General features: G+C 57.7%; 116 protein-coding genes and 1 tRNA gene (2 of these 117 only partly in view). 52 read left to right on the top strand and 65 right to left on the bottom strand.

Features of this window, described 5'->3' with window-relative positions:
* On the bottom strand, positions 1-396 hold the 5' portion of the coding sequence (locus tag PFY00_RS10130; protein ID WP_271432438.1) for an MlaC/ttg2D family ABC transporter substrate-binding protein. It extends 216 nt beyond the left edge of the window; the window shows 396 of its 612 coding nt (coding positions 1-396); its start codon is at positions 394-396; its stop codon lies off the left edge, out of view.
* Positions 396-1,139, bottom strand: a complete 744-nt coding sequence (locus PFY00_RS10125) for an MlaA family lipoprotein (protein ID WP_333908207.1) — start codon at positions 1,137-1,139, stop codon at positions 396-398. Before PFY00_RS10125 ends, PFY00_RS10130 begins: the two co-directional genes overlap by 1 nt.
* Before the next feature lie 223 nt (positions 1,140-1,362).
* Here PFY00_RS10125 and PFY00_RS10120 point away from each other — a divergent pair, with 223 nt between their 5' ends.
* From PFY00_RS10120 to PFY00_RS10095, 6 genes are all read left to right on the top strand, one after another.
* Positions 1,363-3,096, top strand: coding sequence for a type I secretion system permease/ATPase (locus PFY00_RS10120; protein ID WP_271432436.1), 1,734 nt, complete (start codon positions 1,363-1,365; stop codon positions 3,094-3,096).
* Positions 3,093-4,397, top strand: coding sequence for an HlyD family type I secretion periplasmic adaptor subunit (locus tag PFY00_RS10115; RefSeq protein ID WP_271432435.1), 1,305 nt, complete (start codon positions 3,093-3,095; stop codon positions 4,395-4,397). Before PFY00_RS10120 ends, PFY00_RS10115 begins: the two co-directional genes overlap by 4 nt.
* 71 nt (positions 4,398-4,468) lie before the next feature.
* A complete protein-coding gene (locus tag PFY00_RS10110) occupies positions 4,469-4,933 on the top strand; it encodes a RidA family protein (RefSeq protein ID WP_271432434.1) in 465 nt (154 codons plus the stop codon).
* 13 nt (positions 4,934-4,946) lie between these two features.
* On the top strand, positions 4,947-5,696 hold the full coding sequence (locus tag PFY00_RS10105; RefSeq protein ID WP_271432433.1) for a glycerophosphodiester phosphodiesterase family protein: 750 nt from the start codon (positions 4,947-4,949) through the stop codon (positions 5,694-5,696).
* A 34-nt stretch (positions 5,697-5,730) separates the two neighbouring features.
* Positions 5,731-6,930: a GNAT family N-acetyltransferase gene (locus tag PFY00_RS10100; RefSeq protein WP_271432432.1), complete on the top strand. Its 1,200-nt coding sequence runs from the start codon at positions 5,731-5,733 to the stop codon at positions 6,928-6,930.
* Positions 6,927-7,217: a 4a-hydroxytetrahydrobiopterin dehydratase gene (locus tag PFY00_RS10095; RefSeq protein WP_271432431.1), complete on the top strand. Its 291-nt coding sequence runs from the start codon at positions 6,927-6,929 to the stop codon at positions 7,215-7,217. The genes PFY00_RS10100 and PFY00_RS10095 overlap by 4 nt, the downstream gene beginning before the upstream one ends.
* Positions 7,218-7,268: 51 nt before the next feature.
* Here the strand turns inward: PFY00_RS10095 and PFY00_RS10090 are convergent, their stop codons facing one another.
* Positions 7,269-7,757, bottom strand: a complete 489-nt coding sequence (locus PFY00_RS10090; RefSeq protein ID WP_271432430.1) for a peroxiredoxin — start codon at positions 7,755-7,757, stop codon at positions 7,269-7,271.
* Positions 7,758-7,835: 78 nt separating this feature from the next.
* Here PFY00_RS10090 and PFY00_RS10085 point away from each other — a divergent pair, with 78 nt between their 5' ends.
* From PFY00_RS10085 to PFY00_RS10075, 3 genes are all read left to right on the top strand, one after another.
* Positions 7,836-9,041 (top strand): NAD(P)/FAD-dependent oxidoreductase, encoded by a 1,206-nt coding sequence (locus PFY00_RS10085; protein ID WP_271432429.1) that lies wholly within the window; start codon positions 7,836-7,838, stop codon positions 9,039-9,041.
* A complete protein-coding gene (gene rsmD, locus PFY00_RS10080) occupies positions 9,038-9,592 on the top strand; it encodes a 16S rRNA (guanine(966)-N(2))-methyltransferase RsmD (RefSeq protein WP_271432428.1) in 555 nt (184 codons plus the stop codon). The genes PFY00_RS10085 and rsmD overlap by 4 nt, the downstream gene beginning before the upstream one ends.
* A gap of 278 nt (positions 9,593-9,870) precedes the next feature.
* The gene (locus tag PFY00_RS10075) at positions 9,871-10,836 is read left to right on the top strand and encodes an MBL fold metallo-hydrolase (RefSeq protein WP_271432427.1); all 966 of its coding nucleotides are present in this window, start codon (positions 9,871-9,873) and stop codon (positions 10,834-10,836) included.
* An 86-nt stretch (positions 10,837-10,922) separates the two neighbouring features.
* Here PFY00_RS10075 and PFY00_RS10070 read toward each other — a convergent pair whose 3' ends face one another.
* Both PFY00_RS10070 and map read right to left on the bottom strand, forming a co-directional pair.
* Positions 10,923-12,119, bottom strand: a complete 1,197-nt coding sequence (locus tag PFY00_RS10070) for an MFS transporter (RefSeq protein WP_271432426.1) — start codon at positions 12,117-12,119, stop codon at positions 10,923-10,925.
* A gap of 69 nt (positions 12,120-12,188) precedes the next feature.
* Positions 12,189-13,001 carry a type I methionyl aminopeptidase gene (gene map, locus PFY00_RS10065; protein WP_271432425.1) on the bottom strand — a complete coding sequence of 271 codons (813 nt, stop codon included), beginning with the start codon at positions 12,999-13,001 and terminating at the stop codon, positions 12,189-12,191.
* Between the two features lie 159 nt (positions 13,002-13,160).
* Here map and PFY00_RS10060 point away from each other — a divergent pair, with 159 nt between their 5' ends.
* Complete coding sequence (locus tag PFY00_RS10060; RefSeq protein ID WP_271432424.1) at positions 13,161-13,817, top strand: hypothetical protein; 657 nt, start codon at positions 13,161-13,163, stop codon at positions 13,815-13,817.
* On the opposite strand, the gene sfsA is transcribed toward PFY00_RS10060, so the two are convergent.
* A complete protein-coding gene (gene sfsA, locus PFY00_RS10055; RefSeq protein ID WP_271432423.1) occupies positions 13,814-14,524 on the bottom strand; it encodes a DNA/RNA nuclease SfsA in 711 nt (236 codons plus the stop codon). The two genes, PFY00_RS10060 and sfsA, sit on opposite strands and share 4 nt — an antisense overlap.
* 48 nt (positions 14,525-14,572) lie before the next feature.
* Here sfsA and PFY00_RS10050 point away from each other — a divergent pair, with 48 nt between their 5' ends.
* From PFY00_RS10050 to PFY00_RS10035, 4 genes are read left to right on the top strand one after another with little or no spacing between them, the layout of a single operon-like run.
* Positions 14,573-15,295: a competence/damage-inducible protein A gene (locus tag PFY00_RS10050; RefSeq protein ID WP_271432422.1), complete on the top strand. Its 723-nt coding sequence runs from the start codon at positions 14,573-14,575 to the stop codon at positions 15,293-15,295.
* 23 nt (positions 15,296-15,318) lie between these two features.
* A complete protein-coding gene (locus PFY00_RS10045; RefSeq protein WP_271432421.1) occupies positions 15,319-16,038 on the top strand; it encodes a GNAT family N-acetyltransferase in 720 nt (239 codons plus the stop codon).
* Positions 16,035-16,604: a peroxidase-related enzyme gene (locus tag PFY00_RS10040; RefSeq protein WP_271432420.1), complete on the top strand. Its 570-nt coding sequence runs from the start codon at positions 16,035-16,037 to the stop codon at positions 16,602-16,604. Before PFY00_RS10045 ends, PFY00_RS10040 begins: the two co-directional genes overlap by 4 nt.
* Positions 16,576-17,526: an OmpA family protein gene (locus PFY00_RS10035; RefSeq protein WP_271432419.1), complete on the top strand. Its 951-nt coding sequence runs from the start codon at positions 16,576-16,578 to the stop codon at positions 17,524-17,526. Before PFY00_RS10040 ends, PFY00_RS10035 begins: the two co-directional genes overlap by 29 nt.
* A 118-nt stretch (positions 17,527-17,644) precedes the next feature.
* Here the strand turns inward: PFY00_RS10035 and PFY00_RS10030 are convergent, their stop codons facing one another.
* Positions 17,645-18,565, bottom strand: coding sequence for an alpha/beta hydrolase family protein (locus tag PFY00_RS10030; protein WP_271432418.1), 921 nt, complete (start codon positions 18,563-18,565; stop codon positions 17,645-17,647).
* Positions 18,566-18,698: 133 nt separating this feature from the next.
* Here PFY00_RS10030 and PFY00_RS10025 point away from each other — a divergent pair, with 133 nt between their 5' ends.
* Entirely contained in the window at positions 18,699-19,763 is a 1,065-nt protein-coding gene (locus tag PFY00_RS10025) for a helix-turn-helix domain-containing protein (RefSeq protein ID WP_271432417.1), read from the top strand.
* Between the two features lie 40 nt (positions 19,764-19,803).
* On the opposite strand, the gene PFY00_RS10020 is transcribed toward PFY00_RS10025, so the two are convergent.
* The 3 genes from PFY00_RS10020 to PFY00_RS10010 all read right to left on the bottom strand — a co-directional run bounded on the left by PFY00_RS10020 (position 19,804) and on the right by PFY00_RS10010 (position 22,009).
* A complete protein-coding gene (locus tag PFY00_RS10020; protein ID WP_271432416.1) occupies positions 19,804-20,709 on the bottom strand; it encodes a LysR family transcriptional regulator in 906 nt (301 codons plus the stop codon).
* A 131-nt stretch (positions 20,710-20,840) separates the two neighbouring features.
* On the bottom strand, positions 20,841-21,593 hold the full coding sequence (locus PFY00_RS10015; protein WP_271432415.1) for a hypothetical protein: 753 nt from the start codon (positions 21,591-21,593) through the stop codon (positions 20,841-20,843).
* Positions 21,590-22,009 (bottom strand): RNA polymerase sigma factor, encoded by a 420-nt coding sequence (locus tag PFY00_RS10010; RefSeq protein WP_408648458.1) that lies wholly within the window; start codon positions 22,007-22,009, stop codon positions 21,590-21,592. Before PFY00_RS10010 ends, PFY00_RS10015 begins: the two co-directional genes overlap by 4 nt.
* A gap of 159 nt (positions 22,010-22,168) precedes the next feature.
* On the opposite strand from PFY00_RS10010, the gene PFY00_RS10005 reads away from it, so the two are divergent.
* On the top strand, positions 22,169-22,621 hold the full coding sequence (locus tag PFY00_RS10005) for a DUF4399 domain-containing protein (RefSeq protein WP_271432414.1): 453 nt from the start codon (positions 22,169-22,171) through the stop codon (positions 22,619-22,621).
* A gap of 156 nt (positions 22,622-22,777) precedes the next feature.
* On the opposite strand, the gene PFY00_RS10000 is transcribed toward PFY00_RS10005, so the two are convergent.
* The 6 genes from PFY00_RS10000 to PFY00_RS09975 form a co-directional block, all read right to left on the bottom strand.
* Positions 22,778-24,802, bottom strand: coding sequence for an NADPH-dependent 2,4-dienoyl-CoA reductase (locus tag PFY00_RS10000; protein ID WP_271432413.1), 2,025 nt, complete (start codon positions 24,800-24,802; stop codon positions 22,778-22,780).
* A 91-nt stretch (positions 24,803-24,893) separates the two neighbouring features.
* Positions 24,894-25,505 carry a monofunctional biosynthetic peptidoglycan transglycosylase gene (gene mtgA, locus PFY00_RS09995; RefSeq protein WP_408648461.1) on the bottom strand — a complete coding sequence of 204 codons (612 nt, stop codon included), beginning with the start codon at positions 25,503-25,505 and terminating at the stop codon, positions 24,894-24,896.
* A 267-nt stretch (positions 25,506-25,772) separates the two neighbouring features.
* The gene (gltB, locus tag PFY00_RS09990; protein WP_271432412.1) at positions 25,773-30,314 is read right to left on the bottom strand and encodes a glutamate synthase large subunit; all 4,542 of its coding nucleotides are present in this window, start codon (positions 30,312-30,314) and stop codon (positions 25,773-25,775) included.
* Positions 30,311-30,730 (bottom strand): GFA family protein, encoded by a 420-nt coding sequence (locus PFY00_RS09985; protein WP_271432411.1) that lies wholly within the window; start codon positions 30,728-30,730, stop codon positions 30,311-30,313. The genes gltB and PFY00_RS09985 overlap by 4 nt, the downstream gene beginning before the upstream one ends.
* Positions 30,727-31,134, bottom strand: a complete 408-nt coding sequence (locus PFY00_RS09980) for a GFA family protein (protein WP_271432410.1) — start codon at positions 31,132-31,134, stop codon at positions 30,727-30,729. The genes PFY00_RS09985 and PFY00_RS09980 overlap by 4 nt, the downstream gene beginning before the upstream one ends.
* 105 nt (positions 31,135-31,239) lie before the next feature.
* The gene (locus PFY00_RS09975) at positions 31,240-32,688 is read right to left on the bottom strand and encodes an NAD(P)-dependent oxidoreductase (protein WP_271432409.1); all 1,449 of its coding nucleotides are present in this window, start codon (positions 32,686-32,688) and stop codon (positions 31,240-31,242) included.
* A 237-nt stretch (positions 32,689-32,925) separates the two neighbouring features.
* Between PFY00_RS09975 and PFY00_RS09970 the strand changes: the two genes are divergently transcribed.
* Positions 32,926-33,729: an undecaprenyl-diphosphate phosphatase gene (locus tag PFY00_RS09970; protein ID WP_271432408.1), complete on the top strand. Its 804-nt coding sequence runs from the start codon at positions 32,926-32,928 to the stop codon at positions 33,727-33,729.
* A gap of 81 nt (positions 33,730-33,810) precedes the next feature.
* Here the strand turns inward: PFY00_RS09970 and rlmH are convergent, their stop codons facing one another.
* From rlmH to PFY00_RS09955, 3 genes are all read right to left on the bottom strand, one after another.
* Complete coding sequence (rlmH, locus tag PFY00_RS09965) at positions 33,811-34,281, bottom strand: 23S rRNA (pseudouridine(1915)-N(3))-methyltransferase RlmH (protein ID WP_271432407.1); 471 nt, start codon at positions 34,279-34,281, stop codon at positions 33,811-33,813.
* Positions 34,282-34,638: a ribosome silencing factor gene (gene rsfS, locus PFY00_RS09960; protein ID WP_333908206.1), complete on the bottom strand. Its 357-nt coding sequence runs from the start codon at positions 34,636-34,638 to the stop codon at positions 34,282-34,284.
* Positions 34,639-34,790: 152 nt separating this feature from the next.
* Positions 34,791-35,342: a hypothetical protein gene (locus tag PFY00_RS09955; protein WP_271432406.1), complete on the bottom strand. Its 552-nt coding sequence runs from the start codon at positions 35,340-35,342 to the stop codon at positions 34,791-34,793.
* Between the two features lie 73 nt (positions 35,343-35,415).
* On the opposite strand from PFY00_RS09955, the gene PFY00_RS09950 reads away from it, so the two are divergent.
* Both PFY00_RS09950 and PFY00_RS09945 read left to right on the top strand, forming a co-directional pair.
* Positions 35,416-35,949: a DUF2975 domain-containing protein gene (locus tag PFY00_RS09950; protein WP_271432405.1), complete on the top strand. Its 534-nt coding sequence runs from the start codon at positions 35,416-35,418 to the stop codon at positions 35,947-35,949.
* Positions 35,949-36,164, top strand: a complete 216-nt coding sequence (locus tag PFY00_RS09945; RefSeq protein WP_271432404.1) for a helix-turn-helix domain-containing protein — start codon at positions 35,949-35,951, stop codon at positions 36,162-36,164. Before PFY00_RS09950 ends, PFY00_RS09945 begins: the two co-directional genes overlap by 1 nt.
* On the opposite strand, the gene PFY00_RS09940 is transcribed toward PFY00_RS09945, so the two are convergent.
* From PFY00_RS09940 to deoC, 3 genes are read right to left on the bottom strand one after another with little or no spacing between them, the layout of a single operon-like run.
* Complete coding sequence (locus PFY00_RS09940; RefSeq protein ID WP_271432403.1) at positions 36,161-38,494, bottom strand: aldehyde dehydrogenase family protein; 2,334 nt, start codon at positions 38,492-38,494, stop codon at positions 36,161-36,163. The two genes, PFY00_RS09945 and PFY00_RS09940, sit on opposite strands and share 4 nt — an antisense overlap.
* Entirely contained in the window at positions 38,491-38,784 is a 294-nt protein-coding gene (locus tag PFY00_RS09935) for a hypothetical protein (RefSeq protein ID WP_271432402.1), read from the bottom strand. Before PFY00_RS09935 ends, PFY00_RS09940 begins: the two co-directional genes overlap by 4 nt.
* A gap of 3 nt (positions 38,785-38,787) precedes the next feature.
* Positions 38,788-39,801 (bottom strand): deoxyribose-phosphate aldolase, encoded by a 1,014-nt coding sequence (gene deoC / locus PFY00_RS09930; protein WP_408648457.1) that lies wholly within the window; start codon positions 39,799-39,801, stop codon positions 38,788-38,790.
* A 156-nt stretch (positions 39,802-39,957) separates the two neighbouring features.
* Between deoC and PFY00_RS09925 the strand changes: the two genes are divergently transcribed.
* The 6 genes from PFY00_RS09925 to PFY00_RS09900 all read left to right on the top strand — a co-directional run bounded on the left by PFY00_RS09925 (position 39,958) and on the right by PFY00_RS09900 (position 47,337).
* Entirely contained in the window at positions 39,958-40,917 is a 960-nt protein-coding gene (locus PFY00_RS09925; RefSeq protein ID WP_271432401.1) for a metal ABC transporter solute-binding protein, Zn/Mn family, read from the top strand.
* Positions 40,914-41,705: a metal ABC transporter ATP-binding protein gene (locus PFY00_RS09920; RefSeq protein ID WP_271432400.1), complete on the top strand. Its 792-nt coding sequence runs from the start codon at positions 40,914-40,916 to the stop codon at positions 41,703-41,705. The genes PFY00_RS09925 and PFY00_RS09920 overlap by 4 nt, the downstream gene beginning before the upstream one ends.
* Positions 41,705-42,904, top strand: coding sequence for a metal ABC transporter permease (locus tag PFY00_RS09915; protein WP_271432936.1), 1,200 nt, complete (start codon positions 41,705-41,707; stop codon positions 42,902-42,904). The genes PFY00_RS09920 and PFY00_RS09915 overlap by 1 nt, the downstream gene beginning before the upstream one ends.
* The gene (locus tag PFY00_RS09910; RefSeq protein WP_271432399.1) at positions 42,901-43,809 is read left to right on the top strand and encodes a metal ABC transporter permease; all 909 of its coding nucleotides are present in this window, start codon (positions 42,901-42,903) and stop codon (positions 43,807-43,809) included. The genes PFY00_RS09915 and PFY00_RS09910 overlap by 4 nt, the downstream gene beginning before the upstream one ends.
* 104 nt (positions 43,810-43,913) lie before the next feature.
* Positions 43,914-46,940, top strand: a complete 3,027-nt coding sequence (locus PFY00_RS09905) for an error-prone DNA polymerase (RefSeq protein ID WP_271432398.1) — start codon at positions 43,914-43,916, stop codon at positions 46,938-46,940.
* A gap of 52 nt (positions 46,941-46,992) precedes the next feature.
* Positions 46,993-47,337: an antibiotic biosynthesis monooxygenase family protein gene (locus PFY00_RS09900; protein WP_271432397.1), complete on the top strand. Its 345-nt coding sequence runs from the start codon at positions 46,993-46,995 to the stop codon at positions 47,335-47,337.
* Positions 47,338-47,406: 69 nt separating this feature from the next.
* Here the strand turns inward: PFY00_RS09900 and PFY00_RS09895 are convergent, their stop codons facing one another.
* The 5 genes from PFY00_RS09895 to PFY00_RS09875 form a co-directional block, all read right to left on the bottom strand.
* Positions 47,407-48,591: an amino acid aminotransferase gene (locus PFY00_RS09895; protein ID WP_271432396.1), complete on the bottom strand. Its 1,185-nt coding sequence runs from the start codon at positions 48,589-48,591 to the stop codon at positions 47,407-47,409.
* On the bottom strand, positions 48,591-49,463 hold the full coding sequence (gene sseA, locus PFY00_RS09890; RefSeq protein ID WP_271432395.1) for a 3-mercaptopyruvate sulfurtransferase: 873 nt from the start codon (positions 49,461-49,463) through the stop codon (positions 48,591-48,593). Before sseA ends, PFY00_RS09895 begins: the two co-directional genes overlap by 1 nt.
* Before the next feature lie 113 nt (positions 49,464-49,576).
* A complete protein-coding gene (locus PFY00_RS09885) occupies positions 49,577-49,864 on the bottom strand; it encodes a hypothetical protein (RefSeq protein WP_271432394.1) in 288 nt (95 codons plus the stop codon).
* Between the two features lie 125 nt (positions 49,865-49,989).
* On the bottom strand, positions 49,990-50,466 hold the full coding sequence (gene smpB, locus PFY00_RS09880) for an SsrA-binding protein SmpB (RefSeq protein WP_271432393.1): 477 nt from the start codon (positions 50,464-50,466) through the stop codon (positions 49,990-49,992).
* Between the two features lie 122 nt (positions 50,467-50,588).
* A complete protein-coding gene (locus tag PFY00_RS09875) occupies positions 50,589-51,050 on the bottom strand; it encodes a hypothetical protein (RefSeq protein ID WP_271432392.1) in 462 nt (153 codons plus the stop codon).
* A gap of 175 nt (positions 51,051-51,225) precedes the next feature.
* On the opposite strand from PFY00_RS09875, the gene PFY00_RS09870 reads away from it, so the two are divergent.
* Positions 51,226-51,519: a hypothetical protein gene (locus PFY00_RS09870; protein WP_271432391.1), complete on the top strand. Its 294-nt coding sequence runs from the start codon at positions 51,226-51,228 to the stop codon at positions 51,517-51,519.
* Positions 51,491-52,204 (top strand): hypothetical protein, encoded by a 714-nt coding sequence (locus PFY00_RS09865; protein ID WP_271432390.1) that lies wholly within the window; start codon positions 51,491-51,493, stop codon positions 52,202-52,204. The genes PFY00_RS09870 and PFY00_RS09865 overlap by 29 nt, the downstream gene beginning before the upstream one ends.
* Positions 52,205-52,232: 28 nt before the next feature.
* Here the strand turns inward: PFY00_RS09865 and paaZ are convergent, their stop codons facing one another.
* The 7 genes from paaZ to PFY00_RS09830 form a co-directional block, all read right to left on the bottom strand.
* Entirely contained in the window at positions 52,233-54,263 is a 2,031-nt protein-coding gene (gene paaZ, locus PFY00_RS09860) for a phenylacetic acid degradation bifunctional protein PaaZ (RefSeq protein WP_271432389.1), read from the bottom strand.
* A gap of 257 nt (positions 54,264-54,520) precedes the next feature.
* Entirely contained in the window at positions 54,521-55,321 is an 801-nt protein-coding gene (gene hpaH / locus PFY00_RS09855; protein ID WP_271432388.1) for a 2-oxo-hept-4-ene-1,7-dioate hydratase, read from the bottom strand.
* Entirely contained in the window at positions 55,318-56,172 is an 855-nt protein-coding gene (locus PFY00_RS09850; protein ID WP_271432387.1) for a fumarylacetoacetate hydrolase family protein, read from the bottom strand. The genes hpaH and PFY00_RS09850 overlap by 4 nt, the downstream gene beginning before the upstream one ends.
* Entirely contained in the window at positions 56,169-57,566 is a 1,398-nt protein-coding gene (locus PFY00_RS09845) for a pyridoxal phosphate-dependent decarboxylase family protein (RefSeq protein WP_271432386.1), read from the bottom strand. The genes PFY00_RS09850 and PFY00_RS09845 overlap by 4 nt, the downstream gene beginning before the upstream one ends.
* Positions 57,567-57,643: 77 nt before the next feature.
* On the bottom strand, positions 57,644-58,627 hold the full coding sequence (gene hpaD, locus PFY00_RS09840) for a 3,4-dihydroxyphenylacetate 2,3-dioxygenase (RefSeq protein ID WP_271432385.1): 984 nt from the start codon (positions 58,625-58,627) through the stop codon (positions 57,644-57,646).
* The gene (gene hpaE, locus PFY00_RS09835; RefSeq protein WP_271432384.1) at positions 58,627-60,138 is read right to left on the bottom strand and encodes a 5-carboxymethyl-2-hydroxymuconate semialdehyde dehydrogenase; all 1,512 of its coding nucleotides are present in this window, start codon (positions 60,136-60,138) and stop codon (positions 58,627-58,629) included. Before hpaE ends, hpaD begins: the two co-directional genes overlap by 1 nt.
* Complete coding sequence (locus tag PFY00_RS09830) at positions 60,135-60,524, bottom strand: 5-carboxymethyl-2-hydroxymuconate isomerase (protein ID WP_271432383.1); 390 nt, start codon at positions 60,522-60,524, stop codon at positions 60,135-60,137. Before PFY00_RS09830 ends, hpaE begins: the two co-directional genes overlap by 4 nt.
* Positions 60,525-60,631: 107 nt before the next feature.
* On the opposite strand from PFY00_RS09830, the gene hpaR reads away from it, so the two are divergent.
* A complete protein-coding gene (gene hpaR / locus PFY00_RS09825) occupies positions 60,632-61,069 on the top strand; it encodes a homoprotocatechuate degradation operon regulator HpaR (RefSeq protein WP_271432382.1) in 438 nt (145 codons plus the stop codon).
* Here hpaR and PFY00_RS09820 read toward each other — a convergent pair.
* From PFY00_RS09820 to PFY00_RS09800, 5 genes are all read right to left on the bottom strand, one after another.
* Positions 61,066-62,298: a Tm-1-like ATP-binding domain-containing protein gene (locus PFY00_RS09820; protein ID WP_271432381.1), complete on the bottom strand. Its 1,233-nt coding sequence runs from the start codon at positions 62,296-62,298 to the stop codon at positions 61,066-61,068. The two genes, hpaR and PFY00_RS09820, sit on opposite strands and share 4 nt — an antisense overlap.
* Positions 62,299-62,307: 9 nt before the next feature.
* Positions 62,308-63,792 carry an aldehyde dehydrogenase family protein gene (locus PFY00_RS09815; RefSeq protein WP_271432380.1) on the bottom strand — a complete coding sequence of 495 codons (1,485 nt, stop codon included), beginning with the start codon at positions 63,790-63,792 and terminating at the stop codon, positions 62,308-62,310.
* 6 nt (positions 63,793-63,798) lie between these two features.
* The gene (locus PFY00_RS09810; RefSeq protein WP_271432379.1) at positions 63,799-65,316 is read right to left on the bottom strand and encodes a tripartite tricarboxylate transporter permease; all 1,518 of its coding nucleotides are present in this window, start codon (positions 65,314-65,316) and stop codon (positions 63,799-63,801) included.
* Positions 65,317-65,329: 13 nt separating this feature from the next.
* Complete coding sequence (locus PFY00_RS09805) at positions 65,330-65,869, bottom strand: tripartite tricarboxylate transporter TctB family protein (RefSeq protein WP_271432378.1); 540 nt, start codon at positions 65,867-65,869, stop codon at positions 65,330-65,332.
* Between the two features lie 70 nt (positions 65,870-65,939).
* Entirely contained in the window at positions 65,940-66,884 is a 945-nt protein-coding gene (locus tag PFY00_RS09800; RefSeq protein ID WP_271432377.1) for a tripartite tricarboxylate transporter substrate-binding protein, read from the bottom strand.
* A 112-nt stretch (positions 66,885-66,996) separates the two neighbouring features.
* On the opposite strand from PFY00_RS09800, the gene PFY00_RS09795 reads away from it, so the two are divergent.
* From PFY00_RS09795 to PFY00_RS09775, 5 genes are read left to right on the top strand one after another with little or no spacing between them, the layout of a single operon-like run.
* A complete protein-coding gene (locus tag PFY00_RS09795; protein WP_271432376.1) occupies positions 66,997-67,806 on the top strand; it encodes an IclR family transcriptional regulator in 810 nt (269 codons plus the stop codon).
* On the top strand, positions 67,803-69,164 hold the full coding sequence (locus PFY00_RS09790) for an aminotransferase class III-fold pyridoxal phosphate-dependent enzyme (protein ID WP_271432375.1): 1,362 nt from the start codon (positions 67,803-67,805) through the stop codon (positions 69,162-69,164). Before PFY00_RS09795 ends, PFY00_RS09790 begins: the two co-directional genes overlap by 4 nt.
* The gene (locus PFY00_RS09785; RefSeq protein WP_271432374.1) at positions 69,161-70,018 is read left to right on the top strand and encodes an MBL fold metallo-hydrolase; all 858 of its coding nucleotides are present in this window, start codon (positions 69,161-69,163) and stop codon (positions 70,016-70,018) included. The genes PFY00_RS09790 and PFY00_RS09785 overlap by 4 nt, the downstream gene beginning before the upstream one ends.
* Complete coding sequence (locus tag PFY00_RS09780; RefSeq protein ID WP_271432373.1) at positions 70,015-71,304, top strand: aspartate aminotransferase family protein; 1,290 nt, start codon at positions 70,015-70,017, stop codon at positions 71,302-71,304. The genes PFY00_RS09785 and PFY00_RS09780 overlap by 4 nt, the downstream gene beginning before the upstream one ends.
* Complete coding sequence (locus PFY00_RS09775; RefSeq protein ID WP_271432372.1) at positions 71,301-72,266, top strand: phosphotransferase enzyme family protein; 966 nt, start codon at positions 71,301-71,303, stop codon at positions 72,264-72,266. The genes PFY00_RS09780 and PFY00_RS09775 overlap by 4 nt, the downstream gene beginning before the upstream one ends.
* Before the next feature lie 13 nt (positions 72,267-72,279).
* Here PFY00_RS09775 and PFY00_RS09770 read toward each other — a convergent pair whose 3' ends face one another.
* Together PFY00_RS09770 and PFY00_RS09765 are read right to left on the bottom strand one after the other, a co-directional pair.
* Positions 72,280-72,948 carry a GntR family transcriptional regulator gene (locus PFY00_RS09770; protein ID WP_271432371.1) on the bottom strand — a complete coding sequence of 223 codons (669 nt, stop codon included), beginning with the start codon at positions 72,946-72,948 and terminating at the stop codon, positions 72,280-72,282.
* Between the two features lie 213 nt (positions 72,949-73,161).
* On the bottom strand, positions 73,162-74,256 hold the full coding sequence (locus PFY00_RS09765; protein ID WP_271432370.1) for a tyrosine-type recombinase/integrase: 1,095 nt from the start codon (positions 74,254-74,256) through the stop codon (positions 73,162-73,164).
* A gap of 367 nt (positions 74,257-74,623) precedes the next feature.
* On the opposite strand from PFY00_RS09765, the gene PFY00_RS09760 reads away from it, so the two are divergent.
* Genes PFY00_RS09760 through mcrC form a run of 5 tightly spaced genes read left to right on the top strand, consistent with a single transcriptional unit; the run spans position 74,624 to position 79,164 of the window.
* Positions 74,624-75,046, top strand: a complete 423-nt coding sequence (locus PFY00_RS09760) for a helix-turn-helix domain-containing protein (protein WP_271432369.1) — start codon at positions 74,624-74,626, stop codon at positions 75,044-75,046.
* A 4-nt stretch (positions 75,047-75,050) separates the two neighbouring features.
* On the top strand, positions 75,051-75,347 hold the full coding sequence (locus PFY00_RS09755; protein ID WP_271432368.1) for a hypothetical protein: 297 nt from the start codon (positions 75,051-75,053) through the stop codon (positions 75,345-75,347).
* Positions 75,348-75,351: 4 nt separating this feature from the next.
* Positions 75,352-76,251: an HNH endonuclease gene (locus PFY00_RS09750; RefSeq protein ID WP_271432367.1), complete on the top strand. Its 900-nt coding sequence runs from the start codon at positions 75,352-75,354 to the stop codon at positions 76,249-76,251.
* A gap of 49 nt (positions 76,252-76,300) precedes the next feature.
* Positions 76,301-78,094 carry a winged helix-turn-helix domain-containing protein gene (locus tag PFY00_RS09745; RefSeq protein ID WP_271432366.1) on the top strand — a complete coding sequence of 598 codons (1,794 nt, stop codon included), beginning with the start codon at positions 76,301-76,303 and terminating at the stop codon, positions 78,092-78,094.
* Entirely contained in the window at positions 78,094-79,164 is a 1,071-nt protein-coding gene (gene mcrC, locus PFY00_RS09740; RefSeq protein ID WP_271432365.1) for a 5-methylcytosine-specific restriction endonuclease system specificity protein McrC, read from the top strand. Before PFY00_RS09745 ends, mcrC begins: the two co-directional genes overlap by 1 nt.
* Positions 79,165-79,268: 104 nt before the next feature.
* On the opposite strand, the gene PFY00_RS09735 is transcribed toward mcrC, so the two are convergent.
* The 6 genes from PFY00_RS09735 to PFY00_RS09710 all read right to left on the bottom strand — a co-directional run bounded on the left by PFY00_RS09735 (position 79,269) and on the right by PFY00_RS09710 (position 85,822).
* Positions 79,269-80,378, bottom strand: coding sequence for a hypothetical protein (locus PFY00_RS09735; protein WP_271432364.1), 1,110 nt, complete (start codon positions 80,376-80,378; stop codon positions 79,269-79,271).
* Positions 80,379-80,618: 240 nt separating this feature from the next.
* Positions 80,619-82,382 carry a retron Ec67 family RNA-directed DNA polymerase/endonuclease gene (locus PFY00_RS09730; protein ID WP_271432363.1) on the bottom strand — a complete coding sequence of 588 codons (1,764 nt, stop codon included), beginning with the start codon at positions 82,380-82,382 and terminating at the stop codon, positions 80,619-80,621.
* Positions 82,383-82,703: 321 nt separating this feature from the next.
* Positions 82,704-84,266: a relaxase family protein gene (locus PFY00_RS09725; protein ID WP_271432362.1), complete on the bottom strand. Its 1,563-nt coding sequence runs from the start codon at positions 84,264-84,266 to the stop codon at positions 82,704-82,706.
* Complete coding sequence (locus PFY00_RS09720) at positions 84,263-84,592, bottom strand: plasmid mobilization protein (protein ID WP_271432361.1); 330 nt, start codon at positions 84,590-84,592, stop codon at positions 84,263-84,265. Before PFY00_RS09720 ends, PFY00_RS09725 begins: the two co-directional genes overlap by 4 nt.
* A gap of 140 nt (positions 84,593-84,732) precedes the next feature.
* On the bottom strand, positions 84,733-85,590 hold the full coding sequence (locus PFY00_RS09715; protein ID WP_271432360.1) for a hypothetical protein: 858 nt from the start codon (positions 85,588-85,590) through the stop codon (positions 84,733-84,735).
* Between the two features lie 155 nt (positions 85,591-85,745).
* A tRNA-Arg gene (locus PFY00_RS09710) sits at positions 85,746-85,822 on the bottom strand.
* A 122-nt stretch (positions 85,823-85,944) separates the two neighbouring features.
* Here PFY00_RS09710 and PFY00_RS09705 point away from each other — a divergent pair.
* From PFY00_RS09705 to PFY00_RS09695, 3 genes are all read left to right on the top strand, one after another.
* Positions 85,945-86,970, top strand: coding sequence for a LacI family DNA-binding transcriptional regulator (locus PFY00_RS09705; protein ID WP_271432359.1), 1,026 nt, complete (start codon positions 85,945-85,947; stop codon positions 86,968-86,970).
* Between the two features lie 3 nt (positions 86,971-86,973).
* The gene (locus tag PFY00_RS09700; protein WP_271432358.1) at positions 86,974-88,176 is read left to right on the top strand and encodes a winged helix-turn-helix domain-containing protein; all 1,203 of its coding nucleotides are present in this window, start codon (positions 86,974-86,976) and stop codon (positions 88,174-88,176) included.
* A 154-nt stretch (positions 88,177-88,330) separates the two neighbouring features.
* A complete protein-coding gene (locus PFY00_RS09695; protein WP_271432357.1) occupies positions 88,331-88,546 on the top strand; it encodes a DUF1127 domain-containing protein in 216 nt (71 codons plus the stop codon).
* A gap of 139 nt (positions 88,547-88,685) precedes the next feature.
* Here the strand turns inward: PFY00_RS09695 and rpsD are convergent, their stop codons facing one another.
* Positions 88,686-89,306, bottom strand: a complete 621-nt coding sequence (gene rpsD, locus PFY00_RS09690) for a 30S ribosomal protein S4 (RefSeq protein ID WP_271432356.1) — start codon at positions 89,304-89,306, stop codon at positions 88,686-88,688.
* Between the two features lie 252 nt (positions 89,307-89,558).
* Between rpsD and PFY00_RS09685 the strand changes: the two genes are divergently transcribed.
* From PFY00_RS09685 to PFY00_RS09660, 6 genes are all read left to right on the top strand, one after another.
* Positions 89,559-90,386 (top strand): EAL domain-containing protein, encoded by an 828-nt coding sequence (locus PFY00_RS09685; RefSeq protein ID WP_271432355.1) that lies wholly within the window; start codon positions 89,559-89,561, stop codon positions 90,384-90,386.
* 183 nt (positions 90,387-90,569) lie between these two features.
* Complete coding sequence (locus tag PFY00_RS09680) at positions 90,570-91,745, top strand: acetyl-CoA C-acetyltransferase (protein WP_271432354.1); 1,176 nt, start codon at positions 90,570-90,572, stop codon at positions 91,743-91,745.
* An 89-nt stretch (positions 91,746-91,834) separates the two neighbouring features.
* Positions 91,835-92,557, top strand: coding sequence for an acetoacetyl-CoA reductase (phbB, locus tag PFY00_RS09675; protein ID WP_271432353.1), 723 nt, complete (start codon positions 91,835-91,837; stop codon positions 92,555-92,557).
* A gap of 141 nt (positions 92,558-92,698) precedes the next feature.
* A complete protein-coding gene (locus PFY00_RS09670) occupies positions 92,699-93,631 on the top strand; it encodes a VOC family protein (RefSeq protein ID WP_271432352.1) in 933 nt (310 codons plus the stop codon).
* Positions 93,624-94,223 (top strand): alpha/beta hydrolase, encoded by a 600-nt coding sequence (locus PFY00_RS09665; protein WP_271432351.1) that lies wholly within the window; start codon positions 93,624-93,626, stop codon positions 94,221-94,223. The genes PFY00_RS09670 and PFY00_RS09665 overlap by 8 nt, the downstream gene beginning before the upstream one ends.
* Before the next feature lie 328 nt (positions 94,224-94,551).
* The gene (locus PFY00_RS09660; protein ID WP_271432350.1) at positions 94,552-95,496 is read left to right on the top strand and encodes a transcriptional regulator GcvA; all 945 of its coding nucleotides are present in this window, start codon (positions 94,552-94,554) and stop codon (positions 95,494-95,496) included.
* Positions 95,497-95,552: 56 nt separating this feature from the next.
* Here the strand turns inward: PFY00_RS09660 and PFY00_RS09655 are convergent, their stop codons facing one another.
* From PFY00_RS09655 to PFY00_RS09645, 3 genes are all read right to left on the bottom strand, one after another.
* Entirely contained in the window at positions 95,553-95,729 is a 177-nt protein-coding gene (locus tag PFY00_RS09655) for a YdcH family protein (RefSeq protein ID WP_271432349.1), read from the bottom strand.
* A 116-nt stretch (positions 95,730-95,845) separates the two neighbouring features.
* Complete coding sequence (locus PFY00_RS09650; protein WP_271432348.1) at positions 95,846-96,631, bottom strand: tRNA1(Val) (adenine(37)-N6)-methyltransferase; 786 nt, start codon at positions 96,629-96,631, stop codon at positions 95,846-95,848.
* On the bottom strand, positions 96,609-96,824 hold the full coding sequence (locus PFY00_RS09645) for a putative signal transducing protein (RefSeq protein ID WP_271432347.1): 216 nt from the start codon (positions 96,822-96,824) through the stop codon (positions 96,609-96,611). The genes PFY00_RS09650 and PFY00_RS09645 overlap by 23 nt, the downstream gene beginning before the upstream one ends.
* Before the next feature lie 54 nt (positions 96,825-96,878).
* On the opposite strand from PFY00_RS09645, the gene PFY00_RS09640 reads away from it, so the two are divergent.
* Positions 96,879-97,877 (top strand): polyprenyl synthetase family protein, encoded by a 999-nt coding sequence (locus PFY00_RS09640; protein ID WP_271432346.1) that lies wholly within the window; start codon positions 96,879-96,881, stop codon positions 97,875-97,877.
* 1 nt (position 97,878) lies between these two features.
* Here PFY00_RS09640 and PFY00_RS09635 read toward each other — a convergent pair whose 3' ends face one another.
* The 3 genes from PFY00_RS09635 to PFY00_RS09625 all read right to left on the bottom strand — a co-directional run bounded on the left by PFY00_RS09635 (position 97,879) and on the right by PFY00_RS09625 (position 102,224).
* A complete protein-coding gene (locus PFY00_RS09635; RefSeq protein ID WP_271432345.1) occupies positions 97,879-98,697 on the bottom strand; it encodes a 4-(cytidine 5'-diphospho)-2-C-methyl-D-erythritol kinase in 819 nt (272 codons plus the stop codon).
* The gene (locus PFY00_RS09630) at positions 98,684-100,402 is read right to left on the bottom strand and encodes a tetratricopeptide repeat protein (RefSeq protein WP_271432344.1); all 1,719 of its coding nucleotides are present in this window, start codon (positions 100,400-100,402) and stop codon (positions 98,684-98,686) included. The genes PFY00_RS09635 and PFY00_RS09630 overlap by 14 nt, the downstream gene beginning before the upstream one ends.
* A gap of 172 nt (positions 100,403-100,574) precedes the next feature.
* Entirely contained in the window at positions 100,575-102,224 is a 1,650-nt protein-coding gene (locus PFY00_RS09625) for an electron transfer flavoprotein-ubiquinone oxidoreductase (RefSeq protein ID WP_271432343.1), read from the bottom strand.
* 316 nt (positions 102,225-102,540) lie between these two features.
* Between PFY00_RS09625 and greA the strand changes: the two genes are divergently transcribed.
* Both greA and PFY00_RS09615 read left to right on the top strand, forming a co-directional pair.
* Positions 102,541-103,011, top strand: a complete 471-nt coding sequence (gene greA / locus PFY00_RS09620; protein WP_271432342.1) for a transcription elongation factor GreA — start codon at positions 102,541-102,543, stop codon at positions 103,009-103,011.
* A gap of 11 nt (positions 103,012-103,022) precedes the next feature.
* Complete coding sequence (locus PFY00_RS09615; protein WP_271432341.1) at positions 103,023-104,042, top strand: hypothetical protein; 1,020 nt, start codon at positions 103,023-103,025, stop codon at positions 104,040-104,042.
* A gap of 4 nt (positions 104,043-104,046) precedes the next feature.
* Here PFY00_RS09615 and PFY00_RS09610 read toward each other — a convergent pair whose 3' ends face one another.
* Genes PFY00_RS09610 through PFY00_RS09585 form a run of 6 tightly spaced genes read right to left on the bottom strand, consistent with a single transcriptional unit; the run spans position 104,047 to position 108,670 of the window.
* Complete coding sequence (locus tag PFY00_RS09610; RefSeq protein ID WP_271432340.1) at positions 104,047-105,306, bottom strand: molybdenum cofactor synthesis domain-containing protein; 1,260 nt, start codon at positions 105,304-105,306, stop codon at positions 104,047-104,049.
* Complete coding sequence (locus PFY00_RS09605) at positions 105,297-106,124, bottom strand: molybdopterin guanine dinucleotide synthesis (RefSeq protein WP_271432339.1); 828 nt, start codon at positions 106,122-106,124, stop codon at positions 105,297-105,299. The genes PFY00_RS09610 and PFY00_RS09605 overlap by 10 nt, the downstream gene beginning before the upstream one ends.
* Positions 106,125-106,144: 20 nt before the next feature.
* Positions 106,145-106,636, bottom strand: a complete 492-nt coding sequence (gene mobB, locus PFY00_RS09600; RefSeq protein ID WP_271432338.1) for a molybdopterin-guanine dinucleotide biosynthesis protein B — start codon at positions 106,634-106,636, stop codon at positions 106,145-106,147.
* On the bottom strand, positions 106,633-107,262 hold the full coding sequence (gene mobA / locus PFY00_RS09595; RefSeq protein WP_271432337.1) for a molybdenum cofactor guanylyltransferase MobA: 630 nt from the start codon (positions 107,260-107,262) through the stop codon (positions 106,633-106,635). Before mobA ends, mobB begins: the two co-directional genes overlap by 4 nt.
* Positions 107,259-107,798 (bottom strand): hypothetical protein, encoded by a 540-nt coding sequence (locus PFY00_RS09590; RefSeq protein ID WP_271432336.1) that lies wholly within the window; start codon positions 107,796-107,798, stop codon positions 107,259-107,261. The genes mobA and PFY00_RS09590 overlap by 4 nt, the downstream gene beginning before the upstream one ends.
* Entirely contained in the window at positions 107,795-108,670 is an 876-nt protein-coding gene (locus PFY00_RS09585) for a formate dehydrogenase accessory sulfurtransferase FdhD (RefSeq protein WP_271432335.1), read from the bottom strand. Before PFY00_RS09585 ends, PFY00_RS09590 begins: the two co-directional genes overlap by 4 nt.
* A 51-nt stretch (positions 108,671-108,721) precedes the next feature.
* On the opposite strand from PFY00_RS09585, the gene PFY00_RS09580 reads away from it, so the two are divergent.
* Together PFY00_RS09580 and PFY00_RS09575 are read left to right on the top strand one after the other, a co-directional pair.
* Positions 108,722-109,423: an AzlC family ABC transporter permease gene (locus tag PFY00_RS09580; RefSeq protein WP_408648456.1), complete on the top strand. Its 702-nt coding sequence runs from the start codon at positions 108,722-108,724 to the stop codon at positions 109,421-109,423.
* Positions 109,420-109,746 carry an AzlD domain-containing protein gene (locus tag PFY00_RS09575; RefSeq protein WP_271432333.1) on the top strand — a complete coding sequence of 109 codons (327 nt, stop codon included), beginning with the start codon at positions 109,420-109,422 and terminating at the stop codon, positions 109,744-109,746. Before PFY00_RS09580 ends, PFY00_RS09575 begins: the two co-directional genes overlap by 4 nt.
* A 6-nt stretch (positions 109,747-109,752) precedes the next feature.
* On the opposite strand, the gene PFY00_RS09570 is transcribed toward PFY00_RS09575, so the two are convergent.
* From PFY00_RS09570 to PFY00_RS09550, 5 genes are all read right to left on the bottom strand, one after another.
* Positions 109,753-110,382 (bottom strand): hypothetical protein, encoded by a 630-nt coding sequence (locus tag PFY00_RS09570; protein WP_408648455.1) that lies wholly within the window; start codon positions 110,380-110,382, stop codon positions 109,753-109,755.
* 43 nt (positions 110,383-110,425) lie between these two features.
* Entirely contained in the window at positions 110,426-110,560 is a 135-nt protein-coding gene (locus PFY00_RS09565; protein WP_271432332.1) for an aa3-type cytochrome c oxidase subunit IV, read from the bottom strand.
* 115 nt (positions 110,561-110,675) lie between these two features.
* Positions 110,676-111,134: a DUF6173 family protein gene (locus PFY00_RS09560; protein ID WP_271432331.1), complete on the bottom strand. Its 459-nt coding sequence runs from the start codon at positions 111,132-111,134 to the stop codon at positions 110,676-110,678.
* A gap of 123 nt (positions 111,135-111,257) precedes the next feature.
* The gene (locus PFY00_RS09555; RefSeq protein WP_271432330.1) at positions 111,258-112,298 is read right to left on the bottom strand and encodes an MBL fold metallo-hydrolase; all 1,041 of its coding nucleotides are present in this window, start codon (positions 112,296-112,298) and stop codon (positions 111,258-111,260) included.
* On the bottom strand, positions 112,298-112,303 hold the final stretch of the coding sequence (locus PFY00_RS09550; RefSeq protein ID WP_271432329.1) for an acyl-CoA dehydrogenase. Its footprint extends 1,695 nt past the window's final position; the window shows 6 of its 1,701 coding nt (coding positions 1,696-1,701); the start codon falls outside the window, past its right edge — the gene reads right to left on this strand; it ends in the stop codon at positions 112,298-112,300. Before PFY00_RS09550 ends, PFY00_RS09555 begins: the two co-directional genes overlap by 1 nt.

Here is a 112,303-nt window from a genome sequence, read left to right as displayed (position 1 = left end):
GACCAGCTTGGTATCATTCACCGTGATCTCACCGCCGATGAATTCCCGGAACCGCCGCCCGTACTTCCGCGATATGTAACCCGAGAATGCTGCGGTAAATGCCTTCTTTTGGCTACTGGATGCCCGACGACCGTCAACACCCATCGCCGTCGCAGCAATCGTACGCAAATCAGCGTAGCGTTTGAAAATGCCCTCGAACTCGCGGATGATTGCGCTTTCGGACTTGCCCGATGCAATGACCCGATTGATATCGGCGACCAGATTGTCGACCAGTTTTTCAGCCTGCGCAGCGCTGGCTGCATCCGCCGCCTGAGGCGCAAAGGCAAACCCGCCCACAAACATGGCCAGACCGCCGAGTGTGAATCCGCGTCGCGTGTTTACAAAACGTTGAGGCATCAGAAACCCTCCGTATCAATCTCTTCGGGGTCAATGTAGTCCCCCGCGGCGCCTTCGGTGCCATCCAGTTCGAAACGGCGGTTTTGCAGATAGATCAACCGCAGTTGCGCGTAACTGTCGGCACTATCATACAGAAGGGAATCCACGGTACCGGAAAACTCGCCCCGTTCTCCAACCTTGGCGACAATCCGCGCAGCGGTCGCGGTTCGGCGCGCGCCGACAGGCAGGACGTAGCTCAGAGGGTCTGTCACCAGATCAACCACACGACCAGCGGTATCGCGTTCGGTCGATGGCCCCAGGAAAGGCAATTCTACGTAGGCGCCTTCCGGAACGCCCCAGACGTGCAGAGTTTCACCAAAATCGCTTTCGTCCTTGGGCATGCCCATGTTTGACGCAACATCGGCGATCCCACCGAAACCAAGCGTCGCGTTCACGGCAAACCGCAGCGTGTTGCGCGTCGCAGGACCGGGGCGGCCCTGCAGGATCTGGTTCACGACTGTTTGAGGCAACGATGTCGTATCCGCAAAATTGCTGACGGACTTCCGCACACCTTCCGGAACTGTCCGGGTGTAGCCATTGCCCGAGCCGCGCAGAACCCGTTTGTCCAGCTTGCGATTGAATTCGTGTGTCTTGCGGTTTCCGGCTTCGTTCGGGTCCCAGATACCATCTGGTGCCTCGCCGGGTCCGGGCACAGAACAGGCCGCCAATACGGCGCAGACAATAAGTGCAGGAATCGCACGCATGGCAGACATTGATAACGGGCCTTCTTTCAATTCCCCCCGAAAGCCGTAAAGCTTCCATAGACTGGTACTTAGGATCATTTTCATCACCACCCAATGCAAGTGGTGGCTTTCAATACTTTTGTGGCACAATGGCGACAGGATATAACGACCACCGGCAGCCTGAACAGGGCCAACCGACCGATTGGCACCATTTCCGCCCTTCAGACGAGGCAGTGCGAGTAAGATGAGCATGAACAACAGACAAAGCGGACGCGATGAACTGCGCGCAGCTCGGCGTCAGGGGCGGCCGTATTTTTGGTTCGTCGCCATCTTCAGCTTCTTTGTAAACCTGCTGATGCTGACTGGCCCGATGTATATGCTTCAGGTCTATGATCGGGTTTTGGGGTCCCGCTCGGTTGCCACGCTGATCGCGCTGTCTGTCCTAGTGGTCTTTCTCTACGGGATGATGGGCATTCTCGACTATGTCCGCGGGCGGGTTATGGGCCGCGTCGCCGCCAGATTCCAATCCACGCTGGATTTGCGGGTCTTTGACGCGGTCATGCGCCGCTCGGCTGTGCAACCGGATGAACTGGCCCAGACCGGATTGCGCGATCTCGAAGCCGTGCAGCGCTTCATGTCGTCGCCTGTTCTCATGGCCTTTTTTGACATTCCCTGGACGCCGTTTTTCATCTTTGCGATTTTCATTTTCCACCCGTGGCTGGGTTTGCTGGCGCTGGCGGGCGGGATCGTTCTGATCTGTGTGACCGTCGTGAACCAGTGGGTCACAAAGAACCCAACCTTGAAGTCGAACATGGCCGTCATGGCCGCCGAGCGGACCTCGGAACAAATCCGCTCCGAGGCTGAAATGGTTCAGGCTCTGGGCATGCGGGGCGACGCATTCCGGCGTTGGATGGGCGCGCGTTCGGATGCGCTCAAGGGACAGATTGGCGCCGCTGATCTGACCGGCACCTTTACCGTGATGACCAAGACTTTCCGTCTGTTCCTGCAGTCGGCAATGCTGGGTTTAGGCGCATATCTTGTTCTTCTGGGTGAACTGACACCGGGTGCGATGATTGCCGGTTCCATCCTGATGGGCCGCGCATTGGCACCCATTGAAATGGCGATTGGCCAGTGGGCGCTTGTTCAGCGTGCGCGCAAAGGCTGGTCCAGCCTTTCTCAACTTCTGACGGAAACCCCGGTTGAGCCCCAGCGCACAGCGCTGCCAAAGCCCAAGGCAAAACTGGACGTGCAACAGTTGACCGTCGTGCCACCCGGTGAACAGCAGGCTTCGCTGAGGCTGGTCAGCTTTACAATCGAGCCGGGACAGGCACTGGGCGTCATCGGTGCATCGGGTTCCGGCAAATCCACTTTGGCCCGCGCGGTTACGGGTGTTTGGCGCCCTGCTGGCGGCAAGATCCGTCTGGACGGCGCGGCGCTGGACCAGTTTGAAACCGATGTTCTGGGTCAGCACATTGGCTATCTGCCTCAGCGCGTGACCCTGTTTGACGGTACCATTGCCGAAAACATCGCCCGGCTGTCACCGGAACCAGACCCGCAAAAGATCGTCGAAGCTGCGCAAAAGGCAGACGCGCACGAGATGATCCTGAAACTTCCCGGCGGCTATGATGCCCGGGTCACCGCGGCTGGTGGGCGCCTGTCCGGCGGTCAAATGCAGCGGATTGGTCTGGCTCGGGCCATGTATGGTGATCCCGTCCTTCTGGTTCTGGATGAGCCGAATTCCAACCTCGACAACGAAGGCTCGGAAGCCGTCAACAAGGCCATTCGAAACTTCAAAGAACAGGGAAAATCCGTGATGATCATGGCGCACCGCCCAGCTGCGATCAAAGAATGCGACACGCTTTTGATGCTTGAAGGCGGCGCACGAGCAGCATTCGGCCCGCGCGATGAAGTCTTGCAGAAGGTTGTTCAGAACCATCAGCAGATCCGCAAAAGCGCCAAGCCCGGAGGCATGCAATGACCACCTCAAAGGATTTTCCGCTGCGCGTCCCCATGATCACCGGACTGGTGGCACTGGGCATTCTGGTGGGCGGCTTTGGCACTTGGGCCGCAACCACAAACATCTCGGGGGCGATCATCGCCTCAGGTTCTATCGAGGTTGATCAGAACCGTCAGGTCATCCAGCACCCTGATGGTGGCGTTGTCGCTGAAATCGTCGTCGACGAAGGTGACACTGTCGCTCAGGGCGACACACTCTTGCGTCTCGACAGAACGCTTTTGGATTCTGAACTGGCGATCGCTGAAGGCCAGTACTTTGAAACACTGGCCCGGCGTGGCCGGTTGCAGGCCGAACGCGACAATGCCGAAGAGATTGCCTTTGATCCGGCGCTGCTTGAACGGGCCACGCTTGATCCAGAAGTGGCAGAGTTGGTCGAAGGCCAGCGCAACCTGTTTGTTGCGCGGCTGGACAGCGTTGGCCGAGAGGTCGAACAACTGGCCAAACGGGCCGACCAGATTGCCGATCAGGTGACGGGCATTTCCGCTCAGCAAAAGGCGCTGACCGAACAGCTGGCTTTGATCGAAAAGGAATTGGCCGATCAGCAGCAGTTGCTGGACAAAGGACTGGCGCAGGCCAGCCGCGTTCTTTCGTTGCAACGCGAACAGGCACGCCTGTTGGGCAGCGTCGGTGAGTTGACCGCCCAAAAGGCACAGGCCGAAGGACGCATCACCGAGCTGGACATTGAAATCCTCAAACTGGAAACCCGCCGGCGCGAAGAGGCCATTACCAATCTGCGCGATCTGCAGTTTCGCGAGCGCGAGCTGGCCGAACAACGTCGGGCCATTCAGGAACGTCTGAGCCGGATGGAAATCACCGCGCCTGTCTCGGGGATCGTTTATGGCATGACAGTCTTTGCCCAGCGCTCGGTAATCCGCCCCGCAGAGCCGGTCATGTTCCTTGTGCCCCAGGATCGCCCTTTGGTGATCGCAGCTCAGGTCGAACCGATCCACATCGACCAGTTGTTTGTCGATCAAGAGGTGAGCTTGCGGTTTTCGTCTTTGGACCAGCGCGAAACGCCGGAACTGTTCGGCAGCGTTGTTCAAATCTCGGCCGATGCCTTCGAGGATGAAACCAGCCGTGTTCGCTATTACCGCGCGGAAATCGTGTTGCAGGATGGCGAAATTGACCGGCTGCCCGAAGGTTCAAGCCTGATTCCCGGCATGCCCGTCGAAGCCTTTATCCGGACCGAAGACCGCACGCCTCTGGCCTATCTGGTCAAACCATTCACCGATTATTTTGCCAAGGCCTTCCGCGAAAGCTGAACTTAGGTCGGAATTGCGGTTTTCACCGCGTTGAATGCGCTCTAGCCTTCGGCAAAACGAAGGAGAGAACCATGACCGATGCCATCGACGCGCGCCTGAATGAACTGGGTCTATCGCTGCCAGACGCCCCTGCCCCTGCCGCCAACTACGTGCCCTATGTGCGCAGCGGCGACATGCTTTTTGTCTCCGGCCAGATCAGCATGAAAGATGGCGCCTTTGTCACCGGAAAAGTTGGCACGGATCTCAGTGTTGAAGAGGGCGCGGCAGCCGCACAATTGTGCGCGCTCAGCCTTTTGGCACAGGTACGCGCCGCTTGTGGCGGTGACTTGGGCAAGCTGAAACGGGTCGTAAAGCTGACCGGCTTTGTGAATTCCGCAGGCGATTTCACCGATCAGCCCAAGGTCATCAATGGGGCATCCGACGTTCTGGTCGATATCCTTGGAGACGTGGGCAGGCATTCGCGGTCTGCTGTTTCCGCAGCGGCGTTGCCTTTCAATGTCGCGGTCGAAATCGAAGGTATCTTTGAGGTTGAATAGGACCCTTCCACCAATGTTGCCGGCGGCCTTTCTCGACCGACCTGTGGCACATCGTGGCTATCACGACATTGCACAGGAGAGACCGGAAAACAGCCGCGCGGCGTTTGAGGCCGCGATCACGGCGGGCTACGGCATTGAACTCGACCTTCAGCTGTCGGGCGATGACGTGGCCATGGTCTTTCATGACTATGCGCTGGAACGGCTGACTGGCGAACCGGGCCCGATCCGGCAAAAGAGCGCGGCCGATCTGGCTTCAATTCCGCTGCTGCATGGGAACGAAGCTGTCCCGACACTGGCCGAGGTCCTTGATCTCGTGGATGGCCGCACGCCTTTGCTGATCGAATTCAAGGATCAGGACGGCGCAATGGGTCCTGCTGTCGGAACACTCGAAGCCGCCGCCGCGCAAGTCTTGCGCGGGTATGACGGCCCGATGGCGGTCATGTCCTTCAATCCTCACAGTGTCGCAGCTTTGGCCGATTTGCTGCCCGACGTGCCGCGGGGTTTGACCACGGCGGGATACACTGCCGAAGACTGGCCCACGCTGCCAGCCGCCGTGCGGGATCATCTGCGACACATCCCTGATTTCGATCGAACGCGGTCCAGCTTTGTCAGTCACGACGTCAAGGATCTGCAAAATCCAGCCTTGGCAGAACTCAAATCGCGCGGCGTTCCCTTGCTCTGCTGGACGATCCGTTCGCCCGAGCAAGAGGCAAATGCCCGCCAGATCGTCGATAATGTCACGTTCGAGGGGTATGCCGCTTGAAGCCTCGGGCCGGCAGGCCAAATAATGAACGGCCATGACTGACCCTGCCCAATCGCGAACCCTGACCGTGAATGTTCTGACCTCTCTTGCACAAATCGATGCGCAAGACTGGGATGCCTGCGCCTGTCCCGAGGCCGCAGACGGCGGTCGCCCAAATGACCCGTTTACAACACATCGCTTTCTAAAGGCGCTTGAAGACAGCGGATCTGTCGGGGTTGGCACCGGTTGGGAGCCACGGCATCTGGTGGTGGAACTGGATGGAGAAATCATCGCTGTCGCGCCGATGTACGGCAAAGGCCACAGTCAGGGCGAATACATCTTTGATCACAACTGGGCCCATGCTTTCGAAAGAGCGGGTGGTCAGTACTACCCGAAGTTTCAGATTGCAGTGCCCTTCACCCCGGCAACCGGCCGCCGGTTTTTGACGCGTCCGGGACATGAAGCACAGGGGCTGTCCGCTTTGGTTCAGGGTGCGGTTCAAATCGCGTCCGACAATGAACTGTCGTCGATACACGCAACGTTTTGCACCGAGGCCGAGGCGATTGCAGGCGAGCACATGGGACTGCTCCGGCGCGTGACCACTCAGTATCATTGGATCAATGACGACTACGCGGACTTCGATGCATTTCTTGCCTCGCTCAATTCGCGCAAGCGCAAGGCAATCCGCAAGGAACGCGCGCGGGCACAGGCGTTTGGCGGCGAGATCCGCATGCTGACCGGGGATCAAATTGAACGCGAACACTGGGATGCGTTCTGGGTCTTCTATCAGGACACCGGCGCACGAAAATGGGGAACGCCCTACCTGACCCGCGCGTTTTTCGACATTGCACATGAAACCCTGCGGGATGATCTGGCGCTGGTTATGTGCTCAAGGGACGGACAGGAGATTGCCGGAGCGTTGAACGTGATCGGTCGGGATGTGCTCTATGGTCGGTATTGGGGCTGCGTCGAAGATCATCCCTGTCTGCACTTTGAAGCCTGCTACTATCAGGCCATCGATTTCGCGATAAAACACGGTATGGCCCGGGTCGAAGCAGGGGCGCAGGGCGACCACAAGCTGGCACGCGGATACCTGCCGGTTCAGACGCATTCTTTGCACTGGATTGCCGATCAGGGCTTTTCCGATGCTGTTGCGCGTTATCTTGATGCCGAGCGCGCGGCGATAGACGAAGATATCGAAATACTGACCGCATACGGTCCGTTCCGCAAAACAAACCAAGAGGAGCAGCAATGAACGAGCTATTGTCAGACACCGCCCGCGAGACGTTGTTGCAGCCACTGCTTGAAAACGGCTGGGCCATGGTCGAAGGCCGCGACGCGATTTCCAAGACATTTGTCTTTGATGACTTCACACAGGCGTTTGCATGGATGACCCGCGCCGCGCTCTGGTCCGAGAAATGGAACCACCACCCGGAATGGTCAAACGTCTACAAAACTGTAAACGTCTCTCTGACCACCCATGATGTCGGCGGAATTTCTGCATTGGATGCGAAACTGGCCCGCAAGATGGACAGTCTCTGAAAGTCTGGGAACCCCGGCGCGCTGGCACCGGAGTTCCCGAGCCGCGATCAATCAGATCGCAGCAAGCATTGATTCACCGGCAGTTACTTCGCAAACACCGGGACCTTCTTCCTCGTGAAGGACGGACACTTTGCCGTCTTCCACAAGCATGGCGTAGCGCTTGGAACGGGCCATCAAACCTGCAGGCGGCGCATCGAAATTCATACCAATTGCGGTGGTCAGCGCTGATTCAGGATCACCCAGCATGGTAATGCCGGCTTCGGAAGCGCCGGTCGCTTCGCCCCAGGCTTTCATGACAAAGGGGTCGTTGACCGAGATGCAAATGATCTCGTCCACACCCTTGGCCGCCAGATCATCCTTGGTGCGGACAAAACTTGGCACATGTGCGGAATGGCAGGTCGGCGTATAGGCTCCGGGTACTGCAAAAATGATGACTTTGCGGCCTTTGGTCAGCGCACTGATGCTCACCTGTTCGGGACCGCTGTCTCCAATACGGGTCAAGTTGGCGTCGGGCAGCGTATCGCCTTCGGAAATTGCCATAGATTTGTCGCTCCTTGCTTTGCGTTTCCTGTGCTTGGGACTATAGGCTTCGAAAGGCAAAGGGAAATGGGGAAGCGGATGTCTCATGTAGTGGTTGTCGGTGGTGGTCAGGCGGCCTCGTCCTGTGTGGCCCGGTTGCGCGCCAAGGGGTTCGATGGACAAATCACCCTGATCGGCGAAGAACCCGCGTTGCCCTATCAGCGCCCGCCCCTGTCCAAGGCTTACCTGCTTGGCGAAATGGATTTGGACAGGCTGTTCCTCAGGCCGGCCAGTTTCTACGAGGATCAATCCATAACGGTCCGCACAAACGCGCGTGTGGATTCCATCGATCCGGACGCGAAAACCGTCACGGTCGGCTCTGATACGCTCGAATACACTGATTTGGTTCTGGCCACCGGTTCAATCCCGCGCCGATTGCCCGCAGCCATTGGCGGTGCGCTGGACGGTGTGCTTGAGGTGCGCACACTGGCTGATGCAGATGCAATGGCACCACGTTTTGAGGCGGGCAAGCGTGTCTTGATCGTCGGCGGCGGCTACATCGGACTGGAAGCGGCAGCGGTGGCGGCCAAACTGGGGCTCAAAGTCACTTTGGTCGAAGCTGCCGAACGCATCCTGCAAAGGGTGGCCGCGCCGGAAACCTCGGAATTTTTCAGAACCCTGCACAAGCAACATGGTGTCGATATCCGAGAAGGTGTCGGATTGGAGCGTTTGACAGGCAACGATCACGTTGACGGCGCGGTGCTGACCGACGCGACGTCGATCGAGATTGATTTCGCCATTGTCGGTGTTGGCATCACCCCGGCCACAGAACTGGCCGAAGCGGCAGGCCTGACAGTAGACAACGGAATCGCAACAAATGCGCAGGGGCAGACGTCTGATCCTGCGATCTGGGCTGCTGGCGATTGCGCATCGTTCCCCGCCCCGGCTGGACAAATGCGACTGGAGTCTGTGGGCGGCGCCATCGACATGGGCGAATTGGTGGCCGACAACATTATGGGCGCGGGCCGCGAATACGTGGTCAAACCCTGGTTCTGGTCGGATCAGTATGACATCAAATTGCAGATCGCCGGACTGAGCACCGGATATGATCGGATTGTGGTGCGACAGGGCGATGAGACGCTTTCCCATTGGTACTATAGCGGGGATCGCCTGCTTGCCTTGGACGCGATGAACGACCCGCGGGCCTACATGGTCGGCAAACGGCTGATCGAAGCTGACAAATCACCCGACCCGGACGCCGTGGGTAACCCGGACATCGATCTGAAGGCCCTGCTGAAAGCGTGAGGATCATCGCCGGACAATATCGCGGACGTAAACTTGCATCTGTTGGCAAGGGCGATGCGGCAGCGCATCTGCGCCCAACAACAGATCGTGTGCGCGAAGCCTTGTTCAACATGCTGAATGGTGGCCGGTTTGGTGACCCCTTCACGGATGCCACTGTACTGGATCTCTTCGCAGGAACCGGTGCCTTGGGACTGGAGGCGCTGTCCCGAGGAGCAAGCCACGTGACCTTTGTAGACGACGGCCGGGTCGCGCAGAGGCTACTTCGGGAAAACATCACCCTGTTGGATGCACGGTCTGAGACCAAAGTCATCAGTCGCAGCGCGCTGAAACTGCCGCCCGCAGACAAAGCCTGTGATCTTGTCTTTCTCGATCCACCCTATGGCAAGGATCTTGGTGCCAAGGCGCTATCCGCCGCCGCAAGCGCGGGCTGGCTGGCGCCCGACTGCCTTGTTGTCTGGGAAGAAAACGCGGCGCAAACACCGCCTACGGGTTTCACACTACTTGAGACCCGCGCGTATGGAGACACCGTGGTGACATTGCTGCGCGCTTAGCCTGATCCTGAATTCTGTGCTATACAGCCGCGATGCAGATCGCCCTACCTATACACCCGGCGTTTTCGCGCGCCGAAGTCACCGACAGGCCCTCCCCACCCAAATCCGGGCCCGTGCTGATCGGAGATTGCGCCAGCGCCGCCAGTCACGGAACGCTGCTGTTGGCACTATGGCGGCAATGGGAAGACCCTACGCCCGACTAACAGAGGCCTTGGCACTGGTCGAACCGATTTCCCCTGTATATACTCAAATTCGAATACATGATTTTGGGAGGTCTCATGTCGCTCTTCAAACCAAACCGCCGTGATATTCTAACGATGGCGGCAGCGATGCCTGCCTTCACACTTCCGATTGCGGCCCGAGCCTCATTGGGTGGACCAGCAAACGGAAATCCGGGGCATTTTTCCTTTTCGCTGGGTGAGGCCAAGATCACGATCGCGTCTGACGGTCACTTCAGCATGCCAACCGGCGGGCTGGGTGTGAATGCCGACCGCGACGAAGTAAAAGCCTTTCTGGAGGCGCATTATCTGTCACCGGATGTGGGTTATTCCCACACCAACCACATGGTTGTTGAACTGGGCGATGCCAAGGTTCTGGTTGATGTCGGGTCCGGCACGCGCTGGCTGGACGGAACCGGAAAACTGATCGAAAATCTGGAAAACGCCGGACATGATCCCAGCTCGATCACTCATGTTGTCATTACCCATGCGCACCCCGATCACATCTGGGGCATTCGGGATGATTTTGACGAACCCATCCTGCCGGATGCGGAATATTTGATCGGTAGCACCGAGCGCGATCATTGGATGCAGGACGGTCTTGTGGATCGTGTGGAACCGGCCATGCAGCAGTTCGTTGTTGGCGCTCAGAATTCGATCACCGCAGAAGGGATCGAATGGACCCTTCTTGGCGATGAACAGGAAATCGCACCGGGTATCCGGGCGATCTCGACGCCGGGTCACACCCCCGGGCACATTTCGCTGGTGGTCGAATCCAATGGACAGCAACTGATCGCGTTGGGCGACAGCATGTCCCATGCCTGGACCAACTTTGCCCATCCCGACTGGTTCAATGAATTCGACATGGACGGCGAACAGACCGTTGCGACCCGTAAAAGGTTGCTGGACATGGCGGCGACTGACCGGATGGCCGTAATCGGCTACCACTTCCCATTCCCGGGGGTCGGCCATGTCATGCGCGATGGGGATGCCTATCGCTTTATTCCAGCTACCTGGCAGTGGTGATCGCGCCGGGTTGAACAACACAGGCTGCATGGGGTCTGCTGGCCTCATGCGGCCGACGAGCACCAATCAACACTGTTCGAAGACGCTCACCCGTTTGACCGGCGGATGTTGGCGGCCCGATGTGACCACAACAGATGGGCCAATGCGCCCAGCATCAAGATGCCAGCCACAGCGCCCAGCGCGGTCAATCCCGCAATGGAAATAACTACCCCGCCGACAGCCGATCCAATGGCGATACCGATGTAAATGGCGGCCGCGTTCAGCGCGAGCAACACAGGTGCCTTGTCCGGCGCCATGGTGACCAACCGCATCTGTTGAGGCGCGGCAAAGCTCCAGCCCATGCCAGACCAGAAAAAAACCATCGTCAGGACCGTCCAGAACGGCAGCGGCAAAGCCGAAAACACTGGCATCAAGGCAATTTGTCCGCAACACAGCAGGGCAAGCGTTCGCACAGCGCCGATGCGATCGCTAAGCCAGCCACCACCCAGATTGCCGACCACTGCGGCGGCGCCAAACACCAGCAGAACCGCTGCAATCCCGTTTCGCCCAAGACCCATTTCCTGCGCAAGCAACGGCGGAATGTAAGTGAACAGGACATAGATCGCGCCAAGGAAACTGGCCGTGAACAGTGTGCTGCCCATCAAGACCGGATCACGCAAGACCCCGCCCAGATCACGCAGGCTGGTTGGCGCAAAGGTCAACCCGGCTGGTACTCTCGTCCAGACCAGCCAAATGCAGGGCAAGCCCAACAGTGCAACCATGACAAAGGCAATGCGCCAGCCGTAGGTATAGGCAATCCAACTGCCAACCGGGATACCCAGCACCTGCGCCAACGTCAGGCCAAAGAACACGGCGGCCAGTGTCTTTCCCCGCTCCTGCGGCGCACTCAACCCGGCAGCAATCGCCGATGTTACCGGTGTAACCAGACCAGCCCCCGCCGCGGCAATGATGCGCAGCAGGTAAAGTGCACCAAGCACAGGAAAGACGGCCGCCAAAAGACTGGCACCCACAAAAACCGACAGACCAAAGGCCAAAACCCGCCTGCGCCCGATACTGCCACTCAGCGAAACCAGCAAGGGCGACAAAATGGCGTATCCGAGCGCATAGATGGTCATCAGACCACCAACCGTGGCAACCGACACCCCAAGCCCGTCAGCCAGCGGTTCGATCATTCCGACGACCATGAAGGCGCCCATGCCAATTACAAAATTGCAGGCCGACAGCACAGCAATAAGCGGCCAGGCGGCCCCTGCGTTTTGCGGTGACTGCGTTTCAATGTTCACGGCAATCGCCTGGTTGCTGGCACAGCGCCCCGACCATCGGCACAGCCGGTACAGCGCCAGGACGCGGGTTCACCCATAGGTCGGATGAAAGCGGCCCGCCGGGGAAGGCGTAAAGATTTCGACTCCGTTGGCGGTTACGCCAACAGAATGCTCGAACTGCGCGGAAAGGCTTTTGTCACGCGTAACAGCGGTCCAATCATCTGCCAGAACCTTGGTTTCCGGCCGCCCCAGATTCACCATGGGTTCGATGGTAAAGAACATGCCTTCTTCGAGAACCGCGCCTGTGCCAGCGCGTCCATAGTGCAGAACGTTGGGTGGCGCATGAAAAACGCGGCCCAGCCCATGACCGCAGAAATCCCGTACAACGGACATTCGGTTCGCCTCGACATAGGTCTGGATCGCATGACCGATATCACCAAAGGTATTGCCCGGTTTGACCGCTTCGATCCCTTTCATCAGACTGTCGTGTGTCACCTGGATCAGTCGCTCGGCCTTGCGCGCGAGTTTTCCGGCCACGTACATGCGGCTGGTATCACCAAACCATCCATCGACAATCACGGTGACGTCGATGTTGAGGATATCACCATCCTTCAGTTTCTTGTCGCCGGGAATGCCATGGCACACCACGTGGTTCACGCTGATGCAGCTTGCGTGCTGATAGCCCTTGTAGCCTATCGTGGCCGACGTGGCGCCAGCATCATTCACCCGGTTGCGGATATAGTCGTCGATCGCGCCTGTCGTCTGGCCGACAAACACATGATCTGCCACCTCATCGAGGATCTGCGCCGCCAGTTCACCCGCGCGATGCATTCCGGCAAAATCCACCGGGTCGTAGATGCGTATGCCGTCCCGGGTAACCCGGCCACCTGAATCCTTGTTCACAGAACCTGCTCCGTAATACGATCGTTTCGTTCAACGATTGCGGCTTTATCTAGTGCGTTTGCCGCGCCTTGGCCAGTCTGTGATGCGGCTCTGTCACAACAGTTGTCAGACAGTCCGCGTCCGGTATTCTGATCTTATTTTAAACCATGAGTTAAAATTATGTCTCATTGCCATTCAAAGCTGCACTCCGGATCAGCCCTGCTGGTTGCGCTGTGCCTTTCGACCGCGACCATGGGTCAGGCCGATCCCTGCTACGATGAAATTGTCGCGCTGTTCGACAACGGACCACTGGATCCGTTTGTTCAACCGCCCTACCGCTATGAAACGACGGTCTATGATGCGTCCGGCGCGATCAAGTTCGAATATATCACCACATTCGATACCCCGATGCGGGCGATGAACCGTCTGAAAGGCCAGACAGTTTACCTGTCCATCAATCGCCAAACATGGTCCGCGCCCGGCCCGGACGGACCTTGGACGGAATTGCCAAGCAGCCTGCCAGAAGATCTCGAGGCCTTTCACAAGGCCAACCGTGATGCTCTGGCACAAAATCTGACCGAAGCGGAATGCCTCGGCCATGTCGAAAAGGACGGGCAGAGCCTTCTTGCATATCGCTATGAAACCCAAACCGGGCCGAACTTCGATGGTACGTATTTTGGTGCGACCTACACCAGCTACATTGATCCGACCACCAATCGATTGATCCTGCAGGAAGAACACAAAGCCTTTGCCCACTACCAACCCGAAGGTGGCACGGACGTCACGATCAAGCGCTACACCTATGACGGCGATTTCAAACTGAGCGCGCCAGACTAGGGTGCTTTGAACGGCAGCGGTCCATTTAGGAATGTGCCTTCGGGCGACAACGTGCAATCCAGGGCGATTGCCTCGACCCCGGCTTTGCTGGCTCGATCAAACGCCGCCGCATAGGCCGGATCAATATCCGCAGCCAACGTGACCCGGCTGCAATCTGTTCTTTGCACCAGATACAGCATGACCGCCCTGTGTCCGGCCTCGGCCATCTTGGCCAATTCCGCCAGATGCTTGGCACCCCGGGCCGTGACGCTGTCGGGAAATTCCGCGAGACCTTGCTGGCGCGACAACGTCACCGATTTGACCTCCACATAGCAGTCACGGCGACCCTCCCCGGTCAGAAGGAAATCGATGCGGCTGTTTTCACCGTATTTCACCTCGGGGCGCACCAAATCATACCCACCAAGCCCTTCGACCCGCCCATCGATCAACGCAGTTTTCAACACCCGGTTGGCCGCGCCTGTATCGACGCCAGTAAAATGGCCGTCACCGTGATCCACCAGTCGCCAAGCGAATTTCAGCTTTTTCTTAGGATCGTCATTCGGCTCCAGCCACACGCGCGTGCCCTCTTGTGCCAAGCCCAGCATCGAACCGGGATTGGCCACATGGGCCGTGATTTCGCGTCCGTCCGCGTCCAATCGGCAATCAGCGAGAAACCGTTTATAGCGGCGTATCAGCACGGCGGGGATGAGATCGGTTTGAAAGCGCATGATAGCGGGCCTATACCGAACTGAGACACTCGCGCAAGGAGCAGCACTATGGCGAATCCAACGGCAGCCATGTTGGTCATCGGAGATGAAATCCTCTCTGGCCGGACGCGCGATGCCAACATGCATTATCTGGCTGGCGAATTTACCAAGCTCGGTATTGATCTGCGCGAAGTGCGCATTGTGTCCGACGACCGCCAAGCCATTATCGACGCTCTGAACGCGCTTCGCCAGCAATACGGCACTGTGGTCACTTCGGGCGGTATTGGCCCGACCCATGACGATATCACCGCGGATTGCGTTGCCGCAGCCTTTGGCGTGAACATCGACGTGCGCGATGACGCGCGCGCCCTGCTGGCTGCGCACTACGAACGGCAGGGAACGGAACTAAACACAGCGCGACTTCGCATGGCCCGCATTCCAGACGGGGCCACACTGATCGACAATCCGGTATCCGTGGCGCCGGGATTTACCATCGGCAACGTGCACGTCATGGCCGGGGTGCCTTCGGTTTTTCAGGCGATGGTTGCTTCTGTGCTGCCAACCCTGACAGGCGGTGCCCCGCTGCTCAGCCAAACACTTCGGGTGTATCGTGGAGAGGGCGATATCGCGGGACCGCTGGGCGAACTGGCCAATACATACGATGATCTGCAGTTTGGATCGTATCCATTTCAAAAAGACGGCGTCTACGGGGCGAACATCGTTGTACGCGGCACCGATGGTGCGCGTGTCGATGCCGCCATGGCGGAACTGTCGGCGCTGTTTGCCCAATGAACAAGACGCCTTCTCTTGCGCGCATGATCGCAGCCATTGACGGAACGTGGCCCGCAGCCGCAACAGTCGAGGCCGGGCCATGGGTGCTGCGCGAAGGACGAGGCGGCGGCCAAAGGGTCTCTGCCGCCACGGCGCGCGGCGCGATTGCGGAACAAGATATCGGAGCCGCTGAAAAAGCGATGCAGCTTATGGGGCAGCGTCCGATTTTCATGCTGACTCAGAACGACAGCGATTTGGATCAGCGTTTGGCGGACCGCGGATACGTAGAGAAAGATCCGGTTAACCTGTGGGTATGCGACACGGGCTTGCTGACAGATCGCAAACTGCCACCGGTCACGGCCTTTGCCATCTGGGAGCCTTTGGCCATCATGCGCGAGCTATGGGAAGCGGGAGGCATCGGCCCCGCCAGACTGGCCGTCATGGAGCGCGCGGAAGGCCCGAAGACCGCAATTTTCGGGCGGGTCTCGGACCGGCCTGCGGGCGCTGCATTTTGCGCACTCTATGACGGAATAGCGATGGTGCATGCGGTCGAGATCGCGCCGGAGCATCGCCAAAAAGGATTGGGCGGGTGGATGATGCGCGCCGCCGCACTTTGGGCCGCCAAGCATCGCGCCCCGTGGTTGGCGGTTCTTTGCACAAAAGCGAACACTGGGGCCAATGCGCTCTACGCTTCCCTAGGCATGCAGATCGTGGGAGACTATCACTACCGCGTTCTGCCCGACAAAGAGACCGAGGAATCATGACCCAAAATCGTCCGACAGCGCTGGATTTGCCCATAGTGGACCCACTGCCCGAGCCAACGCAGAAGTATTTCGACATCTGTCAGGACAAGCTGGGCATGGTGCCCAATGTCCTGCGCGCCTATGCCTTTGACATCGAAAAGCTGAATGCCTTTACCGCGATGTACAATGACCTCATGCTGGCGGACTCGGGGCTGACCAAGCTTGAACGCGAGATGATTGCGGTTGTGGTGTCGTCGATCAACAAGTGTTTCTACTGCCTGACAGCCCATGGCCAGGCCGTGCGCGAACTCTCTGGCGATCCGAAACTGGGCGAGATGCTGGTGATGAACTGGCGTGTGGCAGACCTGTCACATCGGCACCGCGCCATGCTGTCCTTTGCGGAAAAAGTCACCAAGACCTCAGCCGAGGTGGCGGAGTTTGATCGTGAAGCGCTACGTGACGCAGGCTTTTCGGACCGTGACATCTGGGACATTGCGAATGTCACGGGCTTTTTCAACATGACCAACCGCGTGGCCAGCGCCACGGATATGCGGCCCAATGATGAATACCACGCGCGCTCGCGCTAAATTCGCCTCACTGGCGGCGCTGCTGGTTCTGGGACTGGCAGCCAATCCAGTCCGCGCTCAGGACTTGTCCCTGCCAAATGGCGCAACCCGAACGGCCTCGGTGGTTCGCGACCCCGGAGCCTATGGCCTGCCAACAGATGTCTGGCGCCCTGACATTGGCATCACGTCCGAACGGATCGAAGGCCGTGTTTCAACCCGAAGCTGGCGCATCGACGCGTCGGGCCTGACCCCTTTGCAGCTAATCACGCCATTGCGCGAACAACTGACCTCAGAAGGATTCAATGTTCTGGTCGATTGCACCGCGATCGATTGCGGCGGGTTTGATTTTCGGTTTGCCCTGCCGGTGCTTCCGGCCCCTGCGATGTATGTGAACCTGCTGGATTATCATTTTGTGTCGCTGCGCAACGCACAGGGCAACGGCATCACCTTGCTGGCCAGCCGCGATGAAACCGCAGGATATGTCCAGATCGTGCGCGCCGGAAATGCCGCAGGCCGCACCGCCACCGATGCGGCCGCACCGCAACCCAGTTTGCCAGAAGACAGTCGCGATATAGCGGTTCAGCTGGAACGTGACGGGCATGCCATTCTACGCGACATGCTCTTTCAAAGCGGGTCATCATCGCTGGGCGACGGCTCTGTTGCCTCTCTTGATGCGATCGCGGGTTATCTTAGCGCGAACCCGGGGCGACGGATCCTGTTTGTCGGACATACGGACGCAACCGGATCGTTGGAAGCCAATCAGGGTTTGTCGCGCAAACGGGCGCAGGCGGCTGTCGACTACCTGCGCGACCGACATCAGACGCCTGCTGCGCAAATCGGAGCAAACGGAGTGGGATACCTGTCCCCAATCGCCAGCAATCTGACCGAAGAAGGCCGAGACCTAAACCGCCGTGTCGAAGCGGTTCTGATCTCGACTCAATAAGGCATCGGCAACACTCAGAGCCCGAGCCGCTGCGCAAACAGATCTATGATCTGAGCGTGAAAGGCGCGTCGATCCATGCCCTCGGGGTCAGAGCACACAGGATATTCCCCTTCCTCCTTCAGGATTGCTTCACCCGCGGGCTTGCAAGGGGCAGCATGGAAAAGTGCCGGGCGGGCGCAATCAGCACCTGTTCTGCATCTGGCACCAAGGCCCCAAAGCCACTGCCTGTTGCGACACTGAAATCAGTGGCAAAGAGACGATCCTGACCTTCGCCCAAACCGATCATCATCGCCGGCACCGCCAAAGCCGCGGCCTCGTTCGAGGTCAAGCCCCAATGTAACCCCGGATCAACGGCAATCACACCGGTCACTCGCGCATCGCGATAAGCAGCATTCCAAGCCTCGACATCAAGCGAAGCCAGATCAACGCCGGCGTTTTCAATGTCCGCACAGTGCGTGGAGCGGCCATCAGCCTGTCTGCAGCTTTGGACATAACCTTCGTGATTGCCACGAAGACCGCCCAGCGAAAGCGCCGTCCAACCACCATATGAAAAACCGGCGGCTGTGATTTCGTCGCTCATTGCGCCTGCAAACTCGGAGGTCTGCAACCAATCCAAAGCAACGGACAAATCGCGCGCACGGGTGCCATGTTCCAACCCGGCCTGAAAGTTCATGTCCCAGGTAGAACTGTTGGGGTGGTTCACGTTGATAACCAGCGCGCCCTTGGCCGCCAAGGCCGCAGAGAGCCACATTGTACTGCGGATATTGCCGCCAAGCCCGTGGCTGAGCACAACAACCGGATAGGTGCCCGGCGACAGCGGCGCATCGCGCAGCACTTCGGTGCCGTAGAACACTGCGTTTTCATCATAGACCTCGGGCTGGCCAATCTGCTGCGCCGGATACCAGACTGCCCCGCTCATGCTGCGCCCATGATGAGGCGCGTCGATCTCGATATCCATGACCCCGGCAAAGGGCTCTGCAAACGCGGCAGAGGAAAGGGCAACCAAGGCTGCGGACTGGATGGTGACAAGAGATTTCATCGTCGATACTCCTTTGACTGAAAGACTGAGGTCAATCTGGTCACCAAGTGCCAAGCCCGCGCCCTAAATCCGGTCCGGGCAGGTCCTGAAACCGGTTTTTGGACCCGTGCCTAATATTGGACGTGCCGCGACGATGATGCCGACCTTTCCAATTCCTTTGTTTGCAGCCGTGTTGCTGTCTGTTCTCGCTCTGCATCTCGCCATGCGGGATGGGCGAAGCGGAATGCTGGCCGGTTTGGTCGGGCTCTGTGCGCTTCAAAGCCTTTTGCTCAGTCTCGTGCAGCACTACGGGCTGAACGAGTTGCGGCCATTGCAACCGCTGCTCGCCTCTGTTGTTCCGGGATTTGCATATGTCTGCTTTGTGCACAGCGCTTTGCGACCGGTGGGCAAACGCGAAACGGTTCACGTGTTGGGGCTAATATTGGCGCTTTGCAGCTTGGTCGTTTTGCCGAACGCGCTCGACCTTTTGGTGCCAATACTGTTTGCCGGATATGGCGTGGCAATTCTGCGAAAGGCAGGCGCAGGTCCGGACGCCCTGCCTCGTACGCGCTTGGGATCAGGCGACATACCCGGCAAGGTCTGGCGCCTGATCGGCTCTGCGCTTCTTGCCTCGGCCCTTTCAGACATGGCTATTCTGGCTGCCCATGTCTCCAGCAATGCCTGGCTGCAACCCTGGATCGTCAGCTTTGCCACAACAGCGATTTTTGTGTTGCTTGGCTGGGTCGCGCTCAGCCCTGAACTGGAACCGCCCGACCCGCTTCGAGCGTCCGAGACAGCGAGGGTAGCTGTTGGAATTCATGATCCAATGGACGAACCCGAATTGGACACCTCGGAACGCGATGCCGAGATCACATCAGCGCTTGCCGGACTTCTGGACGACACGCAGTTGTTTCTCGATCCCGATCTGTCGCTTGATCGGCTGTCCCGCCGCATGGGCCTGCCGCGCAAAACCCTGTCAGCCGCGATCAACCGCACCACCGGTGAAAACGTCTCTCGGTTCATTAATAGGCATCGGATCGACCATGCCTGCGCGCAATTGATGCAAGGCGCCCGCGTCACGGATACCTGGTTGAATTCGGGCTTTAACACCAAGTCGAATTTCAATCGCGAATTTTCACGGCTGAAGGGATGCAGTCCATCTCAGTGGCTGGCCAAAAACAAAGAAACCCCGAAGACGAGCTTCGGGGTTAATAGGTAGCCTCTTTGCAAGGCGGGGAAGAACCTGTTCGCTGATGCGTTTACCAGTTGGCCGGGCCTTTTTCGGCCAACTCGTGCACCAGAAAGTCGATAAAGGCGCGGACTTTGGGCTGGGTAAATCGGCCCGGCGGGTAGACCGCATAGATGCCTTGCGTTTCCATCGGAAGATCGGGGATCGCATCCTCGACAAGACCTTGCTTCATCGCATCGGCATAAAGGTAGGACGGCAGATACGCGATGCCGAGACCCGCGATGCAGGCATTCAGCAAGGATTGACCGTCATTGACGCTCAGCCATCCGGCTGTACGAACCTGACGCTTCTCGCCCGAAGGTGCGGTCAACTTCCAGACATTGCCAGACGCCTGATTGGAATAATGCAGCAGCTTGTGCTCATTGAGATCGTCGATGCGCTGCGGGCGGCCATATTTTTCAAAATAGGCTGGCGCGGCGATCATACGCTTGGTCGTTTCTGTCAGCTTACGGGCGCGCAGGGTGCTGTCTTCCAGCTCACCAATACGCACAGCCATATCAAAGCCTTCGCTGATCAATTCGACGTAGCGGTTGTTCAGGACCATGTTGACGGTGATATCGGGGAACTCTGCCAGGAACTCACCCAACACAGGTGACAGATGGTTCACACCGAAATCCGTCGCAACGCTGATCCGCAAAAGACCAGACGGCGCAGATTGCATTGAGGTCACAAGCGCGTCCGCCTCGCCCGCATCATTCAGAACGCGGCGTGCACGGTCATAGTAAGCAAGACCAATTTCGGTCGGGCTCACTCGTCGTGTCGTGCGGTTCAGAAGTCGGGCGCCCAGTCGGGCCTCAAGCGACGAGACATGTTTCGAGACAGCGGATTTCGAAATCCCCATCTTCTTTGCCGCGTCGGTAAATCCACCTTGATCCACCACTGTGGCAAAGGCTTCCATTTCAGTCAGACGATCCATTCACGTCTCCATCGGGTTGTTCCGTTGGCATCGTGTATGTGGGTCAAAAAGGGCGCAACTTGGGCACCTTGCGGACAATACCGGGGTAATTGCCTGCTCTGTCTGTGGCATGGAAACGCTGAAACCGGCTTTTAGGCCCCCAAAAGCAGAGCATGAAATGCATCCGCTTGCCTCTTGGTTGCATTGCCATCATTTCCGCCAATTAAGAAGAACCGCAGGTTGTTGTCCGCCCAGCTTGCGCCGCTCATTCCCTTGAGGTTGGTTTGCGCCACATCCTGCGCACCGCCTTGCTGGCGCAAAATGCAAAGCGCTACAGGGGTTCCATCATCTGCAAGAAAGGCCATCTGGATCAGCGGTGCCCCTTCGAATCCCAATTGCTGGGCGCGCACGAATTTCAGATCCTCGATCTCGGCGGCGGCGGAAAGGTCTCTGCCCAAAACGGCCGACAGGGCCTGCAACCGCTGCGCGTTTTCCTCAGCCGTCATGTTGGCCGCATTCAATGTCTGCTCAACATAGAGCGCGTGATAAGCCGCGACCTCCACATGCCAAGGCTCTGCCGAGGTATCGGCTGGCTGCCCGAACCAAGTGCCCAGCCCAAGCGCAAGAACCAGCCCGGCAACCAGCCCCAGCCCACCGAATACCGCGGCAGGGCGCATTGTGCCCGGATGCGGCACAGCGCTTTCGCTCAGGTCGCAGTCCGGCGCTTGATTCAAAACCGCAGCGAACGCATGAATGGCCTGTTCTTTGCCCCGATCCAGCAGCGCCATGCGCGCTTCGAGCTCGGGCGACATCTGCGCTTCGATATTCTGGCAAAGCTCAGCCGGGGCTTCTCCATCCAGAAAGGCCGTCAGTTCTTCATCGGTGAATGCCTGCTTCGGTGTCATTGCACACCTCCGGTGTCTTCAGCCAGTTTTCGCCGCGCTGCCGCCAGACGACTCATGATTGTTCCTATGGGAACGTCCTGAGCCTCAGCCGCTTCGGCATATGTGTATCCTTCGACGTATACCAGCAAGATCGCCACCCGTTGTGGTGCGGGCAGTGTCTCTATCTTGCTAAACACCTCACGCGCGAAAATATTCGTTTCCGTCGAAGATTGAAGGGATACCACTTCATCCGGATCTGTTTCAGCGGCAACTGGACGCGCCTTTTGCGCTCGGATGTCATTCAACCAAAGCCGCTGCGCCATTCTAAAAAGCCAGCGATCCAAATGGGTGTCCGGGTCAAACAGATGGGCTTTTTCCAGGGCGCGGGCGCAAGTGGCTTGCGCCAGATCATCTGCCAGATCGCGACGGCCGGTCAAAGCCAGGCAATACCGCCATAGGCGCGGAAATACCGCGCCCAGACCATCTTCGATCGCCTGTTTTCCAGTTTTTTTGAAAAAGCGCCGAATAATCCCGTCCCTTCACGTGTTCATCCATATAGGGCGCGGATCGCGTCCACGACAAGCGAGGAGATCACAATGAAGAATTCACGATTCATGTTTGCGGCAGCGGCGACGGCGCTCTTGATGGCCACATCCAGTTTTGCGGGCGAAACACCATCGGCACCAGGCGCGACGGTCTATTTTGCCAATTTGGAAGACGGCGCAACCGTTCAGGGACCCGTCAAGGTCATCTTTGGCCTTAGCGGCATGGGCGTTGCGCCTGCAGGCACCGAGGCCGAGAATACAGGCCATCATCACCTGCTGATCAACAGGGCCCCCTTCGGAGAAGGCTCAGACGATGCTGACATGAATGAATATGGCATCGCCGCCGACGACAACCACAAGCACTTCGGCAAAGGCCAGACCGAAACCATGCTCGAACTGGGTGCAGGAACGCATACTTTGCAGATGGTCTTTGGTGATCTCTACCACGTGCCGCACAACCCGCCGGTCATGTCCGAACAGATCACCATCACAATTACCGAGTAATCTTGGTGTGTACCTGACCGGCCCTCCGCGGGTCGGTCAGGGCTGTGGGCCAGACGACATGTCCGGTCCACAGCAATCTTTGCCACGTTCCGTCAGTGCAACCGATGGGACGGTGGGCGGGGCGCCTTCAGCTGTGCTGAATAGCGCCGCACAGCGTCACAGCCCGGCAGCCAGCCGAACGCCCTGATCAATCGCCCGCTTGGCATCCAGTTCAGCAGCAACATCCGCGCCGCCGATCACGTGACAGGCAACGCCCTGCGCTTCCAGCGCATCGGCCAAAGATCGCTCGCTGATCTGACCGGCACAGAGCACCACATTATCGCAGACGATGACTTCAGGCCGCTCACGCGCTTCGCCAAAGGAAATGTGCAGGCCTTCATCATCGATCCGCTCGTAATTGACGCCAGCTTTCATTTCCACGGCCTTCATCTGCAAGCCCATGCGATGAATCCAGCCTGTTGTCTTGCCCAGACCTTTGCCGGGTTTTTCGGATTTGCGCTGCAGCAGGATCACTTCACGCGCCGGCGCATCCGGTTGCGGGCCGTCCGGGGCCAGACCAGAGCGCACCTCGGCAGGATCCGTAACGCCCCACTCGCGCAGCCAATCGGGCAGGCTTTCAGTTGGGCTGTCCTCGGTCACAAGGAATTCCGAGACGTCAAAACCAATCCCCCCGGCCCCGATAACGGCCACACGTTTGCCCACCTCGGCCTTGTGACGCAGCACATCCACATAGCCCAGAACCTTGGGGTGGTCCTGCCCGGGAATACCCGGATCGCGCGGAACTACACCGGTGGCTATGATCACTTCGTCAAAGTCCTGCAACATCGCGACGGTCGCCTCTGTTCCCAGACGCAGTTCAACACCATGCCGGTCGACCATAGTGCCGAACCAGTCCACAAGACCAAAGAACTCCTCCTTGCCGGGAACCTGTTTGGCCATGTTCAACTGTCCGCCAATTTGCTCGGCGCGATCAAAAAGCACGACGCTATGGCCACGCTCGGCAGCTGTTATGGCCGTCGCAAGCCCGGCCGGGCCCGCACCAACAATTGCGATGCGCTTGGCCGCGTCGGTCTGTTCAATCACGATCTCGGTTTCATAGCAGGCCCGTGGGTTCACCAGACAGCTCGAGACCTTGCCCTGAAACGTGTGATCCAGACAGGCCTGATTACAGGCAATACACGGCGCGATCTCGGCGGCTCGTCCCGCGGCGGCCTTGTTCACGAAATCAGCATCCGCGAGAAACGGGCGCGCCATGCTGACCATATCGGCGCATCCATCAGCCAGAACGCTTTCACCCACTTCGGGGGTGTTGATCCGGTTCGATGTGATCAGCGGAATCCCGACTTTGCTCATCAGCTTCTTGGTCACCCAAGCAAACGCCGCCCGTGGCACAGACGTCGCGATTGTCGGAATGCGCGCTTCGTGCCAGCCGATCCCGGTGTTGATGATTGTGGCGCCCGCTTCCTCGATTGCCTGTGCCAGTTGCACCACTTCGTCGTGGGTGGAACCGTTCGGCACAAGGTCGATCATGCTGAGGCGATAAATCACGATAAAATCGGGACCGACCGCCTCGCGCACACGCCGCACAACCTCCACCGGCAGGCGCATCCGGTTTTCATAGCTCCCGCCCCAGCGGTCCGTGCGCTTGTTCGTGTGGGTCACCAGAAACTGGTTCAGGAAATACCCTTCCGACCCCATGACCTCAACGCCGTCATAGCCCGCCTCTTTTGCGCGCTCGGCTGCAGTCACCATATCGCTGATCTGCTTTTCTATCCCCTCTTCATCCAGTTCCTTTGGCGGGAACGGCGAAATCGGCGATTTTACCGGGCTCGGAGCAACGCATTCCGGTCCATAGGCGTAGCGGCCTGCGTGCAGGATCTGCATCGCAATTTTGCCGCCGGCGTCGTGAACCCGATCTGTGACGATCCGATGGTTGGCAATGTCTTTGTCGGTGAACAATCCCGCAGCGCCCGGGAATACACCGCCTTCGCGGTTGGGCGCCATGCCGCCTGTAACCATCAGCGCGGCCCCGCCTCGCGCCCGGGCGGCGTAAAACTCGGCCACACGGTTCCAGTCTCCGGTTTCTTCAAGATTGGTGTGCATGGATCCCATCAACACGCGGTTTTTCAGCGTGGTGAATCCCAGGTCCAATGGTGCCAGAAGATTTGGATAATCGCTCATGGTCGGCCTCCCTCTTTTGCTGCAACAGACAGCATCGCGCCCGCCCTGTCACGGTGCAACGTCACGTCAGAAATTGCCGAGGCAGACGCGCCTAGTTCTGAAAGCAGTCCGCGCGGCCATCCGCTGCGATGGTCGCGGCTCCGGATTGAATCGCCCGCGCGCGCCGATCCAGAAACGATGTCGGCCGCGCCGCGTTGCGTTTCTTGGGGCTGGGCAAAACAGAAGCCAGAAGTGCGGCTTGTCGCGCACTGAGCCGGTCCGGGCCAATCCCGAAGTAGTGCCGTGATGCGGCCTCGATGCCAAAAACACCTTCATCAAACTCGGCAATATTCAGATAGACCTCAAGGATACGCCGCTTGGACCAGACCGCTTCGACCGCTGGTGTCATGATCGCCTCAAGCGCTTTTCGGATATAGCTGCGTTGCTGCCAGAGATAGACGTTCTTGACAGTTTGCTGACTGATCGTGCTGCCGCCACGTTGCGCGCCCGAAGCAATCGCCGCGCGGATCGCATCAGTATCAAAGCCCCAATGGTTGCAGAAATTCGCATCTTCCGCTGCAACCGCGCTGCGCAGCATGACCGGGGCGATCTTGTCTACATCGACCCAATGTTGATCGACCGGCGCCCCCAGTCTGCGCCCTTCCGACCACATTGTGTGGGTCGTCGGAGGGTTCAACCCGGCATAGATCACCACCATCGCCATCAGGAAACCAGCCACGATAACCCCCAACTTGAAACCTTGTCTGAGCAACCACCTGAACGGGCGAAAGGGCCGCGACTGCTTTTTTGCAGATTGCGACTTTCGTTTTGTCGGCTTGGACGACGTCCGGGTCGACTTGGACGATTTGGTTTTCCGACGGGTTGCCATGGCCGAACCTATACAGCAGGGACCCCTGCAAACTGTACCGCAAAAAAGCGCAGGGCCGGACCAAAGGTCCAGCCCTGTGACTGTTTTGCTCGTGATGTGGCTTTACTCTGCGGGTACAGCCAGATCCGTTTCGATGCCCAGAGGATGCGGAATCTTGTCCAGCATTTCTTTTGGACAGACCTGAACAAAATTCGCTTTTTCAATGTCCCAATGCTGCAGGATGTCCTGTGCCTTGCGGCTGCCGGTCTCGGCCACATGGGCTTCGATCAGACCTTTCAGCTGCGCTTCCCACTCGGGCGTTACAACCGGACAGGTCACGAGGCTTTCCATGTTCATCAGCGCGCCGGACTGGCCGTCTGGATCATAGAGATAGGCCATGCCGCCCGTCATGCCAGCACCAAAGTTGGCACCAATGGAGCCGAGGATCACAGCCACACCGCCGGTCATGTATTCGCAACCGTTCGAGCCGCAGCCTTCAACAACCACTTTGGCACCCGAGTTGCGAACCGCAAAGCGTTCACCCGCGCGACCAGCCGCAAAAAGATGGCCATCGGTTGCACCGTAAAGCACAGTGTTGCCGATGATGGTGTTGTCTTCCGCCTTTAGCGGGCTGACCTGCGGCGGACGCACGACGACCAGACCGCCGGACAAACCCTTGGCCACGTAGTCATTGGCATCGCCAGACACTTCCAGCTTGAGCCCCGGCGCGGCAAAGGCCCCCAGAGATTGACCAGCGCTGCCCGTCAGTTTGACGTGCAGGTGATCGGGCTGGAGTGCATTGCGCATACCAAACTGCTGAACAATGTGGCTGGACACCCGCGTGCCCACGGTGCGGTGGGTGTTCTGTACCGCGTAGGACAGCTGCATCTTTTCACCATCCTGAAGGAAGCGGGCAGCGTCGCGCACGATCTCAGCGTCCAGCGTGTCCGGCACAGCGTTACGGGCACGGTCACGATCATAGACGATGTTCTCGGCGCCATCGACGCGGATCAGCAGTGGGTTCAGGTCCAGATCATCCAGATGCTCGGACCCACGGCTGACCTGGCTCAGCAGATCGGCACGGCCGATCACATCATCCAAAGATCGCGCCCCGATCGATGCCAGCAGCTCACGCACTTCCTGAGCGTAGAAGGTGATCAGGTTCACCACCTTGTCCGCGTTTCCGGTGAACTTGCCGCGCAGCGCTTCGTCCTGCGTACACACACCCACGGGGCAGGTGTTGGACTGGCACTGGCGTACCATGATGCAGCCCATGGCGATCAGAGCAGCGGTGCCGATGCCGTATTCTTCGGCGCCCATCATGGCGGCCATGACAATGTCCCGGCCGGTGCGCAAACCACCGTCCGTCCGCAAGGTTACACGCGAACGCAGGTTGTTCATCGCCAGAACCTGATGCGCCTCGGTCAGACCCATTTCCCACGGCAAGCCCGCATATTTGATCGACGTCGCAGGCGATGCACCGGTACCACCGTTGTGGCCCGATATCAGGATCACATCGGCCTTGGCCTTGGCCACACCAGCGGCAATCGTGCCAACGCCCGAAGAAGCAACCAGCTTGACCGTCACCTTGCAGCGCGGGTTGATCTGCTTGAGATCGTAAATCAGCTGCGCCAGATCCTCGATGGAATAGATATCGTGGTGCGGCGGCGGGCTGATCAATGTCACGCCCTTGGTCGAATGGCGCAGACGGGCAATCAGGTCGGTGACCTTCATGCCGGGCAGCTGACCACCCTCACCGGGCTTGGCGCCCTGAGCAACCTTGATCTCAAGCTCTTCACAGTGGTTCAGGTACTCGGCGGTTACACCGAAGCGACCCGACGCAACCTGCTTGATCTTGGCCGAAGGATTGTCACCGTTCGGCTCAGGCACAAAGTGTGCCGGATCCTCGCCGCCCTCGCCACTGTCTGACTTGGCACCAATCCGGTTCATAGCCACGTTCAGGGTCTTGTGCGCTTCGGGCGACAAAGCGCCCAGCGACATGCCCGGTGTTACGAAACGCTTGCGGATCGAAGTGATGCTTTCCACCTCTTCGAGTGGGATGGCGTCTCCCAAAGGTTTGATTGCCAGCAGATCGCGCAGATGGATCGGCGGATTGGCCTGCATCGCCTTGGAGTATGTTTTCCACATTTCAAAGCTTGCACGATCACAGGCCGACTGCATCAGGTGCATCGTCTGTGCGCCCCAAGCATGTGTCTCGCCTGTCTTGCGCGCCTTGTAGAAACCGCCAATCGGCAGAACGTCGCGACCGCCACGGAAACCGAGGGCATGTACGTCTTCGGCCTTGCGCTGCAGACCGTTCAGACCAATGCCGGAAATCCGGCTGGTCATACCCGGGAAGAATTCCGCACACATCGCACGGCTCAGGCCCACAGCTTCAAAGTTCAGACCACCGCGATAGGAAGAGATTACCGAAATCCCCATCTTGGACATGATCTTGAGCAGGCCCTGATCCACCGCCTCGCGATACTTTGCGACGGCCTCTGTCAGGGACAGGTCGAGCAGACCGCGGCTGATACGATCGGCAAGGCTGTCTTCAGCCAGATAGGCGTTGACCACCGTAGCACCTGCGCCGATCAGCACGGCAAAGTAATGCGGATCGATGCATTCAGCGCTGCGCACATTCAGGCTGCAGAACGTCCGAAGACCCTTGCGTGTCAGATGGCTGTGCACGGCGCTGGTCGCAAGGATCATGGGCATCGCAACCCGATCCTCGCCGCAGAGTTCGTCAGTCAGCACGATATGACCGCTACCCGAACGCACGGCATCCTCTGCTTCGGTCCGAATACGGGTCAACGCTTCGGCCAGAGCGCCCTGCCCTGCGTCCGCGTCAAACGTACAGTCAATGGTCACGCAGGTCGCGTTGAACTGCGCCTGCAATTCCTCGAACTGCGCGTTGCCGACAAAGGGACTGTCGAGCACCAGGATCTCGGTTTGCGCGCTGGACTCATCCAGCACGTTCTTGAGGTTCCCGAACCGGGTCTTGAGACTCATCACCCGGAATTCCCGAAGCGAGTCGATCGGTGGGTTCGTGACCTGACTAAAGTTCTGGCGGAAATAATGGCTCAGCGGGCGATACTTTTTCGACAAAACAGCCGAAGGTGTGTCGTCGCCCATGGATGCCAGTGTCTCTTTGCCATCCTCGGCCATCGGAGCCAGAATCTGTTCCAGCTCTTCAATCGAGTAGCCAGCCGCAATCTGGCGACGGCGCAGTTCTGCGCCTTCGAACATCGGCTTTTCAGTGACGGCGGCAAGGGCCTCGTCGAGTTCGTTGATCTTACCAACCCATTCGCCAAACGGCTGGGCCGCGGCCAGCTTGTCCTTGATCTCTACATCATGGAACAGACCACCGTCTTTCATGTCTACGGCGATCATCTGACCGGGGCCAAGCGCGCCTTTTTCACGTACGGTAGCTTCTTCGATTGGCACCATGCCAGCCTCGGAACCCGCGATCAGCAGGTTGTCACCGGTGACGACATAGCGCATCGGGCGCAGGCCATTGCGGTCCAGGCCGCCACAGACCCAGCGGCCATCGGTCATCGCCAGAGCGGCGGGGCCATCCCAAGGTTCCATGACAGAGTTGCAGTAGGAATACATGTCGCGCCATGCCTGCGGCAGTTCCACCGCCTGCTTCGACCACGACTCGGGTACCAACATGGTCTTGGCCATGGGTGCATTGCGCCCGGCACGGACCAGAACCTCGAACACGGAATCCAGAGCCGCCGAGTCGGACGAGCCGTTCGGCACGATGGGCTTGATGTCTTCGGCCATGTCGCCAAAGGCACCCGACGCCATGCGGATTTCATGGCTCTTCATCCAGTTGACGTTGCCCTTCAGCGTGTTGATCTCACCGTTGTGAGCCAGCATCCGGAACGGCTGTGCCAGCCACCACTGCGGGAAGGTGTTGGTCGAATAGCGCTGGTGGTAAATCGCGAACGCGCTTTCGAAACGCTCGTCTTGCAGATCCGGATAGAACTCCGATACCTGCTCGGCCAGCATCATGCCTTTGTAGATGATCGAACGACAGGACAGGCTGGCCATGTAAAGCTCGCCAATACCGGCCGAAGCCGCTGCCTTTTCAATACGGCGACGGATGACATAGAGTTCGCGTTCGAAGGTTTCCTCGTCCACACCCTTCGCGTTCGAAATCAGGATCTGCTCGATTTCTGGACGGGTGGCATTGGCCTTTTCGCCCAAGCAGGCAACCTCGACCGGCACGTGACGCCAGCCGTAAATGTAATAGCCCATGCGAAGAACCTCGGATTCCACGATGGTCCGGCAGGTTTCCTGTGCGCCATGATCCGTCCGCGGCAGGAACACCTGCCCCACGGCCATCAACTCATCCTTGCGCGGTGTGTGGCCCGTGCGTTCGATCTGGTCATAGAAAAACGCGACCGGGATCTGCACATGAATGCCCGCGCCGTCGCCTGTCTTGCCGTCTGCATCGACAGCGCCTCGGTGCCAGACGGCCTTGAGCGCTGCAATGCCGTTCTCGACCACTTTGCGCGACGGTTTGCCGTCAATGGACACAACGAGCCCGACCCCGCACGAGCTATGCTCTTCGGTTTCATGGTACAGGCCGTTTTCGGACATCCACTTGCGCTTGGCCGCCTCATTGGCAGCCCAGTTTGCATCGAACTTGGTCATGATGGCTCTCCCATTGGGGATGGATATTTTGCTTGGTATTCAGCTTGTGTTGCCCGGTTGTGATCCCCGGGCAGACCTGCCCAACACAGGGCGCGGTCAGTGTAAATTTCGGACTTGAGCGGCCAGTCTCTGGCCTCGGCAAAAAGGCCCGGCATGAAATCGCGCTCGGCGCGGCCTTCGTCGCGCATGTAAAGATGGCTACCGCAGCGGCCACAAAACGCACGGAACGATTTGGGCGAAGACGCATGTTCCGCCACAGGCCCATCGACTTCGAACTCAGACGCCGGGAAGCAGGCGAAAACCGCACCAGACCAGCGTTTGCACATGTCGCAATGGCACACACCAACCCAACCGGGCGCATCCTGCACTGAAATCTGCACGGCTTCGCAGAGGCAATGTCCTTTGAGCACGCTCATTGGGCACCCCCGAACAACGTCGCAGTCTCGGCGGCTGTCATCTTTCTATGAGAACCCGACAACGCATAACCCTGCGGGCACTGATCAACAAAGAACTCGATCTTCATCTCGCCGCCACCGGCATTGTCAAATAGTCCGGCCGAAAGGTGCCGCGCACTGTCAGCGACGGTTCCATACCAGAGCGTTGAGCCGCAGGTGCCACAAAAGCCTCTCTCGGCCCACTCAGAAGATCGGAAAGACTGCGCCGGCCCTTCGAACGTGGCCGAATCCGTTTCAATCGATACGAACATACCGCTGGTGTGACGGCGGCACATATCACAGTGGCAGGCGCGCAGACGCGGTGTGGCCTCGGCCTGAGCCGTTACTGTCACTGCACCACAGAGGCAGTTGCCAGTCAGTGTCATTGCTGTCCTCCGTCTCGCGGTTATTCGGTCTGATCAGCCAAACTGATCGGCGGAACACATTCCTGCGTTTTGTGCTACAGGCCCTGTGCTAAATTGCTTTGGCGCCTATTCAGCCGCCACAGCACCCTTGGCGGCGATGTCGGCCAGAATGGCCTCGGCACAGTCACGGCCGTCGCGGATTGCCCATACCACAAGGGAAGCACCCCGAACGATGTCGCCAATCGCGTACACCCCATCCATGTCCGTCCGGCCCGTTGTGAACTCGGCTTTGACGGTGCCCCAGCGGGTCACGGCCAACTCGGGCTGCCCCCAAAGGTTCGGAAGCTCTTCCGGCTCAAAGCCCAGCGCTTTGATGACCAGATCCGCAGGTTCGTCGTAATCCGAACCCTCAATCACTTCCGGACTCTGGCGGCCCGTCGCGTCAGGCAAACCCAGACGCATGCGCTGAACCACGACCGCGTTTACCGGATCACCTTTGAAACCGACCGGCGCGGTGAGCCACTCAAACTGGACACCTTCCTCTTCGGCATTCTGAACTTCGCGCTGCGATCCCGGCATATTTGCCCGGTCGCGACGGTAGAGACATTTCACCGAGGTCGCGCCCTGCCGGATCGCGGTTCGCACGCAATCCATCGCCGTGTCGCCACCACCAATCACAACGATCCGCTTGCCTTCCGCATTCAGCGCGCCGCTTTCAAACTCGGGAACGCTGTCGCCAAAGTTGGCTGCCCGGTTCGAAGCCGTCAGATAATCCAGTGCTTTCACGATGCCTTCTGCACCAGCGCCGGGTCCGCCCAGATCGCGGCTTTTATACACGCCGGTGGCGATGATCACTGCGTCGTGCTGGGCACGGATATCGTCAAATGACAGATCGCTGGGCCCGGTGCCGCCGACATTGCAGTTCAGAACAAAGCGCACACCGCCCTGCTCGAGCTGCTCATTGCGACGCATCACAACGTCTTTTTCCAGTTTGAAGCCCGGAATGCCATAGGTCAGCAAACCGCCTGAACGGTCATAGCGATCGTATACGGTCACCTGAACGCCGGCACGGCGCAGAACATCCGCCGCCGCCAGACCGCCGGGGCCAGCACCGATAATGCCAACGCTTTCGCCACGCTCGGCAGCCGGCTTGATCGGCTGTACCCAGCCTTCTTCCCAAGCAGTGTCCGTGATGTATTTTTCAACCGACCCGATGGTCACGGTGCCGTGGTCCGACTGTTCAATCACGCAGTTGCCTTCACACAGGCGATCCTGCGGGCAAATACGGCCACAGATTTCCGGGAACGTATTGGTCGCCTGGCTGACCTCATAGGCTTCCTGCAGGCGCCCTTCCGCGGTCAGGCGAAGCCAGTCGGGAATATTGTTGTGAAGCGGGCAGTGGCTCTGACAGTAGGGAACACCACATTGGCTGCAGCGGCTCGCCTGCTCCTTGGCCTTCGCATCCGCGTATTCTGCGTAAATTTCGTTAAAATCTTCACGGCGTTCGGTCGCCTCGCGCTTGGTCGGCATTTCGCGCGGTACATTCACGAACTTGAGCATTGGCTGCTTGGCCATTGAAAATTCTCCGTCTGCGGATTCGGGTGTCGCGGTTGTTTATCAGGAAAAACAGACAAATCCAGAAGAAAGGGCAGCAAGAGTTACCTTTTTTCTAAAAGTTTTTCCCCACAAGACCCGAAGGCGGCAGTTTTTAGAATTGCGCGACACATGATAGGACCGAATCGGACTGTTATTCCAACTTCCAACCTGAACACAGTTCTCTATACAGAAAGGAACGGCTCAGGGACCACCGCCATGACCTTCACGCACCTGCTTATTCTGGCTTTAATTCAAGGCGTTACCGAATTTCTTCCGGTTTCCTCCTCTGGCCATTTGATCCTGCTACCCAATCTGACCGGATTGCAGGACCAGGGACCCATCATCGATGTCGCTGTGCATGTCGGCACTCTGGGCGCAGTCATTTTGTACTTCTGGTCCGATGTCAAAGTCGCCCTGCACGGCTGCACCCGTTTGGTGCGCGGCAAAGTCGATACGGCCAGCGCATTTCTCGCGCTTTGCCTGCTCATCGCTACGGTTCCGGTTATTCTGTTCGGGCTGGCACTGAAACTGTCCGGCTTTGATGATGCCCTGCGCTCCACTGCTGTTATCGGATGGAGCATGCTGGGTTTTGGCATTGTGCTTTACTGGGCAGACCAGACAGGGCCACAAACCAAAACCGCCAAAGACTGGTCACTCAAAGACGCGCTGATCATGGGGCTGTGGCAGGCAATTGCGCTTATTCCCGGCACGTCGCGGTCAGGCATCACCATCACCGCGGCCCGGCAGTTGGGTTACAGCCGGCAGGACGGCGCACGCCTTGCCATGCTTATGTCGATCCCCACAATCATCGCCGCTGGCGCCTTGGCCGGGGCAGATGTGGCCAGTCGCATGGATGCCCAGGCAGCACGCGACGGCGCGATTGCAGCAGCCTTCGCCTTTGTCGCCGCACTCGCTGCGCTTGCTTTGATGATGCGCCTGCTGAAATCCGTGAGCTTCACACCCTACGTGATCTATCGCGTCATACTCGGCATCATCCTGCTGGTCATTGCCTACAGCTGATCCCCCTGCAGGCTTCTTTGTGCTCGAAATATCCCGGGGTGAATTGGCCATCGGCCAAGAGGGGCAGCGCCCCTACTCCCATCAAACCCGGTGGTACGGACTGCCCGCCAAAATCGAGGCCGCACGATAAAGCTGCTCGCTGAGCATTACACGGACCAACATATGCGGCCAAACCATCTGGCCGAAGGACAATGCAAAATCCGCCTCGGACCGTAACGCCGTATCGATCCCGTCAGCACCGCCTATGACAAAGGCCAGATCCTGAACCCCATCGTCACGCCATCGGGCCAGACGTTTGGAAAACTCAGGCGAACTTTCAACCCGGCCCCGTTCATCCAGCACGCAGAGTGTTGCCCCATTGGGAATGGCCTTGCGCAGCAATACCGCCTCAGCCGCCATGCCGCCGCCTTTTCGGTCTTCGACTTCATGCACGGAAACCGGGCCAAGGCTCAGCGCCCGGCCCGTCCGGTCGAACCGTTTGAAATAGTCGTCAATCAGATCGCGCTCGGGGCCGGCTCTCAACCGGCCCACAACACAAAGATGCACACGCATTTATTGCGGTGCTGGTTCGGCCGCATCGCCTGCGGGCAGCCACATCTTTTCCAGCTGATAGAACTCGCGCACTTCGGGTCGGAACACATGCACCACGACATCCGCTGCGTCGATCAGCACCCAATCGCCCGAGCTTTTGCCCTCAACCTTGGTCAAAAGCCCATGGCTGTGCTTCAACTCTTCCTCGACCTTGTCGGACAGAGCCGCGACCTGGCGCGATGACCGGCCAGAGCACACGACCATGTAGTCGCAGACAGAAGTCTTACCGCGCAGATCAATCTGCACGACGTCTTCGGCCTTGTTGTCGGAAAGAACTTCCAAAATAGCGGCAAGCAGTTCTTCGCTTGTCGATTCCATTGCGGGCATTCCGGTTACGGGTGCGCCCTTGCCTGCGGCATCTGCCGCGCTTGCTGTCGAAGACAGGACATCGTCCTCCTTGTGATACGCGCCGCATCCTAGATGCCCCGGCGCCGGGCTCGTGCCAAAGATAGCACCGCCCGGCTGAATTCTCAACGCTCGACCGACGTGCCGCAGCGTGGCAAAGGCGCACCCGCATCCGTTTCGATCCGTTTGACCAGTTTTTGCGCTGAATAAGGGCGAAGCAACGGCATCAAAGGGCCGCCTTCACGGGTCCGGATCGAAATGCTGACCTTGCCATTTTCCGGAACCGGCAACCCGGTGTAACACGGGCTGACCATGGCGGTCAGACTGCCAGTGGAATCAGCGGGCGACTCTTGCTCCCACGCGGCGACCTTGGCCTGCATCGCCCTCAGCTTTGGCACGTCCTCTGGTTTGATAGCCAAAGCAATTCCACCATCTGACAATCCGGTTTGACGCAAATGGTACTTTTCACTGATCGCCTGATCGCGAAATTGCGCGTCCAGTCCGATGGTCGCGCCATTTTGCTCGAGCCCCAGCCCGGGCGGGAGACCGATCACGACGGTGTATTTCGCCGGATCAGCGGTCAGCGGGTTTTGTCTTTCAAGCATGGCTGTGGTCGCGTGGTCGATAGCCGAGCACCCGCTCAGTAGTAGCGCAATAAGTGTCATTTTTCGAATCATGATACGTACTCTTGTAATATTTTTTTATTGTGTTACGATAATTTTTACTCACGCAGCAAGGGAATTTTTAGACATGCTTCCTCGTCGCACACGTCACTGGGCTGTGACACTTCAGTGGATGACATGGGTCACGATGCTGGCCCTTGTGATCCTCATTCCCTATTCCCTGTTCGACCCTGACGCGTTGGTTGCGCAGGCCCATGACAGCATTTCCAAGGCGCCGGGTGACTGGACGACCGGCTCTTCCGCTATTGCGCTTTTGATCGGGGCGAGCCTGCTTCAGCTGGCCGTGACCCTGTTGATCCTTTGGCACATGAGCCGGCTATTTGGCTGTTACGCAAAGGGTGAGGCCCTGAGCCTTCCGGCCGCGCGGCACATCCGAGGTATTGGCATCTGGACTCTGGTTCGTGCGCTTATGGCGGTTCTGCATACACCGTTTGTTTCGCTCGTGTTGTCGATCGACGCGCCCACAGGTCAGCGCAGCCTATCCATTGCCATAGACAGCCATCTGGTCGCGCTCAGCCTTGTGGGCGGCATGATGCTGATGATCGGCATGGTGATCGCGCAGGCCGTCGCGATTGCGCGCGAAAACGAGAGTTTTGTTTGATGCAGATCGTGGTCAGATTGGACGTCATGCTGGCGCGGCGCAAAATGCGATCGCGTGAATTGGCAGCCGAGGTGGGAATCACCGAACAGAACATATCCCTGCTGAAATCCGGCAAGGTCAAAGGCATCCGCTTTGAGACTCTGGCGCGGATTTGCGAAGTGCTTGACTGTCAGCCCGGCGATCTGCTCGAAGCCTTGCCTGAGGATGCGGTCTAAGCGCCGTAAGGCACCCAGACCGTCTTGACCTCGGTCGCGGCTTCGAGGAATTCGCGACCTTCGCCCACATCCCCCATCCAGTCGCGTGCTGTGCGTTCGGTCCAAGTACGCTTGAGATTTCCGGCTGCGCCCGCTTCGATCGTCTGCGCAACATCAGCGCCGCAGAACGACCAGACCGCCTCAATGTCCACGTGACTTGCAAGGGTTGGTGCCAGCTCAGACGCGGCGCCGGTCAAGATGTTCACGACCCCAGCCGGCACGTCCGAAGTTTCGAGCACCTGATAGAAGTCTGTTGCCACCAGCGGGAACGGCTCTGACGCGACCAACACCGTTCGATTGCCCATGGCGATGGCCGGGGCCATGCAAGACACAAGCCCCAGCAAAGGAAACGCATCGGGGCAAAGTGCAGCAATCACACCGCATGGTTCGCGCAGCGCGACCGCCAGCCCTCGCATCGGGGCCTGCGCCACCCGTCCATCGAATTTGTCGGCCCAAGCGCCATAGGTGAACAGACGGCTGATGGCAGCCTCAACTTCGGCAGCGCCTTTGCTACCACCGGTCGTCAGATCGATCCGCGCGGCAAACTCATCGGCACGCGCAGCGAGGTTTTCGGCGATATAGTACAAGATCTGCGCGCGATTGTGGGCACTGGCCCCGGCCCAACCTTTTGCAGCGCGCGCGGCTTCTACGGCGTTGCGAACATCCTTGCGATTGGCAATGGGTGCCTGACCAATCAAACGCCCACGCTTGTCAAAGATGTTGCGGGCATAACCACCGTCTGGGCGTGCCTGTTTCCCGCCAATATACAGCTTGGCAGTGCGATCCACCGGCTGTGGCTCTGCATCTTCACCCTTGAGCGCGGCAACAGGCTTGAGCGCCTTTGGTTTGGCAACGGGTTTGGTGTAGGCCTGAAGCCCCTCCCATCCGCCTTCACGGCCAAACCCGGATTCACGCACACCGCCGAACGGCGCAGCCGCGTCGAACATGTTCGTGCCGTTCACCCAGACCACACCGGCGGCCAGCTTGGGGGCGACGTCCAGTGCTGTATTGATATTCTCGGACCAAACCGAAGCAGCAAGACCATATCGGGTGTTATTCGCGACCTCCGCAGCTTCGGCAGGCGTGCGGAACGTCGTGGAGACCAAAACCGGGCCGAAGACTTCTTCCTGCATCAAGGGCGACGCAGTGGACAGGCCGGTGATCAGGGTCGGCGGATAATAACACCCGTCCGGCACGGCGCAGGCGGCGCGATGTATCACGCCGTCCGATGCATCAACCAGTGCCGCGATCCTGTTCTTTTGCTCGGGATCAACGATCGCACCTACGTCGATGCTCTTATCGAGAGGATTGCCGATGCGCAATTTGTCCATTCTCGCACGAAGCTTGGTGTGGAATGCTTCGCTGATGCCCTCCTGAACCAAAAGGCGCGAACCGGCGCAGCAAACCTGTCCACCATTGAACCAGATCGCATCCACCAAGCCTTCGACAGCACTATCGATATCGGCATCTTCGAAAACGATATAAGGGCTCTTGCCACCCAACTCGAGCGTGAGCGGAATGCCCCTCCCCGCGGTGGCGGCGCGAATTTTGCGCCCGACCTCGGTCGAGCCGGTAAAAGCGATCTTGTCGACGTCGGACGCCACGATCATCTCGCCCACTGCGCCGTCACCGGTGACAATATTCACAACGCCTTTGGGCAGGCCCGCCTGACGGCAGAGATCTGCAAAGCACAACGCAGTAAGAGATGTCCATTCCGCAGGCTTCAGGACCACCGTGTTGCCCATCGCCAAAGCCGGGGCGACCTTCCACGCCAGCATGAGAAGCGGGAAATTCCATGGAATGATCTGGCCACAAACGCCCAGCGCCTCACGACCTGGCAGTTCGGCATCCATGAGCTGGGCCATGCCGGCGTGATGATAAAAATGTCGCTGGGCCAGAGGCACGTCAATGTCGCGGGCTTCGCGGATCGGTTTGCCGTTGTCCATGGTTTCAAGAACGGCCAACAGGCGCGCGTGTTTTTGCAACAGCCGCGCCAGTGCATAGAGATAGCGTGCACGGCCCTTACCGCCCAGTCGCGCCCATTTGCCTTGTGCCCGCCGAGCGGCATTGACCGCCGCATCCACATCGGCCTGCGTTGCCTGCGTGATCTCGGCCAACACTTCGCCCGTGGCCGGGCTTTTGGTTTCAAAGGTCTCGCCTGGCGCGGCAAAAGCACCATCGATGAAACAGCCAAACCGGGCCCCTTGATCCGTGATCCACGCCAGTGCGTCACCCGCAGCCTCTGGGGCTGCGCCATAGTCCATGGTTTCGAAGATATCTTTGACGGTCATGAAAACTGCTTTCTCAGGACAAGGAAGGCGGCGTAGGCCAGCCAGACAAAGGCAAGGCCCCAGACGCATAGCTTGATGCGCCCGGCGCGACGATGAAGGTTGGCATAATCCTGCAAGGCCTCGGGAACGTCCTCAGGCGGGGCGAATTCCGGCTCCGGACCAAGCAAGCGTTGCATGCGCGTCGGCAAATCGCGCGCCGCGCGTTTCACACGCCGTCTTTGCCAGGACTGGCCGCCCAGATAGAGCGCAAAAAACAGGCCGAACAACAGAAGATATGGGTTGTTCTGCATCGCCTAGCCTATCGGGTGGCGCCAGGACGCCGAATAGGCTCCGGTCACGTGGTGTTCGAGTTGGCGTTCAATATCACCTAACAGCGACGACGCCCCAAACCGGAACAGGTCGGGGCGCAGCCATCGGTCCCCAAGCTCTTCCTTGATCAAGGCCAGATAAGTCACTGCATCTTTGGCTTTGGAAATACCCCCGGCAGGTTTGTACCCCACCCGGAACCCGGTGCGGTCATAAAAGTCGCGGATCGCACGGATCATGACCAACGAAACCGGCAAGGTGGCATTGACGCTTTCCTTGCCTGTCGATGTCTTGATGAAATCGGCACCGGCCATCATGCACACCAGAGAAGCGCGTGCCACGTTTTGCAGGGTGCCCAATTCGCCCGTCGCAAGGATCGCTTTGACATGAGCAGGCCCGCAGGCCTTTCGAAAGGCGACCATCTCGTCGTAGAGGCCCTGCCAATCACCACGCAACACCAAGCGGCGCGAAATAACGATATCGATTTCTTCTGCGCCCGCCTTCACGCTTTCTTCAATCTCGGCAATGCGCAAATGAAATGGCGAAAGCCCGGCCGGGAACCCGGTCGAGACGGCGGCGACCGGGATGCCGGTCCCGTCCAGCGCTCGGACAGCATCACCGATCATGTCGTGATAAACACAGACTGCGCCGGTGGTCAGGTTGGGCAGACCCAGCGTGTCGAGGATATCAGCACGCACAGGATTCCGCGCCTTCGTGCACAAGCGCAGAACGCGCCCAGGCGTGTCGTCCCCCGACAAAGTCGTCAAATCGATGCAGGAAATTGCACGGGCAAGCCATGCAGCCTGATGCTCTTTTTTGACCGAGCGCCGCCCAGGCAATGTGGCCGCCCGGCGTTCAATGGCAGACCGGTTCGCCCGCGCCCGCATCACCCAATCCATATCAAGCGGAATGCCCGGATTGCGTGGTTCGGGATTGTGGGTCGCACTCACTTGGGGAAGCTGTCCCGTTTCCAATGCTGTCATGGTGTCTGTGTGGCTCATTGATCGGCTCCTGATTTGCCAAACTGTCACCAAGCGTGGGGACGCGCAAGCGGCTGTCGCAGCAACGCGACGGCATCTTTTTTGCGAATCGCTCGCAACTACATTGACTTCTTGCGAATGACTCGCATATAAAAAGCAGCAATCCGGAGATCCGAAATGAACCTGACCCGTCGTGCCCTGATCAGCTCCATGGCTGCCGCCCCTCTTTTGGGTTCAGCCGCATGGGCAGACACCCCCCTACGGGTGGTTGCGACAACCGGAATGGTGGCCGACGCTGCGCGCGCCATCGGTGGCGGTGATGCGGTGGTGACCGCGCTGATGGGCGCTGGGGTTGATCCACATGCGTATCGCCAAACCCGATCCGACATCGTGGCCATGACACGCGCTGATCTGGTACTTTCCAACGGCCTGTACCTAGAAGCACAGCTGGAATCCTTTTTGGAAACGCTGGCCCGGCGCACAACCGTGGTGGCCGTGGCCGAGGGCACACCAAAGTCTGAACTGATCCGTCATGCCGATTATGCAGGCAAAGCCGATCCGCACATCTGGATGGTTCCGGGACTATGGCAGCACGCTGTTCGCGAAACCCTTGTGGCAATGCAGCAGGCTGCGCCGGAAAAAGCCGATCGGTTTGCGGTCAATGCACAGGCTTATTTGAGCGAGATCGAGACCGTTGGGAACTATGCCCGCGACACGCTGGCCATGATCCCTGAACAGGCTCGCGTTCTGGTTACCGCCCACGACGCCTTTGCCTATTTCGGACAGGCCTACGGGTTCGAGGTCGAAGGCATTCAAGGCATATCTACTGAATCCGAAGCCGGCCTGCAGCGCATTGGCACACTGGTCGACATGCTGGTCACGCGCAAGATCAGTGCTGTGTTTGTCGAAAGCTCGGTCTCTGACCGCAATATCCGCGCCTTGATCGAAGGGGCTGCGGCCCGCGGCCATACCGTCTCGATTGGCGGTGAGCTTTTCTCAGACGCTATGGGTATGCCCGGCACGTACGAAGGCACTTATGTTGGTATGATCGATCACAACAGCACGGTGATTGCCCGGGCACTTGGTGCAGATGTTCCGCCACAGGGTATGAACGGCAAACTGGCGGCAGGACTATGAGCTTGCAAGTCGCACCCACAGGACCAGCCGACCAAGACGGCGTAGACACCGCGCCTTTGGCCTTGCGGGGACTGACCGTTGCCTACGGTGCCGAACCAGTGGTGTTTTCAGTCGACATGACCGTTGCGCCCGGTGCAATGACCGCAATCATCGGGCCGAACGGGGCAGGCAAGTCGACGCTGTTGAAAGCATCCCTTGGTATTGTGAACCCCTTGGCCGGGCAGATCACTTATTGGGGTGATGATCTGGCGCGCAATCGCAACCGGGTTGCCTATGTCCCGCAAAGGGCCAGCGTTGATTGGGATTTCCCGACACAGGTGCTCGATGTGGTTCTCATGGGGCTTTATGCGGAACTCGGCCTGCTCCGCCGTGTTCGCCCGCAACACATCGCGCGCGCAATGGCCTGCCTGACCCGTGTTGGCATGCAGGATTTCGCCGACCGACAGATCGGACAATTGTCTGGCGGCCAGCAACAGCGCGTGTTTTTGGCACGCGCCTTGGCGCAGCATGCGGACCTGTTCTTGCTGGATGAACCCTTTGCCGGTGTAGATGCTGCCACCGAAGAAGCAATCATCACCGTTTTGAAGTCTCTCAAGGACGAAGGAAAAACGGTCGTCGCCGTGCATCACGATCTGTCCACGGTCGACACCTATTTTGACAACGTCTTTTTGATCAACCGCCGCCGTCTGGGCGAAGGCCCCGTATCTGAGGCCTTTACACAAGATGCCCTTCAGGCGGCCTATGGCGGACGCCTGTCTGATGGCCTGATCGCGGCGCAAACAGGCTGATCATGCTGGACGCACTAACCTTTCAGCTTGGCTACAACGCCGCGTTGGTCACGTTGGGTGCAACGATGCTTGGGTTTGCAGCCGGGGCTGTCGGGGCCTTTCTTTATTTGCGCAAACGCGCCCTTGTGTCTGACGCGATCAGTCACGCGACATTGCCGGGTTTGGTCTTGGCGTTCATCGGCATGGTCGCTCTGGGCGGGGATGGCCGGGCGTTGGGGGGATTGCTGCTTGGATCGGCGGGATCCGCGCTTGTCGGGCTGTGGGTCACAAACTGGCTGACCCGCACCACACGCCTGTCCGAAGATGCCGCGATTGGCGCTGTTCTTTCCGTGTTCTTTGGCTTTGGCATCGTATTGCTGACAGTCGTTCAAAACATGTCCGCAGGCCGACAAGCCGGGCTCGAAGGATTTTTGCTAGGTTCAACGGCGGGCATGCTGCGCAGTGATGCAATTCTGATCGCCGTAGGCAGCTTAGTGGTTCTGTTGGCCACGCTTTACATGCGGCGGCCTTTGCTGATCACCGCCTTTGATCCCGGCTACGCGGCAGTCCGGGGTATCAATACGCACCGCTTTGATATGGCCTTGATGGTGCTGGTACTCGGCATCACGGTTGTCGGGCTGAAGGTGGTCGGGCTGATCTTGATTGTGGCCATGTTGATCATTCCGCCCGTTGCCGCCCGGTTCTGGTCAGAAAATGCGGTCAAAGTGGTCGGGTTGTCGGCACTCTTCGGCGGGCTTTCCGGCTATATCGGCGCAGCCGCATCGGCCACGGCACCCGCCCTGCCCACCGGCCCGATCATCGTGCTGACCAGTTTCGCTCTTTTCGTCCTTTCCTTGCTGCTTGCACCCGGACGCGGCCTGCTGGCCATGGCGCTCCGGCACCGCCGCCTGCAAAAGCAGGTTCACATCCGACAGGGGCTTTTGGCATTGGCCAGAAATCAGGCCATCTACGAAGGTTTCACACGCCGATTGCTGCGCCGTGCAGGCATGATGCAGGCGGATGGCGTACCCACGCTCGAAGGCCGCAAGGAAGCATCGCAGTTGCTGCATGACGAAGCCCTTTGGCAGGAACTGCGCCGCAGCCAGACGCTCTCGGAACTAGCCATTCGCGATGACGGGCTCACTCGCATTGCCGAGGTTCTGACCGCCGATCAGATTGCAGCGCTTGATGCACAGCTCGGACCAAAGGCGGTATCATGATGGGCTACGAGTTTGTCGCTCTGTCCCTTCCGCCGATTGTCATCGGTGTTTTGGCGGCCATGGCCTGCGCTTTGCCGGGCAACTTTCTGTTATTGCGCCGCCAGTCGTTGATTGGCGACGCAATCAGCCATGTGGTTTTGCCGGGCATTGTCGTGGCCTTCCTGCTGACGGGCACCGTTGCAGCGCTGCCCATGATGGTGGGCGCTGCGGCGGCGGCTGTTGTGGCCGTTGTCGCAATCGAGGCTATCCGTCGGTTGGGCCGCGTTGAATCCGGCGCAGCGATGGGTGTGATCTTTACGGCCATGTTTGCCGGCGGCGTCCTGTTGCTGGAACAGTCCGATACATCTTCGGTTCATCTGGATGTAGAGCATGCGCTCTACGGCAATCTCGAAAGCCTGATTTGGCTGGATGCTGTTGGATGGCAATCGCTGATTGACCCTGCTGCACTGGCTTTGTTGCCGCCTGAACTGTGGCGCATGGCGCTGGCCTTTGCGGTTGTTGGTCTCGCAACCTGGTTGTTCTGGCGCCCCCTCAAGGCAACCAGCTTTGATGAAGGCTTTGCCCAGAGTCTTGGCTGGCCGACCGGTTTGATAGGCATGGGCATCGTGATCATGGCTGCGCTTGCGGCTGTGGCGGCCTTTGACGCTGTGGGTTCGATCATCGTGATTGCCATGTTCATCTGCCCGCCTGCGGCCGCACGGCTTATGACCAACCGCCTTGGCACGCAGGTGGCCTGGTCACTGGCTTTCGCCGTGCTGAGCGCTGTCCTTGGTTATGTTCTGGCCGGATACGGGCCGATTTGGCTGGGCTATTCGGCCTCGGTTTCAGCCGCGGGCATGATTGCGACGATCTCGGGTCTGATCCTTGCGCTGGCAGCCCTATTCGGACCTCATCGCAGAGCATAGCCCATCAAATTTTGCGTTTCGTATTTTGCTCGATTGTGGCCCTGTGATCGCTTTTCAAAAGGAAAGACTCGAACAAGAACAAAACAAGAACTATACTCTTTGAAATGTTCGCCGAGCTTTGCGCCACCTCCAACTTCACTTTTCTCACCGGGGCCTCTCACCCCGAGGAATACATGGAACGTGCCGGTCTGCTGGGGCTCTCTGCCGTTGCCATTGCCGATGAAAATTCTGTGGCCGGGATCGTGCGCGCCTACACCAAGGCAAAGGAGATTGCCCGCCAGGTCAGAGAGCGCGCCAAGCTGGAAGCAGAGCATGGCATTATCGGGCCGCCCCTGCCGGCTGGCATGGCACCCCCAGCACCACAACCCGGCGCCGACATCCGGAACATCCCGCGCCTGATCCCGGCGGCGCGGCTGGTCTTTATCGAAGGCGTCGAGATGACCGCCCTTGCCGCCACGCGTCAGGGCTGGGCCTGTCTGACACGTTTGATTTCCAAAGGACGGCTCAGGTCAGCAAAGGGTCATTGCGATCTCAGCCTTGGGGATCTGCCAGATGACATGCAGGGCCTGCAGCTGATCCTGCATCCGCCAAAAGCGCTCGATCCGCCGCCCGGCGCGGGCCCGTGGTTCGCACAGGCGCAACAGCTGACGCGCCGCTTTGGCCAGATTATGCATCTCGCGCTCAGCCCTTGTTATGACGGGCAGGATCGTATCCGGTTTGACCGGCACGCCACTTTGGCGCGCCATCTGAAAATCCCAACCGTTGCAAGCGCAGCGCCGCGTATGCATCACGGCCGTCGTCGCCGGCTGGCCGATGTCGTAACGGCCATCCGCCGGGGGTGCCGCGTGGATCAGCTGGGGCGCGCAGCCTTGACCAACAGCGAACAACGCCTGCGCCCCGAGGCCGAAATGCGCCAGATACTCGGCCCCCATGCCGAGGCGGTAGACCATGCCGCCCGGCTGGCCAAATCCTGCACATTCGATCTGGGCAGCCTGCGATATGAATACCCTTCCGAAATCGCGGCCGGTGAAACAGCGTCTCAGCGCCTTGCCCGACTGGCCTACGAAGGGCTGGACTGGCGCTATCCATACGGCGCGCCCGAACGGGTCCGTGCCATGCTGGAGCATGAGCTTCAGCTTATCGCCAAGCTGGCATACGAGCCCTATTTCCTGACGGTACGCGACATCGTGGCCTTTGCCCGGTCCCGTGATATTCTGTGTCAGGGCCGGGGGAGCGCCGCCAATTCAGTGGTCTGTTATTGCCTTGGCGTGACCTCGGTCAGTCCTGAGATCGGCACCATGGTGTTCGAACGCTTCGTCTCCGAGGCACGGGATGAGCCCCCAGACATCGACGTGGATTTTGAACACGAACGCCGCGAAGAGGTGATCCAGCATATTTATGAAACCTACGGGCGCCATCGCGCAGGCCTTTGCGCCACGGTGATCCACTATCGTGGCAAGCGTGCCATCCGCGAGGTCGGCGCCGCCATGGGGCTCACGCAGGACACCATCGGCGCGCTCTCCAGCCAACTTTGGGGATTTTTCTCGACCAAGGGGCTGGAAGCCGAACGCATGGCTGAAATCGGTCTGGACCCCACAGATCGCAGGCTACAACTGACCATGCAGCTGATTTACGAAATCGTCGGTTTTCCGCGCCATCTGTCCCAACACGTCGGCGGCTTTATCGTCACCGAAGGCCGGCTGGACGAATTGGTCCCCATCGAGAATGCCACGATGGAGGGGCGGACCGTCATTTGCTGGGACAAGGATGACATCGACAGCCTCGGCATTCTCAAGGTCGATGTTCTGAGCCTTGGTATGCTCACCTGTATCCGCAAGGCCTTTGACCTGCTGGCCCAGCACCACGGCCAGCGCTACAGCCTTGCCAGCCTGCCCCAAGAGGACCCAAGGGTCTATGACATGCTCTGCAAGGCCGACAGCATCGGCGTCTTTCAGGTCGAGAGCCGCGCGCAGATGAACTTTCTTCCGCGCATGAAGCCACGCTGCTTTTATGATCTAGTCATAGAAGTCGCCATTATTCGCCCGGGGCCCATTCAGGGCGATATGGTCCACCCCTACATTCGGCGCCGCAACGGCGAAGAAGAGGTCAGCTTTCCATCAGACGCCTTGGGCGCGGTGCTCGGCAAGACACTGGGGGTACCCCTGTTTCAGGAACAGGCCATGCAGATCGCCATCGTTGGCGCCGGCTTTACGCCTGATCAGGCCGACCGGTTGCGGCGGTCTCTTGCCACCTTCAAGAAACACGGCAACGTGTCAGAGTTCAGGACCCTGTTCCTCAAGGGCATGCGCGCCAACGGCTACGACGAAGATTTTGCGCAGCGCTGTTTTTCCCAGATCGAAGGGTTCGGATCTTACGGGTTTCCAGAAAGCCATGCGGCCAGCTTTGCATTGCTGGTCTACGCCAGCGCATGGATCAAGTGCCATCATCCCGGTGTCTTTGCCTGCGCCCTGCTCAATGCCCAGCCCATGGGATTCTACGCCCCTGCGCAGATCGTACGCGATGCCAAGGAACATGGCGTTCAGGTCAGACCTGTCTGCATCAATGCCAGCTTCTGGGACAATGTGATGGAACCCGATGAAGACGGCGGCCTCGCGCTGCGGCTCGGGTTTCGTCAGATCAAGGGGCTGCGTGAAGAAGACGCCCAATGGCTGACAGCGGCCCGGGGCAATGGCTATCAATCCGTGCGCGATGTCTGGCGCCGTGCGGGACTGGGCCCTCAAGTCCTGCAGCGCTTGGCGGAAGCTGATGTCTTTGCTGCGCTGGATCTGCCTCGTCGCAATGCATTGTGGGATGCCAAGGCACTCAGCAACGGGCCAGAATTGCCGTTGTTCGCGCTGGATCTGGATGGCGAAGCCATTGACGAACCCGCCGCCCACCTGCCGTTGATGACAGAAGGCGAACAGGTGGTCGAAGACTATGTCGCCCTGCGGCTGACACTGCGCAAACATCCTTTGGCACTGCTTCGCGGTACGCTCACGCCTTCGCCTGCGGCGGGCCCGTCAGGGGGCTCTGCCCCCTCTGGCGGCCATGCCACCATTCACCCCCGGGATATTTCCAGCACAAAGAAACACAAGGTTGCAAAGCTGATGACACGGGTCAGTCTGGATTGACGGAAACGCCCACATCATGCGAGCCAAAGCACATCAGCCCAGGAGTCATGCCATGATAGCCATCATTTTCGAAGTCATTCCAAAAAACGGGATGATGCCGAACTACCTCGACATCGCTGCCGAGATGAAACCCCTTGCGCAGGATATGGAAGGCTTCATCAGCGTCGAACGGTTCCAAAGCCTCACAAACCCGGACAAGCTTTTGTCGATCAGTTTCTTCGAAGACGAGGCCGCAGTTATGCGCTGGCGCAAGCTTGCCGCGCATCGCAACGCACAATCCAAGGGCCGCGCGCGCATCTTTGACGACTATCATCTGAAAGTCTGCCACGTGATGCGCGACTACGGCATGCATGACCGGGATCAGGCACCAGACGATAGCATCGCCTGCCACGGATGACCTGACATCACCGGGCGCGATGGGACGGCGGGCGGGGCGATGCTGCCTGCAGCGAGCGCCGTATCGCCGTTACACCCCCGCCTTGATGATTGCTTCGGCCAGAATTGGCACAGTCGACGCGTTCAGGCCCGCAATATTCAGACGCGAGTCGCCCACCATGTAGATCGCACTGTCACGCCGCATCGCCTCAACCTGATCAGGGCTCGCACCAAGACGTGAGAACATACCACGGTGCTGTGCGATAAAGCCAAAGCGGTCAGACCCGGACAAACGCTGCAATTCACTGGCCAATTGCTCGCGCAGGCCCAGCATGGACAGGCGTACTTCTTCCAGTTCAGTCGCCCAATCCGCACGCAGGGCCGGATCATTCAGCACCATCGTGACAAGACGCGCACCATGATCTGGTGGAAACGAATAGTTCTGGCGGTTCAGGAAATTGAGCGTTTGCTGGTTCAGCGCGCCTCGGTCCGGATCGCTGCACACGGCCATAAGCAGGCCCGCACGTTCGCGATAGATGCCGAAGTTCTTGGAACAGGACGCCGCAATCAGGACCTCAGGGCAGTTGCCAGCCACGAGACGCACGCCTTGCGCGTCTTCTTCAAGACCATCGCCAAAACCCTGATAAGCGATATCGATCATCGGAACCGCACCTGTTTTATTCAAGTGTTCGACGACAAGTTTCCACTCTGACAGATTCAGGTTCGCACCAGTTGGATTGTGGCAGCAGCCATGCAAGAGAACAACATCCCCAGCTTGGACATTCGCCAGATCCGCCATCATCCCATCACAATCCACACCGCGTGTTTCATCGTCGAAATAGCGATAAGGAACCATCTCCATGTTCATATGCTTCAGGATCGACAGGTGATTGGGCCAGGTCGGGTTGGAAACGAAAACCCGGGCCTTCGGATTGGCCATCTTGATCAGGTCGAAACCCTGCCGACACGCCCCAGTGCCCCCCGGCGTCGCCGCGGCGGCGACAGTGCTGCGCGGAACCGCATCGCCAAGGATCAGATCGATCATCACGTCGGCATAGCCCGGGTCGCCCGCAAGTCCTGTATAGGACTTGGTTGTCTCGACCTCCCAGAGCTGCTTTTCCGCTGCTTTGACAGCCCGCATGATCGGTGTGTGACCACTTGCATCTTTGTAGACACCCACACCCAGATCAACTTTGGTGTCGCGAGGATCCTCACGGTAGGCTTGCATCAGCGCGAGGATCTTGTCAGCAGGTTGCGGCTTGAGAGCTTCAAACATCAGTCTTCTCCGGAAGAGGCTGGGCCCGTTTCAACGGGCAGGGTCGGGAATTGGCCCCATTCGGTCCAAGACCCATCGTAAAGCGAGTAATCTTTCTTGCCGAAACGCTCCATTGCCAGAGCCAGCACAGCGGCTGTTACGCCGGACCCGCAGGTCGTGATGACGGGCTTGGACAGATCGACGCCAGCGCCCTCAAACGTGGCCCGCAAGTCTGCCGGCGCTTTCATCGTCTTGTCGGCTTTCAGAAGACTGGTAAACGGCACGTTCTTGGAGCCAGGGATGTGACCGGCGCGCAGCCCCTCGCGCGGCTCGGGCGCATCGCCGCGGAACCTTGCTTCTGCGCGGGCATCGACAATCTCGATATCGCGCAGTTTCGAGGCCGCCGAAACCTGTGTCACATCGCGCACAAGATGCGCCTGACGGCGCACGGTCATGTGACGATCGCGAATGACCGGAGGCATGTCTTCGACCGGACGGCCTTCAGCGAGCCATTTGGGCAGACCACCATCCAGCACCGCAACATCATCCTGCCCCATCAGGCGAAAGAGCCACCAGACCCGGGCCGCAGAAAAAAGCCCCGACCCGTCATAGACAACAACCTGATGGCCGTCGCCGACCCCCATGGCCCGCATCCGGGACATGAACTTTTCGATGGGTGGCGCCATATGCGGCAACTCGGACCGCAAATCTGAAATTTCGTCTATGTCGAAAAATCGAGCGCCGGGGATGTGGGCCGCGTCATACTCGGCCTTGGCGTCGCGCCCTTCGGCGGGCATGAACCAGCTGGCATCAAGGATGCGCAGATCAGGGTCTTTGAGATGTTGCGCCAGCCACTCGGTCGAGACCAGCGTCTTGGGATCGTCGGCAGACATAAAAACCCCCGGGGGTTAAGGAACGAAATTGTCCATAGTCCCCGGGGGCTAATCTTGCAACATGAGATGCCGCTGATGGACCTTTTTTCAAAGGTTCAACCAGCGAGACGCACTCACTTGCCCATTGCGTTGCGGACCATGCCGACAACCGCCAGCACAACACCGCCGCCAACACCGCCACCGGCAACCTGACCGAGGATGGACGCAATATCCATACCGCCGCCCGCAGCTGCTTCGGCCACACCGCCAGCGCCCAGAGCCGACAGGATCGTGCCGCCCAGACCACCGCCCACGATGCCGGACAGTGAATTGATCAAGGTGCCCTGATTGAGGTTCTTAAGCAGGCCACCTGCTACGTTGCCGCCAACAGCGCCCGAAAGCAGTCCAATAATCAGTTCCATAGGTATTCCCTTCCCTTTTGCCCGGCTTGTCCGGGTTTACGTGGCAGACCCTAAAGGGAAAGCAGCCAGCGCTGTAGTGGGAAGTCTTTACCGATTCTCCCCGGCTGGCAGGGGCCACATGAAACTTAGCTGTTTTGCTTGAGCAAGCGTTGTTTCTGGCGGCTCCAGTCGCGCTTGGCTTCGGTCTCGCGTTTGTCGACGGTCTTTTTGCCTTTGGCGATGCCGATCTTCAGCTTGGCGATGCCCTTGTGGTTAAAGTAGAGCACCAGCGGCACGATGGTCATGCCCTTGCGCTGCGTATCATTCCATAGACGGGACAGTTCGCGCCGCGAGACAAGAAGTTTACGGCGCCGGCGTTCTTCATGGCTGAACATGGCGCGGTCATAAGGCGCAATGTAGGAATTCACGAGCCACAGCTCGCCTTCGTCAACCGTTGCATAGCTTTCAGCAATGTTGGCCGAATTCTCGCGCAGAGATTTAACCTCAGAGCCCTGCAGAATGATCCCACACTCGATATCGTCTTCGATCGCATAGTCGAAGCGCGCCCGCCGGTTCTCGGCGATTACCTTATAGTTCGGGTCTGTTGCTGGTTTCTTGGCCATGCTTCGCAGATAAGCGCTGTGTGCGCCCAAGTCCATGGGTTGACCATCACCACTGCACAACCAATCCAAAGAAATGGGCCCTCGCACAGCAAGGGCCCAGTATCCGGTTTCAGGCAGCTCAATCAGTGACGGGCAAGTTTGTAGCCACTGCGCAAGAGGCAGCGTGCGGCATAGCCCCAGGCTTTGCCCTTCTTGCGTTGGATCTGCATCGCACAGCGCTGGGGAAGCTTGTTAAAAGCGCGGTAGCTGTTTTTCAGGCATCCCGCACCAAGCGCGTATTTCGTCCAAGGCTTGTTCACACGCACCAGACACTTTCGTGGAAGTGGCGGACGCACATTGTGACGGGGCCGCGGAACATAGCCATGCCCATTGTGCGCGCCATGGCCATTGTGGACATAGCCGTGAGTGCGGACGGTATAGCCATTGTCACCGGCATGCTCGATTGCACGACCCAGCAGATACAAGGTGGCTGCTGCACCGACAAATCGCTTGAGATCGTCGTTGTCAGCGCGCGCCGGGGCCGCGGCAAATGCCGTGATGGTTGCAGCGACGACAAGAACGCCAGTGATGAATTTACGAGACATGAGACAGGTCCTTTCGGTTCATGTGTTAAGTGTGGACGCGCTACAGACAGCGCCTGATCCCACACTCGTCTCTTTCCCAAAAATCAGGCAATAACGGCCCGTGGCTATTGAATAGCCGGACTACGAACCAAGCATTGTTATTGAATTTCAAAGGCACACGGATCACTCTGGCCACATGAAAACACTCATCGTTACACTCTCATTGGCGCTTGCCGCCACGACCTTGCCAAATGCGGCTGCAGCGGACTGCTATGTCGAGTACAAGGCAAAGCAGGACAGCCCACTCAGGCTGCACTACGGCGTACTTTCGCTAAACGGCGACTGTCCGGGTAAAAAAGCCGCCGCGCGCGCCGCAAGTTCACGACTGGATGCCGGTGGCTGGACCCTGCTGAACATCGTCGGCCTGTCCGACAAAACTCCGTCTGTCAAGAAAAGGGCAAATGCCGGTGACTTTTACCTCCGATTCTGACGTAGCCGTTAACCGCAGATCTGGCAGCAGGATCGTGACAATCGGTATTGTCGCGATCGTTGTCATTCTGGGACTTGCCGGCGCCGGATTGCTTTTGACCCTTCCTGATGGGGATGCCTTCAACTCCAGAGTTGAACGGATCTTTGTCGAGAATGACGATCTGACCAGTCAGGCCGAAGTGAAACTTCTGGAAATCCTGGCGCAGTCGGGAACCAGCTTTGCCGAAGTTCTGGCCAGCTACCGTTTGGTGATCTTCGTGCTGCTGGTGTTTTCGGCAGCCCTGCTGATCGCGGCGTTGGTGTTTCTCGTGATGCTCGTCGCTTTGAACCGCCGCATGGCCCAGATCGAACGCTCTGGCATTCAGGTCAGCTCACTCATCATCAGCCGCGAAGAAAACACAGTGTACCTAAACACAATGGGGTTCAAGCTGACCGACGCGATGATGGAAACTCTCGCCGTTCTGGCCGAGGCACGCATGGATGACGAAATGATGACCGGCGCACAGATCGAATCCGTCATTTCCGGACGCTCCGAGGGGGACTGCGAGGAAGCCGCGGGCGCCACACGGATCAAACGCCTGCGCGATGGTTTGGGCAATCAGTTGGTCAGCGAATTGCTGGTCAAGAATATCGCGCGGCGCGGCTACATGCTGGCCATCGACAAAGGCGTGATCGAAGTGGTTTGATCACGCCCGCCCCCTCGTTGGGAGAGGGTCAGAATGCGACCATTGTCAGCAGATCGTATTCGCCAACGACATCGTCGTCCTGATCCCGCAACTGCACGTCCCAGCGCACTTCACCATAACTGTCGGTCCGCGGTGTTTTCTTCTTGACCGTCAATCGCACCTTCAGATGAGCACCCGGCCGAACCGGCTTCATGAACCGCAGGTTTTCCAAGCCTGTGTTGGCCAGAACCGGTCCTTCGTCCGGTTGAACGAACAAGCCCGCTGCAAATGACAAGAGCAGGTAACCGTGCGCAACGCGTCCGGGAAAGAACGGATTTCGCTTGGCGGCCTCTTCGTCCATGTGCGCATAGAATGTGTCGCCCGTGAACTTTGCGAAGTGTTCGACATCCTCCAGCGTGATTTCCCGGCTTGCGGTCTGCAGCGTGTCGCCGATCTGCAGATCACCGTAGCGACGCGTAAAGGGATGTGTATCGCGCTCTGTTTCACGCGCGCCGGGAAACCAGGTGCCGCCAATCGCCGTCAATATGTCCGGGCTGCCCTGAATCGCCGTGCGCTGCATGTAATGCATAACGCCCCGCACACCGCCAAGCTCTTCGCCGCCCCCGGCCCGACCCGGCCCGCCGTGCACCATATGAGGCAGTGGCGATCCGTGCCCTGTGCTTTCCTTCATCGAGGTTGCATTGTTGAAATAAAGTCGGCCATGAAACGCACCGGCGGACAACGCGACCTGCCGTGCGACGTCTCCATCGCCGGTGACAACCGAGGCCACGAGACTGCCACCCCCTCGGTTCACCAAAGCCATGGCATGCTCCAGGTCCTGATACCCCATAACCGTGGATACCGGACCAAAGGCTTCGGTGTCGTGAACCCGCTGCGCCGCATCCGGGTTTGCACAATACAGCAGTACCGGCGGCAGAAAGGCCCCTTCGGAGGCATCAGCCCCATCCACATCAAAGTTCTGCGGATCGCCACAAACGCGTTCGGTTTCTGGTCCCAACAATTCCAGCTTGGCCAGAACATCAGCGCGTTGTTTGTTTGAAATCAGCGCCCCCATTCGGGTCGTTTCCAGATCAGGCGCCCCGATCCGCGTGTCGGTCAGCTTTTGAGAAAGCGCAGCGATCAATGCCGGGACATGCGCGTCAGGCGCGATGATCCGGCGGATCGCGGTACACTTCTGCCCGGCCTTTGCCGTCATCTCGCGATGGGCTTCCTTAACGAACAAATCAAATTCAGGCGTTCCCGGAACCGCGTCGGGACCCAGAACCGATGCGTTAAGGCTATCCTGTTCGGCGACGAAGCGGACCGACTCGCGCAACAGATGCGGGTTTGACCGCAGCTTGAAGGCCGTTTCAGCCGAACCGGTAAAGCTAACCACATCCTGACAATCCAAACGGTCGAGAAGATCGCCCAAGCCGCCAGTCACCAATTGCAATGCGCCCTCGGGCAAAAGACCACTGTCCAACATCATACGGACGCAGGCCTCGGTGACATAGCAGCTGTCTGTCGCTGGCTTTACGATGGCCGGCATGCCCGCCAATAGCGTGGGCGCCAGTTTCTCCAACATGCCCCAGACCGGAAAATTGAAAGCATTGATATGCACAGCAACCCCGCGCAGTGGGGTGCAGATATGCTGGCCCAGAAACGTCCCGCCACGGGACAGCTGTTCCACATCGCCATCCAAATAGACTTGGGAGTCCGGCATCTCGCGGCGACCCTTGGAGGCGATAACCAGCATCGTGCCGATCCCGCCATCAATGTCGATCTTGCTATCGGCCAGCGTCGCACCGGTCCGATAGGACAGATCATAGAGCGCTTGTTTCCGCTCTCCCAGATATAGCGCCAGCGCTTTGAGCATGCGGGCACGATCATGAAACGTCATGGTGCGCAGAGCGTTCCCGCCGTTCTGTCTGGCCCAGCGGCGCATTTCCGCGAAATCAAGCGAAGCGCCACCGGCTTCGGCAAAATCCTGCCCCGTGACCGCATCAGCAATGCGTCTTGTGTGCTCGCCCGGTGAAACCCATTCACCCTGGGCAAAACTGCATACTCCCTGAAGCGTCATGGTAATTCCTCTCATCCTTTGCAGGCGACTATTCCAGTGCGGGCGTGTAAGATCAAACCGCTAAAATCGCAGACTTCGGATATGACCTTTCACTGACGGCTTGCCAGCGGCCACCGCGCCCTTCTGTCAGATCACTTCACCCTATCGCCGGATGGTCGTCAGCCCGTTGTCAGTCGGGGCTGCCCTAATCGGGAACGAATGAGCTTCCTGCCCAACGCTGGATTAGCGCGGGTCCGGCGTACAACGGCGCTGAGCCCTCAGGCGAATGCGATATCAACCGACCCGAATGAGCCAAAGTCAGCATGAATTTTTGTGCCAGAGGGGCATTCAACCGGCCGGATAAAACTGCCGGACAAGATGATCTGACCGGGTTCAATACTTTGCCCATATCCGGCCATACGCCGGGCCAGCCAGACCACGCTTTCGACCGGATCGTTCAAGACCCCTGCCCCGAGCCCGGTTTCTTCCACGTCACCATTGCGCGCAGTGATTGCACCGATCCAGCGCAGATCAAACGCATCGACGGCATGTTTCTGATCACCCAAGACCACACCGGCATTGGCCGCATTGTCGCTGATCGTGTCAAAGACAGTTCGCGTTTTGCCAGTCTTCGCATCGACCCGCACGATCCGCGTGTCGAGGATTTCTATGGATGGGGCAACATAGTCCGTCGCATCAATCACATCCTCACGCGTGACTTCTGTTCCGCCGATCGCAGATTTCATCACAAAGGCAATTTCGGCCTCGATACGGGGTTGGATGAACCTCTGTTTCGGCACGGTTGATCCGGTTTCAAAAACCATATCGTCAAACAGAATGCCGCTATCGGGGATGTCGATGTTCAACGCATTTTGCATCGCTTTTGACGTCAGACCGATTTTCCAGCCAACAACCGACCGGCCCTGAGCCAGCTTGGCGCGATAGATTGCATTTTGAATGGCATAGGCATCGTCCATACCCATGTCCGGAAAACGCTGGGTCAGCAGGCCTATTTGTTTTCCTGTCTGCTCTGCCCGAAGCAGGTCCTGCGCGGCTGTGCTGTGGTCCTGTGGTGTCATGGCGCTTCATCCTGCACGGTGTTGCGCAGCACACCGATACCGTTCACCTCGACTTCGACCACATCGCCCGGTTTCAGGAATTGCGGCGGGTCCAGCCTTGCGCCGGATCCTGTCGGCGTGCCTGTCACGATAATGTCGCCAGGCTCGAGCGTCATGAACGTCGAGATATATTCAATCTCGCGCCGGATGGGATGCATCATGCGGGATAAAACATCATCTTGGCGCACTTCTCCATTCACGCGTGTCACTATGCGTGCATCGTCCAGCTGCGCCGCATCGGCAAAGGGCACCAGCCAAGGGCCGATCGCGCCGGACCTATCCCAGTTTTTGCCCTGCGTGACGTTGAATTTGGCGTGGCGCACCCAGTCTCGGATCGTCCCTTCGTTGCACAGGGTCAGGGCCGCAATGTGATCGTAGGCGTCCTTTTGTGCGATCCGGCGCCCGCCTTTGCCAATGACAATTGCAACCTCGCCTTCATAGTCGAGTTGCGCACTTTCGGGTGGGCGGATCAAAGGGCGATCATGCCCGGTAAAACCCGAAGCAAACCGAGGAAACAGAGACATGAACTTGGGCTGTTCCGAGCCGTCCTTGTATTCGGCATTGCGGTCCGGAAAGTTCACTCCGACACACAGAATGCGCCGCGCATTCGGCAGAACCATTTCATAGGCATACTTTGTATGGGACACCGGCCTGTCTTTGGCAGCCTCGGCCAAAGCATCCAATCCACCAGCCTGAACTGCGTCAAAGAGTGTCGGCCACTGAGGGCAGACGTCGTTCAATGCGATCATGCCGTTTTCGGTCACGGCACCGTAAAAGGTCTCGCCGTTACTGCTGTATGTCGCGAACTTCATTTGATGGCCTCCCAGACCTCTTGAGTGACGGTAGCCACGGTCATGACATCGTCACGTGTTGTGTCGAACTGCCCCACCTGAAGCCGGATGATCTTGCGTCCCGCAAAAGCGCCCTGTGTCAGGTAGATGCGCCCGTCATCATTGATGGCATCCACCAACCTTTGCTGCATGTCGTCGTCGCCGGGGCAGCGGAACGAAAACAAGCTCAGAATAGGATCGGTGGTGATTTCGAAACCCTCCATGGCCGCAATCTTGTCTGCCAACTCTTCTGCCCAAACGACGTGATTGCGAATACGCGCTTGCAGACCTTCCAACCCATACGACCGGATCAGGAACCACAGTTTGAGCGCCCGAAACCTGCGGCCCAGAGGAATGGTCCATTCAGAATAGTTGGTGACAGCATCGCCCGTGGTTTTCAGGTATTCCGGTTCGATCTTGAGCGTGTTCAGTTGCGCTGTGGCGTCGCGCAGGAATTGGATAGAACAGTCAAACTGCGCACCCAGCCATTTGTGCGGATTGAAGACAATGCTGTCAAAGTCTTCGGCACCCGACCAAAACGCTGCCCTGAATTCAGGGCAGATCATCGCCGATCCGGCCCATGCCGCATCCAGATGCGTATATAGATCATGGTCTTTGGCCACAGCCGCAATCGCCTGCAAATCATCACATGCCCCGACACCTGTCCCGCCGGTAATGGCGATAACGCCTGCCGGGATATGACCGGCGGCTTTGTCAACCCGGATCGCGGCATCGAGTGCGCTGGCGTCCATACCGTACCGGTCACCCGTACCGGGAATTTTCACCAGATTGTCCTGCCCAATACCCGCCACCCAACAGGCACGGTCAATCGAGGAATGCACTTGATCGGAACAGTAGATCCTCAGCCGCCCCTTGGCCGAAAGCCCTTCGCGATTGCCGGTGAACCCGGTCGCCTTTTCCCGCATGGTCAACACCGCAGAAAGCGTCGCAGACGAGGCGGAATCCTGAATTACGCCTGTGAAGTCATCGGGCAGGCCCAACGCATATCGCATCCAGTCAACCATCCGGCCTTCGACCTCGGTGGCCGCTGGCGACGTCTGCCACAACATGCATTGGGCCGCGACAGTGTTGACCAGCTGTTCCGCCAGCATGGACGGCGGCGCAGCATTGGCCGGGAAATACGCAAAGAACCGGGGATGCTGCCAATGGGTCATGCCCGGCATTACGATTTGTTCGAAATCCTCGAGAATGGTGGCCATATCTTCGGGGCTCTGCGGCGGATGCTGAGGCAATTGCGCCGCGATATCACCGGGCTTTGTCTGGGCGCGAACAGGCCGGTCGCGCAGTGTCTGGTGGTATTGCGCGCCCCAGTCGGCAAGATGCTTGCTCCACTGAGTGAACTCGTTCCAGTCCATGGCCTACCTCTTTTTTTGGTTTGATCCGCTTTGGATTTGTTGGTGCTTGACGCCATACGAATGCGTCAGGGCTGCGGCTACGGCGCTATTATCGGGCTGGCCTGAATGTCTGAATCCTTGGTTTGCACCCCGACAAATGTCGTTCCGTGCTTGAACCAGCTTTCAGGTGCAGCAGCGCCCCAAAGCGTCTGGCGCTGAGGGTCCTGCAAATCCCACTTGATCGGCTCAAGGTCTGGATCAACGGTCTGGTAGTCCGAGCAGTAAATCTCGATCCGGTGCCCATCCGGGTCAAGAACGTAGAGAAAAAAAGCATTGGAAATGCCATGTCGTCCCGGACCGCGTTCGATGTTGCAGACGTAGCCGGTGGTGGCCATCAGATCGAGCAGATCAATGATATTGATAGGTGTCGGCACCCAAAAGGCAACGTGGTGCATGCGCGGCCCGGTGCCGTTGGTAAAGGCCATGTCATGCACACCACCCTTGCGATGCATCCACGCGGCCCAGAGCTTCTTGCTTTGCTCATCCTCGGTGTATTCCGTCACGCGAAATCCGAAATCGGAATAAAAGGCCACTGATGCATCGACGTCATGGCTGAAACAGTTGAAGTGATCGATGCGCAGCGGTTTAACACCGCGATACAACGCGTATTTTTGGTGAATTGGCGCAAGCCTTTCCATCTTGTGATAGAACTCCAACGGAATGCCCATGTTATCCGACGTGAGCAGCGTGCGTCCCTGAAATGGCCGATCCACCCATTCGGTTGGGCGCCCCTTGGATTGAAAATAGGCTTCGGCCTTGTCCAGATCGGCTTCGTCAAAGGTCTTGAAGCCCAAAACCTCGACTGTTCCCGGCTGATCCGATTTCTGCAAGACCACGCAATGATGCCCGCGTTCTTCCATCGCGCGCAGATAGATGTGGGTGTCGCTTTCATCAGTGACCTGAAAGCCGAGGATTTCTGTGTAGAAGGTCCTCGACGCGGCCAGATCTTTGACATTCAGGCACACGTGGCTCAGGCGGATGGTGTTGAAGTCCGGGTACAGGTTCGGCGCGGGTACGGGCATCACAATGCTCCCAGTTTTGTAATCTTGTGCTGGCCGGTGGCAAAACCGATGTGCTTTTGCTCCATGTAGAACTCAAAGGACCAGTCCCCGCCATCGCGGCCAATGCCGCTGGCTTTGACGCCCCCAAAAGGCGTGGGCAGGTGACGAACGTTTTCGGAATTCACCCAGATCATCCCTGCTTCCAGTTTGTCAGTAAAGCGCAGGGCACGGGTCAGATCATTGGTCCAGACGTAACCTGTCAGACCATAGGCCGTATCGTTGGCCATCTCCAACGCCTCTTGCTCGGTTGCAAAGGGGATGGACGTAAGGACAGGGCCAAAGATTTCTTCCTGCGCGATCCGCATATCATTGGTGGCCTGCGTGAACAGCGTCGGACGAACGAAGTAGCCTTCGTCGCCCACAACCTCGCCCCCTGCCGCGATGGTCGCGCCATCTTGTCTGGCGATATCGAAATAGCGGGTGACCTTATTGAAATGCTCTTCGGTCACAAGCGGGCCAACTTCGGTCTTGGGATCCAGTGGATGGCCCACTTTGATGTTCTGGACTCTTTCGATCAGCTTTGCTTCGAACGCATCCCGGATCGTGTCCTGGATCAAAAGCCGCGACGATGAAGTGCAGCGTTCACCATTGATCGAATAAATCATGAAGATCGCAGCATCGAGCGCCCGATCAAGATCGGCGTCATCAAACACGATCACCGGGTTCTTGCCGCCCAATTCGAGATGATTGCGTTTGAGCGTATCCGCCCCCTGCTTGGTGATCAGGCTTCCGGTACGGCTTTCACCAACAAAGGCAATCGCCTTGATCTTAGGATGCTCACAAAGCGCTTTGCCCGCGCCCTCACCAAACCCGTTGACCGTGTTCAGCACACCGGGCGGCAGACCGGCTTCTTCGGCGATCTCGACCAACAGCCGTGCGGTCACAGGAGAGGCCTCGGCTGGTTTGTGTACCACAGTGCAACCTGCCGCAAGTGCAGGCGCGATCTTCCAGGTGGACAGCATAAACGGTGTGTTCCACGGCGTGATGACACCCACGGGCCCAATGGGAACGCGCGTGGTGATGTTCATCAGTGTCGGAGATTTGAGGTGCTGCCCGTCACGCGCTTGCACCACCTGATCCGCAAAATAGCGAAAGTTCTCGGCCCCGCGCAATGCTGCCTTGGACATGAACTTGTAGGCTTGGCCCGTGTCCCAGCATTCGCACAGGGCAATCTCCTCGGCGCGAGCCTCGATGCCTTCGGCAATGCGGATCAGGATTTTCCTGCGCTCTGTCGCAGGCAGGTCCCGCCACTCGCCAAAGGCGTCATGCGCTGCATGCGCGGCCGTGTCGATGTCGTCGGCGGCCCCATGCGCCACATCACAAATCACGGATTTGTCGACGGGCGAAATCGTCTGGAAGAGTCCTTGGGAACCAGCGCAATCCTTCCCGGCAATCCTGTTTGAAATGCCGCCTTCGCGAAAGCGGGCAAGGTAGCCATCCAGTTTCGCGATGTTGTCTTCCAGCACGCTCATGCTTTGTCCTCCAGATGATTGCGGACGGTTCCGAATTTGAGTGAACGATCGGCATCGATGTCTCGGATCTCAGCCGACAAGGCGATTGAGCGGACCTCCATCGCCGGCGCCAGGAATTCCTTCATAACCGCGAAGATCCGGGTGATGGCATCCTTTTTGACCGCGTCCGTCCGACCAGCGCGAAGGCGGATACTCAGATCAATGAAGCCGTGTTTGGGATTCCCGTCAGCCATGGCCACATGATCTACACGCGTTGCCCGAACGCGGATTCCCGGCATAGGAAAGGCATCGATCGAGGCAGCTTCAGCGCGGATCGCTTCGCACAGCGCACCCATATCGACGGCCTCTTCGACATTGGCGGAATATTCGATGTGGAAGTGCGGCATCCCTTTTCCTTAACATGTTAATTGTTGCGAAGTTAATTAATGGTATGCTTGGTTGTCAACACCCGAATTGCAGTGCACTTGGATGCCGGACGATCATAGAGGCCCACATGACCAAATCCATGCCTTCGACCACCCGGTCCCTTCCTATCGCGCTGATCCGTGCACGCGAAGGTGTCATGGCACCAATCCGTGAAATGTTGGCCGAAACCGGAATAACAGAACAGCAATGGCGGGTTCTGCGCGTCTTGGACGAATACGGCCGCATGGACGCCAAAACGCTCGCGGATCGGTCCAGCCTGCTGTTTCCCAGTCTGACCCGCATTGCCGCCACCCTGCGCGACAAGGGACTGATCACCCAAACCCGTGACGACAAGGATCGGCGACGGCAATTCATCGAAATCACGCCAGACGGCCAGAAAATCATCGACGAACGAGCACCAAAGGCCGCACAAATCGTTTCGGATTTCAAAGACACGCTGGGACAGGAAAACTATGAAACCCTGCTGGATTTGCTGGCGATGCTGGATACCTCTTCAAAGGGCTAAACTTTGAGGGTTCCGTCGGCCCGCCATTGATCAAAGATTTCCAGCGCTTTGTCCGCAAAACCCGGATCGTTGATGTGACACGAAATCCGATGGCTTTGCACATTGTCCGGCAGGGTTGCTTCCAATTCGGCGAGGAAGGCTGACAAACCTTCGGGATTGTGCAGATCCGCCCCTTCGCGATCCCATTCCCCGAGCCCGTGTTCGGGCAGGATCAATGCGACCGGTCCTTTTGACTGGGCAAGCTGCTGAGAATGCGCGCGGGCCACCAGCCTTGTTTCGTCGGCCTGTAGAACGATGGAGGTCAGCAGGCGGTTGTGTTCGTGTTTGAGATGCTTGTCCCACTTGTCCGAAATCGGCTGCCACCCCACAACGTCCACAAGATCATAGCATCCCGGTGCCACGATTTGCGGGGTGCCGTGCGCCCCGGCATTGGTCAGTCGATCAGCCCCGGCCGAAATGTTCGAACCGTTCACGTGATTGCCCAGTTCCTGCGTGCAAAAGTCGAACACACAAGCAAAGGCCCCTTGGCCAGCCAGACTTTCAAAGGCGCGTCCGCCCATACCCGTTGCGTGAAACACGGCTACCTCGAAACCGCGCTCTTCAAGCGCAGGTTTAAGAGGGATCACGTATTTCAGAGCTGAGGTCCCAAGCGACATCATTCCAACCAACGGTTTGTCAGGGTCTGGTTTCTGCACAGCCCTTGCAGCGCCCAGAACCGCACCAGCGGCCTGCGAAAGCGATGCCTTGCAAACCGCATTCAACCCATAAAGCCCACCAGCCCAGAGGATCATCTGCGTATCGGCAGCCAGTCGTTCCGCCGGTATCAGGGGCGAAAACGAAACCGTGGATACGATGTATTTCGGCACGCCCAGTGGCAGCGCCGAGGCGACGTCCAGCGCAAGGTCGGTGCCCATTGTTCCACCCAGCACGATCATGCCATCGAAGACACCTTCGCGATGCAAACGCGCCGCCAGCAGGCTCGCGCCCTTTGCCATGATCTGCATGGCCTGGTTTTCGTCACCACTGTCAATCGCCGCTTGAATTGTGCTCCCGCCCTCGGCAGCGACATCATGCTTTGAATGGTCCGTCGGTTGTGACGGATCACCCAGAACCGACACATCCATGGTCACGACCCTGCCACCCTGCTCGCGGATCACGTCAGCCAGAAAGCTCAGTTCGTCGTCCTTCGTGTCGTAGGTGCCGATCACGAGTATGGTTTTGTCAGGCATGAGCCTCCCCTAAAGCTTGATCCACGCTGTTTTAAGATTCACATATTTCTCGATGGCGTGCAGGGATTTGTCAGATCCGTTTCCGGATTGGCCAACACCTCCAAGCGGGACCGTACCATCCGCACCGCCGTAGGTATTGATGTGCATCACGCCTGTTCGAACAGCCTTGACCATTCTGTGCGCGCGGCCAAGATTAGCTGTCCATGCGGCACCGGCCAGACCATAGACCGTGGAGTTGGCAAGCGAGACCGCTTCTTGCTCTGTCTCAAAAGGCGTAACGGCCAAGATCGGACCAAAGACCTCTTTTTGCGCGAGGGTGGCGTCGCGCCCAACGCCTGTCACAATCGTCGGCGCCATGTAGTAGCCGCCCGTTTCCGCCATAATGCGATCACCGCCAAGAACGATTTCGCCACCTTCGGAACGCGCCGTGTCAACAAACCCAAGGTTGGCCTTGAGCTGCGTCTCTGAATTCACCGCCCCGATGTTGGTATCAACTCTCAAAGGATCACCCACGCGCATGGCCTGGGTGGCCTTGCCAACAGCGGCGACAAAATCATCGTGAATGGATGCCTCGACCAACAGGCGTGATCCGGCCACGCAAACCTGACCTGCATTCCGGAAAATTCCAGCCGCTGCGACTTTGGCCGCCTCGTCCAGATTGGGCGCATCGGCAAAAACGATGTTGGGGGATTTCCCACCCAGCTCAAGATAGACGCGCTTCATGTTCGAGCGCGCCGCATATTCCATCAGCCGCCGTCCCGTCGCGCCCGAGCCGGTAAAGGCCAAAACGTCGACCTCCATGGAAAGACCCAGCGTTTCACCGACGACGCGGCCTTCGCCGGTGACCGCGTTCAAGACACCCGGCGGCAGTCCGGCCTCAAGCGCCAATTCCGCCATACGCATCAATGAGAGCGAGGCGGTTTCGGCGGGTTTAAGCACGACCGAATTGCCCATAGCCAGCGCAGGTCCCAGTTTCCAGGCTCCGATCATCATCGGGAAATTCCATGGAATGATCGCCCCGACAACGCCGACGGGTTCTTTGTGGATCATACCCAAAATGTCCGCCGACGTTGGCGCGATCTCTCCGTAAATCTTGTCGAGGGCTTCCGCGTAATAGCGAATGGTCGTTGCCGCCGAACCCGGCTCGGCCTTTAAGGCCATGCTGATTTCCGTTCCGTTGTCGCGCACACCTAAAACGGCCAGCTCCAACGCATTTCGCTCGATTAGGTCAGCCCATCTCATCAACACCGCTTTGCGTGCCGCTGGCGGCTGACCCGCCCAGCGCCCGTCTTCAAAGGCCGCACGAGCCGATGCAATCGCTGCCGTCATATCAGCAGAAGTTCCGGCAGCAGTGGTTGTCAGGACAGAGCCATCAATCGGTGAAATGACATCCATCGTCCTCCCGTCGGAAGCAGGCATATGTTTGCCATCAATCAAATGCTCGAAAGCCGGAACAGTCTGGGCGCGCAGGGTGTCGATCTTTGTCTGATCCATGCTGGATTACCTCATTTGACTGTCGTGCAGGTCGTGGTCATCCGTCGGCCGATGCGCGCGCCATTCGCGAACAAGCGTGCGCAGATGCAAGGCCACCACCAGAACAATCAGAGCAAACAAGATGGCGGCGATCGGTCGGTCGATCATGTCCAGCGGCGTTTTGAGACGCGGCAAGGCGGATCTCAATTTGACCTCCATGATTCCACCCAGAACCATGCCGAGAATGATCGGAACAATCGGCAAATTCAGCCGCTTCAGGATCAGGCCCAACACTCCGAACGCAGAGGCGATCATGCAATCGGTCAATGAATTGCGCAGCGAGTAGACGCCCACAAAGGACAAAAGCAGGATCATGACGCCAAGAAAGCGGGTTGGAACACGAATGACCCGGGTCAGCAGGTTTGTCGAAAACAGCAGAAAAACCATCACGATCACGTTCAAAGCGATCAGCGCAAAGTACAGGCCATACACCAGATCAATGTTGTTTTGGAACAATTGGGGCCCCGGGATCACGTTGTGCACATAAAAGACCGAAAGCATCATGGCGGTCAGGGCCTCACCCGGAATTCCCAAGGCCAGCAACGGAATCATTGCCGCAGCGGGCACCGCATTGTTCGCAGCTTCGGATGCGATCAGACCTTCGGGGGAACCCTTTCCGAACTGATCCGGATTTTTCGAGGTTTTCTGCGCATAGGTGTAGGACATGAACTGCGCTGTGAATTCACCGGTACCGGGGATCATTCCCAGAATCACGCCAAAGCCGGATGCCACGGTCGCCACACGCTTGTGGCGCAGCAATTCCTTGATGCCTGCGCCCATACGCCCGGTGACCGGTTTCGCATCCGGACTGTTGTCCGGAGCGGTCAAAAGGAAAAATGCCTGGCTCAGGGCGAACAACCCCAGAACCACAACAATGAGATTCACGCCCGATGACAGGAACGAATACCCAAAGGTGTAACGCTGCGTGTAGGTCACCGCGTCCAGACCCACCGTCTGCAGGAAGATCCCGAACATCGCCAAAAGCCCAGCAGCAAAGATTTGGCCCCGGTGCGCAAGGATCACCAACAGGATCCCGAGAAATGCCGCGAGAAAGATTTCACGCGATCCGAACATTGGTGCGATCAAAGCAAGGACAGGCGACAGCAAAATGAGACACAAAATGCCAAAGATGCCACCCCAGAACGACGCAGAATAGGCCAAGGATACAGCCCGGTGCGCTTCGCCCCGCTCGGTCATGGGATAGCCGTCATAGGATGTGAGCGCATTCACAGCCGTGCCGGGCGTATTGATCAGAACCGCCGGAATTGCGCCTCCGTACATGGACGATCCATAGATCCCAAGCAGCATGGTCAAGCCAACGATCGGATCGAGCGAGAATGTCGCCGGAAGCAATATTGCGATCGCCACGGCAGGTCCAACCCCCGGGATTGCGCCGATAACGACCCCACCGATTGATCCCACCAGAAGCGCCAGCATCACGTCCCAACGCGCAAGCATTTCCAATCCGGCTATCAGGTTTTCCATGGCGCGCGTTCTTTCAGAAGTAAGTCAGCATGATCTGGCGCAGCCCGTCTGGCAGGCTTTCGTAGATCAGGCCTGACGGCAAATTCACCTTGAGCATCGTTTTGAACAACAAAACGATGACAACCGCCGCCACTGCGGCCGCGATAAGCGTTGAGGCCCGGCGATAGCCGGCGCGCAGTGTCAGCGCGATTGCAAAGAGCACCGTGGATGGCAGATAGCCCGCGTAGGGTACGGCCACGGCGTAGGCAATGAACCAGCCAGCGTACTCCAGAGACGTGACCCAGAGCCAGACCTCATGCCAACGGCCTTCGATGCGTTCTGACAGAGCCGAGCCGACCAAATGAAGCGCAGCAAAAAGGGTCATGCCCCCAAGGGAAACCGCAGGCCAGAAGCGCGGCTGTGCAAAAAGTTTGCCGCCGTTGCGCCAAGCCGTTTGATCCGCCAGCTGGGACAGCAGAAAAACCGAAGCCAGCAACGCGATCCAGGCGAACACGATGTCACCGGGCCTGCGGTAGCGCTTGAACAGAGATTGAAGCGTTTTGGCACGCGACATGACGATGTCCGTTCGCAAAAGAAAAAAGCGCCGGGCGTCCAGTCGAACGCCCGGCTGCAATCACTTGGGCTTATTCAGCCAGCATGCTGCCGATCTGTTCCATCGTCGCGATGTCAGATTGGATTTGAGCCACCACATCAGAGGCCGACTGCCAGTAGACAAGCGCGCCTGTCTCAGCGGCGAGCGCTTGAGCGCGATCAGACATCATCGTTTCCTTGGCGACAGCGATGATCTTGTCCTGAACGTCCTGTGGCGTGTCTTTGTGCACGAACAACCCGTTCCAAAGTGCGACATCCAATTCTGGCGCCAGTTCGGCCACAGTGGGCGCATCAGGGGTGAGGCCAATCCGCTCAGAGCCGATGGATGCCAATACATTGACGTCATCAAGGCAGGGCAGGATCAATTGCAGCGTGGTGTTGATCACGTCCACATCACCCGACGCGAGTGTATTGCAATCGAGCGCGTCAAATGCAGCGTCAGAGGCATAGGCAAAGCCCATCTTCTTGGCGAGCCCCATAGTAACCTGCGTTGGCACCAGAGGCGCACCGAAGTGGCCCAGAACAACGTCATTGTCCTTTGCGTGGGCGGCAAGCTCATCCATCGTTGCGTAGGGCGCATCACCGCTTGTCGCGATCACGAATGGATATGTCAGGAAGTTGCCAAGCGGCACAAATGGATCAGGGTTCAGTTCCGGGATGCCGATCTGCGGTCCAACAACCGGAATGGCAATAATGAACGAACCGATGGTGTAGCCGTCAGCGGGTGCATTCGCGACTTCGATCGCGCCGGGGAATGGGCCACCACCGCCACCGGGCTTGTTCACAACGGCTGTGGGCACGTCATAAGCCGCAGAGAAATCTTCGGCAATCATGCGCGTCAGCACATCTTCCAGATCGCCCGGAGGCCAGGGCACGACAAACTCGACCGGTTTTTCCGGATACTCCGCCTGGGCAGCGCCGCTGACAGCAACCATGGCAAGCGCCATAGCTGTCATGGCTGACTTAAACTTGGACATTTCAATCTCCCTGTGTCGGTTCGTATATTGAACCGTTGTTGCGGAAAAAAGGTTGCCTTGTTAAATAACTTCTGTCAAACCTTTTTTGAAAACCTCGAAAAGAGCCCACTGGATGTCATCCACAACCAAAGCCCTGACTTTGCTGTCCCATTTCTCGACCAAGCGCCCCGAAATAGGGCTGTCGCAGCTTTGCCGCCTTGCAGGGCGTGACAAGGCGACGACCTACAGACACCTACAGGCCCTTGAAACTGCTGGATTTGTGGAACAGAATCCGGCGACCAAACACTATCGGCTTGGCCCCGCTATCATGCATCTTGCCCAAGTCCGCGAAGCGACGGTGCCCCGCGAAACAGGCGCAATCAACGTCATCAAGGAACTGGCCGACGCCACGGGCGAAACGGCTCATGTCACGGTTTTGTCTGGCTCAACACTATACGGGCTTAGCGCCTGCGAATCCCCGCATCACGCCACTCGTGCCGTCATCGACATCAACATTTTCCCGCTTCACGCCACGGCATCCGGGCTTTGCGCATTGGCCTTTGGGCCCGAGGATTTGTTCCAGACCGCATTAACGAAAATGGAAAACTTCACCTCTGCCACACCGGCAACGCCAGAAGCACTGGCAGATCTGGTCGCGCACATACGTCTGACCGGCTTCGGCCAAGCGGATCAGATCTATGAAGACGAGATACAGGCCATTGCCGCACCGGTTTTTGACCATACCGGAAACTTTGCCGGTGCTGTCGCAGTCGCCAGCGTCGCGTCCCGTTTTACATCGGAACTGGAAAAAACAATCAAGGCGGAGCTGACCATTGCCGCCCACGAAATTACCCGCAACTGGGGCGGCGTGATCCCGGCACAGATCGAAAAGGCCTGGGCCGCATCCACCACGCATTCGAACACACTGGAACCCACGTCATGAAAGACTCGAACTTCCTGAAGGAACACAATGGACGCCTGATGTGGCATCCAATGACGTCGCCCAAAGACAGCATCGATCAGCCCCCAAAAATCATCACCGAAGCAGACGGTGTTTCGATCGTTGATGTGGACGGGCACAGGGTTGTCGACGGTGTTGGCGGGCTATGGAACGTCAATCTGGGCTATTCCTGTGAACCCGTCAAAAAGGCGATCTCTGCGCAACTGGACACACTGCCCTACTACTCAACATTTCGCGGCACATCGAACGATGCCGTGATCGAATTGTCCTACGAACTGAGCGAGTTTTTTGCGCCCGACGGGCTGTCACGTGCGTTTTTCACATCCGGTGGATCGGACAGTGTCGAAACCTCACTTCGTCTGGCACGGCAGTATCACAAGCTGCGTGGCGAACCCGGTCGGACCAAGTTCCTGAGCCTCAAGAAAGGGTATCACGGCACCCATTTCGGCGGTGCGTCCGTGAACGGCAATGCCAACTTCCGCAGCGCCTATGAACCACTTATGCCCGGCTGCTTTCACATTCCGGCGCCATACACTTATCGCAACCCATTCAACGAAACGGACCCTGAAAAACTGGCACAGCTTTGCCTACAGGCACTGGAAGACGAAATCGCCTTTCAGGATGCCGGCACCATTGCAGCCATGATCATGGAACCGATCCTCGGGGCCGGCGGTGTGATCCCGCCACATCCGTCCTTTGCACCCGCTGTGCAGGAGATCTGCAATCGGAATGGCATTTTGCTGATCACAGACGAAGTCATCACCGCCTACGGCCGAACCGGCGCTTGGTCCGGCGCGCGCCTGTGGGGCATACAGCCCGACATGATGGCCACGGCAAAGGCCATCACCAACGGCTATTTCCCGTTTGGCGCCGTCATGCTGGGCCAGCGGATGATTGATACCTTTGAAGGCAATCCAAATGCCAAGATCGGCCACGGCTATACCTATTCCGGTCATCCAGTCGGCGCAGCGGCGGCCTTGGCCTGTTTGGCAGAAACCAAACGATTGAACGTGGTTGAAAACGCGGCGGCACGGGGCACGCAGTTGTTCGAAGGATGCCAAGCCTTGCAGAAAAAGCACGGCATCATAGGCGATGTCCGGGGCGGCTATGGTTTGATGACCGCGATCGAAATGGTCAGCGATCGCACGACCAAGAAACCCATCGATGCCGGCACCGCAGCCGTCGTTCAAGAAGTGGCCTACCAGAGCGGCGCGATGGTCCGAGTGTCAGGCCCCAACCTGATCTTGTCGCCTGCCCTCATTCTTTCCGAAGCCGAAGCGAACACGATCCTGCAGGCGCTTGATGCCGGTTTCACCCAAGCCGCAAAGACCGCCGCATGACCGGAAACTACGTGGCGCTTTTGGGAACCAAGGGCGGGCCGGCCATCCGGCCCGGCTCTTCCATGCCGACATCGAGCCTATATGTGCTTTCCGGAAAGCACATCGTTGTGGATTGCGGGCTTGGCGTGACCAAGGGGCTGGTCGATCAGGGCATGCAACTGAAAGACTTGTCGCTGATCTTCATCAGCCATTTGCATTCGGATCACTATCTTGAACTGGGACCGCTGCTCCACACGGCATGGACTGCGGGGCTCAAGACATCGGTCGACGTCTACGGCCCGCCGGGGCTGGACAAATACTGGGCCGGCTTTTTGGAGTCCATGCGCGCGGATATCGAACTCCGGATCGAAGACGAGGGCCGCCCTGATTTGAGTGCCCTGTTGACCATCCACGAACTGGACGAAGGCACTGTCTACGAACAGCCCGATCTAACGGTACGAGCGCTTCGGTCCGTACACCCGCCGCTGGTCGATTGCTTTGCCCTGTCTTTTGAAACTGGGTCGGTTCGCGTTGTGTTTTCCGGCGACACTGCACCCTTTTCCGAGCTCGAAGCCTTCGCCGAAGGTGCAGATCTTTTGATCCACGAAGCCATGCTTGAATCGGCATTGCCGGCGCTGCTTGCACGGGTCGGCAACGGAAGTGAAAAGTTGATGGAGCATTGGCTACGGTCGCACAGCTTTGCCCATGATGCGGCCAAGGCTGCGACCAATGCTGGGGTTAAACGGCTGGCGCTGTCCCATCTCATTCCGGCAGATGATCCGAACTATGGACCTGAAGACTGGGAACGCGCGGTCAAGGATCACTGGGATGGTCCTTTGATTGTTGGATTCGACGGAGTGAGGATCGAGCTGTGACCCGCACGAACGCAGAAATCCTTGCGGACCGCAGCCGGCTTTTGGGCCCGAACATTCCCACCTTTTATGAAGACCCCGTCCACATCGTCAAAGGCGATGGCGTTTGGCTGTGGGACGCTGATGGCCGCAGATATCTGGATTGCTACAACAATGTCCCACATGTCGGTCACTGCAATCCAAGGGTGGTCGAGGCCATCTGCCGTCAGGCCAGTACACTCAACACCCACACGCGATACCTTCACGAAGGCATCCTTACCTATGTCGATCGATTGACGGCCACGCTCGATCCTTCGCTGGGCACGGCCATTCTGACCTGCACCGGATCCGAGGCCAATGACATTGCCCTGCGTATGGCCGAAGCGGTGACGGGCAAACGCGGGATTATCGCGACCGATGCAACCTACCACGGGAACACTTCACTGGTTAGCCAACTGAGCCAATCAAACGTGCCGACGGTCGGCTTCGGGCTGGGGCAGTATTTTCGCTTTGTTCCCGCACCCGACAGCTATCGCAGCCCCGATCCCAATGGCGCCTTGTTCGCAGAAACCCTGGCCGCCCAGATCGACGCTTTGGAAAAAGACGGAACCGGCTTTGCCGCGTTGGTCGTTTGTCCATATTTTCTGAACGAAGGCTTTCCGGACCATCCGGACGGTTGGCTGCGCCCCGTCGCAGAGGCCGTGAGGCGTGCTGGTGGTCTGCTGATCTGCGACGAAGTGCAATCCGGCTTTGGGCGCACGGGCACTCATATGTGGGCTCATGAAAAAATGGGGGTCGTGCCTGACGTATTGGTTCTGGGAAAACCCATGGGCAACGGTCATCCGATTGGCGGCGTGGTTGCCAACAGAGAGATGGTTGGCGCGTTCCGCAATGGGTATCGCTACTTCAACACGTTTGGCGGAAACCCTGTGTCCTGCGCAGCGGCCATGGCCGTCCTCGAAGAGATCGAAGACCGTAATCTACTTGCCAATGCAAAGGCCGTTGGCGACCACGCGCGCAGAAGGTTGCAATCGCTTGCCGAAAAATACGATGTGATCGGCGACGTACGCGGGTCTGGATTGATTTTTGGAGCCGAGATGGTGACTTCTCGAGAAACCAAGTCACCAGCCCGCGCCTATACCAACCGCGTGATCAACGCGATGCGCGATCGCGGCGTGCTGCATTCGCACTTGGGCCGTGACAAGAACACGCTCAAAATCCGGCCGCCTATGCCCTTCTCAATCGCCAATGCTGATCTTTTGCTCGACACGCTGGACGAGGTATTGGCAGAAACACCGCCGCAGCCATGAAAACCATCACCAAGTCCTTGGCTTTGTGGGGTTTAGAACAAGCCGATTTCGCCCTGATCGCCGAAAGGGAAAATCAGGTCTACCGGGTCAATCATTCGGGGCAATCTTATGCCCTGCGTCTGCATCGGCGGGGCTACAGAACCGATGCTCAATTGGCCGCCGAACTTGGCTGGATGCATTGGGTTTCCAAGTCTGGCCTATCGGTTCCAGCACCACGCCCGAGCCTGCAAGGGCCCTATTTGCAATCTGTGGACGGCTTTCAGATTGATGTTCTCAGCTGGCTTGATGGCGATACACTGGATGCCATTCTCGGCAGCCAACAACCCGCCGCGCAGATCGCCGTTTTTCATGCGCTCGGCATCGAAATGGCCAAGCTGCACGATGCGAGCGACGCTTGGCCTGAGGCAGCCACCTGTGATCGGCCTGCGTGGGATATGGAGGGTTTGCTCGGTGACACGCCTTTGTGGGACCGGTTTTGGGAAAATTCGGCGCTTTCACCAAATCAGCACAGCCTGCTCAAACAGTTCCGCCATAAGGCCGCGGCTGATTTATCCGTCTTGGCACCAACCTTGGATTACGGGCTGATCCATGCCGATCTCGTGCCTGCGAACGTGATGGTTGATGGCCAGGATCTTCATCTGATCGACTTCGATGACGGGGGCTTTGGGTTTCGGCTGTTCGATGTGGCAACGGCTTTGCTGAAACACAGATCGAGCGCAGACTACCCCGCTCTGGAGACGGCCCTTATCAACGGCTATCGCTCCAAACGTGACTTGGACACCAGCCGACTCGGGTTATTTCTGGCCCTGCGCGCCGTGACTTATGTGGGCTGGAACATCACCCGTGCCGACGAAGACAGTTCTGGTAACCGAAACGCCAAATTCATAGCGCAGGCGACCGCGTTGGTGCGCACCTATCTGCAAAACAACCAGGCTCTCGAGCACAGGCAAACCAAAACCTGAGGCTTTGAACGGTTCAGACGTGGCGCAGACGCAGTTTGGCCAATAGACCAACAAGCACTGACTTGGCGTATTGGCGATGACGCCTGTGGTGTTCGCGTGCGGCAGTCGGCTCGTTGTTGCGGATGGCTTGATAGACAAGCCGGTGATCTTCATTGGATTGCGTCGGCAAGGGACGCATGAACAGCGTAAGCATCCGGGCGCGGCGCACCTGATCGCTCATCATGTTCACAATTGCCTCGATCCGGCTGTTGCCGCCAAGTCGAACCAGTTCCATATGAAAGCGCTCATCTGCGGCGGCCCAGGCCTCAAGATCGGGCGCGATGGTCGCCTGCTCCATGTCATCAATCGCTTGCGCCAGGGCGCCCAAGTCATCGATGGAATAGTTTGCAGACGCAGCCCGCTCCGCCGCGAGACTTTCCAGTTCGGTCAGTACATCATAAATCTCGGCCATGTCATCCGGGGACAACGGCAATATTCGCACGCCCTTGCGCGGCCGCAATTCCAGCAAACCCTGAGTTTCAAGCGTCAGCACCGCCTCACGCACCGGGGTCCGAGACATATCGAGCATTTCAGCCAGTTCGGTTTCCAGATGGTCAGAACCTGCCGCAAGATCGCCAGAAAAAATTCTGTTGCGTAATTCCTGTATAGCCCGCTGAGAACTGGAAAGCGCTTTTCCCGACATAAAATCCCGTCTCCCGAAGGCTAAACTTTTCGCCTTGCGTATCAAAACGATAGTTCGCGCATCCGATCCGATCAATGCCTAGATAGAGCATGGTGCCGATCCAGCCCCTCGGCACCGGGCCAACCTCGATTTGCATTGCAACAAAGAAATCGTGGCGACCCCGGCAGGATTCGAACCTGCAACCTGCCCCTTAGGAGGGAACCGTTCATAGCGCTATTCCTTATGTGATTTCTTAGCGTTGGGTGTTTGTACAGTGTCATCTTGTACGTGGTTTGTACGAAAACGGGCTCTGATGTCGGCCTCATCGGTCTCTGCGTGGGCATAGATCCGCATGGGCAGATTGGGGTCAGACCAGCGGCCAGCTTTAGCCGCCGTGACGGGATCGACGCCCTGACGGACAACGAGCTCGGTGAAGAAGCCGTGCCGTCCCGCGGGGTGGGCAGACAGGTACGGAATGCCCGCCCGTTTGCAGATCGTCTTCCAGCGCGTGTTGTAACCGGTAGAGCTGCCATAGCCGAAAACACGGGCTTTCATCAGCTTGCCAGTCTTGCGGTTCTTGGGCCGTTTGGCTGGCAGTGCGAGAAGCTCGTCCATCATCTGAGGTGAGACGGTGATCCAACTTTCGGGATGGCCCTTTTGCGCTTTCACGCGGACTTTGTTCTCGTGCGGCCGAAGGTCATCAGGCTCCAATGACACGGCCTGATCAATCCGCGCAGCCGTCTCAAACATGAAACGGACCAGCGCGGCGTTGTACGGATCCGCTGCACGGCAAAATGCCTCGATCCATTCCTTGTCAGCTGGGGTGCGCTCGACGCGGCTAAGCTTCCCACGTTGCTTGTCCTGAGCGATTCGCTCGAACTTGTCGTAGGGCTTCACGCGGATCAGCGGCGTGCCTTCCAGTTCATGCGCATTGTTGATCACTGCGCACGCGGGCGTCACGATTTCACGCCACCAAGTGTCGGTCGACGCTTTGGGTTTCAGTTTCGGCCCAAGGCTCTTCAGTAAAGCACCAGATATTGCGCCCAGAGACAGGTCCCCGATTGCTTCAACAATCGGGATCAACTGCTTCGCTGCTTTGGGGGACGCGTTGTAGAGCATGATTGCATCAGAGAACGTCTTGCTCGGTTCGTCGCCCACGACATAGCGACGGATTTGCCGTTCGGTCTCATGGTTTATCCAGTCCCGTGCGCCCTCTTCTGTAGATGCCTTAGTGCTTCGCCGGTATGGGCCGGCGATTGGCCTGCCGTTGTATTCAATCCACCCCTTGGCCCAGTAGACACGGCCCCTCTTGTAAATTTGGAGCGGCATGACTGGCCTCCTTCAAAAATCGTATCAATCTGCGCGGGCGTGATGAGCATGGTCCTCCCAAGGCGATAAAAAGCACCCGTCTCATTGGCCCGTTCGCGCAAGGTGCGTTCCGAAATATCGATCCCCATCCCGGCCATGACTTCGACCCATTGCGCGGGCGTCTTCCCAAGCCCCAGGATCTGAGAGCTGTCTGAATAGTTGGTCTCTGCCATTTCAGTCGTCCTTGTCCGCTTAAGTTGAATCAGCGACACGCATGGAATCGCTTGTTCTGCACCTTCTGACGTGGTCAGATGAGTGAAAATGTAAATATGCGTCATTTTGTGCTATGTTTATACAAAATTGCGTACTCGTCAATTGGGAAACTTGCATGGTGCGAGATGATGCTGAATTGTTTGCAGAGATTGGCGCTCGCCTTGCGATCTGTCGCAATGAGATAGGTGTCTCTCAGGCTGCTATGGCGGAAGCAATTGGCGTGTCGCATCGTGCCTATCACAGCTACGAAAAAGGCAAACGCGGCGTCCCAGTTGAGGCCCTCGTCAAGATGCAAAGCCGCTATGATATTGACGTCGCCTGGCTGCTACTTGGCACCAAATCCATTCGGGCTGGACATGATTTTGAAGCGCTCAAACACATCGAAAGCGCGCTGGATAAGCACCTCACCGAAGAGGGCATAAAGATCAAAAGCGAAAAGCGCGGGGCCATCGTCGCCCGTTGGTATCAATCGCATGTCGAAGGTCGCGAAGTGACGGATGACGACGTGCACACATGGATCGAGCTGGTAAGGGAGTAATCTGGTGAACAAGGCAAGCAAACGCTGGAACATGTTGCGGCACTCAGTATTGGAGCGTACCCGCCGTGAGGTGATCGAACCCTTTGGGCCGCTTTACATGATTTTCCTTGGAACCAGCGTCTTCTACCTGATTGGTTTGGGACAACTATCGTTGGCACAACAGTCTGCCGAATACTCGGCTTTTGCTGCCATCCTGATTTGTGCGATCGCCGCAGCTGGCTTGGCGCTTCCATTTTTGACAGGTGCGGTACTGACCCTACGCGCGGCCGATCGAAAACTGGAACGACTTCAACGCGGGTGATCCGATGGCCTTCGGTATCTTCATCCATCGCAGCGACTCGATCTACGACGACATTCCCTCGGAGCGGTATCAGTTTCCCAAGCAATACCTTTCACGTGCCCAACAGTCCGAAGGGGATTGGATCGTCTACCTGGAGCCAAGCAAGGTCAAAGAGACCAAAGGGTACTTTGCTGTCGCTAAGGTCCGGGAGATCATTCCGGATCCTAGGAATCAGGACATGTTCTTGGCGGTGATCGAGCCTGGAACGTATCTTGATTTCGGCGACCCTGTTTCATTCCGGGACGAGAATTCGATCATCGAAAGAGGATTGCTGAACGATCAAGGCAAGATATCCGGACGCGCGCAAGCCGCAGTAAGAACCTTATCCGCTGAAGACTTTACCCGAATAGTCGAGCGTGGCCTTGGACGGGATGAGGACATCCTGCCACGCGTTGGTGACTCGATGCAGCTGCCAGGGTTTCAGGACGCGCAAACATCTTTCCAACACATGCCCGCACGGGAACGTGTCAACCAACTGACCAACCGCGCGGTTCGCGACCGTAATTTCAGGAAAAATGTCCTGCGTGCCTACGGTGAACGATGCGCCATCACTGGCTTACGTCTGATCAATGGCGGTGGCCGCGCTGAAGTGGAAGCCGCCCATATCAGACCGGTGGAGCATGACGGCCCGGACATCGTCAGCAACGGGCTCGCCCTGTCCGGAACCGCGCACTGGATGTTTGATCGCGGCCTTGTTGGGTTGGCTGACGACCTAACAATTCTGGTTTCCCGTCAGAGCAACGACATCGAAGCCGTGACGTCGATGATTAACTCGTCCGGCAAGATCTTGGTGCCGGACCGCCTCGCCAACCGGCCAAGGACCGAGTTTGTCACCTGGCACAGAGAGAATTGTTTTAGGCAGTGATGACCTATCAAGTTGGTCCTCCTGAACAAGCAAAAGTTTGGAGTTATCCGTGAAGTTATTTGAGCAAAAGATCGAAGGCGTTCCCCAATTTGTTAGCTATTTTGGTCCGGTTCTAGATGTCCTTAGAGACCTGGGCGGCGAGGCAAAACCGAAACAGGTCTTCGAGGCGATTGCCGAGCGTTACGAAGTTTCAGAAGATTTCCTGAACCAGACAAACAAGAATGGGCAGCCCAAATTTAACAACCGCGTCGCTTGGGCCAGGTTCTATCTGGTCAAAGCCGGACTTTTGTACTCACCAAAACGTGGCATCTGGGCTCTTACCGAGGAAGGAAAAGCCACAGAGATGTCTGACGAATTGGCTGTGGATATTTTCCGGCGCGAACGTTCAGCTCTCAAGGCCGACGAGGACGAGGACCAGGCACCTGAAGGCGAGATCGTACCAGACGGAGTGAACTATTGGTTTGTGGGCGCAGCTTGGGACGAGGGGGATCAAACGCCTCGCTTCCTAGAAAAGGGCATCTGGCAAAACGGCTACGACGACAAGTTTTCGCACCTCGTGCGCCAAATGAAGCAAGGCGACAAAATTGCGATCAAGGCAACATACACTCGCAAACATGATGTACCTTTCGACAACCGTGAACGTGCTGTCAGCGCGATGCGGATCAAAGCGATTGGGACGATCACCGGCAATCACGATGACGGAAAGACGGTCGAAGTATTCTGGGAAGAAATCGATCCTCCTCGCGAATGGTTCTTTTTCACATACCGGACGACTGTCGCCCGAGCACGTTTCGAAGACGATGAAATGGCTCGGCAACTTGTTAGCTTCACCTTTGAGGGCAAAGACCAGGACATAGAACGCTTCCTCAAACACCCCTACTGGGCAGAAAAATATGCAGAAGATATTGAGCCACTCGCTGCGATTGAAGAGCAAGAAGAAGCCGATGATGAGCAGCCAATTGAGCCCTATGGTGTAGACGACATCATTGCCGACGGTGGCTTCATGACGCGTGGCACATTGCAGGGAATGATCTCTCGCATAGAGAGTAAGAAAAACATCATTCTTCAGGGCGCTCCGGGCACTGGAAAAACATGGCTTGCCAAAAGATTGGGTAAGGCACTCATAGGGAAACGAAATCCGAGCCCAGGACAACTACGCTCAGTGCAGTTTCATCCCTCGCTGTCTTACGAAGACTTTGTTCGAGGCTATCGGCCTAGCTCAAATGGGCTGGTCATAACCGACGGCATTTTTCTTCAAGTCGTCGAAGTAGCGCGTGCCCAACCGGACATCGCCCATGTCTTAATTATTGAAGAAATCAACCGCGGCAATCCTGCGCAGGTGTTCGGTGAAATGCTGACTTTGCTGGAGAACACGAAACGCAGCCGGGCAGATGCAATCGAGCTCGCCTATCGCAAACAACCTGGCGAACGCGTTCATGTGCCGGACAACCTCTACATCATTGGCACAATGAACGTCGCTGATCGTTCCTTGGCACTTGTAGATTTGGCGTTGAGACGGCGTTTTGCATTCGTTTCCCTAGAACCTGTTCTAAATGACTCTTGGGCTGCCTGGTGTTCAGACCGAAATATCGACGGGGAAACGATCGACTTCATCCGGACCCAAATGACCGCACTCAATGATGACATTTCATCTGACAGATCCTTGGGCCCGCAGTTCCGGATAGGTCATTCATATGTGACGCCGAACGAAACCATTGAGGACGCCAAGGCATGGTTCAAAGATGTCATCGAAACTGAGATTGGACCACTGTTAGAAGAATACTGGTTCGACGCGCCAGAACGGGCAACTGAGGCAATGGCGCGTTTGCGCAATGGGTTGTGATGTCCAGGCCAATCCCCGTCCGAAACATTTGGATCTTGTTCTTATACGCCGCAGATCTCGTCCAGTTTCGTGACAAATACGAACGGGATGTTGAGGACGCCAGGGACCTCCCTGACCTCATCGGGCGACTGCTGGCGCATGTCGTCGAAGACAGAATGCGAAAGAACCTAAGTAGAGGGTATCGCTCTAAATCGGCAGTGCTCCAACGGGTTCGCGGTCGCATCGATATGCTGGCGACTGAAACTGCTCAGCTTATGGATCGTGGACAGGTCGCCTGCCGCTTCGAAGAACATGTTATGGATACGCCTCGGAACAGATTGGTGCGTACTGCGCTAGAGCGCCTCGCAGCGAGGGTGCAAAACATCGAAACGGCCCATAGATGTCGAAAGCTTGCTGCCGATTTTGCCCGCCTTGGAGTGTCCGGAGTGCGTCCTTCGCGGGCCCAATTGGCAACGGACCAGATCGGACGAAACGAGAGTGCAGATCGAATGATGGTCGCACTCGCGCGCATGGTGTTTGACGGTAGCATTCCAACGGAAATCGAAGGCAACGCCCTGCAACCTGGCGATGAAACAACTGAGCACCTAATCCGGCGGCTTTTCGAACGCGCAGTCGGCAACGCTTGTCGAATTCAATTGGAGCCCAATGGGTGGCACGTTGCGCAGGGTCGCCGCATTTCCTGGCCGGTTTCTGATGCGAGTTCAGGCCTGCATGCAATCCTTCCTGGGATGCAGACAGACATAGAATTGAACCATCCTCAAACAGGGCGGCGCGTGGTCATCGATACGAAGTTCACGAGAATTTTGACCTCTTCAAACTATCGAAGTGAGGTATTGAAGAGCGGATACCTCTACCAGATGTATTCCTACCTCCGAACCCAAGAACGAGAATCTGATGCCCCCAGCCTGACAGCCAAAGGTATTCTGCTCCACCCGCAGACGGGAGGTTATGTAAATGAAATGATGATGGTCCAAGGACATGAAATTTCATTTAGAACCATTGACCTGACTGCCTCCGCATCGATTTTTGAACGGCAGCTAAGACTGCTGGATACAGCTGAGGCCGGATAGTATGCGCGCTCATGAAATAAGGTGCGGCACACCGCGGCCTCGGTGTGAGAAACGGGCGGTCGGGCTTGCATACCCGACCACCCAACTTGAGGACCGTTAAAGCATCACCGCTTGATCACACCGCGGCTTTCATAAGCCTTCAACAGTGCTTCGGTAAAATCTGCGGTGTCTGAAGTCATGTGTCCCAAGTCCGACCAAGCAAATGGCCCCGTTGAAAACGAAACCTCTTGCTCAACTTCAAGCCCCAGCTTTTTTGCGACCGCCAATGCTGAAGTTGGCTCCTTGTCTTCAGGCCACATCTCGTCAAATGTGATCCAAACCTCTTCTCCGTCTAAGAGGCTGATTTCTGCTCGCATTGCGCCTAGCCGTTCGTTGACTGATGCCGCATCCTCGAGCAACGCACACCGGATCAATGTTGAGACGGTTTCCTCATTCAAGTGTAGAGTAAGCCTAGGTTCCACAATCCGTACCTCCGGCTTCTCTCGTTGCGCCGTATCTGGCGTTTGCACTGGCTTCCCAGGAAGCTGATCATCAAACGGCTCAACGTGGATGTTGAGGGGGTGCGTGCCGCAGTTGGGGCAGTGCCAATAGTTCTCAGCCAATTGTGAACCTGCAATCTGTGCATCACAGCTGTGACAGTACCAGGTTGAGGCTTCTCCTCCTCGCAGTGGATGTCTTGCTACGCCGTCGAGATCTGCTTTTGTCGACCGACGTGGCCAATCGACTGCCATCTGCGCGCGGATCCGCTTACTGCGCTCTTGTGCGAGCTCAATAAGTTTGGCCAGAAAGCTTGGATCTTTGACTGGGCTGGTTTCTGCGTAGCGTTCGTCAATTTCAACAATAGGTGCTTTGAAGGGAGCTTCTGGAATGAGTAAGTCCCATCCGTTCCCCGAGACGAAAACATCCCCGAGAGAGCTTCCAATCTGAAATTGATGACCGCAAAGCTCTCCGTTTTCCGGTTCTGGTTCGTGGAAGTGCGAGGCGTCATTGCTCGCATCCGTCTTGGCACCTGCTTCGCGCACGAATTCTTCGACCTGAGCGAGCGCTTCGTCACTCGGCTGCCAGTCTTCCTTCACCGCATCGGTAAGAGCTTTCCAGTGAGCGAAGCCAAACTGCATGGCCAGGATGTTCAAAGCTTCAGTGTGCGCCATTGCGGTTGCTCGCGCATACCGCTTGCCCAAAGTTCTAATTTTTTTCATCTGATAGTTTGTCATGTGTCATCTCCAATAGGATCTGACTAGGTGCCCGCTGCTAATCATCCCGCGCAACTTGCGCAGTGTGTTAATTCAAAGCTGAATACGCTGCTTAGCTTTGCATGGCGGGCACACCGGCCTGCGTGAAGGCCAAACTTTGGTTATTAGCTTTAGCCGAATTCGTCAAGCGGCCCTGACCTGCCTTCCGTGAGCCGCACCGCGAACGGCTTATTTCGGCTTTAGGTTGAACTTGGTGAAACATCACAACATCACTCGACCTTGGACCCGTGGGAGGGCCGAGAAATGGTCTAAAACCTCCTCGATAGTGTCAAGGATTACGGAGAAAGAGTCGAAATTAATGCTCGCTTGATCTTTTGAAACCTTCTCCGCCAAGATCCGTTTTCCATAGTGCTTTTTCTTGTCGAACGTCTTCTCATCCGGATTGAATTTCTTTCCACGAAGAACTTGAGATACAACCGCAGAAGGAAGAAAGTCTTCGATCATGCTATCTTTTCCGCCGGTCAGCTTTGGGGTCGGTATGACGTAAAGGTTCTTGGTGACGTGATAAAACCTCTTTGTTCCATCAACGTTCTTCTTTGCGCCTGATGCAGTCTTGACTGCCCCCCAAAGGCCATCTCTCGAACCCTGATCATTATCTACCAAGAGGATCACGGGAGAAATGAATCCTCTGTCCGCCAAGCCAGTCGTGCGAGCCTTGTATTTGTAGATGAGCTCTTTCAGGTCTCCCGTCCCGCCATTGAGGTGTTGCACCGAGCTTGGAATTCTCAATTTGCTACCAATCCTTGGATACTGGAAAAGCTTAATAGCCAAGCCGCTTGACGATCCGGCATCTTGAAGCTTGGGTCGCGCGATTTTGCTACGCTTAATTGCACACTGGATGTATATATTGTCGGTCACCCCCTCGCAAAGAAGCACAGGCTGGGGAGAAGCTACAAAAGTCTTATAATCAAGGAAGCGCCGATACTCTCTGTAGAAACCAGGTTCCTCAGGACCTGTTGGCTTATTCAGCCGCCTGTAGTTATATTCAGCACCTTTGACCCAAAAAATGTGACTAAGCATTCCTTGGAGTGCGGCCTCTGACACTGCCACCTCGCTTTCCACACCGCCGGTTTTAACCTTCTTGAAGCAAACGTCATCTTTGACGAACTTATTCACTTGAGCTCGGACCTGCTTGTAGAGCTCGCGTTTGACGTTGACTTTTGAATTGACGACGAGTCCGGTTACGTCTTGCCGAGACCTCCTAAATAGCATTCGAGTTTTATCAGAATTCACCTCAAAACCCGACCGTTTCACTTCGGATCGAATCTTTTTAGATAATTCCCAGTCTCCAGAAGGCTGGCCATTATTGCGATCTGCTGCAACACCTTTCGGGAAGTCACTTTTGTTGGTGGAGAAAGTTATGTCGTCAGCATAACGCGTGTAGGTGCATCTGCTCTTCGTGGCGACTCTCGAAAGTCTAATGTCCAGATGGTTGGCTACAAGGTTGGATATTACGGGAGATGTGGGCGCACCCTGTGGAAGAGAACCATTGTGGCACGCCAACTGGGCAACTATCGTAGCTGCCTTCTCATCCAATAAGAAGTGCTTGTTCTTCATGAAATAGCCACGCACTCTGCCGAAATTTATCGAGGGAAAGAAGTCCTTTAGATCGAAGTTCAGAACCCATTTTCTATCGACATGTCGGGCTCCATTCGTTGAAATTGACAGGTGGCGCTTGAAACCATGCGATATAATGCAAATCTCACCACTGGCTTGTCCCTTCTCAATTTCCATCAGGCAATCTTGCAGAACGTGGGCCAACCGACTTTGGGCGAGTTTGAGCTCAGGAATCGGAGCGGATATCTTTCGAACACCCTTCGTCGACTTTTGGATTTCAAACTCAACATACTTCGTTGCGTCTGGAATTTTATAGAGAATGTAGGAAAGTTTCTTGGGTTGGTACCCGATGAGTAAAGCAATATCAGAGATATTCTTACACGATCTGAATCTGGAAAGAGAGCTCATATGACCTATCGAATACATGTTTTGGTGAGCCCGTGGGCACTCTTAGGCAACCGAAAGGGTCACATAAAATATGCTGAAGGAAACCCGAAAGGGCATATCCACCTGACGGTGGTTTCATCCGTCGCGAACACACAACGGTAAAATCTGCCCACGCGCTCATCTCAAACGTTGCCACTACATAAAGAGCCGTGCAACCTATTATTGCGCATTGCGGCCGCTCAACCAAGATCCAGCAAGGTTCCGCTTCCCGCCAACTTCAACTGACAAACCACGATTAGGCAAACGACCAATAACTGAAACGCATTAGCTTTTGCGAAGAGTTTAGTGGGTAAGTCTTCGGTCGTGACCCCGCACATCTAGCTCTCGTTCAGCCGCTTCTCGGCGTCTTTCGCTAGTTTCCAGCTGGTCTCTAGCCCCGCCTGAAGCGTCTCGTAGTTCTGCTCCTCGCGCAGCAAGTCGGCCAATGTGGAGACGGACGTGAGATGTGATTTCATCAATAGCGCCACGCAATGCGCCAAGCCATTCACCTTGCTTTCGATCCTGCTGGTAGAGCGTTTCTCCAAGGCGTGCAATTCCTTGGCTGAGCTCTCGCAGGCCGTCACCAACCGTTCGACGGATGCGAGCAATTCGCGTTCCAATGCTGTCAGGGGTGTTGTCGGCGGATTGGTCATCTAAGGCTCCTTGATCTCGATGCAGATGATGGGCCGTTGCGCCATCGTGCAGGTCTTCAACTCGGTCCGGTCGGGGTCCAGCGTCACCCATGTCTGCCCCGCCTGTTCGATCCGCGTCAGACCCAGCCTCATCATCTCTGAACGCGTGATCAAACCTGTCCAAAACCAACTCGCGATCAGCACCGTCGCGATCCAGGCTGAGACCATCCCCACGATCACCCAGGGTGAGATGGTCAACCAGCGCCTGATCGTCTCGCTCCGCCTCTCCAACTCGCTCCTGCTGTCGCTCAGAAAGAACCTGATATCGGTCTCGATTGTATGCAGCGCGCTGGTCGCAATGCTGCTGAAATCGCTTCTGAAGCTCTCGAGCTGAGATGCCATCAAGGCGGCGTGGTCGCTGCGTATTGTCTCCAGGTCCGCGTTCAATTTCTCGGCGAGGCGGTTCGGCTTGCCAATCGTCATGGAAAATCTCTCCTTTCAAACGCCAGCGCTCGCCGGTGTCGGGGTCTTTGGCGGTGATGTAATTCTTGCTGGCACGGGGGATCTCGAATCCCGCGTCAGTGAGTGCGTCGATCATGCTGGCACGGTCAGTAATGGTGCCGACGCTGATCTGATCGAGGATCCAATCGTGCAGCGCTTCGCGACCTTGCGCGCGGGTTGGGGCCTCAATCGTCGCCCTTACCTCCTGTGCGCGTTCTGGGTCCAAAGGGTCTGCCCAACCGTGCGTCTTGTTCATCAAATCACGCAGGCCGGAAAAGGCGTTTTCATGGCCTGGCGGTGCGATGTTCAACGCCTTGCCCGTGCTCAGCTCAAGGCGCGGCGTGCAGAAGTGCAGCTCGACGTTGCCCTCATGCGAGTGGCGCACCCAAAGGCAATCGTATCGATCCCTGTCCAGCCCAGCAAAGGCCAGAGCCTCAAATAGCTCAATGGCCTCTTGCTGGGCGTCAGGACTGGGATCATCGCTATCGGCAAAGCTGATCACTCCTGCCGTGTAGCTCCATTTGTTGGGGCTCGCATTGATCAGGTCGCGGGTCTGATCGGGATTGCCGTGCAGCACTTCGGGCAGCGGGTCGCGGATCTTGGTTTGCGGCTGGCCGTTGTCGTCGCGGATCAGATTGCGGTTCTCGTCATAGGCCAGAACTTCACGTGCTGTCAGGTAGTCTACGGGGGCCGCACCGCCGCCTGTGCCGGTCGAGAAGAACGAGATGATCATGCGCAGTTACCGCCTGTGTGTGCCGCCACAATCTGCGCCATCTGCCGTTCGATGATCACCAGTTGCGCCGCGACCTTGAGCGCATCGATCTGGCTCGCGCGACCAGATTTGACCGCGCCATTGATCCAGCGTGAAAGCTGATTGAGGTTGCCGCCGACACGGGCAATCGCAAAGGTCAGCTTCGGGTCAACGCGAGGGACGGGCTTGCGCCGACGTGCCTCGGTCAACCCCAAGGCCTCGCGCATCAGCGTGGCATTGGGCAAGCCAGCGGCGTGCGCCTTGGCCACAAGCGCTGCCTTTTCCGACGGGGTGCATCGAAAGATCACGCTCTCGGAAAGGCCCTCTTTGACGCCGCTTGCGCGCGTCTGGTTGGGGTTTGAAGGGGAGGCTTGCCGCCCCTCACAAGTCCCGCCGATGTAATCGGTGGGTAACCTTGCTCTCTGCTCTTTGTGGGGATCAGCTGCCTTCATGCTCGAAGCCCCGCCGCTTCGATTTCAGCAGGGCTGACAAGCTTCGCGGCCAGCAACGCGGTTACTTGGCCGGGCGTGATATGGCGGCACAGCGGATGGCGGTCCGTGACCCAATCGGCCAAGCCTTTCAGCAGTTCGGCTTCTTTGGCCTTGTCCGTTTCTCGCGCCTCCTCGACGTCGTGAAGGTATTTCAACCAACGGCCAGAGCTGAACCAATTGTCGGAGAAGCACACCTTGGATCGGGTGAATCCTTCGCTCTCGTTCGCATAGGCCCGCACAGCGTTCTCGAGGTCTTTGGCGTCCACTCCGTCGGCTAGCGCTTGACGGATTTGCGAGAAACAAACCGCTTTCCCGCGAACGCGATCCTCTGGATAGGCGAACAAAATCTTCTCAGAAACTTCATCCTCCACCGCTGCCTTCGCGTGCGAAGGGTTTGGTTTTTGATATGGTTTATATCTGTTCTTATAGGATTTGCCCTCTGGGGCAGATGGCTTGCCATCAGGGGCAAATGCATCATTTTCCCTTTCGGTCGGATCGATTTGCCCATTTGGGCAAATGGAGTTGCCCCGGGCATACCAACAGGTTCGGTCATAGCGATCATCGCTGAAATTGCCCTTGATGATCAGCTCTGCGCTGACCAGCTTTTCGAGCGCGGTTCGGATCTGCTTCTCGCTCAGATAAGGGAATAACTCACCAAAGGCCGAGATCGAATTGTAGGTCCAATACCGCCCGTCGCGAAGGTTACGGCGATTGGCTTGGTTCTTCTCGATCCAGAAGGTGATGTTCTGGAAAATCACCGCTGCGTTCAGGCCCACGCGTCTGGCAATTTCGGGATCAAAGCTATGGCGGCTCATGATTGACCCCCGAAATACGCACAAACGTGCGAAATTTGTACAGGTTTTGTACGAGAAATCGGTCGTTTCAGCCGATTTCGCCGCGAAAGCGCACGCGACTTTTTGCACGCTTCCGCACAAAGCCCTGTAAATAAGTCATATTTTTCAGGTGTTTTTGGCGACCCCGGCAGGATTCGAACCTGCAACCTGCCCCTTAGGAGGGGGCTGCTCTATCCAGTTGAGCCACGGGGCCGCGTGTTTCTTGATTAGCGTGCCATTCAGGCCTTGTCATCCCAAGGATCGCGGCAACAGGCCATCTTGCGTACAGCGTTGATTGCGGTAACACTTTAAACAAGAACAAAAAGGACGATCCCCTTGACCAATCCTGACTCCCGCCCCCTGACACTGCGTGATGTATCCGAAGCCTCTGGCGTGTCGGAAATGACGGTCAGCCGGGTGTTGCGCAATCGCGGGGACGTTTCGGCGGCGACACGTGAAAAGGTGCTCGAAGCGGCCAAGTCCCTTGGCTATGTGCCCAACAAGATTGCCGGCGCGCTTGCCAGCCAACGGGTCAATCTGGTGGCGGTCATCATTCCTTCGCTGCGCAATATGGTCTTTCCAGAGGTGATGTCCGGCATTTCCGCCGTACTTGAGGAAACCGATCTGCAGCCTGTTGTCGGTGTGACTGACTACTTGCCCGAAAAAGAAGAACGGGTGCTCTATGAAATGCTGTCCTGGCGGCCTTCCGGGGTCATCATTGCCGGACTCGAACATTCGGACGCGTCCCGCGCCATGCTCAAGGCCAGCGGTATCCCGGTGGTGGAGATCATGGATACGGATGGAACACCCGTGGACTGCGCGGTCGGGATCAGTCACCGCCGGGCTGGCCGCAAAATGGCCCGGGCGATTCTGAAACAGGGGTATCAGCGGATCGGGTTTATGGGCACGAAAATGCCTTTGGATCACCGGGCCCGCAAACGCTTTGAAGGATTCACGGAGGCTCTGGCCAAGGAAGGCGTCGAGGTTGTCGATCAGGAATTCTATTCCGGTGGCTCGGCGCTCGCGAAAGGCCGGGAAATGACACAAGCCATGCTGGACCGCGATCCGGAACTGGATTTCCTCTATTATTCGAATGACATGATTGCAGCGGGTGGCTTGCTGCATTTGCTGGATGCGGGCGTCGATGTGCCCGGTCAGGTTGGTCTTGCCGGGTTCAACGGTGTGGAACTGTTGCAGGGGCTTCCACGCCAATTGGCCACGATGGATGCGTGCCGCGATGAAATTGGTCGCACGGCCGCTAAAATCATCGCAGACCGAACGCAGGATCCGAATGCCGAATTTGAACGGGTCGTCGAACTGGCCCCGAAACTCAGCTTTGGCGATACGCTGAAACGGCGGTAATCGATGCTGCGGCTGGACAACGAAGCCGCGCGGCGTCTCTTTCTGCACAAGCACCTGTTGGCTGAACCGCCTTCCGGCTCCGGCAAAGGCCCTGATCTGCATGATCTGATTGAGCAACTGGGCTTTGTCCAGTTGGACAGCGTGCGCACGGTCGAGCGCGCGCATGATATGATCCTGTTTTCACGCCGCCCCGCTTATCGCCCGACCCACCTGCCCAAGGCACTGGCCCGCGACAGGGCCGTTTTTGAACATTGGACTCATGATGCTGCCGCGATCCCCATGGCCTTTTATCCCTATTGGCGGATGCGGTTCGAACGCGATGCCATGGGCCTTCAGCAACGCTGGGCCAAAGACCGGCGCGATGGATTCGTCGAACGGTTTGACCAGATATTGACTCAAATCCGCGAAAAAGGGCCGGTCTGTTCCGCTGATGTTGGCGAAGGCGAAAAACGCGGCTCTGGCGGGTGGTGGGATTGGCACCCATCAAAGACGGCCCTCGAATATCTGTGGCGCTCTGGCCAATTGTCGGTCTGCCACCGAGAGGGGTTTCGCAAATTCTACGACCTGACGGATCGGGTCATTCCTTCGGCAATTCTGGATATTCAGCCAGACGAACAGGAAACAACCGATTGGCTGTGCCGAAACGCGCTGACCCGTCTCGGCTTTGCCACCGCTGGCGAAATCGCAGGTTTCTGGGACACCTTGCGCCCAGCGGAAGTAAAGCCTTGGATCGAGCAGGGCCTTAAGGATGGCTTCCTTCAATCGGTAGAGGTGACAGGGGCAGATGGTTCACATCGTGCCTGCGTCGCATTTCCCGACATCGCAGCAGAGATCACGGAATGCCCGGAGCCAACAGGCCGCATGCGTGTTCTCAGCCCCTTTGATCCGGCACTGCGAGACAGGGCAAGGGCAGAAAGACTGTTCGGGTTTAACTATCGCATCGAAATTTTCACACCCGCAGCAAAGCGCAAATATGGCTACTATGTCTTTCCTCTTCTGGAAGGGGATCGGATGGTCGGGCGCGTCGACATGAAACGCAATCAGGACAGCGGCACCTTGGTGATCACTGCACTATGGCCCGAACGTGGGGTGCGATGGGGACAGGGCCGGCAACAAAGGCTCGAAGCCGAGCTTGCCCGCGTTTTGCGTTTTGCAGGGCTTGAACAGCTGGAATGGACACAGGGCTGGCTGCGCGAGCCGCAATAGTCACCAAAACCGGGCCACACGATTTTCACCGGTTTCCACAATTGCCATGCAGCAATGGCATGACGGCTATCGAATTCTGTGCCTAGTGCGATGAGGGTCATGGGTCTACATGTATGCCGCAACGCAGCATTCCACTCTGAAAGAGACCCGACCCATGGCAAACGTCACATACTCCGAACCCCGCGGCCGTTCCTTCTTTGGCGCCGTTCTTCAAGGCATTGGCGACTTCTTTGTTGCCATCACAGAATCCAACTGGCGCGTTCGCGAAGCCGAGCGTCTGCAAGCAATGTCTGATCAGGAGCTGGCCCAGCGCGGCCTGCGTCGTGAAGACATCGCACGCCACGTTTTCCGCGATATGCTGCACATCTGATATCCCTCCCCAACTTCAGATGCAGCAAAAGCCGTTCCCTTTGGGAGCGGCTATTTTGTTTTGATCGAAGCGGATCTGCCAACGAAAAAGGCCGCCCCAAACCGGAGCGGCCTTTCCACATATTCGTGTGTTGTCGCGCTTAGTTCTGCGCGTAGTATTCGATGACGAGGTTTGGCTCCATCTGAACAGCGTATGGAACGTCGCCCAGACCGGGTGTGCGGACAAACGTCGCTGTCATTTTGGAGTGATCCGCTTCGATGTAGTCAGGCACGTCACGCTCGGGCAGCTGGGTGGCTTCAATGACCACTGCCAGTTGCTTGGACTTTTCGCGAACCTCGATCACATCGCCTTCTTTGACGCGGTAGGACGGAATGTTCACGCGCTGACCATTCACGGTCACGTGGCCGTGGTTCACGAACTGACGCGCCGCGAAGACGGTCGGAACGAACTTGGCGCGGTAAACAACAGCGTCCAGACGGCTTTCCAGCAGACCAACAAGCTGGTCGCCGGTGTCACCGCGCATACGCTCGGCGTCGCGGAAAATGCGGCGGAACTGCTTTTCAGTCAGATCACCGTAGTAACCCTTCAGCTTCTGCTTGGCGCGCAGCTGCAGACCAAAGTCAGACAGCTTGCCCTTGCGGCGCTGACCGTGCTGGCCGGGGCCATACTCACGACGATTGACTGGGGATTTCGGACGACCCCAGATGTTTTCACCCATCCGGCGGTCAATTTTGTACTTGGCAGACGTGCGTTTTGTCACGATCTGATCTCCTTCGTTTGTGTTTGCGAAGGGCGTTGTCCTTTCTCTGGATTTGGCCAGAGCGACAGGCATCCCCTTGCGAGGGCCACCAACACCAACAGCGCGCGCTTATACGGTGCTGGAACAGCGAGTCAAGCGCCAAACATCCGAGCCGCCGGATACAATGCCAATTTTAGGAAAAGCCGCGATTTAAGGGAAGCTTAAAGCCTTTGGCGTCCAGTGCTGGAACATTGCAAAGCAAAGGATAGTGTCATGCCATCAAACAAAGCTGATATTTCATCTGATATGCGCAATCCTTTGATGAACGCAGTTGCCAAGCGGGACGCAAACACCCTCTCAATGGTTAAACGTGCGATCGAGCATCGGCAGGTCATGCTGGCGTTCCAGCCCGTCGTGCAGGCACAGGCACAAACTCATGTCGCTTTTTATGAGGGTTTGATCCGTGTCCTTGATGAAACCGGGCGCATTATCCCGGCGAAAGACTTCATCGAAACCGTGGAAGAAACGGAATACGGTCGCAAGCTGGATTGCATCGCGCTGGAAAAAGGACTGAACGAACTGGCAAGGGTTCCGGATCTACGGCTATCGATCAACATGTCCGCCCGATCGATCGGTTACAAAAAATGGACCCGCATTCTGAACCGGCGCCTGCAAGCCGATGCCACTCTTGGCGAACGCCTGATACTTGAGATCACGGAAACATCAGCCATGACGGTTCCGGAACTGGTCTGCACATTTATTGAAGACGTGCGCGCCAAGGGCGTGTCCTTCGCCATTGATGATTTTGGCGCAGGTTATACTGCGCTGCGGCACTTCAAGGAGTTCAGCTTCGACATCCTCAAGATCGACGGAAGCTTTATTACCGACATCGCTCAGGATCCCGACAATCAGGTTTTGGTCCGCGCAATGGCCAGCATCGCGGAGCAGTTCGACATGTTCACTGTCGCAGAAAAGGTCGAGCGCGCAGAAGATGCCGCATGTCTTGCTTCCATGGGAATAGACTGTTTGCAGGGCTTTTATTTCGCCGCGCCGACCGTTCAGCCCCATTGGCGCATGTCCCAAGACAAACGGCGCGCCTGAGCAATCTGGCTCCACGCACCTCCGTCAGATCAGCCCATCCCCCTGACCTATCCCTCTGAGACACCCTGTCCTGTGTTCGCCTTTTAGGTGATAAGGTAAATGCTGCAGTGTAGCGAAGCCCAGATTCGAATCTGGGCCAATTACCGTATGCTCCGCATACCTGTCATGACCGGAGGAAGACCCATGACCAATGTCGTAATCGCAAGCGCCGCGCGTACCGCGGTTGGCAGTTTTGGGGGGTCCTTCGCGAACACCCCCGCCCATGACCTCGGCTCAGCCGTTCTCGAGGCGCTGGTAGAACGTGCCGGTGTAGACAAAAACGAAGTCTCTGAAACGATTCTCGGACAGGTTCTGACCGCAGCTCAGGGCCAAAACCCTGCGCGCCAGGCTCATATCAATGCGGGCCTTCCACAAGAAGCGTCGGCCTGGGGCATCAACCAGGTGTGTGGCTCCGGTTTGCGTGCCGTTGCATTGGGTGCACAGCACATCCAGCTGGGCGATGCAGATATCGTCTGCGCCGGTGGTCAGGAAAATATGACACTGTCACCCCATGCTGCCGCGCTGCGCGCTGGCCACAAAATGGGTGATCTGAAGTATATCGACACGATGATCCGTGACGGTCTTTGGGATGCATTCAACGGTTACCACATGGGCCAGACCGCCGAGAACGTGGCTGAGCAGTGGCAGATCTCGCGCGACATGCAGGACGAATTCGCACTTGGCTCGCAAAACAAGGCCGAAGCTGCACAAAAAGCTGGCAAGTTCGACGACGAAGTGATCCCTTTCACGATCAAAACCCGCAAGGGCGACATCGTCGTGGACAAGGATGAATACATCCGTCACGGCGCAACCATCGAAGCGATGCAGAAAATGCGCCCCGCCTTTATCAAGGACGGCACCGTTACTGCGGCGAATGCCTCGGGTCTCAACGACGGCGCAGCGGGCACGCTGCTGATGTCTGCCGACAATGCCGAAAAGCGCGGCATCGAGCCACTGGCGCGCATCGTCTCCTATGCCACAGCGGGTCTTGATCCGTCGGTCATGGGCGTTGGCCCGATCTATGCATCCCGCAAAGCGCTGGAAAAAGCCGGCTGGAAAGCGGAAGATCTGGATCTTGTCGAAGCAAACGAAGCCTTTGCCGCTCAGGCCTGTGCCGTGAACAAGGACATGGGCTGGGACCCGGCAATCGTGAATGTGAACGGCGGCGCGATCGCGATCGGTCACCCGATCGGCGCTTCTGGCTGCCGTGTTCTGAATACGCTGCTGTTCGAGATGAAGCGTCGCGGTGCCAAAAAGGGTCTCGCCACACTGTGCATCGGCGGCGGCATGGGCGTCGCAATGTGCATCGAGCGCGCCTAATTATCTCGCATCCGCAGCGCAATAATATTGCGCTGCGGTTTTCATGCGTGTAACAAGATTGCAAAGCAAATTCCTTGAAGGAGAAGACAATGGGACGTGTTGCACTCGTCACTGGCGGCAGCCGCGGTATTGGTGAAGCCATTTCCAAACGCCTCAAAGCGGAAGGCTACGAAGTTGCGGCGACCTACGCTGGCAACGACGAAAAGGCCGCCGCCTTCACCGAGGCCACCGGCATCAAGACATACAAATGGAATGTCGCAGACTACGAAGCCTCTGCCGCAGGCATCGCTCAGGTCGAAGCAGACCTTGGCCCGATCGACGTTGTCGTGGCAAACGCTGGCATCACGCGCGATGCGCCATTCCACAAAATGACCCCTGAGCAGTGGAAAGACGTGATCGACACGAACCTGACGGGCGTATTCAACACGGTCCACCCCGTTTGGCCCGGCATGCGCGAGCGCAAGTTCGGCCGTGTGATCGTCATTTCCTCAATCAACGGTCAGAAGGGCCAGTTTGCTCAGGTGAACTATGCCGCCACCAAAGCCGGTGATCTTGGCATCGTCAAATCCCTGGCTCAGGAAGGTGCGCGCGCCGGTATCACGGCCAACGCCATCTGCCCCGGCTACATCGCAACCGAAATGGTTATGGCGATCCCTGAAAAGGTACGCGACAGCATCGTAGCGGGTATCCCCGCCGGTCGCCTGGGCGAGCCTGATGAAATCGCGCGTTGCGTGGCTTTCCTCGCCTCTGATGACGCTGGCTTCATCAACGGATCGACCATTTCGGCGAACGGCGCACAGTTCTTCGTCTGATCAAAGCCCGATAAAGACATCGCAAAACCCCGGCCTCGGCTGGGGTTTTCGCATTTTTGCACAATGGCCGCGCGCTGACAGCAATTTCGCGCAGACCCAATCTGTCCTATCTCCTGCTCAAGAGAAACAGGAGACACGGTCATGCTCGATCAAATCAATGGATTGCATCACGTAACTTCGCTGGCCAGCGGCGCAAGCACCAACAACGCATTCTTTACCGGTGATCTCGGCCTGCGGCGGGTCAAAAAGACTGTCAATTTCGACGCACCGGACGTCTACCACCTATACTATGGGGATGCGGTCGGCAGCCCCGGCACCGTGATGACCTACTTTCCATTTCCGGGTGCCCGCCGTGGCCGTTCCGGCGCAGGCGAAGTCGCGACAACCGCGTTCAGCGTCCCACTCGGCGCATTGGACTACTGGCAAAAACGATTTTCAGATCGCGGCATTCCCGGTCTGGACCGCACCGCTCGTCTGGGCGAAGACCGTTTGATGTTCCGTGGACCAGACGGAGATGGCTTTGCTCTGGTTGAAACCGAAGACGCCCGTGCCCCGTGGCTGTCGGATGGGATTCCCGAAGACGTGGCAATCCGTGGCTTTCACTCTGCCGACATGCGCCTGGATTCGCGCGGGGCCGCTGCCAGTGCGGAATTGCTCAAATTCATGGGATACGAACAAGACGAGAGCCAAGGGAACGTCACACGTTATCGGGTCCCCAACGGCAATCAGGCGCAGGTGATCGACATTACGCAGGTTGATGCGCCCTTTGCGGATCAAGGCGCAGGTTCGGTCCATCACATCGCGTTTTCCGTCGACAATCGTGACAAGCAGCTCGAGGTACGTAAGGCTCTGATGGACACAGGGTATCAAGTAACGCCCGTTATCGACCGAGATTATTTTTGGGCCATCTATTTCCGCACGCCGGGTGGCGTGTTGTTCGAAATCGCAACAGACGAGCCGGGCTTCAATCGCGACGAAGACACTGCACATCTGGGCGAGGCTCTGAAATTGCCAAGCCAGCACGAACACCTGCGCAGCAAACTGGAACGTATGTTGGAACCCATCGATGGCTGACTACGTCTTTGCCGAAACCAAGGGCGAAGCCGGTGCGCCCTTGGTCTTCACATTCCACGGCACCGGCGGCAGTGAACGGCAATTCCATGACTTCCCAAGGCAGTTTCAACCCGACGCGCATGTGATTTCGCCACGAGGGGACGTATCTGAAAACGGCGCATTGCGGTTTTTCAAACGGCGGGCCGAAGGCCTGTACGACATGGACGACCTTGCCCTGCGTACCGAAGCCATGGCCGCCTTCGTCACACATCACGCCAAAGCCACGGGCGCAACACGTGTCATCGGCCTCGGCTATTCAAATGGGGCTAATATTCTGGCGTCCACGGCCATGCATTTGCCTGAACTCTTCACAGACCTTGCGCTGTTACACCCGTTGATCCCATGGCAACCACAGCCACGACCACAACTGTCCGGCACCAGAGTGTTGGTTTCAGCTGGTGAAAGAGATCCAATCTGTCCACCCCCGATGACGCAAGAATTCGTGGACTGGCTGGACCGCCAAGGCGCGGACCTGTCCGTGCATTGGCACCCCGGCGGCCACGAAATATCGCAATCCGAAGTCGACACTCTGGCCCGATTTCTGAGTGCCTGATCCGTCAAAAAAGAAAACGCCCCCGGAGCCATTCGGTTCGGGGACGTTTCATGTGCGCCAGACCGTCGGGAGGAAACGATCCTCCTGCGGTCAGCGGCGGCGCGGGAACAGGGATGCCCAAAGATCGGCAAACGCATCGGCGCGGGCCTTGTGGGCAGCTTTGATTGCGAGGTGGTGGCGGTAATCTGTGGCAGATTCAAACATGTCATTTCCTTTTCGGTGCAAACTGGCGGGCGGTGCCGTTCCTAACTGCACTCAATATGATCTTTACTGAAACATTCTACAAACGAGACTTTTCAAGCATTCAGTTAAGTTATACTTATCTGATATGGCTGATCGACTCCCCCCTTTGACGGCGCTACGCGCTTTTGATGCCGCTGCGAAACACATGTCCTTTGCCAAAGCGGCCGAAGAACTGAACGTGACACCCGCCGCTTTGTCCTTTCAGATCAAGAACCTCGAAGAGCGTCTGGGCGAACCCTTGTTCCACCGGCTCAACCGCGCTGTCAGCCTGACCGAAGCGGGGCGCACATTGGCACCGGGCTGCGCGCAGGGTTTTGAGTCGCTTGCCGACGCGTGGCACGCAACGCAACGTCTGCAAGAAGCTCAAACACTCACCGTGACTGCGGGTCCGGCCTTTACGGCCAAATGGCTCGCGCCGAGGATCTATGATTTCGCGCATGCACATCCCGAGATCGAGCTGCGCTTTACCGCCAGTCTCAAGCTCATCGATATTCGGCGTGAAAATATCGATGTTGCCATTCGATATGGATATGGACCCGACACGGGGCTGTACTCTGAACCATTGCACTATGAATGGGTGTGCCCGGTCATGGCCCCTGCCTTGGCCGAGCAGTTTGATACCCCCCAAGCCATGGCGGAAAAGGCACCGCTTATTTTTGACGAGTCCATTGATTTTCTGCGCCCCAAAGTCGATTGGGCCGCTTGGTTCGATTGCATGGGTGTCGAATATAAGCCCCGCCAAGGCGCTCACTTTTCGCAAGCCGACCACGCGATTGACGCCGCCTTGTCCGGGGTGGGCGTGGTGCTGGGACGTCGGGCACTTGTTGTGAAGGATATCGCTGACGGCAGGCTCGTCGCACCATTCCGCGTTGCCCTGAATACCCAAGCGCGGTTTCGGTTCATTTGTTCAGAGGGGGACGAGACGCGACCACATATCAAAGCGTTTCGCGACTATATCTGGCAAGAAGCCGAAAAGACCACGTGGATCACCGACTCAATGCGCATTCTGGAGGTGGGCGACAAGGCCTAAGCGGCCAACCGCCAACCCCGAGTGCTCATCCGCCGCCTCGGGCGGTTCAAAACTGGCTAGTGAGCCGGCTGCGTCTCAATACGTGAGATTTCCTCTTTCAGTCGCAGCTTCTGTTTTTTCAGTTCAGCAATTTGCAGACCATCTACACCTGGCGCGCGATGCGCCTCTTCAACAGCGTGTTCAAGCGATTCATGTTTCCTCTTCAGTTCCTGCAGGTGCGAACTCAAGCTCATTTCATGCTCCTTCTGTCGGGTTAGATCTATAGTGCACCACAGGTTGCGTCATAAGTCACGCCGCGCGTGCAGCATTACGCATCAGTTTTATGACAAATCCCAAAAAAGCAGCGTGGCTAGTCGGGAAACGGCAAGGCAGCCCCGTCTCGCAAAACCGAACGAATGAGAGCCACATAGTTTTCCGCGTCCTGTTCATGGCGCGCACCTGCGTGCAAAACCTGCGATGGATGAAATCGAAATGGCGTCTTTCCACCTTTGCGTCCACGTAGCAGAACCAGCCGTGGCGCACGCCCTTGCCGCGGCACCAAGGGCCACAGCTCGATAGAACCGAGTCCATCCTGAAAGGCGGCTAAAAGTTCGGGCAATCGTTCAGCACGCTGGATGAACGTCACTGACCCACCGGGTTTCGATCGACGCGCAGCCAATGCCACCCAGTCCGACAGCGACGTTTCACCGGCTAGCGCCACTTCACGCCCGCCATCCTGCGCCGCCTTGCGCATCTCGGCCTGAAAGTATGGGGGATTGGCAAAAACGTGGTCAAAGCTGATTTGTCGCAACTCTTGTGGAATTTTCCGCAGATCGGACTGCCACACGCGGTGCTGCATGCCATTCTCAACCAGATTTCTGACCGCCAGATCAGCATAGCCGGCCTGCACCTCAAGCCCGTGCAACTCCAGCCCCGGCACACGGGAACCCAGACAACACAGGCCCGGCGCAGCGCCGCAACCCAGCTCCAGCACGCGGTTACCAGCCTTTGCTGGTATGGTTGCGGCCAAAAGCACAGGATCAACGCCCGCCCGATAGCCGGACAATGGCTGCAAGAGTCGAACACGCCCGCCCAGAAACTCGTCGACACTCAGATCAGCGTCAGCGAAAGGCTCAGTCCTCAAAACGAACCCCATTTTCCCGCAACACCCGGCGGGCATCATCAATCATGTCTGCACGGACCATCAGGCGCCTCGGGAAAATTCCGATGCCGCCTTCGAGGACGCTCATGTTTACGTCCAATTCAAAGCTGTCTATACCCTGCTCGGCAAGCAGCGTTTGTGCGAACGGGATCAGGGTGATGTCGGTTGTGCGCAAAAGCTCTTCCATGGAGTGGATGTAAGGACAAGGCACGGCAAATGTCGAGCCTTGCACAGGAGTTTGATGAGCTTGGACGAGGCAATCACAAAGCCGCATGAACGTCTTGCATCGCTGCTTGAAAGCGACATGGGCAAGGTCAACGCTCTGATCCGTGATCGGATGGCGTCAAAACATGCGCCGCGCATCCCCGAAGTGACCGCCCATCTGGTCGATGCGGGTGGCAAGCGGCTGCGCCCATTGCTAACCCTCGCCGCTGCCAAGCTCTGCGGTTACGACGGCCCCTACCATGTTCATCTGGCGGCAACGGTCGAATTTATTCATACCGCCACGCTGCTGCATGATGATGTAGTCGATGAGAGCGCCAAACGTCGCGGCCGTCCAACCGCAAATCTGTTGTGGGACAACAAGTCATCGGTTCTGGTCGGCGACTACCTGTTTGCGCGGTCGTTCCAGCTGATGACCGAAACCGGAAGTCTGGTAGTGCTGCGTATTTTGTCGGATGCCGCCGCCACCATTGCCGAAGGCGAAGTATTGCAGATGACTGCCGCACAGGATCTGGCGACGACCGAAGATATCTATTTGCAAGTGGTCCGCGGCAAGACAGCTGCGCTGTTCTCAGCAGCCACTCAAGTCGGCGGTGTGATTGCCGACAGACCGGAGAACGAAGTTCAGGCATTGTTTGATTACGGCGACGCCTTGGGCATCTCGTTCCAGATTGTCGACGACTTGCTGGACTACTGGGGCAGCGAATCCACCGGCAAAAACATCGGTGATGATTTCAGAGAGAGAAAGCTGACCTTGCCGCTGATCAAGGCGATCGCTGCCGCAGACGAAGAAGAGCGTGCCTTCTGGTCGCGGGTCATCGAAAAGGGTGATCAGCGGGACGGTGATCTCGAACATGCGGTTTTGTTGCTGAACAAGCATGACGCTCTGGAGGCAACGCGCCGTGATGCGCTGGAATGGTCTGCAAAAGCCAAAACAGCCATGCAGTCGCTGCCCGCGTCGGATTTGCGTGATCTGCTGATCGATTTGTCGGACTATGTGGTTGCGCGGGTTTCGTGACCTAAGCCAAACGGACCGCCTGAACCCACCAATCAGGATGATCGCGCGCGACATCCCGGGCGACCAGATCTGCAAGACCATCGTTTTCAAACAGCGCGAAACACGTCGCTCCTGATCCGGACATCCGCACAACGCGCGCACCGCGTCCAGACAAGGCGTGCAAAACATCTGAAATGACCGGGGCCACTTTGCGGGCCGGTTCTTCCAGATCGTTTCGCTGGTTCTCAAGCCATGACCAAAGCTGTGCCGGAAACTCCGGGGCAGGCATTTCGGTCATCGGTGCGTTTGACTTGCTCTCCAGCGCTTTGAAGACAGAGGGGGTCGGCACATCGACCCCGGGGTTGACCAAAACCGCGGCCATCGGGATCAGGTTCACCTTGTTCACCACATCCCCGATCCCCTGCATCCGCGCAGCAGTGGCTATTCGGCAGACTGGCGTGTCGGCCCCCAAAGCCAGCGCATCGCCCTCGTAGGGGCGTTGAAACAGCGTCTCCATTGCACGCAGAACGGCTGCTGCGTCTGAAGACCCCCCGCCGATCCCGGCGGGGTGCGGCAACCGTTTATCAAGGGTGATTGCAACGGGTTCGCCGAATAACTCGGCAGCGCGCCAGCACAGGTTGCTATTGTCTTCGGGCACACCCTTGGCAAAGGGCCCGATGACCTTCAGCGAAAGCGCGTTCGCGGTTTCAACACTCAGATGATCTCCGAAATCGGCAAAGGCGACGAGACTGTCGAGCAAATGATATCCGTCCGGCCGCTGGCCTGTCACATGCAACGTCAGGTTCACCTTTGCCGGGGCAAAGACCTCAATCTGCGGCATTGGCCTCTCGCAACGGCGCGGCACCCTCTTCGGATAAAACCTGATCGAGACCGACTTCCAACTTGCGACGAATGCGTTCCGGATCAGCTTCTTCGGCGGCGTCTTCCCAATCCACAAACGATAGCGCGCGCTTCCATTGGAACTCTGCCTCAAGCGTACGGCCCACGGACCAATACACATCACCCAGATGGTCGTTAACAATCGGGTCGATCGGCATCAGTTCGGCCGCACGCTCCATATGCGGAACGGCCTCTTCGTAGCGGCCAAGCCGGTAGAGAACCCAGCCAAGACTATCGACGATATATCCGCTGTCCGGGCGCGCTGCGACGGCGCGTTCGATCATATCCAGCGCTTCGTCCAGCTTGATCTGTTTCTCAACCAGCGAATACCCGAGGTAGTTCAACACCTGCGGCTGGTCCGGGTTCAACTCGAGCGCGCTGCGGAAGTCGGCCTCGGCCTCTTCCCACATGTCCTGCCGTTCAAAGCTGATCGCCCGCGCATAGTACAGGAACCACTGTCGTTCCGTGATTTCCTCATAAAGGCCCAGCGCTTCGGTATAACTGTCGACCGCCGCGCTATAGCGTTCCATCTGGCGCAGAAGGTCGGCCAGTGTCGAATGCACAACCGGCAAATCTCCGTGTGTTAGGGTCAAACCTTTCAGCACCTCGACAGCGGTTTCAAGGTTACCCTGTTTGCGCAGCGCTTCGGCGCGCCCCAGTTCTGCTGCATGGGCAGAGGTGCTGTCCGCTGGAACGCGGGCATAAGCAGCCACAGCCAGATCGTATTGTTCCATCTTGTCCAGAAGATCCCCGGACAGAAGCGTTGCATCCACATGATCAGGCCGCAAATATTCCGCCAGACGGGAATAGATAAGCGTCAGGTCGTCATTGTCCTCGGCGGACAAGGCGCCGCCCAGCGAATAGAACACCTCGGCGATACCATCACGGGCAGATCGCACATGTGAAAACGACACACGTTCATCTGCTTCCAAAGACGCGCGCAGCTTGGTTAATCCCGGGTCGAGGTTTTTGCCGAATGCCGCATCGATCAACGCCAGTGCGTCTTCGTTGCGACCAAGCTGGCTGAGGATTTCGCTATGCGCCATGACCCCGCGACGCGTCATCGACATGCCGCCCATTGCGCCGCCTGTAAACAGTGCCTCGGCGCTCTCGAAGTCCCCAACCGAAGCAAGCGCCATAGCCTTGTGATAGGTCGCAAACGGGCCAAGACCTTGCTGTTTTGTCACCTCATCGAAATCGACAAGAGCAGAGGTCATATCCCCCTGCCCCAACTGGGCCCAGGCCTTGACCAGCCCATCAGCCAGTGGGCCGACACCACGTTTTTGCTCGATTGCATCCAGCACGGCGCTGTAATTTTCGGCCTTCGCATCCCTCGATACGGTCGACATCTGCGCAAGACTGCTTTCGTAGCCTTCCTGAGCAAGCTTGTCGGCAAGACCAGCGGCCCTTTCGACATCGCCAAGGGCCACATTGGCCAGAACGCCACGTTCCAACAATTGTGGATTAGTGGGGTCGAATTGAATGGCTCTGCCGTAGTGCCGGGCCGCCGCCTTGAAATCGCCGATAAACGAAGCCTGTCGTGCGGCGAGATAGTCACCGGAAACGCCATTTGCGGCGGAAACCGCTGGTGTCAGCAGCGTTGCAGCCAAAAGGCTCGCGCGCAGCGTCTTTGCCCAAAATTGCACGATCGAGTTCTCCGTTCTTGCCCTGTCAGTACCAGAGCCTAGAGCGCATCCTGCCCCAAGGCAAACGGGCATTCCTGACTTGTTCGCGAGGTTTCGACGGCAAAGGGGCACAAAACGTCAAAAGCCGGGGCAATTCCCCGGCTTTTGCATAAACTGTTTTGGACGTTCCAACTTACATGTTGGGGTAGTTTGGTCCGTCACCACCCTGCGGAACCGTCCAGTTGATGTTCTGTGACGGATCTTTGATGTCGCAGGTTTTGCAATGAACGCAGTTCTGGAAGTTGATGACAAAACGCGGCGCTTTGCCCTCTTCTCGAACCACTTCATAAACGCCAGCCGGGCAGTAGCGTTGCGCGGGCTCGGCGTAGTCCGGAAGATTGGTTGCAATCGGAACGTCCGCATCCTTCAACTGCAGATGCGCTGGTTGGCTTTCCTCGTGGTTGGTAAAGCTGAAGCTGACATTGGTCAGACGATCGAACGACAACTTGCCATCCGGCTTGGGGTAATCGATCGGCTGGAACTTGGCTGCCTTGCCGGTTGCATCGGCATCATTCTTGCCATGCTTGACCGTACCGAACAGCGAAAATCCGAGTGTATTGGTCCACATGTCCATGCCGCCCAGCATAAGGCTGGCAGTCAGACCGTACTTGGACCACAGAGGCTTGACGTTGCGGACCTTCTTGAGATCGCTGCCGATGGCACCGTTGCGCACTTCGTCTTCATAGGCGGTCAACTCGTCACTGGCGCGACCATCCTGAATGGCCTTGTATGCTGCCTCTGCCGCAGCCTTGCCCGACAACATGGCATTGTGGTTGCCCTTGATACGCGGAACGTTGACCATGCCAACGCTACACCCGAGCAGAGCCACACCCGGCGCAACCATTTTCGGCATCGACTGATAGCCACCTTCGGAAATCGCACGGGCGCCATAAGCCACGCGCTTACCGCCTTCCAAAAGCTCGGCCACCATCGGGTGATGCTTGAAGCGCTGGAATTCCATGTATGGGAACAGATGCGGGTTTTCGTAGTTCAGGTGAACAACGAAGCCGACGTACACTTGGTTGTTTTCCAGATGGTAGATGAACGAACCACCGCCAGCGTTGCTGCCCAGCGGCCAGCCCATGGTGTGTGTTACTCTGCCTTCCTTGTGCTTGGCCGGATCAATTTCCCAGATCTCTTTCATGCCAAGCCCGAATTTCTGAGGCTCTTTACCGTCCGAAAGATCGAATTTTTCGATCACTTCCTTGGACAGTGATCCGCGTACACCTTCGGACAGGAAGACGTATTTGCCGTGCAGTTCCATGCCTGGCTCATAACCGTCACCCGGTGTTCCATCTGGATTTCTGCCAAACTCGCCGGCGACCACGCCCTTGATCGAACCGTCATCGGCATAAACCAACTCAGAGCATGCCATGCCCGGAAAGATCTCTACGCCTAGCGCTTCGGCCTGTTCAGCCATCCAGCGGCAAACATTGCCCATCGATACGATGTAGTTGCCGTGGTTGTTCATCAGGGGCGGCATCGGGAAGTTCGGGATGCGCAGCTTTCCGGCTTCTCCGAGCATATAAAAATTATCTTCGCGGACCGGTACGTTCAACGGCGCGCCTTTTTCTTTCCAGTCGGGGATCAGGGCGTCTAGGCCGCATGGATCCAGAACCGCGCCGGACAGGATATGCGCCCCGACTTCCGAACCTTTTTCCAACACAACAACCTGGCAATCCGCATCCAGTTGCTTGAGACGGATCGCAGCAGACAGACCTGCAGGGCCCGCGCCAACAATCACCACATCGTATTCCATCGACTCGCGTTCGATCTCAGCCATTTCGCTTCCTCCAGACGTCGCGCAATATTGTTTCGTGACTTGGTAAGCCGCGGTGCAGCAACCGTCAATTGCGACACGGCGTTACAGGGACGGAAACCGACATCTACGTAACGAAAGATGCCTTTGCTTTGTGCGTCACCCAAACAATCCTGCAGCCCATGAATCCGCAAGGTATTGCCCACCATCACACGCGCCCCGTGCACCCGGTCAACGAACACTTGCAATTGAGGGGCCAATTGGGTCACTTAGCGGCCAGCCAACCGACAGGGCCGCATCGTAGGAACGCGCGGCATTTGCCAAAGCAGGGGCATGAAGCATGGAAAAGATCCTCATCACCCGCGCGGGCCACACCGCGCTGGAAGTCGAATTGAAAACGCTCAAGTCCAAAGAGCGCCCGGAAATTATTCAAGCCATCGCAGAAGCCCGGGAACTCGGTGACCTGAAGGAAAATGCGGAATACCATTCGGCGCGGGAAAAGCAGGGCTTCATCGAAGGACGGATTAAAGAGCTCGAAGGCGTTCTTGGCCTGACCGAGGTCATCGACCCCTCCACGCTTTCCGGCGCAGTCAAATTCGGCGCAACGGTGACTTTGGTCGACGAAGATACCGATGAAGAAAAGACCTGGCAGATTGTCGGCGAACACGAAGCCAGCGTCGAAAAAGGTTTGCTGAACATCAAATCGCCTATTGCCCGCGCCCTGATCGGCAAGGAAGAGGGCGACAGCGTCGAAGTCCGCACACCGGGCGGCGAAAAGAGCTACGAAATCCTGCAGATCGAATACAAATAGGCGCTTGTTGAATGGCCGATCAGAAACCAGCGCGCACCACGTTGCCCGGCGCCTATGACGGCGGCGCAAAGGGCGGGATAACGCCCATTGATGTGGTGGCAATGGTCACCTGTGCGCTTTGGCTCTTGTTGGCCGGTGGGTACTTTCTCTTTGGGGGCGGAAACAGCGACGGATCGCTGCGTTTCATCTTGATCCTGATGATCATCGTGTTTCCGGTTGCGCTGATCTGGGTTGCTGCAATGGCCGCGCGTTCGTCTTCGGTGATGCGCTCCGAAAGTGCGCGGCTTCAGGCAGCCATCGATGCGTTGCGGCAGGCCTACGTCAACCAAGCGCAACAAGGCCGCAGTGAGGCGCCGAACCCGGTTCTGGTCAAACGGCTGGATGAAATTGCTGCGGCTCAGAAAAACCTCGTCTCCAGCATCGCGCTGCTCAGTTCTGCAAGGATCAGTGATACCGCGCAGGCTGCGCCGCCTGCCCCCGCTCCCTCCAGTTCCAACAGCGCGGCCGGAGACGACCAGCCTGCGCTGTCACTGGGAACACCGGCAGAAGCACTGCAACCACCTTTGTCGACGACCGATTTCATTCGCGCCCTGCACTTTCCTGAAACAGCGGAAGACCAAGAAGGCTTTGCAGCGCTCAGACGCGCACTTCGGGATCGCAATGCGTCACAGCTGGTTCAGGCCGCACAGGACATCCTGACCTTGCTGAGTCAGGACGGAATTTACATGGACGATCTGCGTCCTGATCTGGCCCGCCCGGAACTCTGGCGCGCCTTTGCGCAAGGCATGCGCGGCCGTCCGGTCGCGCCCTTGGGCGGCATTCGTGATCGGTCTTCGCTTGCTTTGGCGGCGGGCCGCATGAAACAGGATCCAATCTTTCGCGATGCAGCGCATCATTTTCTGCGCCGTTTCGACAAAAGCTTTGCAGAATTCGAAAAAGCCGCAACCGACGCGGAAATCACCGATTTCGCCAGCACAAGAACGGCGCGCGCCTTCATGCTTCTGGGCCGTGTCGCGGGCACATTCGATTGATGCGCTAAAGGCCGAAGGACCCATAAGGGATATACTGCACAGTGATGCCGGGTTCGATCTCAGCCGCGCCATCGGGTAATTCGACCAAACCTTCTGCCCAGCTTAGACCGGAAATACGCCCCGACCCTTCGGACTTGAACACTTCGACCACACCGTTGCGTATGCGCGCACGCAGATATTCCCGGCGTCCGGGTTTTTTCTTTTTGGCGAAACCGGCGGGCACCTCGAAACCCTGAGGCTCGAACCAGCCCTCGCCCGACAGCAACCCCATGGCCGGGCGCGCAAAAACCAGCGTGCAAACCAATGCTGCGACCGGGTTGCCTGGCAAACCGAAGACAGGGACGCCATTCCAAAGCCCCAGCGCAAGCGGGCGGCCCGGTTTCAAAGCGATCCGCCATTGTTGCATGGCCCCCGCTTCGCGCAGCAAGGCAGAAACGTGATCTTCGTCGCCTGCAGATGCGCCACCTGACGTCAAAATGACATCCGCTGCACCTGCCGCGTCATTCAGCCGGTCGCGCAAGGCATCGCGATTGTCAGGCACCCGCCCCATATCAACGGGTTCAAACCCAAACCGTTCAATCATCGACAACAGCATGGGCCGGTTCGCGTCATAGATCTGCCCGGGCCCGGCAGGGTGTCCTGACTCGATCACTTCGTCGCCCGTGGACAAAACCGCGACACGCAGCGGCGCGTAAACCGGCAAATCTGCAAAACCAACGGCAGCGCAAAGGGCCATATCTGCAGGCGTCAGTCTGCGACCAGCATCCAGAAACCTGTCACCCTCGGTGACGTCTTCGCCCGCCTTACGAGTGTTTGCGCCCGGCTTGACCGGGCCGCGGAACGCGACCTTTTCACCGTCTGTCGAGCAGTCTTCGTCCAGAACAACCGTGTCCACGCCATCCGGCAAAGCAGCGCCAGTGAGAACGCGGGCCGCCATACCAGCGGGCACCGCCCTGTCCAGCGGCGCGCCTGCGGCGGCGCGCCCGGCGACCAAAGGCAAAAGCTGATCGCCATCCCCAGTTGAATCGGCGGCAAACCCATAACCATCAACAGCCGTATTGGCCTGTGGCGGGTTGGAACGCCAAGCCACGAGGTCTTGGGCCAGCACGCGGCCTGAGGCCTGCATCAACGGGACCGTTTCAACCGCGACGACGGCCCGCAAGTGTTCTTGCAGATGCGCCTTGGCCGCATCGACCGGTGTCCAGTCGACGCCGGGCGGCAAAGCAAAACAGTCGTTTTTTAGCGGCGGCGGCTTCAAAGACACGCGGCTTCCAGCTCCTCTTCAAACCCCAACCCGAGAATCCAGCCCTCTTGGGGTGCATCGACGTTCAGCATCGCAGAGAGACGCGCAGGATCAAGAGCGTGCAAAGCCTGCGCAACCACTTCGACCTGCACCGCATCCCGAATAGCCCCTGTTCGGGCCTGCCGCTCACGCACGGACTGCGCCAAAAGCGAGGGCCAAATTTCGACAAAAGCGACCGGGCGATCGAGGCTTTCAAACGGCCAGACTGCGATCTGTCCGGCAAAGCGTTTTCGGAGCCGGCTTAAAACCGGCAATCCCATGAGAACCTGACTGCCCACGGCCCCAGCGCCCCCCAATTGCCAACAGGTGAATGTTCCCTTAGCCGCACGGTCCGCCTCACGTCGTTCGGTCATTCCATGACCTTGCCGCGTATCCTTGCGCGGCAAGCCCGGAACATCGCTTTTTGTAGCGTTGAACCAGAACGGTCCAATTCCAGGAAATCGCGCGTTGATCTGGCCAGCCAATGAGAAACGGTTATTGCCTTTAGGATGATCCTCGATGTGCGCGTCCAGCCATTCCCACAAAACAAGTGGATCGTCGGATCCTGTGACTTGTTGGGCAAAGCCCGCCGGATAGCCAAAGGGAAAGTCAAACCCGATCATCAGCCGCTGTCCTTCGGAAAGGCTATGCGCAATCAACTCACCGATGGCCGCCTCGGCCACTTGCCTGTTGCGGAGATAAAGTGGCGCAGCGTCCAGCCCATGGTCCGAGACAGCCATCCAGATCGCATCTTTTCTGGGGCGCGGCCCGGTGTCGTTTCCGCCTGACCAGTCAACCATCGCGAACCGGTCAAAACCGATCACAAACCGACCTCGGACAGGATAAAATCTGCAATGGATTTGGTATCGTTCAGGTCAAAGACCGGACGATCCAGATCCATCGGGGTATCGCTGGCCACAGCCTTGATGTGCGGATCACCGGGAGCGATCAACGGGTTGCCCGTCTCAGCGCGCCATGCTTCGACCTTTGGGTGCGTGTCGCGCTTGTAGCCTTCGATCAGTACCAGATCGACAGGACTGAGACGCGCCAGCAAGTCCGACAAAGCGGGCTCGTCCGCACCACGCAATTCGGTCATCTGCGCGACCCGCGTGCGGGATGCCAAAATAACTTCGGACGCGCCTGCCACTCTGTGCCGGTGGCTGTCTTTGCCCGGATGATCAACGTCAAAGGTGTGATGCGCGTGTTTGACCGTACTGACGCTAAAACCACGGCCTGTGATTTCGGTCACGAGCCGTTCCATCAACCCAGTCTTGCCAGCATTCTTCCAGCCGGTGACGCCATAAACCCTCATAGCAGCTCCTCTGCCTGAACCAGATCGTCAGGTGTGTTCACGTTGAAGAATGGATCAAACCCTTCGGAAGGAAAGAGCGCTTCTCGACCGCCGTGTTTTTCCGTCCAAAGCACGACCTTTTTCAGACCTTCGCCCAGCGCCGTGCGCAGGTCGTCTCGCAGTGCAACGGGCCACAGGCCAAAGGTGGGATGGCGGATCAATCCGCTGCGTGATTTGCTTTTGGTTTCTGCGTCGCCCTTTGTGGCCGCCAGCACCAAGGGGTGTGCCTGACCTTCTGACGCCAGCAATAGCCGCGGCACCAGATCGCAGGGAAAAAACGGTGTGTCCGCAGCTACGGTGACAATGGTATCAGCGTCTTGGCTGGCCGCCCAATCCATACCGGCCAGAACCCCGGCCAACGGGCCCGGAAAGTCCTGCAAACTGTCGGCCACAACCGGATGGCCGTAGTCAGCAAACCTGACCGGATCTCCGTTGGCGTTGATGGCGACAGATGCCACCTGCGGCTCCAGACGTTCCAGAACACGAGCCAAAAGGGTCTGACTGCCCAATGTCAAAAGCCCCTTGTCGCCGCCACCCATCCGCGTGGCTTGCCCCCCGGCAAGGATGACCCCCAAAGGCTGGTTCATGCCGAAGACCCCACAGCGTCAAGGCGCAAGTTTCTTAGTGTGTTTCGAAATGAGCGGCCGTCGTATTGTTCTGGCAAAGCAGTGTCAGGCACGGACACAACCAGACTGTTATATATCAGGGCTGAGCCGCCGTTGATGGAACTGATGCGGTCCAGTCCAACAAATCCAAGTCGTAGAGCTGCTCCGCGTTCCCGCAGTTCTATCACGTCCTGAGTAACACGCAGTTCGCGCTGCCCTGCTTCGGCAGCACTGCGCGCAAACTTTCTTTGATAAACACGTTGCAGGGCAGCCTTGCCGTACCAACCAACCAAAAGTCCGACCAAAAGGAAACCTACTTCACTAGACAGGTTCACTCCCAGCCGTGTTTCAATTGCCCGGAAAAAGAAGATCACGAGCCAGTAAACGCCGATCACCAAGAAATACTTCTGTGGGTACTTGTTGATCCACCGCCGGGGCGTGACACGGCCTGCTTCAAGAAGTCCACAGAATATCAGGTCTTCACTAGGCGTGTATTTGAGTTCAAATACCGCGCTCACGCTGCACCCTTTCGTCCAGACTTTTTTGCCTCATCCGGCACGCTGTCAGGGTCAATGTCACGCACAAGGCGGTCGTCCCCGGAAAGACAGACGAAACGTTTTCCGCGCATGCGGCCAATGCAGGTCAACCCGACCTGTCGGGCGATTTCCACGCCCCAAGCCGTAAAGCCCGATCGCGAGGCAAGAACGGGGATCCCCATCAGCGCTGTCTTGATCACCATCTCAGAGGTCAGTCGGCCGGTCGTGTAAAGGATCTTGTCATCTGCACTGACCCCGTGGCGCAGCATGTAACCGGCGATCTTGTCCACCGCGTTATGGCGGCCCACGTCCTCCATATAGACCAATGGGCGATCCTGATGGCAAAGGATCGACCCATGAATGGCACCGGCCTCCAGATACAGCGATGGGGTGGTGTTGATCTTGTGCGCAAGTGCATAAAGCCAGGATGCCTTGACCTCGGTTTGCGGCAGGACCAACCCTTCGAGGCCTTCCATCATATCCCCGAAAACCGTACCCACGGCGCAGCCGCTGGTCCGGGTCTTTTTCTGTAGCTTGTCCTCGTAAGAGGTTTCGATCGCGGTGCGCACGACGACGGTTTCCAGTTCCTCGTCATAGTCAACGCCCGTGATCTCTTCGTCATCACGCAGCATGCCCTGATTGCGCAAAAAACCCAAAGCCAGATATTCCGGGTAATCCCCAATGGTCATGGCCGTCACGATTTCCCGACTGTTCAGAAAAATCGTGAGCGGGCGTTCTTCGACCACGGAAATATCAATGGGCGCGCCGGTCTGATCCGTTCCGGTAACGGGACGGGTTAGTCCGCCCGCTGACGGGTTGGGGGCGATGATGTAGCCGTCTTTGTTGGATTGCATCCCGAGGCTCTTGTGTTAGGGCAATTTACGAAATGGCACGAGGCTCAAGTGATGGCGCAGCACAACGTGATGTCAAGCTTTTGGCGCGGCTTTCGCGATGCGTTGCCCTTTCTTTTGGTCCTGATCCCCTTTGCTCTTCTGTTTGGTGTTCTGGCCACTGAGGCTGGATTGAACATCTTTGAAACGCTGGCCTTTTCCATCGTCGTCATCGCCGGAGCTGCTCAGTTCACCGCGCTACAACTGATGTCCGAAAACGCGCCCGCTGTCGTGGCGCTGGTCTCTGCGCTTGCCGTCAACATGCGCATGGCCATGTATTCTGCCTCCATGACGCCTTATCTGGGCAGCCTGCCACTTTGGAAACGTGCACTTGTGGCCTACGGACTGGTCGATCAGTCCTTTGCGCTGGCCAGCGCCAAATTCGAAGCCAGCCCGGAGATGCCGGTCAATCATCGGTTCTGGTATTTTCTGGGAACCGTCGTGCCGATCCTGCCGGGGTGGTACATCGGCACGCTGGTCGGGGCATTGGCCGGCGAAACGATCCCCAGTTCCATGGGGTTGGATTTTGCTCTGCCCATCGCCTTTGTCGCGTTGATTTCGCCAATGCTAAGGACTCCGGCACATCGGGGCGCGGCACTCTCGGCCAGCCTGCTGGCGCTGGGCTTTGCCTGGCTGCCCTTCAACTTTGGCCTGATGGTCGGCGGCTTGGGCGGGATGATGGTTGGCGCTGAAATCGAGCGGAGGATGGGCCAATGATCCAGAACAGCGATCTTTGGTTTGTGATCATAGCATTGGGTGCAGGGTCATTTGCGATGCGCTTTGCCTTTCTTGGCCTGATCGGGGACCGGCCATTGCCGGAATGGCTGCTACGCCATTTGCGTTACACAGCCGTGGCGATCCTGCCTGCTTTGGTCGCCCCGCTGGTCGTCTGGCCCAGCGCAACAGGCGGCCAGACCGATCCACTGCGCTTGGCCGCAGCAGGCGCTGCGTTTCTTGTTGGATACTTTTTCAAGAGCCTGATCGGCGCCATGATCGCAGGTGCCGTTGTCCTGATCGCAGGTGGTCAGGTACTTGGCTGAACCCCGTTACTGACCTGCAGCCAGTTGCTGCTGATAGGCTGCAATTGCCACCGCTTTGTCGTCAGCATCCTCTTCGTAGAGGCGGCGTTCCTTGACGCCGGGCAGCGTGGCAAAACCATCAGCCAGCTGGTTCGGGAACCACGTTTGCGGCAGGCTTTCAAAGCCCGGAAGCTGACGCAGAATGCCCGAGGTTGTCACCGCACAGCGCGCTGATGCAACAGTGCCATTTGCCATCACAAGGCGCAGAGCCTGCTCGGCCACAGCCGCGGAAACCTCGATCCGCTGGATGCGAACGTGATAGGTTTCGCGTGCATGCGCGCGCTCATAGAAATCAGCGACCTGTGGTGTGACGCCGTAGAGCACATCACCGCGCTCCGGCATCGCGCTCAGACGGACCGAACCGGCCGGATCGAATATCACGCGTTGCGAGCCATTGATCATGATCGACGTATGCGCACCGGATCCGCTGCGGTTGTTGATCATTGTATAGAGCGTGATCGCCGGAGGCCCGGGATGTCGGTACGCGGCAGCTGCAACAGCCTCGGGCGAGGAATCACCCCCAACCGTGGAAACCTCGGCACAGGATGCCAAAACCAGCATCACAGCACCCAGCAGCCCAAAACGACCAATACCCATCACAACAAATCTCCGGCTAATCAAAATGCTTTGTAAAAAGCGTTCAGGCGTTGAAAACCGCCATGAGGATAACCAGCGCCAGAATCACGTAAACCGTGCGGATCGTGAACTTGATAAACCCGTCAAAGGTTTTTTCCTGGACTGAGATGTCCATGGTGCCGTGCTTGTGTTCAGCCATTTGCCAAATCCTTATCTTCATCGTTTGAGCCAGCAATTACAGCATTTGCCGACGGCTGTCACGCGGGCAAAACTGCGTAAATGTCGCGGTTCCTCAAATGTGATTGAGGCCGCCGCTAGCTGTTTTCCTTGCCCAAATCCGCGGCCAATCTGAAACCAATACGGCGCGGTTCTTCTTGTTCCACTTCCTTTGGCATCGCGCGCAGCACAACCGAAAGCTGGCTGACGTGCTGGATCAGCTGCATTCGGGCGCCTGACGGGTCGGTGCCATAAAAGGTAACGATGTCCGGATCAAAGTAGCCCAGCCCCTCAATTCTGAGAACACCGGCCTCTCCACCGGCAAAGCCCATGGCCACTTCATGTTCGTTGTCCAGCTGCTGCTCAAACGCCTGAAGATAAAGCACCAGCCGTTCATGCGCCCATTCTGCGGGGCTTTTCTGCGTCACTGGCTTTGACGTGACCGCCTCTGGCAAAGGGCCGTTCTGCGGCGCGCTTTCTTCGGTATGCAGGTCAATCTTGCGCGGGAGCGCTTCGGCCTCGACGGCTTCGGCTGCGGTGGCGATGGCATCATCCATGGTCAGTACTCGTCATTTGGGCGCGCATAGTGTGCGTCGGTCAACGGACTTCTAGCGCGAATCCAAGCTGCCTGCGAAGGGGTGTTCACACGAATGTTCCCCGTAGCGATCAAGCCTCCGAGGTCAAACAGCTTGCCAGAGCCATGCCCCGTCTTCGCGGCGTTCGCGTGTGGCGCGGCCTTCGTGCCAAAGATGAAGGCAATGCGCCATCGACTCGACCAGTGCCAAACCGTATTCGCCACTGCCAATCGAACGCTTGAACAGAGGCGCAAAGCAATCACCGGCCGTCCTTGGTTCTTTCAGATGCATGTGCAATCGATCCAGCGCCCCGTGATGGTTTTCGATCAGCTGCCGCAGACGCGCAGGCAGACCGGTGAACGGCAGTTTGTGGCCACCCAAGACCAGATGACTGTTTTGCGCGATGGTCGCAAACCGCTCGCAAGCCTCTAGCCACTCAGCAACAGGGTCTGCTTCAGGCTCTGTTGCATAGACCCCAAGGTTGGAACTGATTGACGGCAGGATTTGATCTCCGGCCAAAACCAGATTGCAATCGTTCGACCACAGGGTTGCATGTTCAGGGGAATGGCCGTTGCCGATGTGGACCGTCCAGTTTCTGCCTGCAGCCTGCACTGTGCTGCCTTGCTGAATTCGGGTAAATCCAAGGGGCATGGGGTATACACAATCGGCGAAGTTGAACGGACGCTCAGCCATGCGTTCGGCCAGAATATCCCGGTCCATGCCACAGCCTTTCCAATAGGCAATGGTTTCGGCAGTGGGACGGTCTTGTGCATCCAGTTGCAACATCCGCGAGAACAACCACGCTGTGCGGGTGGTCACCAGCTCTGCCCCATGTTCAGACTGAAACCAGCCCGCATTGCCCACATGGTCCGGATGATGATGCGTGACGATGACACGGCGCACCGGTCTGCCTCCCAGAGGCCCGTCGATGATATCCTGCCAGATTGACCGGCTCTTGCGGCTGGAAAATCCGGTATCTACCACGGTCCACCCGTCGCCATCGTCAAGCGCATAGACATTCACGTGGTCAAGTTTCATCGGCAATGGCAGCCGCATCCACAAGACACCTTCTGCGACCTCGATCGCTTTGCCCGGCTCAGGCGGGGCATCCCAAGGGTAGCGGATCGGGTCGAAACCAGCGTCCATCAGGC

This window comes from Thalassococcus lentus, assembly GCF_028023555.1.
Classification (GTDB): Bacteria; Pseudomonadota; Alphaproteobacteria; order Rhodobacterales; family Rhodobacteraceae; genus Thalassococcus_A; species Thalassococcus_A lentus.
The sequence above is the reverse complement of the archived record's forward strand: the minus strand, read 5'-3'. Positions and strand labels throughout refer to the sequence as shown.

Coding starts and splice junctions, on each gene's coding strand:
- PFY00_RS10125 (WP_333908207.1), bottom strand. CDS start 1,139: ATGCGTGCGATTCCTGCACTTATTGTCTGCGCCGTATTGGCGGCCTGT.
- PFY00_RS10120 (WP_271432436.1), top strand. CDS start 1,363: ATGAGCATGAACAACAGACAAAGCGGACGCGATGAACTGCGCGCAGCT.
- PFY00_RS10115 (WP_271432435.1), top strand. CDS start 3,093: ATGACCACCTCAAAGGATTTTCCGCTGCGCGTCCCCATGATCACCGGA.
- PFY00_RS10110 (WP_271432434.1), top strand. CDS start 4,469: ATGACCGATGCCATCGACGCGCGCCTGAATGAACTGGGTCTATCGCTG.
- PFY00_RS10105 (WP_271432433.1), top strand. CDS start 4,947: ATGTTGCCGGCGGCCTTTCTCGACCGACCTGTGGCACATCGTGGCTAT.
- PFY00_RS10100 (WP_271432432.1), top strand. CDS start 5,731: ATGACTGACCCTGCCCAATCGCGAACCCTGACCGTGAATGTTCTGACC.
- PFY00_RS10095 (WP_271432431.1), top strand. CDS start 6,927: ATGAACGAGCTATTGTCAGACACCGCCCGCGAGACGTTGTTGCAGCCA.
- PFY00_RS10090 (WP_271432430.1), bottom strand. CDS start 7,757: ATGGCAATTTCCGAAGGCGATACGCTGCCCGACGCCAACTTGACCCGT.
- PFY00_RS10085 (WP_271432429.1), top strand. CDS start 7,836: ATGTCTCATGTAGTGGTTGTCGGTGGTGGTCAGGCGGCCTCGTCCTGT.
- PFY00_RS10075 (WP_271432427.1), top strand. CDS start 9,871: ATGTCGCTCTTCAAACCAAACCGCCGTGATATTCTAACGATGGCGGCA.
- PFY00_RS10060 (WP_271432424.1), top strand. CDS start 13,161: ATGTCTCATTGCCATTCAAAGCTGCACTCCGGATCAGCCCTGCTGGTT.
- sfsA (WP_271432423.1), bottom strand. CDS start 14,524: ATGCGCTTTCAAACCGATCTCATCCCCGCCGTGCTGATACGCCGCTAT.
- PFY00_RS10050 (WP_271432422.1), top strand. CDS start 14,573: ATGGCGAATCCAACGGCAGCCATGTTGGTCATCGGAGATGAAATCCTC.
- PFY00_RS10045 (WP_271432421.1), top strand. CDS start 15,319: ATGATCGCAGCCATTGACGGAACGTGGCCCGCAGCCGCAACAGTCGAG.
- PFY00_RS10040 (WP_271432420.1), top strand. CDS start 16,035: ATGACCCAAAATCGTCCGACAGCGCTGGATTTGCCCATAGTGGACCCA.
- PFY00_RS10035 (WP_271432419.1), top strand. CDS start 16,576: ATGATGAATACCACGCGCGCTCGCGCTAAATTCGCCTCACTGGCGGCG.
- PFY00_RS10030 (WP_271432418.1), bottom strand. CDS start 18,565: ATGAAATCTCTTGTCACCATCCAGTCCGCAGCCTTGGTTGCCCTTTCC.
- PFY00_RS10025 (WP_271432417.1), top strand. CDS start 18,699: ATGATGCCGACCTTTCCAATTCCTTTGTTTGCAGCCGTGTTGCTGTCT.
- PFY00_RS10020 (WP_271432416.1), bottom strand. CDS start 20,709: ATGGATCGTCTGACTGAAATGGAAGCCTTTGCCACAGTGGTGGATCAA.
- PFY00_RS10015 (WP_271432415.1), bottom strand. CDS start 21,593: ATGACACCGAAGCAGGCATTCACCGATGAAGAACTGACGGCCTTTCTG.
- PFY00_RS10005 (WP_271432414.1), top strand. CDS start 22,169: ATGAAGAATTCACGATTCATGTTTGCGGCAGCGGCGACGGCGCTCTTG.
- PFY00_RS10000 (WP_271432413.1), bottom strand. CDS start 24,802: ATGAGCGATTATCCAAATCTTCTGGCACCATTGGACCTGGGATTCACC.
- mtgA (WP_408648461.1), bottom strand. CDS start 25,505: ATGGCGATGGTGGTGATCTATGCCGGGTTGAACCCTCCGACGACCCAC.
- gltB (WP_271432412.1), bottom strand. CDS start 30,314: ATGACCAAGTTCGATGCAAACTGGGCTGCCAATGAGGCGGCCAAGCGC.
- PFY00_RS09985 (WP_271432411.1), bottom strand. CDS start 30,730: ATGAGCGTGCTCAAAGGACATTGCCTCTGCGAAGCCGTGCAGATTTCA.
- PFY00_RS09980 (WP_271432410.1), bottom strand. CDS start 31,134: ATGACACTGACTGGCAACTGCCTCTGTGGTGCAGTGACAGTAACGGCT.
- PFY00_RS09975 (WP_271432409.1), bottom strand. CDS start 32,688: ATGGCCAAGCAGCCAATGCTCAAGTTCGTGAATGTACCGCGCGAAATG.
- PFY00_RS09970 (WP_271432408.1), top strand. CDS start 32,926: ATGACCTTCACGCACCTGCTTATTCTGGCTTTAATTCAAGGCGTTACC.
- rlmH (WP_271432407.1), bottom strand. CDS start 34,281: ATGCGTGTGCATCTTTGTGTTGTGGGCCGGTTGAGAGCCGGCCCCGAG.
- rsfS (WP_333908206.1), bottom strand. CDS start 34,638: ATGGAATCGACAAGCGAAGAACTGCTTGCCGCTATTTTGGAAGTTCTT.
- PFY00_RS09955 (WP_271432406.1), bottom strand. CDS start 35,342: ATGATTCGAAAAATGACACTTATTGCGCTACTACTGAGCGGGTGCTCG.
- PFY00_RS09950 (WP_271432405.1), top strand. CDS start 35,416: ATGCTTCCTCGTCGCACACGTCACTGGGCTGTGACACTTCAGTGGATG.
- PFY00_RS09945 (WP_271432404.1), top strand. CDS start 35,949: ATGCAGATCGTGGTCAGATTGGACGTCATGCTGGCGCGGCGCAAAATG.
- PFY00_RS09940 (WP_271432403.1), bottom strand. CDS start 38,494: ATGACCGTCAAAGATATCTTCGAAACCATGGACTATGGCGCAGCCCCA.
- PFY00_RS09935 (WP_271432402.1), bottom strand. CDS start 38,784: ATGCAGAACAACCCATATCTTCTGTTGTTCGGCCTGTTTTTTGCGCTC.
- deoC (WP_408648457.1), bottom strand. CDS start 39,801: ATGAGCCACACAGACACCATGACAGCATTGGAAACGGGACAGCTTCCC.
- PFY00_RS09925 (WP_271432401.1), top strand. CDS start 39,958: ATGAACCTGACCCGTCGTGCCCTGATCAGCTCCATGGCTGCCGCCCCT.
- PFY00_RS09920 (WP_271432400.1), top strand. CDS start 40,914: ATGAGCTTGCAAGTCGCACCCACAGGACCAGCCGACCAAGACGGCGTA.
- PFY00_RS09910 (WP_271432399.1), top strand. CDS start 42,901: ATGATGGGCTACGAGTTTGTCGCTCTGTCCCTTCCGCCGATTGTCATC.
- PFY00_RS09905 (WP_271432398.1), top strand. CDS start 43,914: ATGTTCGCCGAGCTTTGCGCCACCTCCAACTTCACTTTTCTCACCGGG.
- PFY00_RS09900 (WP_271432397.1), top strand. CDS start 46,993: ATGATAGCCATCATTTTCGAAGTCATTCCAAAAAACGGGATGATGCCG.
- PFY00_RS09895 (WP_271432396.1), bottom strand. CDS start 48,591: ATGTTTGAAGCTCTCAAGCCGCAACCTGCTGACAAGATCCTCGCGCTG.
- sseA (WP_271432395.1), bottom strand. CDS start 49,463: ATGTCTGCCGACGATCCCAAGACGCTGGTCTCGACCGAGTGGCTGGCG.
- PFY00_RS09885 (WP_271432394.1), bottom strand. CDS start 49,864: ATGGAACTGATTATTGGACTGCTTTCGGGCGCTGTTGGCGGCAACGTA.
- smpB (WP_271432393.1), bottom strand. CDS start 50,466: ATGGCCAAGAAACCAGCAACAGACCCGAACTATAAGGTAATCGCCGAG.
- PFY00_RS09875 (WP_271432392.1), bottom strand. CDS start 51,050: ATGTCTCGTAAATTCATCACTGGCGTTCTTGTCGTCGCTGCAACCATC.
- PFY00_RS09870 (WP_271432391.1), top strand. CDS start 51,226: ATGAAAACACTCATCGTTACACTCTCATTGGCGCTTGCCGCCACGACC.
- PFY00_RS09865 (WP_271432390.1), top strand. CDS start 51,491: ATGCCGGTGACTTTTACCTCCGATTCTGACGTAGCCGTTAACCGCAGA.
- paaZ (WP_271432389.1), bottom strand. CDS start 54,263: ATGACGCTTCAGGGAGTATGCAGTTTTGCCCAGGGTGAATGGGTTTCA.
- hpaH (WP_271432388.1), bottom strand. CDS start 55,321: ATGACACCACAGGACCACAGCACAGCCGCGCAGGACCTGCTTCGGGCA.
- PFY00_RS09850 (WP_271432387.1), bottom strand. CDS start 56,172: ATGAAGTTCGCGACATACAGCAGTAACGGCGAGACCTTTTACGGTGCC.
- PFY00_RS09845 (WP_271432386.1), bottom strand. CDS start 57,566: ATGGACTGGAACGAGTTCACTCAGTGGAGCAAGCATCTTGCCGACTGG.
- hpaD (WP_271432385.1), bottom strand. CDS start 58,627: ATGCCCGTACCCGCGCCGAACCTGTACCCGGACTTCAACACCATCCGC.
- hpaE (WP_271432384.1), bottom strand. CDS start 60,138: ATGAGCGTGCTGGAAGACAACATCGCGAAACTGGATGGCTACCTTGCC.
- PFY00_RS09830 (WP_271432383.1), bottom strand. CDS start 60,524: ATGCCGCACTTCCACATCGAATATTCCGCCAATGTCGAAGAGGCCGTC.
- hpaR (WP_271432382.1), top strand. CDS start 60,632: ATGACCAAATCCATGCCTTCGACCACCCGGTCCCTTCCTATCGCGCTG.
- PFY00_RS09820 (WP_271432381.1), bottom strand. CDS start 62,298: ATGCCTGACAAAACCATACTCGTGATCGGCACCTACGACACGAAGGAC.
- PFY00_RS09815 (WP_271432380.1), bottom strand. CDS start 63,792: ATGGATCAGACAAAGATCGACACCCTGCGCGCCCAGACTGTTCCGGCT.
- PFY00_RS09810 (WP_271432379.1), bottom strand. CDS start 65,316: ATGGAAAACCTGATAGCCGGATTGGAAATGCTTGCGCGTTGGGACGTG.
- PFY00_RS09805 (WP_271432378.1), bottom strand. CDS start 65,869: ATGTCGCGTGCCAAAACGCTTCAATCTCTGTTCAAGCGCTACCGCAGG.
- PFY00_RS09800 (WP_271432377.1), bottom strand. CDS start 66,884: ATGTCCAAGTTTAAGTCAGCCATGACAGCTATGGCGCTTGCCATGGTT.
- PFY00_RS09795 (WP_271432376.1), top strand. CDS start 66,997: ATGTCATCCACAACCAAAGCCCTGACTTTGCTGTCCCATTTCTCGACC.
- PFY00_RS09790 (WP_271432375.1), top strand. CDS start 67,803: ATGAAAGACTCGAACTTCCTGAAGGAACACAATGGACGCCTGATGTGG.
- PFY00_RS09785 (WP_271432374.1), top strand. CDS start 69,161: ATGACCGGAAACTACGTGGCGCTTTTGGGAACCAAGGGCGGGCCGGCC.
- PFY00_RS09775 (WP_271432372.1), top strand. CDS start 71,301: ATGAAAACCATCACCAAGTCCTTGGCTTTGTGGGGTTTAGAACAAGCC.
- PFY00_RS09770 (WP_271432371.1), bottom strand. CDS start 72,948: ATGTCGGGAAAAGCGCTTTCCAGTTCTCAGCGGGCTATACAGGAATTA.
- PFY00_RS09765 (WP_271432370.1), bottom strand. CDS start 74,256: ATGCCGCTCCAAATTTACAAGAGGGGCCGTGTCTACTGGGCCAAGGGG.
- PFY00_RS09760 (WP_271432369.1), top strand. CDS start 74,624: ATGGTGCGAGATGATGCTGAATTGTTTGCAGAGATTGGCGCTCGCCTT.
- PFY00_RS09750 (WP_271432367.1), top strand. CDS start 75,352: ATGGCCTTCGGTATCTTCATCCATCGCAGCGACTCGATCTACGACGAC.
- mcrC (WP_271432365.1), top strand. CDS start 78,094: ATGTCCAGGCCAATCCCCGTCCGAAACATTTGGATCTTGTTCTTATAC.
- PFY00_RS09735 (WP_271432364.1), bottom strand. CDS start 80,378: ATGACAAACTATCAGATGAAAAAAATTAGAACTTTGGGCAAGCGGTAT.
- PFY00_RS09730 (WP_271432363.1), bottom strand. CDS start 82,382: ATGAGCTCTCTTTCCAGATTCAGATCGTGTAAGAATATCTCTGATATT.
- PFY00_RS09725 (WP_271432362.1), bottom strand. CDS start 84,266: ATGATCATCTCGTTCTTCTCGACCGGCACAGGCGGCGGTGCGGCCCCC.
- PFY00_RS09715 (WP_271432360.1), bottom strand. CDS start 85,590: ATGAGCCGCCATAGCTTTGATCCCGAAATTGCCAGACGCGTGGGCCTG.
- PFY00_RS09700 (WP_271432358.1), top strand. CDS start 86,974: ATGCTGCGGCTGGACAACGAAGCCGCGCGGCGTCTCTTTCTGCACAAG.
- PFY00_RS09695 (WP_271432357.1), top strand. CDS start 88,331: ATGGCAAACGTCACATACTCCGAACCCCGCGGCCGTTCCTTCTTTGGC.
- PFY00_RS09685 (WP_271432355.1), top strand. CDS start 89,559: ATGCCATCAAACAAAGCTGATATTTCATCTGATATGCGCAATCCTTTG.
- PFY00_RS09680 (WP_271432354.1), top strand. CDS start 90,570: ATGACCAATGTCGTAATCGCAAGCGCCGCGCGTACCGCGGTTGGCAGT.
- phbB (WP_271432353.1), top strand. CDS start 91,835: ATGGGACGTGTTGCACTCGTCACTGGCGGCAGCCGCGGTATTGGTGAA.
- PFY00_RS09670 (WP_271432352.1), top strand. CDS start 92,699: ATGCTCGATCAAATCAATGGATTGCATCACGTAACTTCGCTGGCCAGC.
- PFY00_RS09665 (WP_271432351.1), top strand. CDS start 93,624: ATGGCTGACTACGTCTTTGCCGAAACCAAGGGCGAAGCCGGTGCGCCC.
- PFY00_RS09660 (WP_271432350.1), top strand. CDS start 94,552: ATGGCTGATCGACTCCCCCCTTTGACGGCGCTACGCGCTTTTGATGCC.
- PFY00_RS09655 (WP_271432349.1), bottom strand. CDS start 95,729: ATGAGCTTGAGTTCGCACCTGCAGGAACTGAAGAGGAAACATGAATCG.
- PFY00_RS09650 (WP_271432348.1), bottom strand. CDS start 96,631: ATGGGGTTCGTTTTGAGGACTGAGCCTTTCGCTGACGCTGATCTGAGT.
- PFY00_RS09645 (WP_271432347.1), bottom strand. CDS start 96,824: ATGGAAGAGCTTTTGCGCACAACCGACATCACCCTGATCCCGTTCGCA.
- PFY00_RS09640 (WP_271432346.1), top strand. CDS start 96,879: ATGAGCTTGGACGAGGCAATCACAAAGCCGCATGAACGTCTTGCATCG.
- PFY00_RS09635 (WP_271432345.1), bottom strand. CDS start 98,697: ATGCCGCAGATTGAGGTCTTTGCCCCGGCAAAGGTGAACCTGACGTTG.
- PFY00_RS09625 (WP_271432343.1), bottom strand. CDS start 102,224: ATGGCTGAGATCGAACGCGAGTCGATGGAATACGATGTGGTGATTGTT.
- greA (WP_271432342.1), top strand. CDS start 102,541: ATGGAAAAGATCCTCATCACCCGCGCGGGCCACACCGCGCTGGAAGTC.
- PFY00_RS09615 (WP_271432341.1), top strand. CDS start 103,023: ATGGCCGATCAGAAACCAGCGCGCACCACGTTGCCCGGCGCCTATGAC.
- PFY00_RS09605 (WP_271432339.1), bottom strand. CDS start 106,124: ATGGTTGACTGGTCAGGCGGAAACGACACCGGGCCGCGCCCCAGAAAA.
- mobB (WP_271432338.1), bottom strand. CDS start 106,636: ATGAGGGTTTATGGCGTCACCGGCTGGAAGAATGCTGGCAAGACTGGG.
- mobA (WP_271432337.1), bottom strand. CDS start 107,262: ATGAACCAGCCTTTGGGGGTCATCCTTGCCGGGGGGCAAGCCACGCGG.
- PFY00_RS09585 (WP_271432335.1), bottom strand. CDS start 108,670: ATGCAATCCAACAAAGACGGCTACATCATCGCCCCCAACCCGTCAGCG.
- PFY00_RS09580 (WP_408648456.1), top strand. CDS start 108,722: ATGGCGCAGCACAACGTGATGTCAAGCTTTTGGCGCGGCTTTCGCGAT.
- PFY00_RS09575 (WP_271432333.1), top strand. CDS start 109,420: ATGATCCAGAACAGCGATCTTTGGTTTGTGATCATAGCATTGGGTGCA.
- PFY00_RS09570 (WP_408648455.1), bottom strand. CDS start 110,382: ATGGGTATTGGTCGTTTTGGGCTGCTGGGTGCTGTGATGCTGGTTTTG.
- PFY00_RS09565 (WP_271432332.1), bottom strand. CDS start 110,560: ATGGCTGAACACAAGCACGGCACCATGGACATCTCAGTCCAGGAAAAA.
- PFY00_RS09560 (WP_271432331.1), bottom strand. CDS start 111,134: ATGGATGATGCCATCGCCACCGCAGCCGAAGCCGTCGAGGCCGAAGCG.
- PFY00_RS09555 (WP_271432330.1), bottom strand. CDS start 112,298: ATGGACGCTGGTTTCGACCCGATCCGCTACCCTTGGGATGCCCCGCCT.